Below are 115,343 nucleotides of genomic sequence, written 5' to 3'. Positions count from 1 at the left end.
GAGTCAGGCATGTACTTGAAGTGGATGGGGCAGAAGATGTGGGCATTTGGTCCTGCTCAAGCAGCTGTGCAGCAACACCTAGCGACTTTCAAAGAGTGGCCACCTAAAACGCCAGAAACTCAGCCCGACAATACTGGTGGCGTGGGCAACTAGTGGAAATAGCATAATAAAAATCCCGCTCTGTATGAGCGGGATTTTTGTTGGAATACATCTTTGAGTCGGTATTACTTGAGCGTTGTTTTTCTCTCAATAAACTTCACCGGGACCATCAGTTTTACTAGGCTAGTATCTTGGTCTTGAATCTGACTCACAACAATTTTCACTGATTCACGAGCAAGGCGTTTGAAATCTTGTTTGAACGTCGTGAGCTGGTAGTTAAGCCACTGCGTTTGCGGGATATCATCGAAGCCAATGACTTGAAGATCTTCAGGAATACGCAGGTTGAACTCCAATCGAGCTACGTCCATCACTGCCATCGCTAGGTTATCTGTTGCGCAGAATATCGCTTCTGGCTTTGATGACTCTGAGAACATAGCGCGAATGGTATCTAGTGCATCAAGATAGTCGTAATCGGCCTCGATAACACGAGCTTGCTTGCCTGTTAGATCTTCGAACTCTGAGCAGAAACCGGCTTCACGTTCCCCGTTGGTGTAAGTTGGTACATTACCGGTTAGGTAAACTGCTGATTTTACGCCTAAATTATGAAAGTGCTGAGCGGCAACTTGGCCTGCTGCGTAGTTATCGCTGACGACATGGCTACTCTTAGTACCTTCCACCACACGAGCGTACTGAACAATCGGGATGTCGAACTCTTCACACTCTTCATACAGTGACTTGTTGAACGTTGCGGAGGCGGCAATTACACCATCGACACGATATTGGAAGATGTTAGGAATAGAGTGGTTGTCATTTGCATCCACTTGCCACGGAATAAGCACTGCTGAATACCCTTGCTTTTGTAACTCAGTAGAGATGAGCTGTAGGGTTTTCATGTGAATTGGGTAGTCAGCATCTGGGAAGACCAAACCAATTAACTTAGATTCATTAGTAGTCAGGCTTCGCGCAAAAGCATTAGGGCGATAGTTGAGGGCTTTTGCTGCTTCAAATACTTTTAGCTTGGTCTTTTCTGAAACCGAACTGCCCGGAACAAATACACGAGAAACGGTGGATTGAGAAACGCCAGCCAGTTTAGCGACATCTTTTGAAGTGACAGTTGTTTTTGACGCCGAGGCGTTTTTTGGAGAGTTCATAGACCATGCTTTTTAACCAAGTAACAATCTAGAGAATACCATAGATAGGTACGTATTCAAAAAGTCTATGCGTTAGAGTGGTATGAAAAATAAGGGCTAATTGACGTTGTTGGGTATTATACTGGGTATAACCCAAAAGCTCTGCGTATATAGAATAAATATAGGCAGAGCTTGATTAGGCATTGATTGAGTTGCGTTTATTGAACGCTTTAATCAGCGATTAAAAGTAGTAACGAATACCTGCAGCAAACTGGTCATCACTGTTTTCGTAGTGATTGCCAACTGCTTTGTCGTTGCCATTATCGAACTGGTATTCGGTCCACACTAAGAATTTGTTCTTCTTAAAGTGGTACTCAAGACCAGGGATAATCAACTGACGCTCGTAGCCGTTCGCATTGTCGTCTGTATCTGTTAAGTAGTTAACGTTAAAGGTTGGGCGAAGACCGTTTTCAAAGTGGTAGTAAGTGAAGAATTCAGCACCGCGGTGGTCGTAGAATTCTGCCTTGCTGGTGGTTTCCCAGTTCGAACCTTGGCTGTAAGTGAAACCAACAAATAAGCCGTTATTGGTGTAGTTCACACCCAATAGACCAATGCGTTGAGTATCGCCATCTTTGATGTTTTGAACGCCTGCGTCGACATCGTCAAATTCATTCTGGTGGTAAGCTAGACCAATGGTTAGGCCATCCATAACCGTGTAGAGAGTTGATGCACCCATACCGTTTTTCAGTGTTGCTGTTTTACCATCAGCTAGGCCAACATCTTCACGAGTCGTTTGGTAGGTAAAGCCGTATTTCCAGTTGTCGTTGATGTTATTGCGGTAAGTAATTGAGTTTTCTGCTCGTCCTGTACCAGAAGCGATACCCCAGTCAGATAGGTTGTAGTAGCCAGAACCACGTGAACCAAATACACGGCCCATGTCGGTAAACCAAGCGACATCGTAGAAGGTAGACCACTGCTTAGTACCTGCTGCAATCTTGCCGTACTTATCGTGCTCTACGCCAGCGTATAGAAGTCGGTCGTAAATATTGTCGCCGTTAGCACCAGAGTTGTAACCCCATTCGGCATGGCCAAAGCCAGTCCAACCGTTGTCTAAGCCCATTTGACCTTTTAGGCCAAAACGAGAGCTACCGCTGTTCCATTCGCCATTGTGATCGCCGCCCTTATCATGGTAACGAACGTCAAAACGACCATCGATTGTTAGGCTATCGCCCGCGTCATTGGTAAAAGTGTGTGCAGCAAAAGCTGAACCTGAAGTCAGTGCTGTCAGGATCACTGCAGAAAGAATCGACTTTTTCATTGTAATTCTCTTTATTCAGGCCGTAGAAAGCCACCGTGCTTTCAAGCCCGTTATATTAGTAATGGTTTGGCAGGGTGTGCCCATCCGTGAGGCACAAGTTGATAATCTTGGGTGGAGCTCGTTTTCTTAGGTAGATCTCAGTGTTTTTGATAGATCTACTTGTCTTTGTTTGATCTACTTTTCTTCGTGAGATAAGTAGATTTGTAGCAAGTTGCCGAGGGCGAGAAGGAGCCCTCGGCAGTCATGTCTACCTAGCGTAGGTAAGAACTAGGCAGGCAATAGGGCAGGGTTACAGCGTTGGGTTCATGATAGTCGAAGTGCGTTCGAACACGTCTAGGCCTTGCTGCTTCAACCAGTAAGGAAGGTCGATCAGTACCCAGTTCTCAGATAGCTTGTCGCCGTCACGGTAGTAAACGTCAACCACTTGCATGTCTGCGCGAACTTCGCCACCAGTCATACCTAGGAAGCCACCTGTTGGTGTGTTTGATAGGTTTGGCCAACCGAAGAAACATGAGAAGCTACCTTCAGCGAAGCGGCAAACGTGACCATTAAACTTCTTGTCTTTCAGGTTGTTACGGAAAGGAAGTTGGTGCTGCTTCTGGTAACGAGGAATTGTGTAAGATGCACCGATACCACATGGGCCGTACCAGATCATATCTTTAGACCAGCTCTTCTCTAGCACTTCTGGTGGGCAACCCATAGCGCCGCTGTCGTTAAGTGCAGATAGGTCATCAACCATTTTGTTCACTAGAGCAAGCGTGGCTACGCCTTCTTCTGGTGCTGCATCTTCAAACAGTAGACCGTCGTGGTTACGTGGGCCAGGGTATACGAAGTGCTTACCTGTTGATGGTGGTAGTGGGTAGCAACCCGCTTGGTCCATCATACCCAGTAGGTCTAGGAATAGACCTGTTTTAGTGATTTTTCCGTCAACAACACAGTTAAATTCTGCGTAGCGAACGTTCATGATTTTGCCAGTAGGGCGCATGCCTAGGTATTCTGCGTCGAATAGACCCATGAAGTGACCCATGCTCATTACCCAAATCTCATCTGGGTTGATTTCGTTGTTACCACCGATGAAGATGTCTTGACGACGCTGCATACGAGTCATTGATTTCATCATTGGAGCCCAGAATACGTCAGCTGCCGCTTGAGCGCCTTCTTGCTCACGGAATGGGTAAACACCGCGCCACAAGTAATCTTCAGAAGTGTGTGCTTTTAGTACTTCAGCAACGTTCTCATGAGTTGCGTTTTCCATTGCATCAAAGTATTCGCGAACAATGCGTTTAGCTTCTTGATATTTAGACATAATTCATTCTCTTTTTGTTGTCGAGTCAACATTCGGAACAGGACTCGATTTGGATTTTGTTACCGGCTGACTGTTCAGCCGGAATAGTGTTTATTCGTTGTCTTGAAAGACCTTTAGCGAAAGGGGATTAAGCCTTAGCTGCTTCCGCTTTTTTGCTCTTGTCGAAGATGCCGCCTTTCAATGTTTCTGGTAGAGATAGCCACAGTAGACCTGCCACAATCCATACAATCGGTGAGCCCCACATTGCTGTTGCAAGGTCGCTGCGCTCTTGGATGAATACCAACACCATTGGTGCCCACATACCGATGATACGACCACCGTGGAATAGAGCTGCGCCGAAGCTACGTAGGTGAGCTGGGAACAGTTCTGAGAAGTAGCCACCCCATACTGCAGAAGCTGATAGGCCGAAGTTGTAGATAAGACCGAGGATAGCCAGCATGTTTAGGCTGCCGATCATCACGTCGCTTGGAGCTACGAAGAATACTGAAGCCATAACACCTGCAAGGATGAAACCGAATGCGTTTACCTTACGACCGTATTTATCTGCGATCGCACCCCATACCCAAGCACCGAATAGAGAGCCGAATGCCGAAATAGAGAAGATGATGCCGATAGTCGCGCCATCAAACTGACGAACTTCTTTTAGGTACGTTGTCACGAAGCCTGAGAAGAACTGGTAACCGTAGAAGTTAAGACCCGCTAGCAATAGACAAGTGATGGTTAGCTTGCGGTATGGCGCGCTAAGCATCTCGCCCCAAGAACCTTTCTTCGCAGGTGCATTTGATGCTTCAGCTTCTGCTTGATCTTCTTCACCGTAAGCGATCACTTTCTTGTCGCTCGGAAGAATAAAGATCATCAGTGCTGCCGCTGCTAGAGGAGGGATGCCACCAACCCACATTAGGCTCTGCCACGGTGCGTCAATGCTAGAGATAAACGCTGCGTAAGCACCCATCGCCATTAGAGCTACCGAGAACATAGAAGAAGCGAATGCCGTCAACTTACCGCGAACCGTTGGCGTGAATAGGCCGATCATTAGGCTTACTGCTACTGTGAAGTAACCACCTAAAGAAATACCGATGATGAAACGCATGGCTGCCCACATAGCGTAGTCAGTAAACATCATGTTGATGATCGTTGCGCCGCCGTTCAGTGCAGTGATGACAATAAGAGTCGATTTCTTACCAAAGTTTGATGCCACCCATGCACAGCTTAGGGCACCAATAAGCGCACCAACCGACTGCCATGTATAGAACTGAGCGGTATCCGCTAAGTTAATGCCATCATACGCATCAACGATGTATGGGCGTACGTAGTCAATAATTACAAAGTTATAACAATAGAAAAAGTAGCCCACTAGAATTGCAAGATAAGCAGCTACCCTTTGAATCATAGGAACTTCGCTCATGTGTTTTTTCGTAGTCATGACCGATAAACCTTTATTTTATATAGGGTGTTTTTAGTTTTGATTACGGTGTAGTGGTTATTGGCTGTCACTACACTGTCTTCGTTTCGGGAGAGATAATAGAGTTTTTGTGGTTATTAGATCCGTGATCAAAGTCAATTTTAAAATGAGTGCGTACCCATTTTGTGTGTTTTGGTGATCTTGATCCCATTAGATCGCGCTTTTGGCACTTTATGCATGTTTTGAGTGATTATTCATCTATCTTAGTGACAATACTCACACTTACAGGGGGTTTTTGAGGGAAGTTAGCCAATTTTAAGTAATATTGGCTGCGAATAATTTGCGAAATATAATAAACGGAATCTACAAATGGTTACGTACTCAAGTTTTGTGGTGATTGCCCTTTATGTGCTAACTACTTTATTTATCAGCTACTTAGTTAATAAGCGCTATAGCGTTGGTGGCGATTTTTCAACTGGTGGGAAACAATTTGGTTGGTTTACGGCAGGTGTGTCGATTCTTGCAACCTACATCAGTGCGATGACGTTCGTGGGTATGCCTGGCTGGGTTTATAGCTCTGGTATGGAAGCGATGAGCGTTCATTTGAATTACCCAATAGTGATATTTTTTGCTGTGGTTTTCTTTGTTCCTGTCTTTTACAAGCTTGGCCTGACTTCAATTTATGAATACCTAGAGCACCGCTTCGGCGTTGTTGCTCGTACGATTAACTCCATCGTATTTATCGTGGTCCAATGTATTTCTGCAGGTGTCATTTTGTATGCAGTAGCGCTGATTTTAGTACAAGTGCTACCCATCGGGATTTCTGAAGCAATTATTTATATCAGCCTGTTCACTGCTCTTTATACCTATGCTGGTGGTATCTCAACCGTAATATGGACCGACATGTTGCAGTCGGCAGTATTGATTATCGGTAGCATAGCGATCTTCGGCCTATTACTGATGAAGATTGATGCGGGGGAGGTGTTGTCTCCTGAGCATCTGAATATTATTAACCTCGAATTTGACCTAGGTGTCGACACCACATTGTGGGCAGGCGTGGTGGCAGTGAGTTTTTTACACTTGAGTGTGTACGGCACTAACCAATTGATTATTCAAAGAACGCTGGCGACAAAGGATGTGAAAACCGCACAGAAATCTATGTTGTTGTGTGGCTACGGCGCCTTCTTCATCTACCTATTTTTTGCGGTAATGGGCGTGTTGCTAAGCGTCTTCTACCAAGACAATAGTTTTGAAAACAGTAATGAAGTGATTCTCGATTTTGTGTTTAACCACACCAATCCAATCATTGTCGGTTTAGTGATTGCTGCGTTATCGGCTGCCGCTATGTCGACTCTCGACTCGACCTACAACTCTATGGCAACCGTCGCAACGTTCGATTTTTATAAGCGCTTTTTCCGTAAATCCGCCTCCGATGCACACTATGAATCGGTAGCAAGAAAGATGAGCCTTGTTGCCGCAGCGTCAGTAGTTGTTCCTGCTTTGCTGGCTGTTTCTAATGAGTCTGTGCTTAAAACCATTGCTAGCCTGACTTCAATTTTTGTTGGTATTCGTCTTGGCTCTTTCATCCTTGGGCTGTTTTTCAAGAAAGCGAATGAGAAGGGTGTGATTGCCGGCAGCGTAGGCAGTGTGGTTGTGGTGTTTATTGCCAAATACAGTGGTATTTCTTGGCCTTGGTTTGCACTGATTGGTACTGTCGTCTTTCTCGTTCTTGGCGTTATCGTGAGCCGCTTCTTTGGTGAAGTCACTCAACAACAGAATGAATTTATCGCTAAGCAAAAGCATTTGTTCGCTAAGCCTGCCGCGAGTCACTACGGCTTGTTGGTGTTTGCCGTAGTGACGATTGTTGCTTGTACTGTTATCCCTGATTGGCTTTATGCCGCTCTTTCTTAATTGACCGACTATTACTGGTATATCTATGTTATCTATTTTTGATATCTACAAAATTGGTGTTGGACCTTCGAGCTCACACACCAACGGCCCAATGATTGCGGGTTTTCATTTCACTCAATTAATCGCGGATAGAATCACAGAGGTGGTTCGCGTTCAGGTCGATTTGTACGGTTCACTGTCACTTACTGGTATCGGACACCACACCGATAGAGCGACCATTTTGGGCTTGCTGGGTAACAAACCAGATACGATTAAGATCACCAGTGCTAACCAAGCGATGCGTCATGCTATCGACAGTGGTGAGCTGCAGTTAGGTGGTAGCCACAACATCGGCTTTAACTACAAAACCGACATGCTATTTCATGAGGACAATCTACCTTTGCATGAAAATGGCATGATGATCACTGCGTTCAACCAAGCTGGAAATGTGATTGTCGATGAAACCTATTACTCGATCGGTGGCGGTTTTATTGCAACGGCAGATGAATTGCAAAATGGCACCAAAACTCAATCGGTTGAGGTGGCTTATCCTTTTAAAAATGCCGATGAAATGCTGCAACAAGCCGAACAAAACGGCATGAGCCTAGGTGGCATGATTCTGAAAAATGAGTCGGCTTTCCAAGATGCTGATGTGATTGCAGAAAAGGCTGATCAAATCTGGCGAGTGATGGCGCGTTGTATGGAGCGCGGTTTTGAAACAGAAGGCATTCTTGATGGTGGATTGAACGTCACTCGCCGAGCACCAAACCTACTAAAGAAGTTGGAAGCGAATGCTGCGGTTGAGAACGATCCAATGGAAATCATGGATTGGATTAACTTGTTTGCCTTTGCAGTCAGTGAAGAGAATGCTGCTGGTGGTCAGGTTGTCACATCTCCAACCAATGGTGCTGCAGGCGTGATCCCGGCTGTGTTGATGTATTACCATCGCTTCATTAAAGAGTTGGATACCAAGCAGTTAAAAGACTTTTTAGCGGTATCGGGCGCTATCGGAATTTTGTACAAAACCAACGCTTCCATTTCAGGTGCCGAAGTAGGGTGCCAAGGTGAAGTTGGCGTGTCGTCTTCTATGGCGGCTGCGGGTTTAACTGCATTGCGCGGTGGCAGCAACGAGCAGATTTGCATTGCAGCAGAAATCGCGATGGAGCACTCATTGGGTATGACGTGTGACCCAATTGGTGGTTTGGTACAAGTACCGTGTATTGAGCGTAATGCGATGGGTGCAATGAAGGCGATTAATGCATCACGTATGGCTCTGAAGCGTAATAGTAAATCCTTGATCTCACTTGATAAAGTTATCGCGACTATGTACCAAACAGGTAAAGACATGAATAAGAAGTATCGTGAGACCTCATTGGGCGGTTTAGCGCTAATTCATCTCGCACACCCTTGTGAGTAGAGGCCAACTCAGTCTCAAGCTTTTGTGAGACCGATACTTTTGTAAGAACGACAATAAAAAGCCCAGTCGCATTATCGCTGACTGGGCTCCTAAGTTTTCAATCCACTAATCTTGCAGTGGCAGTTGGTAGCTGTTTTTCAGCTCTTTCACTGAGATGTTAGACTGAATTGCGCTGACGCCTTTTACTCGTCGAATAGAGCTGATTCGCTCAAAATACTCTTCCAGATCTCTTGCCAACACCTGAATCATATAATCAGCACCGCCTGCAATGCAGTGGCACATGGTTATCCAGTCTGTGACTGCGACAAACTCTTCAAAAGGCTCGGTGTTTTCAACCTCATGATTGCCGAGTGTCACTAGGGTAAAACCTGCCACATGAAGCCCCAGCTTTTTGCGATTAAGCTGCGCGGTATAGCCATCAATATAGCCCGTCTCTTCCATGCGTTTCCAACGACGCCAGCAAGGTGTCTCACTTAGGTTGACCTTCTCGGCAAGCTTGCTGTTACTCATGCGCCCATCTTTTTGGATATGTCCAAGAATGGCAATATCCGTATCATCTAGCACTTCGTTGGTGGATTCTTTCACTTTCATGGTGTTTTTAGAAAAAGTCTGCTCAAATTTGATTTTATACTAGCGCATATAGCAATTTAATTCCTACTCGAATCGGTAAACTCTTCTCCAAATAACGTTTTATTTACTAGGAGAGAAAGAATGAGCGCTCAATTAATGCTGGCGTTCTTGTTGTTTTCAATATCGATTGGAATTACACCGGGAGCAGGAAACATTGCATTGCTTGGGATATCAAGCCGGTATGGATTTGCGGCAACATTGCCTTTTGTCTCTGGTAACGCTTTTGGCATTATCATCATACTGGCGGGTTCAAGTGCTGGCTTGGTGAGCCTGTTTACCCTTTACCCAGAGATCTACACGGTAATGAAGTACCTTGGGGCGGCTTATTTACTGTTTATGGCGTGGTCGATTGCCAATATGGAGATTGAACAAGAAGAGTCGGTGAATCGCTCAGGGTTTATGTCTGGCGTTTTGATTCAAGTGTTGAACCCGAAAGGATGGATTGCTTCACTGACTGTGTTTTCTCAGTTCATCACCACACAGGCTGATTACCTGATTCAAGTGGTGACGATTACCACCATCATGGTGGGAACCGGTGTGTTGTGTATGTTGGTTTGGGCGTATTGCGGCACTATGTTGCAGCGTCTATTACAATCACCAAAACAGATGGTGATGGTTAACCGCTGTTTGGGTGGAAGCCTAGCGTTAGTGGTTGCTTTTATGCTTTATCAGCCAGCGTAGAGCATCTTTACCAAAGAAAAAAACCACTCCTAAATCCATAGGAGTGGTGTCTAAATATCGACAAAGTCGTTAACGATAAACAGTCAGTTAATCATCACTAATAAGTTGATAATCACTGATACGTTAACAAGGACACTTAAGGAAATTTGCTTACAAGATTAAGCGGTTTCAGCCTCTTTAACTGGAGCTGGGTTGCGAATTAGGTGGTCAAATGCGCCTAGACTTGCTTTCGCACCTTCACCCATCGCAATGATGATCTGCTTGTAAGGTACTGTTGTTACATCACCTGCTGCAAACACACCTTTCATCGATGTTGCACCATGAGCGTTAATCTCAATCTCACCGCGTGGTGAAAGCTCAACCTTCGAACCTTTCAACCATTCGCTGTTCGGCATTAGACCGATTTGAACGAAGATACCCGCAAGCTCAATCTGTTTAAGCTCTTCAGTATTGCGGTCTTTGTATTCCAGACCCGTTACGCGGTTTCCATCACCCAACACTTGTGTCGTTTGAGCCATTTTGATGATTTCGATGTTTGGTGTTGCGTTCGCTTTATCGATAAGTACTTGGTCAGCACGTAGCGTGTCTGCAAATTCAAGCACGGTAACGTGTTCCACAATACCTGCTAGGTCGATAGCTGCTTCGATACCTGAGTTACCGCCACCGATAACCGCTGTTTTCTTACCTTTGAACAGTGGACCGTCACAGTGTGGGCAGTAAGCCACGCCTTTGTTGCGGTATTCTTGCTCACCCGGAACGTTCATTTCACGCCAGCGTGCACCTGTACTCGTGATAACAGAGCGAGCTCGCAGTGTTGCACCACTCTCTAATTCAACGTGGATGTAGCCGTCTTTTGTGTCTTCCGCAGCAATGATGTTGGCAGCACGCTGCTCAGTCATTACTTCTACACCGTACTCTTTTACGTGCTCTTCTAGGCTAGCTACTAGCTTAGGACCCGTTGTCGCTTTCACTGAGATAAAGTTCTCAATCGCCATGGTATCCATTACCTGACCACCAAATCGGTCAGCAACCACACCGGTGCGAATGCCTTTACGTGCTGCGTAGATAGCTGCTGAAGAACCAGCAGGACCACCGCCGACAACAAGTACATCAAATGGTGCTTGTTGATTTAGGTTTGCCGCTTTCTTTTCCGCTGCGCCTGAGTCTACTTTATTTAGGATCTCAGCCAGTGACATACGGCCTTGACCGAATAGTTCACCATTAATGAATACACTTGGTACCGCCATGATATCGCGAGACTTCACTTCCTCTTGGAATGCTGCGCCATCAATCATGGTTGTCTTAATCAGAGGGTTAATCGCAGACATCATATTGAATGCCTGAACCACTTCTGGACAGTTTTGGCACGATAGCGAGATGAAAATCTCTACATTAAGCTCTTGATCTAATTCTTTAATTTGCTCGATTACGTCAGCTTCAAGCTTGATAGGGTGACCACCACTATGAAGCAGTGCCAGTACCAGTGACGTGAACTCGTGACCCATCGGTAAACCGGCGAAACCAATCGCAGTGCCTTTCTCTTGGTTCACTACCTGCATGATAGGACTGCGCGTGCTTGCGCTATCATCACGAGTTACTTCAATTTTGTCGGTTAAAGACGCGATGTCATTTGCTAGGTCTTGGAGTTTGTGTGCGGTATCGCTGTCATCTAGGCTCAGCACTAACTGAACATTGGTTTTTAAGTTTTCTAGGTATGCTTTTAGCTGCTGCTTCATTGCTTGATCTAACATAATCGTGCCTGCTCTTAAATTCTGTGTCTTGGTATTGACCAATACCTTCTTGCTGAAAAAGGAAAATAAAAAGGGGGCGCAAGTCGGCAAATTGAATGTGGTGTTGCTGCTTTGAAAGGGTGGCGCGCAACTGCCCTTTAGGAGGGAGGCCGAAGCGCGCCTGTAGAACCGTTTTATTTGTTCTTTTTAGATAGGCTTAGATTAAATCTTACCTACTAGGTCTAGAGATGGTGCTAGTGTCTCTTCGCCTTCTTTCCATTTAGCTGGGCAAACTTCACCTGGGTTAGCCGCTACGTATTGTGCTGCTTTAACCTTACGTAGTAGGTCTTCAGCGTCACGACCGATACCTTCAGCAGTGATTTCCATTGCTTGGATAACACCTTCTGGGTCGATTAGGAACGTAGCACGGTCTGCTAGGCCTTGACCTTCACGCATTACGTTGAAGTTGTTTGTGATAGTGCCTGTTTGGTCGCCTACCATGAAGTATTCGATAGTGCCGATTTTGTCAGAAGTATCGTGCCATGCTTTGTGAGAGAAGTGAGTGTCAGTTGATACTGAGTAAACTTCTACACCGCGAGATTGAAGCTCTGCGTATTTTTCTTGTAGGTCAACTAGCTCAGTTGGACATACGAAAGTGAAGTCTGCTGGGTAGAAGAAGAACACTGCCCACTTGCCTTTAACGTCTTGCTCAGTGATTTCTACGAACTCGCCGTTTTTGAATGCCGTTGCGTTGAATGGTTTGATTTCTGTGTTGATCATGTTTGGACTCTCTTTCTAATTTGTAGTGTTTAACGCTATCCCGCGTCGATGGAGATATATTGCATCCGCACCGAAAATTAGTGAAATCGGACATTTCTATAGATTCAATAGGTGATTCCTATCTTTGAAAGGAGAAAGTTATCGACAAAAGCTATCAAACGTCGGCAACACCCAATTTGAGTGACTATGCTCTTTAGGTTGTTCTCTATATTAGGCTTATCTCTATTAGCGTGAGCGCCTATGTATAGTGCGAGTATCTATGTGGCGCTTCTGAAGTGGGTTAGGATCTCATTGAGGTTATTGATAACATAAAATTATTATTAATATAAATCATGATAATTTCATTTAATTGATGGCTCTACCTATACTCTCTTCATCGAAACGAAATACAGAAGCTAAGCTTCGAAAGCACAGAATAAAATCGAATTGGAGAAAGTTATGAAAATGAATCACGTAGGCATCATGGTAGGCGACATGGACAAAGCAGTAGAGTTTTACACTAAAGCTTTAGGCCTAAGAGTCGTAATGAATAAGACTAAGGTGATGGAAGAGCGTGAATCAGCAATAGGCCGTATGTGTATCGCTGTATTTGGTGAAGGCTTCAAAGGCTTCAACATTGCTCACCTAGTAACTTCAGACGGTATCGGTGTTGAGATGTTTGAAATGGTTGACCGCCAAGAGCGTCACGAAGTAGATTTCTCTCGCCTAGGCATCTTCCACTTCTGTCTACAGCTTCCAAAAGAGCAATTTGATTCAGCTATCAAGCGCGTTGAAGAGTATGGCGGTAAAGTACGTATGGATATCCACCGTTACCACCCAGAAGACGAACTAAAACAAGCGCAAATGGTTTACCTAGAAGACCCGTTTGGCAACCTATTCGAGTTCTACTCTCACTCATACGAAGATACGTACGCGACAGATTACGAGTAATCGCGTTACTGCCTTCCATAAGGTAGAACGACCGAAACACCCCCAAAGAGGATTGGTAGAGATACCAATCCTTTTTTGTGTTTGGGGTTAGTGGTTATGGATACGCCAGTTAGGCGAACAGCAATCGTTCATATAATCAATGTGCCCCAAGAGCAAAAGTTCTTGGGGCACATGTTTGTTAACTATAGACCTTTAGAAATGGTGGATAACAATAAATTATCATTAATATAATTTATGATAATTTCATTTAATCTTCCTATCTCCATATACTCTCTCCATCGAAACGAAATACAGAAGCTGAGCTTCGAAAGTACAGAATTAAAAAGAATTGGAGAAAGTTATGAAAATGAATCACGTAGGCATCATGGTTGGCGATATGGACCAAGCAGTAGAGTTTTACACTAAAGCTTTAGGTCTAAGAGTCGTAATGAATAAGACTAAGGTGATGGAAGAGCGCGAATCAGCAATCGGTCGTATGTGTATCGCTGTATTTGGTGAAGGCTTCAAAGGCTTCAATATTGCTCACCTAGTAACTTCAGACGGTATCGGTGTTGAGCTATTCGAAATGGTTGACCGTGAAGAGCGTCATAACGTTGATTTCTCTCGTCTAGGTATCTTCCACTTCTGTCTACAGCTTCCAAAAGAGCAATTTGATTCAGCTATCAAACGTGTAGAAGAGTTCGGCGGTAAAGTTCGTATGGACATTCACCGTTACCACCCAGAAGACGAGCTAAAACAAGCACAAATGGTTTACCTAGAAGACCCGTTTGGCAACCTATTCGAATTCTACTCTCACTCATACGAAGATACGTACGCGACTGATTACGAGTAATCGCGTCACTGCCTTCCATAAGGTAGAAAACCGAACACCCCCAAAGAGGATTGGTAGAGATACCAATCCTTTTTTGTGTTTGGGCTGTGTGTGATTGTGGTAGCTCCACTCCTAGATCTTAGAGTTAAGAGCCAAGATCAATAGCTGAGATAGTCCATCACTTGAATTAACTGTATGCGTATCTCATTGGTGGTCTGACTGTGCCAATAACCCAGTGTAAAAGACAACAGAGGAATACCGAACATTATCATTAGCACTAAAACGAGAAGATACTTAGATGATAATTGCCAACCATTGCGTGTTTTTAGTCCAAGCACCTGCTTATTTGGACATGCAGCAACACAGCGCAAACAAGCTTGGCACTCATCCGTTCGAATCTGCTTAGCAGTATGAATAATAATATTAGAAGGACATGCGCGAGTGCATTTGCTGCAATTCAGATTATCTTTTTCATTTAAACAATGCTTAGTGTCTCGACGAATTTTAAATGGGCTAAGCAGGCTTGTTATCCCGAGTAGTGCACCATAAGGACAAAAGTATCGGCAAAAAGCACGTTGTCGCCATGCTGACATCAATAGAATGACGGCTAAAATACCAAGAGTAATCATTCCTGGCTCAACGAATACCCAAGCAGTTTTTACATCAGCGATTTTATGATAATTGCCATTGAGGTAATAAGTCAGGCTCGCGACAGGCATTCCTACTGAAATAAAGGTAAAGAAAGCCAACAATAAGTACTTCATCATACGTAATGGCCAGTCGAGCCAAACCGGTGGTAAATACGCTTTCTTAACGAACTTTAAGCGTAATTTATACAGATATTCCCCAGCGAGACCTAACGGACAAATCCAACCACAAAATGCACGCTTACAAGCAATACCAGTCACTACCACAGTCACGAGCATGACGGCACCTGCCGGGTGAGTTTGATCCCAAAACCCAATAGAGAAGATAGCCTTAAGTTGAATAGCTGCAGCGATAGGTAAGAAAGCATCCGTAACATCAGGTCGCATGAAACTCGGAGATATTTGATGAACAAGTAGCCATGTATGAAGGGTGTACTGGATAGCCACTAAAAATAATGAAAGTGCCATCGCGTGTTGGCTGACTTGACGCAAAACATTTGTTTTAGATGAAGCCGTGATTATGGTCGGTTTAAAGTAAAAAATCGAAGAGATGACAACCACCGCCAATGATAGGGCAATGAGCAGAGGCCAATAGGCTGCACTAAGTACAGCAGTGATGATAATGCAGGAAGTTATTATGCTACCGAGCTTTTTACCGCTAGTGTAGAGAACACAAATGCTATAAATCAATGCAAGCATTAAGGTAAAGGATTCAATAAAAGTCATATAGCCACCGTTTCATTACAGAGTGGTACTATAAATCGCCTATAAGAGTATGTCTGACGATTAATGAGTTAACTTATCTATCTTTGATATGAGTTAATTTTCATCAATATTTCGCCTAACCATTAAGGGTGGTTTTTAATAACGTTCGCTGGGGTTATTAATAAATTGAGCCGAGTTGATTGATAGCCAAACCGCTTTTGGAGAGCGAAGGAAGAGTAGCTTCACATCAGAATAGGGCACAAATCAATCTGCTTTCGAGTGTCTTTGAACCGTGGTTTACCTGCGTGAATGATTAATAAATCAGCAGATTTAACGCTTTGTTAAAGTTGACGTTTTGAAGATAAAACCTTTCATGGATATGACGGAAGAAAGTGTACTTCATGAAAACATTGTGCGTTCATACCGGATGGTAGCCTTTGCTGAGCAGTGACTATACTCAGCATTGTATGGCGAACCAAAACACAACGAAAACAGAGAAAAATGCACAAATTAGCGCACCCAAGTTACATGAAAAAACTACATATCATCTTTACCGCTCTTATTCTCATGATATTAGCCGGATGCACCTCAACGTCGGCGGTCGGTAGCTCTAAAACAAAAGAATATGCCAAGTCACATGCTTTGACTGGTAAAGCTTCTTGGTATGGTGACAAGTTCCATGGCAAGCTCACTGCAAGTGGTGAGACGTATAATATGAATGCTTACACGGCAGCGCATAAAACCTTAGCCTTTGGCACGATCGTGAGAGTGACTAACACTGCCAATAATAAGTCTGTCGAAGTTAAAATTAACGACCGAGGCCCATACGTAAAAGGCCGAGTGATCGACCTTTCACACAAAGCATTTGCAAAAATCGGCAACGTTAAGCAAGGCACAGTTCCTGTCAGAATCGAAATTGTTGATGACAGTAATACCTTTAGGTACAAACATTAATCCCCTCCGAATATCCCTTTAGTCCGCATCTTTGCTTCCTTATCGATCACAGAAAGGAGTGGAGTAAACACTGATGATTAAAGGTTTAGAGGCACATTGCTATTCAATAACTAAAGGCTGCTTTGCAGCCTTTTTGATGTCTGCCATTATCGGTTTTTAATAAGATTATCTAATTATTAGTGTTTGAATTGAGAGCTCAATACCTCATAGAATTAGTAGGTTAAATATTACTTCACTAGTTTTCATTCAAATTCATCATGAAATAATGAAAAGCTAACCTAATCCAAATTGATTTATGATGTGATTAATAGTGAAACTAGCGAGCATTACATTTCGTTACTCCTTGAAGTAAATCTGAAATATAGCTGACACGGTTCTGAAATTTTTGAGGGCTAGCGTATGGGGTTCTAAAACGAACCTAAATAAGGAAATAACCGTGAAGCTAACACCTGTCGTTGCTGCCGTAATCATGTCTTTCAGTTCAGCAAGTTTTGCTTTTAGCCTGCAACAATCTGCCAATGAAAACAGTGAAGATCTCGTATGGACAGGGCACCTTAGTCCAGACAGCGACACCGTGATGTCTGCAATGCTCGCGGCTCATATTTATGGTGGTACGGCGACAGTTCCTGAGCCTATCAACCCTGAATCTACGTTTATCTTGAACTACTGTAATGCGGAGCCACCTCGCGTAGAGACAGATTACTCTTCGTATCGAGTAGGGCTGGTGGACTTCAACCAAGTGACTCAACTAGCGCCAACCATTGATCAAGCATCCATTGTGGCTGTGGTCGATCACCATGCGATTGGTGGTTCTCCAATCAATACCCCGCAAATTGTTGAGATGGATATTCGAGGTTGGGGCTCTGCAGCAACGATACTGGCTGACAACGCTGAAAAGCTTGATGTGAGCTTACCTAAACACCTTGCTTGTGTTGGCTTGGGTGCGATTCTTTCTGACACTGTGGTATTCCAATCTGCAACCACGACGGAACACGATCATGAATATGCAGGCAAGTTGGCGAAAATTGCCGGTATTTCAGATATCGAAAATTTCGGTCAACAGATGCTGATTGCTAAATCTGACCTTAGCCACCTTTCGTCGGAAACCATTCTGACTTTGGATTACAAGAACTTTAACTACGGTGGCAAGCAGGTGGGTATTGGTGTTGCTGAAACGCTAACGGCTCAACAATTGATTGACCGTAAAGACGAGCTTTTGGCAGCGATGAAGTCATACAAAGAAGAGAGCGGTTTAGACCATTTGTTCTTCTCAATCACAGACACGAAGAACAAAGAAGCAAATCTACTGTGGGTAGACGAAAGCGACTATCAAATCATTAAATCGGCTTTCAATGCTGAACCAACTAGCGACATGCTGACTTTGGAAGGTGTTACTTCTCGTAAACGCCAGATTGGTCCTGCAGTGCAAAAGGCCATTGAGAGCTTATAGAGAGTAAGGGGCGTTCTTTTATTAAGTCACAGCTTAGTGGGGTTGGTAGAGATACCAACCCTTCGTTTTATGGCTCCAACTTAGGTGCGATAAGAGCGTATTTTAAATAGATCGATGGAAAGGCACCGAGTGCCCCTGTGAGAACTCAATCTCTACTCCGCTTAGCCTCAGATAGTGATAGAATCCCCGTATCAGAATTACCGAGAAACTCTATGTTTATCCATCAAGTTAATGACATCGACTGGCTGGTTATTACCGCTTTTGAAGAACTGAAAACTATGTTTATCGAAGATGCAGGCAGGATCCCTCGCTGCTTCTCTGTCGCTAGCGAATTGAGCCTGATTGATCAAGCCAAGCGCGCTTATGGATACTTACCTCCACTTCGCGGTGTTATCACCGATACCGGCACTTTTCAAAGCCCGGATAATGAAGAAGATTTGAATCCACAGCTTGCCTGCTTAGTTGAGGGACGTGGTCGAGTGTTTATCTATCACGGAGGTTTTGTTGCTTTTGTGGATGATGAGCAAACCTTCATTACGCGAATGGATTGAAACTATCAAATCGGCTTTCAATGTTGAACCAACTAGCGACATGTCAACTCTGGAAGGCGTCACTTCTCGTAAGCGTCAGATAGGTCCTGCAGTTCAAAAGGCAATTGAGAGTTTGGGGGAGGGATTGGTAGAGATACCAATCCCTTTTGTTTTGGGGAGAGCTGTATAGTCAGTGAATCGTCGATATTATTGATCTTAAGTAATCTAACTCAATATGATTACTTACCACCATGGATAACTTGAGCTTTCCTATATTCAATCTCTGTTTGTTCTGCCTTTCTAATCACTTCATCCAATTCAGCACCTCGGGTTTGGGTTGCGGGTGAATAGACTTCAATATACACAGACTTCATAAACCCATAACTCATCATCGTTACCATAATGGCGAAAGGGCATCCCATAATAACAAGTAGCGATTGAATGGCGGTCATGCCTCCACTCATTAATAACAAGCTAGTGATACCAGAAATTGCAATTACCCAGCCAATACGTTGTGAAATCGGAGCATTATCTTCATCTTTTGACGTCAGAGTATTGATAACAAGCGTGCCCGAATCAGAGGTCGTGATAAAGAATACGAAAATGCTGAATAGTGCTAGGTAACTAGGCAGACTCCAATCAGATACCAACTCAAAAAACTTAAACAGTGCCGATGAAGAGTTTGTCATTACAGCCGCACTTAGCTCCTCGACACCTTGGTTATGGATAAGGTCCAACGCACTATTACCGAATATTGTCAGCCATGCGAAAGAAAAACCTACCGGAATAACAAGCACACCTACCACGAACTCTCGTATTGTTCTACCACGTGAAATTCGAGCAATAAACAATCCAGTTGGTGCAGCGAAAGCAATCCACCACGCCCAGTAAAAGAGTGTCCAACCATAGAACCAATCTGGGTTGGTAAAAGCGTAAGTATCAAAAGACAGTGGTACAAAGCTCGCCAAATAGTTGCCAATATTCTCAACGGTTGAGTTAAGGATGAAGGTAGTATTAGAGGCTAAGAATACATACGTCATTAGTCCAATTGCGACACAAATATTGATGAGTGACAGTGCTTTAATCCCTTTCTTTAGGCCAAGGACTAATGAAATACATGTCATTATCCCAATAATGGTGATCAGGACTATTTGATTGCCTGTGCTAATCTCGAAGCCAAGTACATAATTTAAGCCTGCGTTGATTTGCTGTACCCCAAAACCTAGGGGGGTAACTATGCCAACCACTGTTGCAAGTACCGCAAAGACATCAATGGCTACGCCTAGTGGCCCATTGATTCGCTCGCCAAAAATTGGATAAAACGCACTTCGCATTTCTAGTGGACGACCTTTACGATAGGCTGCGTAAGAAATAACAAGCGCTACAATGGTGTAAATAGCCCATGCATTGATTCCCCAGTGAAAGAACGTGATGTTCATTGCTTCTCTCACTGCAACATCAGTCTGAGCCTCAACGATAGGAGGGTTCATGTAGTGCATAACTGGCTCGGCGACGCCGAAAAATACAAGCCCAATACCCATCCCTGTGCTGAATAGCATCGACCCCCACGCAAACCCAGAAAACTCCGGCCTCTCATTATCTTTGCCAAGCCTTAAGTCTCCGACACGGCTACAAGCACTGAAAATCAAGATAGAGATAAACAACGCGACACTGCCCATGTAAAACCAAGCAAACTTATGTGCGATATAGTTCTTCAGGTTTGCGAACATGTCAGTGCTTGCTTCTGGAGCAAGTAATACATAGACAAAGCACAGCGTTAAAATTATCCCAGCTCCTGCGCTTACTAGTAATTTATGAGTGTTTTTAGGTACGGATGTCATGTGCTGCTCCTACTTTAATAACTCTTTTTCAAATGGGTAGTTCGTTAGGTTTTCAAACCCATCCTCTGTGATAATTACTTGGTCTTCCAATTTGACCCCTTCTTTGCCGCCAACAGCGCCAACATATGCCTCAACACAAAGTGCCATGCCTGGCTCCAATACACCGTCATACCCATGACCTTCTAGATCTTCTGGATATCGTATTGAAGGGTACTCATCGCATAAACCGACACCGTGCATCATTACTCCATAGCGTTGTGGTCGGTATTTTTCAGGAAGTAGAAGGCCAGAGCGTGTAACTTCTTCGAATGTCATACCTGGCTTTAGTATTTCCATATTGTGTTGGATATGTTCATAGGCCACGCGGTATAAATGTCTCTGTTCTTCGGTAGCTTCTACATCACCGATTAGCCACGTGCGCGATAGGTCTGCACAGAATCCATAAGGACCAATGAGATCGGTATCAAAAGCTAACAGCTCTCCTTCTTTAACTACGCGAGGGCCGCACTCTTGGAACCATGGGTTTGTACGAGGTCCTGAAGACAGGATTCGACACTCTATCCATTCACCACCGCGCTTAATGTTTTCAGCATGTAGCACCGACCAAATATCGTTTTCAGTGACGCCAGGAACAGTTGCCTCTTGCATTTTTTTCATTGCAATCTCTGTTGAAGCAATCGAACAGCGCATTGCGTTGATCTCATCTATGTTTTTGACTGCTCTAGCTAGCTCCATCACTTCTTGGCCATCAAAGATATCGAGACCTTGCTTATCGAGCTCACGCAAACCAACAATCTCTATCTTGTCTACAGCGATACGATTGCTCCCACCACCGTGACGCTTAACGATGTCTGCAATCTCTTTTGCAAAATGATGGGCGTGTTCATTGGTTCGATTTCCAGTTTCGAAGTAGAAGAATGACGCTCCATTACGTACTTCTTTCACAAGCGGTAGGTGTGCAGATAAATGTTCACAGTTATGGAAATCCCAAAGGATCATGTAGCCCTCTGCAGATACAAAACAAGCACGAGCATGGTTGTGTGCAATCCAAAGCTGCATGTTGGTGGAATCTGTTGCATATCGAATATTCAAAGGATCAAATAACAACACCCCTGCCAAATCACGGGCTTGCAACTGGTCGACTATGCGTTTTAATCGATACTCTCGCATTTTATGTAGATTTGGGGGAGTGAGACCTAGGTCTGCCCATTCTTGGAATGCGAGAGCAGTAGGCCCAATCTCGACTCGATCATTGTCGTTCACACTTCCATCTGGTTTTAATTGTGCGGCACGTCGACGTGACGGATCTATTTTTCGATTGGAGCCAAGTACAAATTGGTTTGTCATTTTATGTCCCTTAATAAACCACCGTATTAATTGGGTTTAATGTTACAGCAATGTTATTGGTGAATAATGGAAATAAAGTCCCATACCTAAGAACAAAATTCACTGGACAATGAATCCTCCAATTAAACAACCAGTTAGATTGAATTGACCTTGAATGTCTATATTCCAATAGTGATAGTCATCAATAACACGTTGTTAATCGAGTGTTTCATTTTGAGGGGTTTACTTTTAGTTCTGTGAGCTAAGTTTAATTGCCAGACGTGCATAAATGCCTATATCGTCATAGGTATCAGTCAGTTAAGTTGATTTTGTAAAACCAGTGGCTTGTAAAACCCTTGGGTTAGAAACAGAAGTTGATGGAGGTAGTCGAGCCAATTCTTGACTTCATCCAGAAGAGGTTAGGAAGTGTCGAGTATGATTAGCGTCATTCAGGAAGCTGACTGTTATAGTTGGGGTTTCCGTATTGAAAATACAAAAAATGGCACGTTAAGTGCCATTTAAATATAGTTTGAGTTATATGCTATTTATTTAGCGTAAATACCTTTGGGGAGACGAGCCTCTCGAGGGATACGATTTCCTGCTGTGTAATCGTTGATTATATCGCAAGGCGTATAATTGCGTTCTAACTCAAATATATCATCTTGATCTAGATTCATCTCCAAAGCAGCTAGAGCGCTATTGAATTGTTCCGGAGTATCAGCACCAACTAACATCGAGGAAACGTATTGTTTAGATAGTACCCAAGCTTGTGCTACCTGAGCGGGGGCTACGTTGTGCCTCTGGGCTACGCGGGCAACAGAAGTAGAAATATCAAATGAAGCCTTGTCGTTATACATTTCAGCAGTAAAGAAATCGGTTTTGTTTCGGTTAGACTGCATATCATTAGTGAGGATACCCCGAGCAAGAGGACTAAATACCGACACTCCGATGCCTTGGTCTTGGCAATATGGAATCATCTCTCTCTCTTCTTCTCGGTAGGCACAATTATATTGTAATTGCATGTTGATAGGTTTTACCCAACCGTTTTGTTCACATACCTGGATGATCTTAGCGAGCTGCCATGTATACATGGTTGAAACACCAATATAGCGAGCTTTTCCTGATCGAACGATATCATTCAGAGCGCACATTGTTTCTTCGATAGGGGTGTTTACATCAAAGAAATGAAGCATGTAAATATCTACATAGTCCATCTTCATGCGCTTTAGCGATGCATCAATGGAATTCATTATATGCTGGCGAGAGTGGCCTTGTGCGTTGATGTCATCATTCATTTGGTAACCAACTTTAGTTGTGACAATCAGTTTGTCACGTTGTCCAATGCGATTGAGTACATTACAAACGACTTCTTCACCTGCTCCATATGAGTAAAAGTCTGCTAGATCGATAAAGTTAACACCATGGTCGATAGCATGACGAATGATTGGCTCGCTCTCTTTCTCATTAAAGATCCAAGGCTTCCATTCCTTAGAGCCCATGTTCATCGTTCCAAGGCACAAACGAGACACCTTGAGGCCAGAGTTACCTAGTTGTACGTATTCCATATTCACCCCTCGCATTATGTAAACGAAATGTTTAATTTTTGTTTGTTGACCTGAGTATTTAGATTCAAAAGCCAACAAAACACGAGTGAATATAAGTTAGGTATGCATGAGTTTAGTTCATTATTGCATGTGTGGTGAATTTAACTTCATAAAAAACAACCAGTTATATTCTGATTGGTAATCGTGGTTGTTTGAAAAATTGAAGCTAAGACACGCTAAGGCACTCTTCTTTCAACCAGGATACAAATGCTTCAACTTTACTCGTACCGACTTTGGGAGTCGGGACATGAATAAAATACCCATAGCGACTGCGACATTGCAGAGGGTGGAATTGAATTAGCTCCTGTTTTTTAAGTGAGTGATAAACCATATTGAGATCGACTACCGCGAATCCGCCTCCAGCGATAGCTGTATTTATCACCTGTTCTTGAGTACTCATCGAAATCCCTTTTCGATGTCCCTCTGTCAATTGGATATTGGCTGATTCAAGCCAATCTTTCCATGCCGGGAGGTTATGACCATGGTGGCGAATATGGAGCATCTTATGTGTATGAGCCTCAATATTCATGCTCTCGGTAACGAGGTCTTGATTGCAGACTGCTACGTATTTTTCTTTAAACAACAAGTTGTCTTTTGCATAGAACTCACTGACTTCATCAAAGAGGATTTCAATATCGTATAGGGTACTTTGCTCTCGTTTGCTATAGATCTGTAAGTCATACTGAGGAAATGCTTTAGCAAAGTTAACGAGGTGAGCACTCAACCAACGGCTGGTAAATGTTGGAGGAGCAAGGACAACTAATCGCTGTTGAAGATTGGGGTTCCGTATGACCTCTAACCCTTTCTCAACTTCAGAAAGAGAACGAGAAATCGTGTCGAGAACTTGCTCGCCAATCGGAGTTAACTCAAGGAGCCCTCGAGTAGATGTGCGTTTAAAAAGCGGTACACCCAAATACTCCTCGAGTTGTTTTATCTGTTTGCTAACCGCCCCCTGCGTAACATTTAAAATGTTTGCCGCAGCGGTGAAACTTAAGTGCGTACCTGCAACTTCAAATACTCGAACTGCATTAAGCGAGGGTAGTTGTCTCATTATCTTGCTCCTAGTCACAAATACAGCGACTTAGAACTCAAACTCGGTCGCTGCGTTTCACATTAATTTCCGAAATAGCGCGCTTTTATAGGTTTTTTTGAATTCTAACGATTAAATCTCATATGTTAATTACTTTTATTCAGTTGTTGTAAAATTGTGAGATCTGTAAATTTTTAAGGACTGACCACAATGACAAATGCGCAGTTTGGAGAAAATATGGATACTCAATACAACTTAGCGATCGCTACAGCTAAAGAGTGGCTAAGCAAAGATAAAAAACAATTTATTGGTGGCCAATGGGTTCTTGGGAACTTAGAGAATAACTGGATGGTTACCAACCCTAGTAATAGAGATGTGTTATGTAACATCCCTTTAGCTGATGAGCAGCTAGTTGAAGAAGCGACTGTTGTTGCCTCACAAGCTCACCAATCTGGTGTGTGGAGTAAAGTTAGTAGGACTGAACGAGCTAAAGTTCTTCGCGATATTGCTCAAGTTATTCGTGATCATACTGAAGTCTTAGCGGTGCTAGAGACGCTACCAAACGGGAAACTTTTAACAGAGTCGTTGGCAGATGATATTCCAACTTGTGCTGATATCTTTGAGTACTATGCAGGCTGGACTGATAAATTTTATGGCGAAACGTCACCTGTCGATCCTGAATACCTTAACTTCACGAATAAAGAACCGGTTGGTGTGTGTGCTCTTATCGCACCTTGGAATTTTCCTCTTTATCAGGCCGCGTTGAAAATCGCTCCGGCTTTAGCTATGGGGAATACGGTTATTCTAAAACCATCCGAGTTTACACCTTTGACCTCCTTATATTTGATAGAAAAAATTGTTGAAAACGTTGATATTCCAGACGGTGTTTTAAACCTAGTAATCGCTGATGGAGCGGCTTCAAATCAGCTAACAGTCAGCAATAATGTGCAAAAAGTTTCCTTTACGGGCAGTACACCGATTGGACGCAAAATTATTGAGAATAGCGGCCAATCAAACATGAAATCAGTCACGCTTGAGCTTGGCGGTAAGTCTCCTTGTATTTTCTTTGAGGATACTGAAAACCTAGATGCAGCTATTGATCGCGCCTTTACTGTTATGTTCTCTCATAAAGGTGAAAAGTGCTCCGAACCAACACGATTCTTAATTCAAGAAGGAATTTACGATTACGTTCTTGAGAAACTGATTGCTAAAGCAGAGGCTGTTAAGTGTGGTGACCCGTTAGATCCAGAAAGTGAACAAGGGCCTCAATGTAATGAAGCGCAGTTCAATAAAATCATGTCTTACATTGAGATAGGTAAAACCGAAGCAAAACTGGTTGCTGGTGGTACGCGAGATACATCAAATGGGAATAACAACGGCTACTTTGTGCGACCAACAATTTTCTCAGAAGTACCTGAAGATGCACGTATAGCTCGCGAAGAGATCTTTGGCCCGGTGCTTTCCTGTATCAAATTCAGAACTGAAGAAGACGCCGTTAGAATAGCTAACAACACGGAATATGGGCTTGCAGCAGGTATATACACATCTAATGTGACTCGCGCACATCGAATGGTTGAGCAGATTGATGCTGGTATGGTGTTTGTAAACAAATATGGTTGCTATGGACTTGCCAGCCCATTTGGAGGCTTTAAACAAAGTGGTTGGGGTAAAGAAATGGCCATTCATTCGCTATCTTCTTACACAAAGACTAAGAGTATTTGGGTCTACTACGGCGAAAGCTAGTCAAATATGTTGGGCGGTCCTATCCGCCCAATTAAGGAAAAATATGCAATACAGAATCGAAGTCGATAATATTGGTGAAGTGAAAATTCCAGCGTTACTCCCTTATGGGGCTCAAACACAACGAGCTCTAAATCTGTATCCTGTAGATAATCAAAAAACACTTGGTGACTACGCTTCAATTGTCACTGCTGTTTTACGCATCAAACTAGCTTCTGCTCGTGTAAACAGGGAAATCGGAGAAATGGATCCTGTGCTTTCATTGAACGTTGAAAACACCTGTCAGTCCGTACTAGAAAACTACCAAAAGGAGCTATTCCCCGTTCACGCCTTTCATGGTGGCGGTGGCATTTCAGTTAATATGAATGTCAATGAAGTCGTCGCTAACATTGTCAATCATAGCTATTATGCCCAGCCCTACGGTTCTTATTCTCCCGCTCATCCGAATGATGCCATTAACATGAATCATTCAACGAGCGATTGCTTGCAAACCGCAAGCCACTTGGCTGCGATTGAAGCCCTTGATCGCTTAGATATAACCATTGAACGCTTGATATACGCGCTTGAGTATTTAATGGTAAATCACAACGACAGCTCTAAACTCGCCAGGACCTGTATGCAGGATGCAGTCACGATTGAGTTTAAACAATTCTGGAGCGGTTACTTAGCATCACTACGCACCTATCAAATGCACCTTAAAGCGTGTCGCAATGACCTTCAGGCTGTGAATTTAAGCGGTAATATTATTGGTCGAGGTGGTGACTGCTCAACGGCTTATGCCGAGCGTTGTATCTCAGTGCTTTCCGACGTTACCGGTATAGAGCTTCGCAAGAACGATAACTTGTTTCAATCCAGCCAATCATTCGATGCTCAAACTCATTGTGTGAGCCAGGTGGAGAACTTAGCGGGCTTTATTATCAAGATAGCGAAAGACCTGCGTCTGATGTCTTCCGGTCCCGAGGGCGGTTTATCGGAAATTACGCTTCCAGCAGTACAGGCTGGTTCAAGTGCTATGCCCGGGAAAGTAAACCCTACGGTTCCCGAGTTTGCCATTCAGTCTGCTATGCAAGCACAAGGGCATTGTTACTCATCTAAACAAGCACATGTTCATGGAGAGTTAGACTATAACCCGTGGGGAATGCTACTGACTACCAATCTACTTGATGCAATAGATCACTTAGATAAGGGAATTTCAGTACTGACTGAAAAGTGTGTTTTCGGAATAGAAGTTAACTCAGAGACCGAATCTCGTAATGAGTTCGCTTTAGTGCCGCTCGTTGTTCGAGTTAAGTCAAAAGTTGGATACAAAGCTACTTTAGAATGTGTCAAAGAGGCTAAAGACTCAAACGAGTTAAAAGAGATGTTACAAGAGATACTCAAGCGGTGACTTCTACTCATTAATAGCAAATAATACTGTAACCGGAATGCTAGATTATGGCACCTTGTCTACTAAAGCGTGCTCTAATCTTTTGATGTCACTTCACCTGCGAGTGACCTTTCTATAGGCGTTACTCAGATTAGAATAAATAGAACCAATGCCTGCGCGCAAAGTATCGCGTGAAGTTACGTATCTTGCAATGGGGCAAACCTGTGTCAGATCTTATCTAAAAATCCCCTCCTAACCTCCCCTTAAATTGTATCTTCGATCAATTGTGGTTCGTGGAAAGGGGAGAGACAGAATACCGATTGTTACATATACAGGTACACATTCAGCACCAAAGAAGATTCTCCTCCTCGGTCGCAGATCTAAAAGGGTTGATGAACTTAACATGAGGGGGAGAGAGTACGAAATTAGCCCGAGCGTTCCATTTTTCGTATCTGATTTACCTGTACTGCCTAGTGCACCGAATCATAAATCAATGTTCTTCTTCAGCTCTTAACCAAAACTCGGACAGGTCTTCAAACAGGTCATCGTTATCTAAGATGCTCAAATGGTTTTCGTTGTAGCCGAGGATTTGTGACGCGTGGAGTTGGGCCGGGCGGGACAACTGGCTTGAGAGATTAATGACGCCATCGTTACTTTTGGTATTGAACAGCTCCCCCGAGTTATAGCCAAACGCTAAAAAGTGTGGGGTGTGGTTTTTATCGTTATCAGAAAACAGGTCAGCGATAAATTTGCCTTCTGGATTTAAATCGACCCAGGCTGGCATTACTACGGGAGAGTACTCTATACCTTGCTTAGCTGAAGCAACACCACCAAATGGCGACGAGATGGTAGTCATGCTACTGACAAAATCACATAACTGTCCGATACGACACTGACGAATACTATTGGCAACGATAAGCCCGCCCATGCTGTGCGCCACCACGTGTAGTTGCTGAATCTTGTATTGAGTGACGACGGTGTGCATTAGGTTGTTCAGACCTTTAGAGTTCAAAGCCAAAGATAAACCGGAAGGGTAGTTGAAAACCCATATTTGATATTTAGATTGGTCGACTTTTTCAATCAGCGGCTCAAAATCCAATGCAGTTGCGTTAATGCCATGCACAAACAAGATAGGGATTTTGTTTGGATCATACTCTGATAAAAAGTAGAGCCCAGCATTATGCTCGAGCAGGAATGTTAGTGGTTGCCACATCCCAAGTTTGGCGTTTTTTCTGTCAAAAGGGGGATCTTCAAGGCTCACAACTGCACCGATATCAACCAAATCCAATTCGATTTTCAATAGTGAAGAGAGCGAACGATCAACAAAGGCGCTTGGGGCTTCATTCTCATTCACTTCGAGTGAGACTTTGATGCTGGAATTGTCTTGGTAGTCACTAAGATTAATAACGCTGAATGCTTCGTTAGCTTGTAGGGTTAAGTCTTGGTTCTTATCTTCAAAGACAAGTAGGTAATGAATGTTATTCGATAGCTGCAAGTGGATACGGTCACTGTTGATGATTCCATCGTAGCCATCCACTTCGCTTTGATTGATGTCTTTGATTTGTAGAATCACGACGGCTGAATCTGATGCGGGTTGGCTCAAAACCAGTTGGTATTGGTCGGTAATGGAGTCAATTGCATCTATCTCATGGGATAAGTTTCGAAAGTTACTGCATCCGAACAGCACTGAACTGGTTAGCAATACCAAGACGAATCGCAGTGAGGTAATCACCTTTAGCAATGAAAATAGACGTGTATTAAGTACAGTTCTCATTCTAATGCCATCCTTATCCCACCCCGATTTATCCATAAATCAATAACCTGTGTCTAATAGTAGCAATAAAACAGCGCTTAATAAAAAGGCAAGCAAGCGACTATAAAGTTCGCTTGCTTGCCTGAGAGGTTTCATTACTTAGTGAGTATATTGAACACTAAAGCGTGTTTTTATACACCTTGCCGTCTTTCATGATCAGTTTTTGTGTCTCTGTGTTAGCCACACATGCCACGCCTTCTAGTGGGTTACCGTCGATGATCAGTAGGTCAGCGTAAGCGCCTTCAACCACTTGACCAAGTTTGCCTTCTTGGTACGGGTGTTGGTATGTCGACATTTCGAATAGTCGCCCACAGTTTGACGTCGCCATGCGAAGTGCAGTGATGGTATCGAATACTTGCTCAATCGCACCAAGCTCATTCAGTTGGGTTGCATGCACATTGGTTTCACCCACACAGTCAGTACCAAATGCGATGTTTTGGATGTCGTATTTCTTAATCAGTTCTGCCGACTTGAACATGGCTTTACCCACGCGCTCTGTCTTGCGATATGTCTCTTCGTTTGGCAGTGGGATCTTACGCTCTGCAATCAATGAAGAGGTGAAGTAAGACGGGATCACCCAAATACCTTTCTCTTTAATGATCTCTGCGATCTCGTCATCCATGATGGTAGCGTGTTCGAAAGACATGACGCCCGCTTCTGCTGCTCGACGCATCGCGTCTGAAGTATGGATATGTGCGGCAACATAAGTACCGTAATCTGAAGCGGCTTGTACAGCGGCTTCCATCTCGTCGGAAGTAAATTGCAATGTGTCTAGCGGGTCGAAGGTCGATGATGCACCGCCACCTGCCATGATCTTAATTTGTGACGCGCCCATAAACAGTTGTTCACGCACGGCTTTCAATACTTCTGAACGGCCATCGGCTACTCGCATCGCACCTAGCTTCATCATTGGCGAATCTTCGTGTCCATTCGCTAAACGTTCTTGAGCTTGGTTTTGGCGGTAATCTGAGTGACCGCTGGTTTGTGAAATTGCCGCCATTGAAGGAAGAATACGTGGGCCAGTCGCGTAGCCATTATCGATACTTTTCTTAAGGCCAAGCGTGTTACCTGCTACATCGCGAATAGTGGTAAAGCCACGCATCAGCATCTCTTCTGAAATCTTCGCTGAGCGAATTGCGACTTCTTCACGTGTCATAGTATCAATCACATTGAAAGGCGCAGAGAGCGTGATATGAACGTGGGCGTCAATCAAGCCAGGCATTACCGTGCCACCTCGAGCATCAATGATTTCATCGGCTAACGTAGCGTCGACCTCGCCAATTTGAGTGATCAAGTTGTCCTCGATAAGAATAGATACGTTCTCGATTAGGTTGTTATCAACACCGTTAAATACGTTCGCGTTAGTGATTAGCTTTTTCATAGTCTGCACCTTTTTCAAATGAGTGTTTGTCGCTGATGGAGTCATCTTATGAGGTGACGCCTATTAAAAATTGCCATTTGATGACAAGCAGTGACGAGACTTATCTTTTGGTGCTTTTCTATATTTTTCAGTATTGCTGTATAGAGGGAAGAGAATTATTGGTACAGAAAATGATCAATCAATAAAGATTAACAATTTTGAATGGAAAGAGGATGGTGTCATCAAATGGTAAGTTTTGTTCTGATTCGAACGCTAAGATGTATTTCAAATCGAGGCTACTTATCAAATTAAAGAGAGACAACATGACTAATTCAGACAAAGTTTACGGATTCAATACACCACAACGTCTATTTGTTGGTTACACGTTAGCAGTGCTGGTGGACCTAGTGGTTCTTAACTTCTTTGATGAGTACTGGGACTTTGTGAATATCGAATCTTTCACTATCTCTTTGATAGCGGCGTTGTTGCTTCAGCTACTATTGAAACTTTCTATTGGCTTAGAACATAAGATTGCTGAGCACTTTAAAAGCAAGCCGGGCACTGCTCCTAAGATTTACCGAGCGATTACCACTTACATTATCTTGGTGGGCTCGAAGTTTGTCATGCTAGAAGCGATTAACTTATTGTTCGGTGACAAGGTGAGCTTTACTGGCCCTTGGAACGGTGTTGTTGCTTTCTTTGCTGTGGTATTTACGATTCTGATTGCTGAAGTAATTGTGTCGAAAATCTACTTTGCTCTTGATGACAAGCAAGACGCAAACTTGGATGAAAAAACAGCATAATCGAAAGCTGAATACAAATAGAGAGTTCGAAATGAACTCTCAACTGAGAAGGGTTAGCAGTATTGCTAGCCCTTTTTGTTTTGGTTATTGGTTAGCTATCCAGTGCAGGCTTTGCATACTCGTTGCTCACCGATATTTTCAAACTTATGACGGGTGACAATATCAAGCGTGCAGCTCTGCCGAAAATACCTTCAGAATAGCAAACAACGCGATTTCTTCGTGTTTCATTTTTTCTTCAACTAGCACATAAATTTGTACAGTCATATTGGTGAGAATCAATACTGATGACAGCTATCTTATTGAAAATTAGAATTTACTTCGGCTGTTGAGATTTCTTTACTGAAAATCAAATATGCATTTTGTGTTATATTGTTTTTTAGCGCATATGTTTGTGGAGGGAACACTACAAATCGATATAGGAAATCCAATGAAAGTAATCTTATCTAACCTTGGGTTAGCGACAACATGTCTCTTTTCTTCGTTCGTAAATGCGCAGCCACAATCCCTAGTTCAGCCCAATCTTGCTGTTCAGCCACACATACCCGTTATTGCCAATGAAGTTGAGTACCCATTATCGCATCAAGCGTTGATTGAGACATCGGGCAATGTGCACAAAGAGCAAATCGAGCATGTGGGAGCATCATTCATTAAGCTTCACTTCAAGTCGCTAGTTGTGCCAAAAGGCAGTCTATTGCGCTTGAGTTCGGGCACCAGTGATGAGGTTGTTGAGTATCGTGAGAGCCAGACAGATTGGTTTGCTCAGTCTATTTCAAGCGAGCGCATGCTGATTGAGGTTATTCCAAACTCAAAGGGCCAATACGCTGAGTTCGAGATAGATTACTACATGGCGGGCAAGAGTGCAGACGAAGAGGCATTGGCAACGTTATCGACATGTGGCGTTAATGAGCGTAGAGACGTAGCCTGTTGGGAAGAGTCTCATCCAGATAAGGTGGCTTGGACAACTCCGGTTGCAAGGCTACTTATTAATGGGCGTAGTTTATGTACCGCTTGGCGGGTGGGGCCAGATAACCATATGTTCACCAACAACCACTGTGTCGCATCAGAATCAGAGCTGAGAAATACAGAGGTATGGTTTAACTATCAGCGTCGTACTTGTGATGGCTCTATGGCCACCACGGTAAAAGTCATGGGGAGTAAGATACTCAGCACTGATTATGATTTGGATTACACACTTTTCACTGTTGATGACTTTTCAAAAATTAAGTCGTTTGGTTACCTAGGCTTGGATGCTCAAGAGCCAATCTTTGGCGATGGTATTTACATTCCACAACACGGAGCTGGTAAGCCGAAAGAACTGGCAATTGAAAGTGACCAAAATGGCTCCGGAATGTGTCAGATTGATGTAGCTTCAACTGGTGGGCGAGGTGCCAACACCGACACTGGCTATTTCTGTGACACCATTGGCGGCTCGTCTGGTTCACCTGTTTTACGTACTGACAACAACAAAGCGATTGCGCTGCATCATTTTGGAGGTTGTGAAAACCAAGGCGTGAAAATAAGTAAGATTTGGCCACTCGTGTCTTCATACTTTGGTGATACGTTGCCAGATGGCTCAGTCGGTGAGCCGAACAATGATATTCCTGAGGTGACTTTAGGAAGCTTGATTAGCGATCTCGCCGCGACGTCCGGACAACAGAAATTGTTTGTGCTCAAAGCAGAAAATCGCACCACGGACGTGAGTGTCGTGATTAAGTCTGGAGTAGGGGACGCTGATCTCTACATTCGTTCAGGCGCGCAACCAACGAAAAGTACCTACGATTGCCGACCTTATCGCTCAGGTAACTTTGAAACGTGCGAGGTGCCTAGGGCTGATGAAGATCTCTACATCATGATCAATGCATTCCGAAGTTTTTCTGGTGTATCTCTCTTATTGTCAGAGTCTCAATAACAGTTGTGAAATCTGTTTACGATATGAACAATAAAGGCGAGCCTATTAGGTTCGTCTTATATTTTCTTAATTAAACAGAATAGTTAATAAATAGAGCAGGTGTTATTGATAGTTGAATATTTCTTAATTGTTTAAAATCTAATTTATTAATAATAAACGTCATGTCTCTATTAAGTTTCTTTCACTAACTGACTTTATATCCCTATTAAATTTAAGCTATTTAATCTTCCAAATATAAAATATACCCGACACCAAACCTTAATATTCATAAAAGCAATCATTGCTTCAACCAAGATCACAAATATCGATAGGTGTTGTGTTGCATATTGGTTTTCTGAGTTATTTTCCTGCCGCCAATCACAAAGGACAAATAATAATGAAAAAAACAATAGCTTTAGTGTCTGTAATCTCTTCTCTTAGTTCGTTTGCGTATGCTGATAATACTAACGTTATCACTGGCGAATCACCGGAAGGGGTCTACGTTCAATATCAGTCGATTAACCAAGTTACCGAGTCGATGAAGAATGAGGGTTTCACGATGCATCGCTGTGGGATCAAGGCTCTTCGTAATAACATCAAATCGACTCAGAGCTTACAAGTTCCTCATAGTCAGATCCAGTGCGTCTACTCTAAGCCTGGCGCATCAACCAGTGATGAGTCTGAGCTTATCTACTGGCATCTGAATGTGCTTTACAGCATGGCAAATGAACACTTTATTGCGGAGAGTGAGTTTACCGAGCGCTACACTAGCGAGATTTATACACATAGTCCTGAGTATCTTCTTGATATCGGCCCACATTACTACCGTCAGCGTTCTGAAGTTGAAGCGTTGGGAATGAAGGTTGGTGAATGTAATCTACAAAAGATTTATTACTTCAGCGCTCCAACAGAAGAGTCATACTTATCCGATATTGCATCATGTCCAGTGTATAAAACAGATGGAGAACTGTCTGGTAGTATTACAGTAGAAGTTAATCACACACCGGCTAACTTTGGTTATAGTGAGCGACTTGTTAAATTTAACGCTATTTAATCGTGTAAAGGTTTGAGTAGATTTTTATATTAACAATCTGACTCCATATTTATTTGAATACTCTAAATTAGTATTAAATAAAAAAGGGTTGGTACTAAATACCAACCCTTTAATTATTAATAAACTACAGTAAGTTTTAGAACTTAACTTGATAGTTCAGAGTATAAGTACGTCCGCGGCCTTTGTAGTCGTATGCAGCTGGAGCGTAGTGTGCTGAATACACAATTTGAGCACGCTGTCCCCAAATAGTTGTGTAGTCTTCGTTCAATAAGTTTTGAATACCGAAGCCAAGACTACCAACAGGAAGCTGATAGGTACCGACTAAATCAAACACGGTGTAACCATCTAGCTTGTTTTGATCCGCATCTTCGTAATCGAACATAGTTTGGCTTTGTAGTTTTACAGATAGATCTGTGTCGTACCAACCAGCCCAAGCGTTCGCTTTCGATGTGCTTGCTTCACCCGCGGTATAGTCTTCCCAACCGTCGTCACCCTTTACTTCAGAAATCACATAGTGGCCAGATGCGCCAAGCTGAATGTTATCGTGTACCCAGTAAGAGGCCATTGCTTCTAGGCCGTAAACACGCTTCTTATCATCAATTTCTTCGATAAGTAATGTGTTCTTGTTGTAACTCACAGACTTGTCAGATTGCGAGTAGTACGCCGCCGTTTGTAGGTTTAGCTCGCCGGTTTCTAAGCGATAACCTAGCTCGAAGCTGTTGGTTTTAATACCAGACATCTTTGAATCATTCACATTGATGCTGTCGTTCAGTTGCCAGTGATCGCCAACCAGTGTGTAGTCACCTTGTCCGTAGTATTTTGCAGGGTCTGCAAGGTCAAAGCCTTGTGAGAAGTTTGCCCATACTTGAGACTCGTTGTTTAGGTGGTAAATCGTACCCAAGTTAAATAGACCAACGGTGTAGCTTGTTTCACCGCCTGGTACCGCATCGGCAGACGTGCCAGTGCCAGAGGCAATTTTCTTTTGTTGGGTGTAGCCGACAAAATCATCAATCTCGTTAGACATATATTGGTAGCGGAAGCCACCTTCGACAGTCCAATCATTGGTTATTGCATAATCCGTTTGGATAAAGCCAGCAATTGAGCTCACTTTTACACCAGGGTAGCGACCTGTTTTAGCATACGTTTTGTTGATCAAATTGCCAGAATCATTGGCAATCGTTGGATCATACAGAGCTTGGTTACTATCCAGTTTGTCTTGATAAGCATCAATACCGTAAACAAGATTGAACTTGTTAAAGCTTTTCGCTAATGCTGTTTTAAGTGAGATAACGTCGGTAATTTGTTGACCAGAAGATTGGTAATAAGGTGTATAAGTTTGATCTTCTTTTCGATAAGACGCTTCTGCGATCAACTGATGACCAAGGAACTGCTCATCAATATAGGAAGCACTCAACATGATACGCTCTGTGCCATGTTCGCGGTCTGAATCAAACCCTTTTCTTACATCAACAAAGTCACTGCCGACAATGTAAAGGCCGTAAGGTGAATCTTGTTGGCTATCGTAGTATTGAGCAAGGAAGTTAAGCTTCTGAGTCTCAGTGATGTTGACACCCACTGTAGTTAAGAAGTCGACCGTCTTATTAAATTGCAGCGAACCTTGTGAAATATCAGGGGTAACAATGTCACCATTTGCATCGAAGAAGCCTTGTGTCTCTGTGTAAACCACAGAAGAGCGAGCTTGAACCGTCTCGTTGCCACCAGAGATAGATTGACCGATTTTGTAATCGAAATCTTCATTCGAGTTGAAGCCAGATGAACCGCCAACAAAGGATTCGAATTCTAGCTCTTCACCTTGCGCTTTTTTGGTAATGATATTGATAACACCACCTGAAGCGCCTGCACCATAAATCGAGGTTGCGCCCGACAACACTTCAATACGATCGATGTTGAACGGGTCGATGGAATCTAGGTGGCGGCTGATTGGACGAGACGACTGCAATGATACGCCGTCAATCATCACTAGCATCTTACGGCCACGTAAGTTTTGACCGTAGTTAGTGCGGGCACCACTGCTAACATCTAAAGATGGGATGGTTGCCGATAGAATTTCACCTAGTGATTTACCACCTCGATACTCTTGTTCAATTTGTTCAGCATCGATATACCAAACGGTACCAGGGATATCACTGATGGCTTTAGGTGTGCGGCTAGAAACCACCACCATTTTTTCTTCAGTTGTTAGATCTTGAGCTTGGGCTGTGAATACTGTCGTTACTGCCGCAACTGCTAATGCGACGGTGGAAAGCTTGAAACTTCCTTTTTCGGTCTTCATTTTTTTCTCTGCATTTATCAATGAAAGGCTGCACACATTTCTTTTGGCGCGGTGGCTCTATTTTTTATTGTGTTTATCCAGACTCATCAGAGTGGTGAGTAATGACGAATCGGATAGGTGAGTCGTTATTACTGCTGTTTCAGCTCTTAGTCTAAATAAGAATCATTATTATTGTATTTTTGATGCGAAAAAACAATATGAGAATGCAATTTATTTTCAAATGCAACAATAGTGTCTGTTTTATAGGATCGTTAAAGTCCAGCTCTTATGTCTGGTTCTATCTTAAGTAACTGATTGGATTTGTATTTTCTGTTGCGTGGGGCGAGAGGCGACGGAAAGTAAATGAAGAGAGAGCGAGCAGCATGAAAGTATGCTGCTCTTAGGTTAGTTGTTTTTTCCTGAAATACTGCTGAGTAATTGTTCTCGTTGTTCGCGCGATACGTTCATGACATTGTTGTAGGTGCGATTCATTACTCGTATATCGTTTTCGAGCAGTTGGGCTAGCTTTGCTGAGGCACTTTGATTGTCGCCTTCTAGAACCAGATCCATGATGTCTAAGCGGCGTTGGCATGACTTAACCACGGAAGATTGAATATGCATAGAGACCAAATCCGTAGCCTTACGCAGACGATTTTGTTGTTGCATCATCCCTAACAAAAAGCGGTTTCCGGAGCTGGCTGCGATCAGTTCATGGAAGTCGACACTCAGTGCGAAGAGTTGACTAGCGGAAGTCGATTTTGGATTGTTGATGGCGTAGACATGGCGATCTCGGCATGCTTCGAGTTCGCTACGCTTTAAGTTCCATGTCGGCTCAAGTAGCCCTGCAGGTTCAAAGATCAAGCGACATCGATAGCTCTCGGTATGCCTTTCAAGTGTGTTTAGAACACCATCAAGTTGCCATTTATAGCCGGGGCTGCGGCGGAAAATACCATCGCTTTCTAGTAGGCGAGTGACATTTTGTATTTCACCACGGTTAGCCTCATATCGTTCTTGCAGATCTTTTTCCGAGAAGGAACTGCTTAATTCCCCAAAGAACAGGTCCATTAAAATATTCAGGTACAGTTGTTCTTGGCGGGGCTGTTCGTCGTCTGTCGGTACGTCTAGCTTAATATCAGCCGCATCCATTTGAAGTACAGAACCTTTATAGGGAACAACCTTAGTAATGCCCTGACTCGACAAGTGTTTTAAAACGGCGCGTATTGGGCTTCTTGAAACTTCGAATTGTTGTGCCAAAGAAGATTCATTGAGGCTGCTACCGGCTTTAGCGTCTTCGGCTTTTAAGCTAGCAATGACTTTAAACAGCAAGTCTTGTTGGAGCTTTGTAATTGTCGTTATGTCCATAGGGCTTACAAATCAGTTTGTTATTGGAACCATGGTAAACATAAAAGTGCTCGAATACCATTTATTGTGTTTCTGCAACCAAAAAACAATTACTAGTATTCCGGATTAGCGATGTCGGTTGAGAGAATAAACGAGGGTTGAGAGGATAAACGAGGATTGAACGGACAAAGACAGAGTTGAAATAAGCCTCCACTTCGGAGTTCAGCGAAGTGGAGGAGAAATTAATAGGCTTGTTGAAAGGTTACTTTCTCATTAGGTAAAGGAAGTAGCCGCCTCCAAGTAGAGAAGCAAGCAGCCCAGCAGGGAACTGCCAAGGGAACCACAACGTACGACCAATCCAGTCCGCAGCGACCATGATGATCGCGCCCAACAATGCCGCTGTCAGCATTTGTGGAATCGCTCTATATTGGTGCAGCGAGCGGGCCATATGAGGCGCTAACAGTCCGATGAAGCTCAGCGGACCAATAACGATGGTGCACAGCGTAGTCAGTGCTGCGACCAATAACAGCAAGGCTAAGCGAACTGTGGTTGTGTTCATCCCCAAACTGCTGGTGGTCACTTCACCTAGGTTTATAAGTTCAATCCAGCGATGCAGTGAAAGGGAAATAGCACCAACAATTGTCACACCAACAGCAAGTAAAACGACATCTTGTGTGGCAACCAGATACGTTGAACCCGATAACCAAGTCAGCAGCGCCGTGGCATTTTCGTTACCTGAACTCATCGTAATACGCAGCAAAGCATCAAGCCCTGCACTTAACGCGATACCGGTTAATAGAGTTTGCGTTGGCGCGAAGTTGTGCTTTCTGCCCATCAACCAAACTACAGCCGTAACAGACGTTGCTCCAAGTGTACCAAGCAGCATTTGTTCTTCGCGTCCAATCGAGTTGCCCCAGAGTGTGCCAAGAACCAGCGCTAGGGCAGCACCTGAACTTATGCCCAACACTTCTGGGCTCGCCATCGGGTTATTTGAAATACGCTGAATAATGGTACCCGCGAAAGCAAGTCCAATACCGGCTAACAGTGCAACCAGTACTCGTGGCGTGCGTAATTCAAACAAGGATTCATGAATCTCAATACTCCAGCCGAATTGATTTTTACCGACAGTGAGCGCAACCAAACATGTAACCGCCAATACCAAAGACATAGCAATCAAGGTTTTGTCTGTGCTAACTCGCTTGTACTGTTCAATATGCTCGTTACGGCTCTTGAGATCCGATTGAAGTTTAGTACGTTGCAATAGCCATAATAAAAATGGAGCGCCAAGCAATGCTGTCATTGCGCCCGTTGGCAGTAACTCTCCACCAAAACCTGAGAATGGCTGAATCACCAAATCGACAATCAACAGGATTAAACTACCGATCAAGCCACTGGTTAGAATTTGTTTAGCTAATGATCTAACGCCTAGTAGCCTTGCAATCGCTGGGGCAACAATACCCACAAAGCCAATCAAGCCCACCTCACTGACTACTGCAGCGGTGATAAAGATTGCGAGCGATAAACACAACAGTTTGATTTGCTTAATATTCACGCCTAGCGAAGTGGCAACATTATCACCAAACTGCAATGCAGATAGTGGTCTTTGCAGGACGAGCAGTAGTAGAGTTGGAATGGCAATCAGGGGTAATAAAACTTGGACACTAGACCAATCATTTTGGTTAAGTACACCCGCGCCCCATACGAATACACTGGTAAGCTGTTGCTCATGCAGCATGAGTAGCATGGTGTTGAGTGATCCTAAAAATAGGCTCACGACCATACCCGCCAGAACCATGTGTAGTGGCGAAAACCCACGTGTAGAGCTGAGTGCAAAGACTAAACCTGTAGCAAGGCAGCCACCAATGAAAGCAGGGATAAAAAGTGGAACAGCGACACTTGCCGGGATTAAAAGCAAACCCAATACCATACCTAGCTCTGCGCCCGCAGCGACACCCAGTGTCGTCGGTGAAGCAATAGGATTGCGTAACACAAACTGCATCACACAGCCGGCGACCGCTAATGCAAAACCACAAAGGAGTGCAACTGCAAGTCTCGGTAAATAAGTGAGATGAGTGATCAGGTGTTGGTAGTTCGCTGAATCAAAATGAAAGAGCGTATCCCAAATCAACCCAACACCTTTCGAGTAGGGGGCAGTTATCTGCAGTAGCGAGCCGATAAGGAGAACAGCCGTAACCGATAGGACGACTGTTTTAATGTGAGTTCTTGCCACTGCTGAACCTTCAATCTTGGTGGTTGCTATCATTTTTGGGTCAGTAGTTCTGTTATGTGGTCACTAAATCTTTGCGCAGCGATAAGACCTCCAAAGGTCCAAATGCTCGGAAGCTCATACACGGAATCTGTTCTTGTGAATTCCATTGCCTGCCAAAGTGCAGATTGAGTAAGTTGATTTTTTTCGTTTTCAGTCAAAGGACCAAAAAGCATCACGTTTGTTTGTTGATGTTCCGCGAGCCTCACGACACCTGTGGTGCTAAAGCCCCAAAGGTTAGTCGGTTCCTGCCAATCGTTTTTTAGCCCCATCGCTTGAATGGTTGCTTGCGCCAGTGAACCTTGGTTGTGAATTCGCAAAGTTTTATCGTTGATGAAACGTGCAAAGATCAATGGCTTATCTGAATTGCCTGCTGCTTGTATTTTCTCACCGTTGTCGTGAAGTCGCTGCTTTGTGTCTGCAATAATTTGTTGAGCTCTTTGTTCTTGGTCGAACAATTTACCAAGCGACAACGTAATCGCTGTTGCAGATTCAATCGGCTGCTTCTTTTGGCTGTAAACGCTATAAACTAACACCGGAGCAATTTTATTGAGTTGGTGATAAGCCGCAGCCATGTGTTCGCTAATTAGGATGACATCAGGCTTCAACTTAGTTAATAGTTCCAAGTTAGGCTCGCGTCGAGAGCCAACATCGGTGACATCTTGGTTCAGTTCTGGCTTCACAACCCACTGTTGATAGCCTTTGGCATCGGCAATGCCTTCTAGCTCAACGCCAAGGCTGAGCACCGTTTCTGACAGAACCCAATCTAACGCCACAACTTTTTTAGGGGTTGTTTCGAAAGAAGCGGTTCCCATTTCGTGTGTGATTTCTAATGCATGAGGGCTCTCTAGCGCATAAGTATTAAATACGAATAAGACAGACAATAACGCCATGAACTTTTTCATAACAGACTCCTCATCATTTAAGGGATATAACTGATTGGTTGCCCTGTTTCAGGGTGGTCGAATAGCGCAAGCTCCATGCCGTAGATTTTCATCAGCGTTTCCGGTGTCATCAACTCTTTCGGAGAGCCAGAAGCGATCACTTCACCGGAGTGAAGAGCAATAAGATGGTCACTGAATTTTGCCGCCATATTGACGTCATGAAGTACCATAATCACGGTTAAACCCAATGATTGGTTAAGCTCTCGAATTAAAGCCAGTAGCTCATGTTGGTGGGCAACATCTAGTGCCGATGTTGGTTCGTCTAATAAAATACACTTGCTTTGTTGGGCAAGTAGCATGGCGACCCAAGCTCTTTGTCGCTCACCACCCGATAGGGTTGCAACGAATCTATCTGCGAAAGCGTTCAAGCCTACCTTCTCAATCGCTTCATCAACAATTTGATAGTCTTCTTTGCTGTACCTTCCAAATGCGCCTTTCCAAGGGTAGCGACCAAAGCAAACTAACTCACGAACGGTAACACCATCCGTAATAGGTGGATGCTGCGGTAGGTAAGCGACTTGATGTGCAAACTCTAGGTTACTGTATGAAGACAGTGGTTGTTCGTTGAAGAAGACTTCTCCCTGGGTTGGGGCATTTTGTCGACTCAGTAGTTTCATGAGAGTCGATTTACCGCATCCATTATGACCAAGTAATGTGGTGACCTTTTTAGGCTCAAAGGTTAATTGGGTAGGGGAGAGGATCTTCTTACCGTCGATTTCGAACGAGGCATTGGTAAGTTTGTACATAGTGAAATATGAAGTTGAGTTATAGGCTACTAGCCGTTAATGTAACATAATGAAAAACAAATGATAATCATTCTCCAAATCAATTAGTTTACTGCTATTCATGTTGTTACCCACTCACTTGCTTTCAAAAATAGCTTAATCAACCTCGATATTATGTCCGTTATACAAAATAAAAAATTTCATTTAGTGGCTATTAGCCTGATTTCGGCGTTGATGGGCATAGGACAAAACGGCTTACTTGTCTCGTTACCGTTTCTGGTTGAACACTCTGCGTTCAGCTTACCTACGTGGTCTATATTTATCGCGATTGGAAGTTTGCTGTTTTTGCCTTCCGCCCCTTTTTGGGGAAGGTACAGTGATAAACATGGTCCCAAAAAAGTGGTGTTACAGGCGTTATCTGGAATGGCGGTTAGCTTTGCGTTATTGACACTGTTTGCAATGAATAGCGGCTATTTTCAATCGGATAGCCATAGTGATCGCGTGTACATTGCCTGTTTTATCGGGCTGGTCATCGCACGAATTTTATATGGCTGCACGGTCGCAGGTTTGGTGCCAGCAAGTCAGCACTGGGCAATATTGTTGTGTGGTGAGAAGAACCGCTTGCAGGCGATAACATCGGTGAGTATCGGTTTGAGTGCTGGCCGATTGATTGGCCCACTCATCTCTATTGTGGCACTCAAATTTTCTTATTTCGCACCGCTCATGTTGATGATTCTACTGCCGTGTGTTGCGCTAGTCTTAGCTATTTTCTTGCCAGAACCTGCAATGCTAAGTACCAAGCAGGCCCAGCGAGAGAGCACATCGTGGCTGCCCCAAAAAGGGCTATGGGTGTTTTTGTCGAGCGGGTTGTTGCTTTGTGCGACAGTGGCATTAACGCAATATAGCTTCTCGCCACTCATTTATGCTGTTACTAGTTGGTCAACCGACAAGGTGAGTGATGCGATTGGCGCATTATTAACCATTAGTGCAACGTGTACTTTTGTGACTCAAGTTTTGGTGGTTAAGAAAAGCAAATTGACGTCCACAACTATGTATCGCTTTGGCGCATTATGTTTAGTGCTTGGGTTTATCGTGTTGCTGATACCTAATATTTGGGTGTTTGGTGGTGCAATGATGTTGACAGCCATTGGTGCTGCGCTGCTTGTTCCTGCATACACGGTATTTGCGACTGAAAAACAAAGTGAAGCCCCGGGTGCTGCCGCAGGCTTCATTTCGATGTCTCACACACTTGGCTATGGAGTCGCGTCGTTGCTGGCGTTCACCGCAACTCTCCACCCGCTATATCCAATCTACTTGTGTCTAGTTTTTGCGATACTCATTCTTGTCACATCGTTTTCAGTATCTAATAAAAACAGTTCCTTAGGGATAGAACGAGGTTAGTTCTAATCGTTCTGTGTATAAACGACATCGCCACGCAGTACTGTCATCAGCACTTGAGTCTTGGCGATACCTCTTGCTGACAAGGTGGTGATATCTTTATTTAGAATGGCGAAATCTGCAGACTTTCCAACTTCAATTGTCCCCGTAATATCATCAATTCCTAGGCTTTTAGCTGCGTTGAGGGTGTAAGCGTCGATGGCTGTGTAGATATCGGTTAGACCGGTTTTTCCCATGATCAAGCTATTCGCAATGCCAACCAGTGGGTTGATGTCGTGTACATTCCAGTCACTGCTTAACGTGATATTGGCGTCGGTTTTGAGGATTGCGTCGAGGTTCATCATGGCTTTCGCGCGTCTTGCACCTAAGAAGGCATTAGCCCATTCGTGGTCATGTTGCGTGACGTAGTCTGATCCAACTTGGAAATCCGCGGTTACGCCGAGTTGTTTAAATCGTGGAACATCTTCATCATTGATCAATTCAACGTGGGTTAGCGTGTATGGCTTTTGCGAACCTTGCTTACGCACGCTCTCGATGGCATCTAAAGACTCTCGAACTGCACCGTCACCAATCGCATGTATGTGCGCACTAAAGCCGATTTTTTCTAGGGCCGTTAACCACTGTTTCATCTGTGCTGGTGGAATGTAGTTCAAGCCATTAGGAGAGTTTGGTAAGTAAGTATCTAAATAAGGGGCGAGCGTTTTTGCCGTGCCATTGATAAAAATACCATCGCTGTACATTTTCACCTGATCGACCAGCAATAGACGACTTTTGTCATCGGAATACATCTTCTCAAACACTTCCAATTGAGAAGGCATTGCCATGGAAGGGTAAACCCAAGGGCGCAATGAGACGCGCGCGGTGAGGTCTTGGTTTTGCTCAGCTTCTAGCCAAACATCATACCAACCGCGTTTCCAATACATTCTACCGTCACCTATGGTGGTGATACCGTGCGCGGCCGCTTCTTCAAGGCCGTACATTAAGCCTTGGTAACTTTGTTCGAAGAGTTCGCTCTGACTGTTCCACGCCATTTCCATGACTTGGTCACCGGCATTGTCCAGTAAGATGCCGTTGAGCTTGCCACTTGTAGGATCTTTTAAATATGCTCCGCCTTGTGGGTCTGGTGATTGGGGACTAATTCGGGCGATTTTTAGCGCTTTGGAGTTAACCCACATTGAATGTGAAGTCTGCTCCATGATCACGACTGGTCGATCGGGGAAGACACTGTCGATGATCTCAAGTGGCGTGTACTCTGAGTCACTGTTGATTGTGGATTCCAAAGAAAATCCATACCCCATTAACCATCCTCTGCCGTTTGAATCTGCATTGATTTTGCAGGCTTCTAAGTAGGGGATTTGTTCTTCAAGTGTTGCTTCTGAATCCAGCTCGCAAGTGCCACCCAGCTCCGAGGCGGCTTCAAAAACATGGTTGTGGTTGTCAATGAAACCCGGCAGAACAAAAGCATTCCCTAAGTCGATAACGTCGGTATTCTGCCCTTGAAACGTTTTTGCTTGTTGGAGGTCGCCAATAAAAATGATCTTGCCGTCATGGGTAACGATAGAATCTGACTCTCGATGCCCGTATATATCGGCATTAGTGAAAATTTGGTCAGCCGCTTGGCTTTGCACTGCTGATTCAGCTTGTGCGAGAGCTGGTGATACAGCACCTAACATTATGATTAAAGCGGCTAATGCAGTGTGTGGCAGAGTAAGCTTGTTGTTCATTATTGTGTCTTCCATGTTCCACTGTTTAATAAGTATAGAAAGCGAGTGGTCAGTGTGAAACTTTACATAAATGACGAACAAAAGCCGGGATTACCCCGCGTATTGTGGCTTCGATATGCCTTTCATGATGGTTATTGTTTCAAACTTTTAAGCAAATCATTTTTGTACTCGGTGTACGAATGGTAGCCATAAAGTTTCCACGTGTGGTCTCCTTTAATATTGTGGCTGTAGGTGATTTCTCCGATCCACTGCTGACGTGTGGCATGAATCATATCGCGTATTTTTAATAATAAAGTGTCCATAGTTGCTCTCCTGATTAAGTTCACCTGCAGTATATTTAGTGGAGAAAGTTGGATGAGTACCGTTAGTGCAATATCCAATACTTTTCAGTCAAAGTGCTCACTTAAATGGTTTGACGGGTATACTTTCAGTATCAGAGGGTCACAGAGTGTCGTAATGAAAGGTTACTTAGAAAAGGTGCCGCAAAGGATTGGTGCGTCATGGCGCTACAAGAAAATCGTTGAGGACAGCAAGAGTTACGGTTGGCATCGACATGAAGAATATGAGATAGCGATTCATCGTCACTTTTCGGGGCATAGCTTTGTCGGCCATCACCAAAGTGATGTGTTCCACAACCATATGATTTTGGTTGGCCCAGACTTGCCTCATGCCATTTATTCGGAAGAGAGCAGTGATGACCCACGTGTTTGCGAAACCCATGTGATTTGGTTTCGTAAAGATTGGATTGAGCCGTTGATGGCGTGCTGTCGTGAACTTGAACCGTTACGTGTGCTGTTAGAAGACTCAAAGAAAGGGTTGCAGTTTTCTCCTAGTACCGCTGAGAGGGCAACACAATTGCTAGATAAGGTGATGGATCAGCCTCCTCATCAACAGCTACTGACTCTATTCTCTCTGTTTGCTCTGCTGATTGATGACCAAGAAGTCGTGCAGTTAGTTAATCCCACCTTTAGTTCGATTGAAGAAGATGAGGTCAGCGACAAACTAGATAAGATCGAAGCCTTTCTGATGAATCATTTTATCCACGATATTTCAGTAAATGACTTAGCTAGTCATTTGTATATTAGTGAGAGCAGCGTCAGGCGTCTGTTTCAAAAGCACTACAACGAGAGCTTCAGTCAGCGGTTGAAGAAAATTAGATTAAATGTGGCGTGTGATTTACTGCTCAATACATCTCTACCTGTGAATTTGATTATGGAAAAAGTCGGTTATGACAACCAAGCTAACTTCAATCGCCAGTTCAAATCTTATAAGCAGGTGACCCCTACTCAATATCGAGAGTCAATGAAGCGGCTTTAATTCATTCACCAACGAAACGATTTCCATAAACGTCTGAATAATTTAATGTTATATGAACCATGCTAATGGGGTTCACGTATTAACAAGGACGTAAGTTAAGACTCAAATGACTTACTCGTATTACGATTAAAACAAGTCGAGGTTAGGATGAAGAAAATACTTTTGCTTCTGAGTGTTATTTTATTGGTTGGATGCGTAGGCATGCCAGAAACCGTTAAGCCAGTTCAGCAGTTTGAATTGGATAGATACTTAGGGAAATGGTACGAAGTGGCTCGCTTAGACCATTCGTTTGAGCGCGGCTTAAGTAATGTGAGCGCTGAATACAGCCTACGCGACGATGGCGGCGTGAAAGTGATTAATCGCGGCTATTCGGCTGAAGAGGGCGAATGGAATGAGGCAGAAGGCAAAGCATACTTTGTTGAAGGTAGCGACCAAGGTTACTTAAAGGTGTCGTTCTTCGGTCCGTTTTATGGCGCCTATGTGGTGTTTGAATTGGAAGAGGAAGGCTACCAATACGCGTTCGTTTCTGGACCCGACACTGATTACTTATGGCTACTAGCAAGAACGCCTGAAGTCGCACCAGAAGTGATGGAGAAGTTTAAAGTGATGTCGAAAGAGCGTGGTTTTAATACCGATGAGCTGATCATTGTGGAACATACCCAATAAACCGGTCGCTATTTTGGTGAGAGTGACTGACGATTGATAAGGCACAGAGGATGAATTTCTCTGTGCCTTTTTCATTTTTTTCAAAGATAGAGCGACAGCTAGCGAGGCTGGTTTCCATTCAAGAAAAGTGCAACGCATTCGCGCGTGTAGTTGAGTCTTTCTTCATCGGACTCACCGCTATCATGACCGAAGAAAGACCAATAGGCAGATTTGCCATGAAACATCAGCAGCAGTTGACGAGCTGCAATGATCGGTGAGCTAGACGTCGACAGAGTCAGGTCACCAGAATCTAATTTCGATTGCAGGTAATCGGCGAGTAATTTTGTTGTTTTTTGAGGGCCACTTTCTAAATAGATAGAGGCGATCTCTGGGTGCGTGTTGGATTGGCTGACCGCGTTCTGAAAGGTTTGTCGTGACTGTTCATCTAGCAATAAGTCCTGAAATTTCACACCAAACTTCACCAATTCTTCTTCCAAAGTGGCGTCCATATCAAAGGCTGAATGGCTCAGCTCACGCTCGGCACATTTGGTTTGCATGCAGGTTTCAAAAAGAACGTCTTTGCTTTTAAAGTGAGAGTAGACCGTTTGCTTGGAAACGTTCGCTGCTTTGGCTATCTGATCCATATTGATCTTGAAGCCATGTTCAGAGAAAAGCTTACTTGCTGCGGTTAAGATCTGCGATCTCTTCTGTTCACTCTTGATGATTTTCGTCACGTGCTTATTTCTCGCTACCTAGTGCTAACTCGTTGTGCGCTAGCATTATGCTTTTTGTGATGGTTTTATCAATCACTAACGATGAAACTTATTTTTAACATAATCAAACTAGACAGTCTAGTTTGGTTTGGTTAGTCTAAAAAAAGAACATTATTGAGTACCGCATAGGAACAGTGAGTATGTATAAATTGATGAAGGGAAGCGCAGTAGCCGTGGCGTTGTCGACTCTTCTTGTTGGATGTGGTGAAAGCACACAAGCCGAGACAACTACCGATGCAGCGAGCACTGCTGAATCGAACGGTACCGAATCGACAGTGTTAACGGTAGAAACTGTCGTCCTAGAGCGTTCTCCATCATACGAAGTACAACGTGAATATGTCGGTGTGGTAAAAGCGGGCCAACAGGCGAATCTCGGCTTTGAATTGGCGGGGAAAGTTAACGAAATTCTGGTGGATGTCGGTGACACAGTCACAGAAGGTCAGCCGTTAATCAAGTTAGATACTCAGCTGTTGAAGACTGAATCGAGCCAATTGAAAGCGCAAGCTGAAGAAGTGAAAGCGCAACTGAGCCTGGTTGCTGCGAACTTAAAGCGTCAACGTTCACTAAAAGCAAAAGGCTTCAGTGCTGAAGCAGAAATCGATTCGTTAACCAGTGAGCAGCGTGTATTGCAAGCTAACTTGTTGCGCATTGACGCCTCGGTCAAAGGTAACGATCTCAAGCTAGTGAAGTCGACGATTCTTGCTCCTTATTCAGGCACTATCGCCACTCGATTTGTCTCGCTCGGCGATGTGGTCAATGTCGGTAATCCAACGCTCACTCTATTGGCATCGGAAGGCAAAGAAGCCTTTATTGGTATTCCTGCCCACCAAATGCAAAAGGTCACCTCACTCTCAGCTCCTAGTATCCGAGTTGGACGTAACGATTATGCAGTAGAGCTATTGAATCCGGGCGCGATGGTCGACACTCAGTCTCGCAGTGTTGGATTACGCTACCTATTTCCCGAGCAATCTTCGGTATTGGAAGGGCAACTGGCCTACCTTCAATTTGACGAACAGGTTGAGGAGCAAGGCTATTGGGTCCCTTTAACTGGCTTGATTGATGGCTTGCGCGGTGTGTGGAATATCTTTGTGATTGGCGATGGCAACAAAGTTGAACGTAGAAGTGTTCAAGTGATGTTTGCTAACAATCAACAAGCGTATGTGAGTGGTGCGATTGAGGATGGTGAACAGGTTATTGCAAGTGGTTTGCATCGCTTGGTTCCGGGCCAAGCCGTGAAGCCAGTAAGCACTGCTGCTGAATAGGGAATAGTATGAAAATCATAGAGACTATTTCCAATACCCGACTGCTGATCTTAATGACAGCGCTGCTGATGGTGAGTGGCATTTCAGCCTTCATGACGCTGCCGCGCGCAGAAGATCCAGTCATCATCAACCGGTATGCGAACATCACCACTAGCTTTCCTGGCGCCAGCGCCGAACGAGTGGAAACCTTGGTTACGGAAGTTATCGAGAATAAGCTTCGTGAACTGAGCGAAGTTAAACTGGTGAGCTCAACCTCAAGGCCGAGCGTGTCTATTGTCACGCTTGAGCTTGATGACACTATCACCGAGCCTGAACCCGTTTGGTCGCAAGCACGTGACAAGCTGTCTGATATCGAATCCATTTTACCTGCGGGTGCCCATTCTCCCGATCTCGACAGTGACCATACCTATGCTTTCACCACCATTGCTTCTCTGACTTGGTCTGGTGCGGGCGAACCTGATCGTTTAACGCTTGGACGTTACGCCAAAGAACTGGCTAAGCGGTTGAGAACCCTTTCAGGCACTGAGTTCGTTGATGAATACGGGATGCCTCAAGAAGAAATCCAGATCAGTCTACGAACTGCTGATGCCGCTGCGCTTGGTCGCTCTAGTTCAAATATCGCAGAGTCGCTAGAAGGGGCAGATGCTAAGAATTCAGCAGGCGAACTGGTTAGTGCCTATTCTCGATTTGGTTTAGAGATTGAATCGGAACTTGACTCCATTGAACGTATTAAGCAAGTCCCTATCGCGACGGATAGCAATGGTCACATTATCCGCATGGAAGACATTGCTTCGGTAAAGCGTGGTGAGAAAACCCCACAAGATCAGATTGCCATTATTGATGGTGATCCGGGTGTGATCGTCGCGGCGCGAATGCACCCTGATCTTCGGGTTGATAACTGGACTTCACGTGCGAATGCTTTGATCGATAAGTTTCAACAAGAGCTGCCAAGTAATATCGATGTCACCGTGCTGTTCAATCAGCAGGGTTATACCGAAACTCGCCTAGATGATTTAGGCAAAAGCTTGATGATTGGCTTCGGTTTGATCTTGATTGTATTGTTCGTGACCTTAGGTGTCCGCGCGGCAATATTAGTGGCTATTTCGCTGCCACTCACTTCACTACTTACGCTATCGATCATGAAAATGACCGGTGTGCCAATCAACCAGATGTCGGTAACGGGCTTGATTGTTGCGCTCGGGATCATGGTCGATAACGCGGTGGTGATGGTCGATACCATTCAGGCCTATCGATTGAAAGGGCAGCACAGAGCAGAAGCGACCATGAATGCGCTGAAGCACTTGTGGGTGCCGTTGTTGGGCTCAACCTTGACCACGGTTCTGGCGTTTGCACCGATTATCTTGATGCCGGGTGCATCCGGTGAGTTTGTCGGTGGTATTGCGATTACCGTTTCGTTCTCTTTGATCGGTTCTTACATTATCTCGCACACCTTAATTGCTGGCTTAGCGACAAGGTTACTGCCGAAACAATTGAGTGATGTCGACAAGAAAGGACAGCACCATTGGTACATGACGGGCTTAAGAATTCCTGCTCTAACACGTTGGTTCTCATCTTCAGTCCGTTTTGGTGTCACACATCCAATCATCACTATTGCTTTGGTGTTGTTGGTGCCGTTTACTGGCTACTGGAGTATGTCTCAGCTGACTGAGCAGTTCTTCCCGCCATCAGACAGAGACATGTTTGAGATTCAGGTGTACATGCCACCTCAAGCGAGCATTTATGCGACCAAGAATACCTCGGAAAAAATAGACGACATCATCCATCGTTACCCAGAAGTGGAGCGTATTGATTGGCTGGTGGGTGCAAACTTCCCGTCTTTCTATTACAACTTACAAGCAAGGCAAAACAACGCGCCGTACTTCTCGCAAGCTATGGTCAAAACTGAAAACTTTACTCAGGCGAATGCGCTGATTCCTGAGTTGCAAAAGGTGTTGGATGAAGAGGTACCGGAAGCACAAATCTTGGTACGTAAGCTTAACCAAGGCCCTCCATTTACTGCGCCTGTTGAGCTGCGTGTTTATGGTGAAAATCTCGATACCTTAAAAGCGATCGGTGAAGATGTACGCTTGATTCTAGCGGGTGTTCCTCATGTAACTCATACGCGAGAAACCTTGCAGCCGGGTACGCCTAAGGTGTGGCTGAAGGTCGATGAAGACACGGCAAAACTCAACGGTATTTCACTGAATCAGTTTGCTGGCATGTTGCAAACCACATTGACTGGTCGTGAAAGTGGTTCTGTGATTGAAGGCAGTGAGTCAGTGCCTATCCGTGTTCGTGTTGCTGATGAAGCGCGTGAAAACCTTGCGCATTTAAGCAATATCCGTTTGCCAATCAGCTCTGAGGTCTACTCGACCGGCATTAATGTTTCGACTTTGGCTGAGCTTGAATTGACCACCAGTCGCGGTGCGATAACTCGTCGTAACGGGCAGCGTGTCAACACCATAGAGGGCTACATTGAAGCGGGCGTCTTGCCGCAAACCGTGCTCAATGAGTTCCAACACCGATTGGAAAGTTACGAAATTCCATCGGGCTACAGCATCGAATTTGGCGGTGAGTCGGCAGAGCGCGATCACTCGGTAAATAGTCTTGTCTCTAATGTTGCCGTTGTGGTTGTGTTGATGGTGTTAGTCGTCGTGATGTCGTTTAACTCGTTTAGACTAAGTAGCATCATCTTTATGGTAGCGGCATTGGCTGGTGGGCTAGGGTTACTATCGGTGTGGATCTTCGGCTATCCATTTGGCTTTACGGTGATCATCGCGATGCTTGGGATTGCGGGGCTAGCGATTAATGCAGCGATCGTTATTTTGACCGAGTTGAAGCTCGACGAACAAGCCTCATCTGGCAATGTTGATGCGGTCGTAGAGGCGGTGATGTCGTGTACTCGTCATATCAGCTCAACGACGATCACTACTGTTGGTGGATTTATGCCGTTGATTATTGCTGGTGGTGGCTTTTGGCCTCCGTTCGCAGTCGCGATTGTTGGCGGTACGGTATTAACCACACTTATCTCATTCTATTTTGTGCCTGTGGTTTATCATCTGATGACTAAAAAACAGCGCAAAACTGTGGCACCACAAGCGGCATAATTGGCAAACCAGCGCTCTTATTTTCCTCGAAGTGGGAGAGTAAGGGCGTACTTGTCTCTAGGTTTTGGTGGCAAAACGACTCCTTTTACTCTGCTTTAGCTTGGTTGACCTTCTATTTAGATACCCATCACCGTCATGAAATGAAGCTTATTATTCATATTGGCAATGAATACTTCGTGCTAACAATTTTATTTATGAATACCACTAAACTTGTATGTGAATTCATAAACTTGAACTTGATCACGCTTTGTTTAATTCGCGATTTCTAATGTAGTTCATCGCTGTGGTGGTCGTTGGCTACCTGTTTCTCCATCAATTGTTTCTTTGCGATTCCTTTCCACAATTAGCTTTGTTGCTGTAGCACGTATATCTCGTGCGCCTTTTTCTCGACTCATTTCAGTCACTCTACTTTCATAACTGGAAGGTTAGTTTTCAAGTTTGCTGGGTGAGCTTTCAATTCCAACTCCCCATAATGCGCCAAATGTAACAATGTATTTCAAAGTGTAACAATTAAGTCATAATTTTTGTGTGGTTTTAACCGTGCGGTAATGTTTTTACCAAGCAAAATCAGACTCAATTCGGCTTCCCTTTGAGATGCAGCGTTTCACATGCTCAACACATAAATATTCTAATGACCATGATAACCAGTACTCGGACGTTCGATTTGAGACTGGATAACCATCGAGAAAGTTAATGGAAGCTTCAAGATATAAACGCATTTTATCGAGAGCAAACCTGTCGAGGATTGGTTTGGTGGCAACTGCCCTGATGCTCGAAGGATGCAACTCCGCATTGCTCGACCCTAAAGGTAGCGTTGGCGTTCAGGAAAAAGAGCTGATTATTACTGCTTTACTCCTGATGCTGATTGTCGTTATCCCTGTGATCCTAATGACGGTCTACTTTGCTTATAGATACCGCGAAACCAATACCACGGAAGAGTATGCACCTGACTGGGCACACTCGACCAAGATTGAAATCGTAGTATGGACGATTCCAATCATCATTATTGCGATTCTTGCGACTATCACTTGGCGTTCAACACACGAACTGGAGCCATCTAAGCCTCTAGAAAGTGATGTACAGCCAATGGTGATTGAAGTGGTATCGCTGGACTGGAAATGGCTGTTCATCTACCCGGAACAACACATTGCAACGGTTAACTACGTGGCATTCCCGAAAGATGTTCCTGTTACGTTTAGGCTGACTTCAGACAACATCATGAACGCGTTCTTTATCCCGCGTCTTGGTTCGCAGATCTACGCGATGCCGGGAATGGTGACCAAGCTGAACTTGATTGCAAACCACGAAGGTGACTTCAAAGGCTTTGCATCGAACTACAGTGGCGAAGGTTTCTCTCAGATGAAATTCACAGCATCAGCACTGCCTGATCAAGTGGCATTTTTAAACTGGGTGGAGAAGGTGAAGGCAAGCCCTGATCGCATTGAAGATTGGGAACAGTTCCGTTCACTGGCAGCGCCAAGTGTCGCTGAACCTGTGACGCTGTTTTCTAGTGTCCCACCATTTTTGTTCACTGATGTTGTGACCCAGCACCCTGGTTCAATGAACTGTTTGCCGGAAAACCAAGGATAATCGTAATGTTTGGAAGATTAACTCTAGAGTCCATTCCCTACCATGAACCTATTATCGTCGTGACACTTGCGGTGATTGCGCTGGTTGGTTTGGCTGTTGTTGCTGCGGTAACGAAAGCTGGGAAATGGCAATACTTATGGAATGAATGGTTTACTTCAGTAGACCACAAAAAACTGGGCTTCATGTACATTGCCGTTGCAATGATCATGTTGATTCGTGGTTTTGCCGATGCGGTAATGATGCGTAGTCAGCAGTTGTTATCAGCGGCAGGCGAGAGCGGTTACTTACCACCGCATCACTATGATCAGATCTTCACCGCTCATGGTGTGATCATGATTTTCTTTGTGGCGATGCCGTTGGTGATTGGTTTGATGAACATCATCGTGCCGCTGCAAATCGGTGCTCGTGATGTTGCGTTCCCTTACCTAAACAACCTGAGTTTCTGGCTGTTTGTAGTGGGCGTGATCCTAACCAATATGTCACTAGGCCTTGGTGAATTCGGCCGTACGGGTTGGCTAGCTTACCCACCGCTGTCTGGCATTGAGGCAAGCCCTGGAGTCGGGGTGGACTATTGGATATGGGCGCTGCAAATATCTGGTGTCGGTACTACGCTAACGGGTGTGAACTTCTTCGCGACCATTCTGCGCATGCGTACTCCGTCTATGCCAATGATGAAGATGCCAGTTTTCACATGGGCGTCTCTGTGTGCCAACATTCTGATCATCATCTCTTTCCCGATCCTAACGGTTACTATCGCGCTACTGACGCTGGATAGATACATCGGCACGCACTTTTTCACCAATGATCTTGGTGGCAACGTGATGATGTATGTGAACCTGATTTGGGCATGGGGACACCCTGAGGTATACATCCTTATCTTGCCTATCTTTGGTGTGTTCTCTGAAGTGACAGCAACGTTTGCACGTAAAAAGCTATTTGGTTACACCTCACTGGTTTGGGCAACGGTTGCAATCACTATCCTTGCGTTTGTCGTTTGGCTGCACCACTTCTTCACTATGGGCTCTGGCGCGAATGTGAATGCCTTCTTTGGTATCGCAACCATGATTATCTCTATCCCGACCGGGGTTAAGATCTTCAACTGGCTGTTCACCATGTACAAAGGCCGCATCCGTTTCACAACACCTATGCTGTGGACTGTTGGTTTCCTTATCACTTTCACCGTTGGTGGTATGACGGGCGTACTAATGGCAGTACCGGGTGCAGACTTCATTCTGCATAACTCAGTATTCCTAATTGCTCACTTTCATAACGTGATCATCGGTGGCGTAGTATTCGGTTGTTTTGCGGCAATTGGCTACTGGTTCCCGAAAGCGACAGGTTTCACTCTGAACGAAGTTTGGGGTAAACGTGCGTTCTACTGCTGGATCATCGGTTTCTTGATGGCGTTCTTGCCGCTTTACGCTCTTGGTTTTATGGGTATGACGCGTCGTTTGAGCCAAGATATTAACCCTGAATTCTTCCCTCTACTGGCGGTTGCGGCTGCAGGTACTGGTGTGATTGCGATGGGTGTTGTGTGTCAGTTTGTTCAGTTCTTCGTGAGTGTTCGTGACCGTGACCAAAACCGCGACCTTACTGGTGACCCATGGGGTGGACGTACTTTTGAATGGGCAACGTCTTCACCACCGCCGTTTTACAACTTTGCAAAACTGCCTAAGGGCGATGAGCTAGATGCGTTCTGGTATCAAAAGCAAAGTGGTGAGTTCGATCCAACTCAGGAAGAAGAATACGAACGTATCCACATGCCGAAGAACACACCGACAGGTATTTATGTATCTGCATGGTCGTTGGTATTTGGTTTCGCAATGATCTGGTACATCTGGTGGCTAGCGGCGGCAAGTCTGGTTGGTATTGTCGTGACGTGTATTCAACACAGCTACAACGACGATGTTGACTACTACGTGGAAGTGGAAGAGATCAAAGCGATTGAAGCGGCTCGACGTGCACAGTTAGCAGAAGCGAAAAAACAGTCGGTGGGTGAGAACAGCGCTGACGGTGATAACAACACAAATAAAGATGATTTGGAGACGACGTATGCAAGCTAATACTCCGTCGCACACTTACGATCTTGCACACTCGCATGATCATCACCATGACTCAGCGGGCAACAAGCTGTTTGGCTTCTGGGTTTACTTGATGAGTGACTGTGTGCTGTTTGCCACGCTTTTCGCGACTTATGCCGTGTTAGAAAGTGGCTCTATTGCAGGACCAACGGGCAAAGACATCTTCGAACTTCCGTTCGTGTTTGTGGAAACCATGATGCTGCTGTTCAGTAGTATCACTTTCGGTTTTGGCATGATCGCAATGAAACGCCAAGATGTTTCTGGTCTGAAAAAGTGGCTAAAAGTAACGTTTCTGCTGGGTTTAGCCTTTATCTGTATGGAAGTGTATGAATTCCATCACTTGATTGCTGAAGGTTATGGCCCTCAAGAGAGTGCGTTCCTATCTGCGTTCTTTACCTTAGTTGGCACACACGGCTTGCACGTGACGTTTGGTCTTATTTGGATGGCAGTGGCGTATCACCAGCTTTCAACCAAAGGCTTAAACGACAACATGTCGATGCGCTTTCAGTGCTTGAGCTTGTTCTGGCACTTCCTAGATATCGTTTGGATTTGTGTATTTACCATCGTGTACTTAATGGGGGTGATGTAATGGAACAGCATCTAGACAGTGGCGCAAAAGATTACGTGATTGGCTTTGTTGCATCACTGATTCTGACCATTATTCCGTTCTATGTTGTATGGGCGCATGCGCTTCCAAGTACTGAGACTTACGTCGTTCTGTTTGGCTGTGCGCTAGTGCAGATTTTCGTACACTTTAAGTACTTCCTACATATGGAAGTGAAAACAACCGATGGTCAGTGGAACTTAGTATCACTGATGTTTACAGCCATTGTTGTATTGATCCTGATCGCTGGCTCGGTGTGGATCATCTACAACATGAACGTCAACATGAAGTTGTAGGCTAGGGTATGCTGAAAAGTTATTTGTCTATTACCAAACCGGGCATCATTTTCGGCAACCTGATTTCTGTTGCGGCGGGGTTCTTCCTTGCCGCAAAGACAGAACCAGCCAGTGCGATGTTGTTACTGACAACATTGGCGGGTGTGGGGCTTGTGATTGCATCAGGTTGTGTGGTGAATAACATTTTTGATCGCGATATTGATCAAAAAATGAAACGCACTCAGAACCGAGAGTTGGTTCAGGGCAACATCAATACTGACGTCGCATTCATCTATGCGTTGGTCATGTTGCTAGCTGGTACGGCTTTATTGTTCCAATACGTTAATCCGATGTCTGCGGTAGTGGTGTTGCTAGGCTACGTGTTTTACGTCTTTTTCTACACCATGTGGTACAAGCGTAATTCGGTGTATGGCACGCTCGTAGGCAGTATCTCTGGTGCGGTACCACCATTAGTTGGTTACCTTGGCGTGACAAACTACTTGAGTATCGAAGCGGTACTGCTGTTTATCATGTTCTGCTTATGGCAGATGCCGCACTCGTATGCGATTGCGATGTTCCGCATTCAAGACTACCGAGATGCAGGTATTCCTGTACTACCGGTAAAAGAGGGTGTCGATAAGGCCCACAAACACATGAAAGCGTACGTGGTTGCTTTTGGCGCGGTTGCTCTTGGGCTGTTCTTGCTCGGAGAAGCGGGTTACGAATACCTAGCGGTGTCGGCGGCAGTATGCTTTATGTGGACCAAGGTGACATTCCGTAAGGTGGATTGCGCCAACTACATCCAATGGTCAAAGACGGTCTTTAAAGTCTCTTTGCTGGTGGTGATGAGCATCAGCGGTGTTCTAGGACTCGAACTGATCCCGCTGCCATTTTTATAGCGCTGCACTAATAAAATACCCCGCATAAGCGGGGTATTTTTTGTTCTTAGTAGGTTATTGGTTTACCAAGCACCTAGGTAAGACTTGTAAGATTGTAGGCGAACTGTTGCTGCACCAATCACGTCAATGAAGCCCCAGAAAGGATGCGGCTTCTCCGCTGAAATCCAAGCTGCGCCAGCGGCACCGATAGGAATGTTGTAGCCTTCTGGTTCAAAGATTTCTAGCACTACCGTACGACCTAAACCATTGCCGTTTTGAGCGACGTGCTGACCAACGCTTTGCGGACCTTGCAGTGGTGAAATGCTTGATTCACCAGTACCTGCCGTAAAACTGTGTACTTTGGCACGGAACACGTGACCCGGATACGCATCGACAAAGAACTCCGCGAAATCGCCCACTTGCACGTAACCGTAAGTCTGGTCTGAGATACGCATCTCTAAGAACTTTTTACTGGTGTTGTACAGGTGCATGTTGCCCATCACAGAGCCTTCAGCAATGTTGACAATCGATACTTGCCCATCAAATTCTGCTCGCACTGTTTTCTTCTCTTGAGCCCAATTCACTTTCTGTAAATCGGCTTTCAGTGAAGCCAGTTCTGCGTGCATCACACGAAGATCTGAGTGGTACTTTTCAACATCACGAGCATTGAAGATCTCCGGTGACGTTTCAGCACGCTCTAAATCGCGCGTCATCTGTTTGATCTGCTCTTCCTTCTGAACAATAGAAGATTCGATCTTTGCCTTGTCTGCTGCTGAGTCGATATCGACAAGCGTGTAAATTACGTCGCCTTTCTTTACCAATTGGTTGTGGTCAACGAACACTTCATCAATTTGCTGGCCGAAGATCGGTGACATCACAGCATGCGGCGCTTTTACCGTCGATGAGTTGGTCATATCTACCGGAGCCCACAGGCGAGAAACAATTGCCAATAGGCCTAGAATCACAACGCCACCAATCGCAGCCCAAGTGTAGTTCTTAATTGTCTTCTTTAGTGCGCCAGTCGCAAACAGGGACCATACAATCAGAATGTATGGGATCATCATCTCTTTCATTATGCGGCCTCTTTTCCAGTTGCTGTTTGCTCAGACTTAGTTTCTTTTGCTTGTTCACTATCTGTCTTGTGGTCTTCAGCGATCGTTTGGTCACTATCGGACTTTTGAAGCTTCGGTTGAATACCACGGCGGATCACATCACTGATCGATTGACCGATGTGTTTCCAGTTCGCGAGAGCAATGACTAGAGCGATAACCCAGAAGGTTTTGTTGATGAATAAACCACAAAGCGAGAGTGCAAATACAATCTGAACGTGGGCACTTTTGTGTTCTTTAGCCTTGTGCACACCGAGCTCATGGATTTGCCACATACCGTAGATAGCAGCGAACACAACCGCAAGAGTCACCGAGAACAAGTAACCGGAGAAATACTCGCTTTGGAAGAAGTTCATCATCATTTCGTTCGGATGGTTATTGAACTGAGAAAGGTCGATGTCTTTGGAGTGGATTTTACCCATAGGAGCAAGTGCCCAAGCACCAGCAAACATCAGGGCCATAAATAGGCAGAATTTGACGAGAACCATCACGACGGCCCAAACTTTCTGCAGAACAATTTTAAGAATTTTCATATCTCAACCTAAATAATAAGGAGAGAGAAAGTGCAGTCTTGGTACAAGACTTTTAGATGACATCTGCAAGAGGTGTTGAATACCAGTGAGCGTTACCACTGACTGGAGTCAAAAGTATTAGATGACAATTAAAAATCGCTTTGCCCAAAGAGACAACGCATTCTCGCGAACACAGTGTTAAAAACACCGAGCGAAATCATTCTTAAACTAGAGCCAACCATTGCGAAGTTCGGTTGTTGCAGTAGCTTTTTGGGCCGTCGTCCATGATGTGCACAACACAGTCATCTAAACATTTTTAGGTTTTCTATATCGCTTAAGAATTGATTTGTTGGCGAAATAATAGGAAGTGTGAAGGGTGCTATCTACCCAGTATAACGATATTGAACTATCGTAATTACGATAGGTTGATAGGTCATTAAAACGGCAAATGGAATTATTTGAACGGGCTCAAAGTCGAGTTACAAATTATGTAGGCTAAACTAGCCTGGATCAAAGAAGTGGTTAAAAAGCTCGCTAGAAGGCAGGTCAGAAAATTTTGAATTAACTAACCCGCCTCAGGGGTGTTATTTGAAAGGGTTGAGTGTGACTGGAGCAACGAAGAACTTTAAGTTCCAATCTGGCGAATACGGAATGTATTCAGATGGGTTAGCTGTTCCCACGTTAGCATCGGGTTTCATCACGAAATATTGAAGTTCTATACCCCAGCGAACTGGCATCGGTCCGACTTTAAACATGTCAATGTAACCTAAGCCTACAGGTACCGTGAAACGGTCTGAACCATCTTTTTCCCAATCGATTTGAATGTTTGGTGTCATACCGATTAATGCCGTATTACTGACTCGGTAGTTTAAGAAGTACTGGATATCGGCTTGGTTTGTTGATTCAGTGACGCTATCACTGCCGCCTACATCCCACCATTGTTGCGCGAGGATACCTACGTTCCAGCTGTCGATATTCATTGGTTGGCCAGTTTCTTTACCTAACCTTGCGACCAAAGCAGCAGGGCCGACTTGCCATTTATCTTGGGTCAAACCATCCGTACCAGTTGGGGCAATAACGGTAGGACCAACACCCCAAATGAAGCCATCGTCACGGTTTGGTGCTGCTAGAGAGAGGAAGACGGTGTCGCCCATGCCGTTGGTGCGACCTTCGAAGAAGTCACCTTCATCACGATCACCTGGTGCACTGTAATGGTTCGCCACCAAACGGTTCACCAAGTTCCACTCGCCATCCATGATAGGTACAGGCATCACGGGTTGGAAGCTCAAACGGTTCTGCATCTCATGATGACCATCTTCTTTTTCCAAGAAGGTGTAATCATTTTGAGTGATAAGCATCCACACATCCGATACCGGGTTTGCCGATTTTTTTGCCGCTTCCTGAACGGATAATTGCTCGCTCTCTGCCAAGCCCGCGCCTGAATAAGCCACCGCTGCGCCACTGAGAAGTAGTGAAAGTATTTTATTATTGTTCATTTTTATACCGAAGGTCGTTTTGATTTAGTGCCATTGTAGTGTTCAGCACAGGAAGATAAACAAACCCCTCGCAAACACAGTGTCATGTTAACTGAGACAATTTGAAGGCTTTTACTCTGAATTGGCCACTAAATGTCGCGAAGTCGCTGTTCGTGATTAAGCTGGCTTAGAGTGGGAATATCGATCTGAATGAAGACGTTGAGACAAAAGTGAACTTTAATCATGGAGAACTGAAGTAGGCTTACCGCATGTTGCTCCATTCTCAGTTTGGACTAACGAGCGATAATTGACCGTTCCATTCTATCGGTTTTACGATAAGATAATTCAATCTATCGCCTATTGAGTAAAGAATCATGAGTAATGACATTCCGAACTTTAACTTGTTAGCTGTATTTTCTGCGGTGATGGAGCAGGGCAGTTTGAGCAAAGCAGCCGATCACTTGAATACCAACCAATCGACAATAAGTACCTCCTTGGCGCGGTTGAAGAAGGAAGTTGATCAAGAGTTGTTTGTGCGCAAGGGACGGGGAGTGGTCCCAACTGCTTATTCGCAAAGCCTGTACGAGAAGATCAAAGCACCGATTCAAGAACTCAACGGCGTTTTTCAAGGCATGGCATCGTTTGATGAAATGACGGCGGAGCGCAAGTTCGCGGTGTCGATTCCAGAGCACTTACAATGGTTACTGTTGAATCGGTTCTTGGAATTACCAAACCAAGGGCTCTCGTTAGAGGTGTATGATCAAGCGGACTCTGATGATCAAGTACATGAAGATCTGCTGACGCAAAAGTTTGATGCGATGATCGATATCGTATTGCCAGAACACCCGAGCACGGTGAGTGAGAAGCTATACGAGAGTGAGGTGGTAATTATTTGCCGAAACGGCCACCCTAGAATCAAAGGTGAGCTTACCCTTGATCAATACTTGAGTGAGAAGCATGCCGTGCTTGATCGAACGCGCCGACAAGTGAGAAGCCTCAACCATTACACATCACTGGATTTGTCTCAGAGAAAGATCATGATCCATGGCAGTTCTCTGTTCAGCAATTTACTACTGTGCAGTCAATCCGATTGTATTACAGTAGCCCCCCTTTCTATGGCGATTCAGTTCAAAGAGCGCCTCGATTTACAAATTTTCAAGCCTCCGTTTGATTGCCAGCCTATCCCTCATCACCTGATCTGGCTAAAAAAACAGAATAATGATCCCGCGCATAAGTGGCTCCGAGAGCAGGTTATTAATACGGTAGAAGAGATGTCAAAGGTGTTAAACAGCTGGAAGGCTTCATACTAGCGTTACCTGGTACTTTTATATTTTCTTCAAGCTTAACCCTTCATAACAAAAAATTATCACATTGAGAATTTATGATAATTTCCTTTATTTGTAGCCAACTCGTATATTGACCCTATCAGGTAAGTGGATGGTCTCCACTTCAATTATATCGGCCTGCGTCACTGGGCTAAAAAGGGTGAAATATGAAATTCCTACACACAATGATCCGAGTTGCTGATTTAGAAAAGTCTATTGAGTTTTACACCAAAGTTTTGGGTATGAAAGAACTCGAGCGCCACGTAAATAACGATTACCGCTACACCTTGGTTTTTGTTGGTTACGAGCAAGGTGGAACGACTATTGAGTTAACGCATAACTGGGATACCAATGAGTATGAAATGGGCAACGCATTTGGCCATTTAGCATTAGGTGTGGAAGATATTTACGCAGCATGTGACCAGATTAAGTCGCTAGGTGGCAACGTAACTCGCGAAGCGGGCCCAGTAAAAGGTGGTTCTACGCACATCGCATTTATTACTGACCCAGATGGTTACCAAATCGAACTGATTCAACTAGGTTAATCGAGGAAATGACAATGACAAATGCACTATTTCAACCAATTCAACTTGGTAATATCGAGCTTAAAAACCGTATTGTTATGCCTCCGATGACACGTTCTCGCGCAACGCAACCTGGTAACTCAGCAAACGATATGATGGCGACTTACTACGCTCAACGCGCTACGGCAGGTCTGATTATTGCTGAAGGTACACAAATCTCACCAATGGGTCAGGGTTATGCTTGGACACCTGGTATCTATTCTGACGAGCAGATCGCTGGCTGGAAAAAGGTAACGGAAGCAGTACATGAAAAAGATGGCGTAATCTTCGCTCAGCTTTGGCACGTAGGTCGTGTTACGCATCCAGATAACATTGGCGGTGAGCAACCTATTTCATCTTCTGCACTGAAAGCAGAAAATGTAAAAGTATTCATCGATAACGGTACTGATGAACCGGGTTTTGTAGACGTTGTTGAACCTCGTGAGATGACTAAAGAAGACATCAAAGAAGTGGTTGAACAGTATCGCCAAGCTGCACTTAATGCGATCGAAGCTGGCTTTGATGGTATTGAACTTCACGCGGCAAATGGCTACCTGATTAACCAGTTCATCGACTCAGAAGCAAACAACCGTACTGACGAATACGGTGGCTCTATCGAGAACCGCCTACGCTTCCTAGGTGAAGTGGTTGAAGCTATGGTTGAAGCGATTGGTGCTGACCGTGTTGGTGTTCGTCTTGCGCCGTTTACTTCATTGAACGGTACGGTTGATGCAACGCCTGTTGAAACGTACACAGCGGCGGCAGCGCTACTTAACCTATACAAGATTGTTTACCTACACATTGCAGAAGTTGACTGGGACGATGCACCTGAAACGCCAAAAGCGTTTAAAGCAGCTGTTCGTGAAGCTTATGATGGTGTACTGATTTACGCAGGTAAATACGACAGCGAGCGTGGTGAAAAAGCGGTGGCTGAAGGTGTAACGGACATGGTTGGTTTTGGTCGTCCATTCGTTGCTAACCCTGATTTACCAGCTCGTCTTCAAAATGGTTACCCGCTAGCAGCGCACGATCCAAATACACTGTTTGGTGGTGCTGAAAAAGGTTTAACAGACTACCCAGCATACGCAGGCTAAAAACAGCTGCTTGAAGCAGAGTATTGAGATAGTATCTTGATCCTGTTGAATGTTTATAAAAAGCAACCTGGCAGAGTCGGGTTGCTTTTTTCGTTATTGGACCGAATAAAATGATGAACGTGAAAGCGATGCGTGGGGAGTTGTATCTCCTATTTGCCACCCTGTTAGCTGGGGTCGGATGGATTGCATCTAAGCTGGTGGTATTAGAAATGCCAGGGCCAGTGTTCATTGGTGTGCGGTTTGTTGTGGCAAGCCTGATTCTACTTCCGTTTTGTATTCACCATATTCGCAAGCTCTCTTTTAAGCAGATTCTATCTCTTTGCGGAGTGGGTTTATTGTTGTCGGCTTCATTACAGGTATGGGTATTTGCGGTTTCGGTGACAGAGACCTTATCTGAAGGGGCATTTATCATGAGCCTCGCGATGATCATTGCGCCATTTGTCTCTTGGGTGCTGTTTCGAGTCAAACCTAATCGCGCCTTTTGGATGTCATTTCCGATTGCGATAATTGGTATGTTATTGCTTACCTTGACCAACGGTTGGCACGTCGAACAAAGTCAGCTCTACTTTTTATTGGCTTCTATGTTGCTATCCATTCACTTTGTAATGAATAAGCGTGTGATCACCAACATTAAGCCCATCGCGTCAATCTGTGTGCAGCTATTTATTGTAGGTGTGAGCGGTTTAGCGTTCGCTTCAATGACGGTTCAACCTGAGTTCGAGATTACTAAAACCTTGGTTTTCTGGTTTATAGTTTCAGCGGTTGTGGCGACTTCTATTCGTTATTTATTGCAAACGGTGGGGCAGCATTCAGTGAACATGGAAGTGGCGGCGCTGATTATGATTCTAGAGCCGGTTTGGACACTATTACTCAGCGTGAGTATGTTGGGTGAAACCGTTGAGATGCAAAAGCTATTGGGTGGAGCGGTGATCATTGCGTCCCTGTTTTGCTACATTAAGTGGTCACGAAAATAAGAAAACCCTCGTTTAGGGCGAGGGTCTATTGAACTAGGGTACTGAGTGGTCGTTGCTGAATTAGCTCCAAGCTAAATAGCTGCGACCATTTTCTTAAGCAAACCGATCATCTGCTGCTGCTCGTCAGCATCTAATGCGCTCATCAACTCTTTGTTTACGCGAGCGGGTACTGGAATGATATCTTTTTCGAGCTCTTTGCCCTTTTCTGTAAGATAAATTCTAAAAGAGCGTCGGCTGTTTGGATCCGCTCTTCGTTCGACAAGATCAAGCTTTTCCAATTTATCTAATGTGCGTGTCGTTGTTGAATTTTCTACTTTTGACTTCGCGGCGATATCACGTTGTGTCAGCCCTTCTTCTTCCCAAAGGCACATCAAGGTCGGCCATAATGCGATGGTCAGTCCATACTTTTTCAATTCTACATCGAAATCTTTGCTCGCTTTATTAGCGACTACATTTACTAACCAACCAAAGCTATTTGGTCTGTCAAATTCTTCCGGCATTGCTTGTTACCTAACTCTTTATGACATAACAACTATTGTCATCGTAACTAATACCGATGCAATTAGCACCAACAATGCTTTGCTATTTGATGAAAAAGCTAATTGAGTGCCACTTTCGAAACTTTCCACTGATGGTGTGTGATTTTGTTTGCCTGTGATCATGGCTAACACCAGTGGTTTTGAACGTAGCTTGTAAGTCATGATTGCCAATAGGTGCAGAACGACGCAGACCACTAACATACGTGCTGCAATGCCGTGCACCACACCAGAAACTTCAAATACGCCATCGGTAAGAAGGGCTTCCGAGCCTGGGATCGCATCAAAGAAACCTGCAATAACAAGGCCCGTAATACATTGGATGAACAAGGTGGTGATCATACCGATGACCATCCAAGCCCCTAATGGGTTATGCCCTGGCTTTGGCTGGATTTTACCTCGTAAGTACTGGAATGCAGCGCGAGGAGAGCTAACAAATTGTGAGAAGCGGCTCGTGTCACTGCCAATGAATCCCCAAATCAATCGCCATAAAATTAGGCTAAACAGTGCGAGCCCAAGATAAACATGTGGGCCATTGCCACTAAAACCTGATGCCGCTAGGCCAATGAATAGTAGTGCTTGTAACCAGTGATACAGTCGTGTTGGTAGATCCCAAATTTTCATAGTTCATTTCCCAGTTGTCGTTTACGAAGTGATATTAATTTACACAACAATAGTTGCGTACGCAACTATTGTTGTGTAAATTAAATGCCTCTCATCGATTGGAATTGAAAGATCAGCAAATAAATCAACCAATAAACAGGAGTGACACTATGAAAAAACTGACTATCGCTTTACTTATCGCAGTACCAATGAGCACTATTGCCGCAACTGAAGCGGTCGACAATCGCCAACAAGCTTTTAGCTCAATAGAAAAACTCAACAAGCAAGTATCTTCAGAATTAGGGAATCGAAATACAGATTGGCAAAAGGTTGAGGGATTAAGTGATAACTTGGTAGAGCACGGACTCATTCTCACCAACAGTTTTACTGTGAGTGATAAGGGCGGTAAGGCGAAAGGCGCGGTATGGAGTAAGCCTGAGAAATTCAATCAACTGATGTTACAGATGAATCAAGGTTTTATTGAGTTACAGCAAGCCAGTCTTGAACAGAACAAAAGTAAAGCTGAGCGTGGTTTAGACTCGGCCAATAACACATGCCGGGCTTGTCATCGTACTTATCGCTCTCGTTGGTAGGTTTTACTTGAGGCTCTACAAACAGAAAGCCTGTACGAATCGAGTCGTGACAGGCTTGGGGGAATCATCGGTTAGATATAATGGCTTTAAAAATGCTACAGCTTGGGCTAGATATTTTCACCTAAGCTAAAGTAGGCCAGCACTTCATCTTCGTTGTTGTAGGTGAAATCCATTCTCACATTGATGCGTTCTTGGCGCATTAAGCGATAACGTAGCCCGAGACCAACCATCGTCAGAAGGTCACCATCGTCAAAGCTATGATAAGGGTCGGTTGGATTCAGCCTTTCACCAAACACCTTGCCCACACCCGTTAAACCGACCACCGCGACGTTGTTCAAGAAGTTGATGGACGAGCCTGAAATCGAATAGCGATATTCCATTTCAAGATTGGTCATATGCGAAGCGATGTGATCACCCGCGACGAAACCACGTTGAACATTTCGCCCTTGTCGACCATAGGTGCTGTATGCACTACTTGGGGCATTTTCAGCATCCAGTAGATAACGAGTCACCCAGCGGCTTGCGATGATGTGATTGTCATTGTGCGTTAAGCTGTAGAACAGTCGGTAATCTGAAAAGAGCGAAGAGTAGGTCGCATCTTTGTCATTACCAAGCCATTCTCCATGGTTTTCATAGGTCAGCTCGAACAAAAAGCCATGATAAGGGTAGTAGTAGTGCTCTCGTTCATCCCACAAGAAAGAGAACTTTGCTCCTGTGTCGGCTTCGTATTCTTCACTAAACCCGGTGAGTTTGAGTAAAAGTTTGTCTCGCGGTGTATCGGCAAGATAACGAGCGGTGGAGTAGTCTAAACCCATCCCGAGATAGATGTTGTCGTAGACTTTGAAATAGAAATCACCATCGAACGTGTACTCTTGGTGGTTAGTATCAACCAGATCGACCAAGGTAATGTTGGTACTAGAGAAGCCCATTTCACCGCTAAACCGAATTGAATCGCCTTTCAATAAGAGCTCAGCATTCCCTTTGATGTAATAGCTATCATTTTGCGTATAAGTCAGCGTTGCAGATAACGTTGATGCGTTCTTTGACTCGCCGTCAGCATAGAAGTTATAGATAGGAACGACAGAAATGCCTGTATCTACACTTGGATCGTAAAAGGGAATGGCAATGACACGAAATTGGTCATCCAGTTCAGGTTCTTGTGATTCTCGCGTATCAACTTCGAAAGCTGAACTTGAGAAACTGGCAACAGAAGATAAGAGCGCTGTTGTCCACAAAGAGAGTCGAGTCATGGTTAGAGTTACGTCCAATGTAAGTTGATCGCAATGCTGGAGAAGCTTGCAGATCAGGAGCATAACACGTCATTGAGACTGATGAATAGCGAGGATAGGGTTGATTATATAAATATACCGTACACTAATAAGTACAGTTGATAATATTGATAGTTATAAATGGCGAGACTGAGCCTCACCATTTGTTGCAATTTTCGGTGCGATTTATTCGTTGATCGTGACTTTTGTAATCACAATATCTTCACAAGGCACATCTTCGTGACCCCAGCGAATTGTCGTTGGTTCAGCTGCAATCTTATTTACTACATCCATACCTGCCGATACTTTACCGAATACCGCGTAACCCCAGCCTGCGTTCGTAGTCGAGGTGTGATCAAGGAAGTCGTTGTCATCAAGGTTGATAAAGAATTGTGCTGTTGCAGAATGTGGTGCATCAGTACGTGCCATTGCTACAGAGCCAATTACGTTCTTTAGACCGCGGTTTGCTTCATTCACGATAGGCGCACGTGTTGGTTTTTCTGTCATGTCGATAGTGTGACCACCACCTTGAATCATGAAACCTTCAATAACACGGTGAAATGTCGTGCCTTCATAGAAACCGTCTTGGCAGTATTTAAGGAAGTTTTTCGACGTTACTGGTGCTTTTTCAAGGTTCAGTTCAATTTCAATGTCGCCAAAGTTGGTAGTCAGAGTGATCATAAAGGTCCCAATATTTGAGTGCTAAGCGTTTTGAGTACGAGTATTTTCAGTACAACAACATAGTCGATGACTTAATAAGGTGCAGTATATGAAAATTTACTGCGGATGCCAGTGAACAATAGCGCTAGCCTCAATTTACATGCGCTCTGAGGCCGATAGAGATAAAAAAGCCAGTGATGAGTTCACTGGCTTGGCGATGAAAAACGACTTAGAGCGTTAGTAAGTAGTTAACTAGCTGGTTGTACTCTTCGTAGCTTTTGATTTGGTCCGGCTTAACGATGTACTTGTTATTGACCAGCACACCAGGAACGCCGGTTAGCGTGCTTGCATCAAATTGTTGATCAAAGCGTTTCTGCATTGAGTTAACCGCAAAGCTGTTGTATGCCGCGTCAAACTTCTTCGCATCGACACCATTATCAATGAATACTTGGCGCAGTTCAGCTTCGTCGCGTGGTGTCTTTTGCTTCTCATGGATCTGAGCAAACATAGCAGGAACCATGCTCTCTTCAGCATCCAACGCAATCATTGTTGCGTAAGCTTTGGCCATCGGCACGGCCATATTGTTACCCATAAAAGCGACGTGAACTTTTTGGAAGCTTGCTGTTTCCGGTAAGTCTTCTTTCAGGTACTTAATTACCCCTTCGAATTTGTAACAGTGTGGGCAGTAGAAAGAGAAAAATTCAGTCACAACTGGCTTTTCTGCTTTTGCTACATCAAGGATCTTGTAGTGAGTACCTTCTTCAAACTGAGCGGCGTTGACTGAAGCGCTCATAATTAGAGCAGCAAAAAGGCTAAATAGTTTTTTCATGTGTTTATTTCCTAAATTTGGATGTCGTTAAGCACAGCAAAACTGCTGTTTTGGGTGGCATGGATTGCCAATTTGGGACAAACGATTAAGAAATAGGGGGGCGATAAGGTGCTTGAGGCGCAATAATCGCTTTGTGTGAAGGCTCTTTTTCAATAAGAGCCAAAGAGGCAATTTGAGTATCGAAGGACTCAGACACAATCAATGGTGGCATTTTTAACAAGCAGACTGAGCCACAGCAATGATGTTCAATGTTAGCTTGGACGATTGGCTGTGAAGGCGAGATACTGTTTGACGGCGTTGATAGATGTTGAGATGCCACGATATTGTTACTCGCAATGCTATCCACACTGATGGTGGCCATTAACATCGCAAGCAGCATAAAAACGTGTACCCAAATTTTGCTTATCAACTTTGGCATGAAATAGTGGTCTTTGTATCTGAACAACGGCTGAAATAAATCAGATTCTGCAACTGGCAAACTGCTCAGCCACAAAACGAGCAAATCATACCTCACTCGTTTATCTATCTCTAATTAAAACCCGGCAAAACTTAGCAGGGCTCAACTTTTATTTGGCCTGGTACTGTTTGAGAAACATCTCAACCGTTGAGTTCACGATGATGTGCTTGTGCTGTGTGTCGGGAGAAGGGGCATGACCAATGATCTGCGGCCAAAAAGCGAACGACTTAATGAGTGCAATGAATTGAGTTGAAGCAAACAGAGGGTCGAGCTCGACTAAGCGACCATCGGCGTGCGCAGCTTTTATCCAAGTCATCAGCCCACTCTCTGCTTGAGAGTATTTCTCCATTGCTTGGCTAGCGAGTTCCGCATTATGGAAGTACTCAGAGAAAAGCACGCGTGATAAATCGATAAAACCTTCAGACTCTAAAAGCTCTAGTTCTTGATTCGCGATTGATGCGAGCTGTTGTTCAAGGGGCAGTTCAGCTTGATAAGGGAAGTGCGTGGCGGCGAGCGTTTTACTCCAAATACTGTCTAGTATCTCCTCGAGAAGCAGCTCTTTACTGGCAAAGTGGTTATAGACGGTGCGTTTAGACACTTCTGCTCGGCTCGATATTTTATCCATACTGGTGGCCTTATAACCGTGCTCAGTAAATTCTGCGATAGCAGCGGCAACGATCGATTCACGTTTTCTTTGGCTCAGTGTTTTCTTTACAGTCATTTGGATACTACTCAATATGTCGCGGTTAGCATTGCATACGTTAATTTTACACCACGAAGTTTACTTTTAGAACTCCTACGACGGTTTTGGTAATTAGAGTGTTAGCACCTGAATCGCTTTGCAATGCACTGTGGGTATCATAGAATCGAAAGCGTATTCGAATTTTATTGATATCAACGGAAGAGAATAAACAATCAATGAGTAGTATTTTAGAGTGTATTCGTACAGTTGGACGAGGGGAAAGAGGGCGCAAGCCTTTGTCGTTCGAACAAGCCTACCGCATCATGGATGAGTATTTAAGCGGACAGGTCGGTGACGACCAGATGGCTATGCTACTGATGTTAATTCGTGTGCAGAACGAGACCAATGAAGAGATTGCTGGCTTTGTTAAAGCGTTTCAATCTCGCGTACCCGATTTAGGGGCTGATATTGATTGGCCGTGTTATGCCGGTAAGCGCAATGAAAGTGCAAGTGGTAAGCCATGGAACTTGCTGGCGGCTAAGATCTTGGCGGATAACGGCTACAAGGTATTAATGCACGGTTACATGGACAAGCCGAGCGGTAGAACGCACGTTGAAAGCCATTTGCAAGATGTCGGTGTGCAACGTGCTGATAACCCTGAACATGCTAAGTCGATCCTTGAGCAAGATGGCATTGCGTATTTACCATTGGCTAATTTTGCTCCTGAAGCGCAAACCATGATTGGTTGGAAGCATCGTTATGGGTTGAGAACGCCGATCAATACGGTAGTTCGAGCATTGAACCCTGGTGGTGGCCGTTTAGGTTTACGTGGCAGCTTTCACCCTGGCTTCCCACAGCTTCATGCTGAAGTTGAACATGTGATTGGCAACAAATCCCATTCGGTTATCTCTTTCAAAGGAATGAATGGTGAGTCGGAATACAACCCGAAAGTGAGTCAAACGGTATGGATGAGCTCTCCTGATAAAGTTGAGTCTTTCTATTGGGAAGAGATGATGAACTCAGATCTACCATTGCCGAGTGAATGTATACTCGGGACACCCGCTGAAGAGATGACTTTGATGGCGAACACAGTGGTCGATAGTATGACAGCTATTTTGTTTGCGGAGACGCATGACAAAACTGAGGCCTACCAAAAAGCGGTACGTCTATGGCATGAGTACTGTGCACGTTAGTTGAAATACGACAGAGCTTGTAAGAGAAGGTCAGCGATTGCTGGCCTTTTTTGTATCGGGTGTTTCGGTTAAATGGTCAGGAATGAACCACTATTTTACTCGCATCAGCCTATGCATTTTGTCTTCGAATTGAATCTCGATAACCTGTGATATCTTCATTTTATCGACACGATCGAGCATTTTTGATTGGTAATCCCGCTTTCTCATCCACTCTAGCGGTTCTTTAAAGGCATCCTCATTAATGACAAATGATTGGTCAGTAATCGAATCTTCAAAGATATGAACCACCCAAATACGGGACTGAAAATCCAGCAATGTGCTGAAATAAGTTTTGATCTTAGAGATGGCGGTGGATAAAGACATACGAGACCGAATAAAGAGGAGAACTTGGTGTTTATCAAGTATACCGTTTGTTGCTCAAGCTTGTTAGTCTGAATTCGGCAACCACTCGAACATGGCTGCCGTATAGCGAAGAGTTTGTATGTGAGATGTTATTTGAAGAACATGCCGAAATCGATCTCTTGCTCTTTTTGATATTTGACGAGCTTGACCCTTAGATTGTGTTGAGCGGCTAAATCAATGGCTAGATTCGACATGTTTTTTATTTCATCGAGACAATTCGAAACCAGAGGCTTTTCTTGGTTATCGATAGTGGCAATGAGTGTGTTGTCAGTGCCGTTCTGGCCCTTATAAACATACGCATACATAGGATTTTCGTTGTGTTGCATAAACTTTCTCAAATGGTGTTTTTATTATTGATGTGGTGAAGATTACAGGGTTTATGTATACAGGCCAGTGCGGCTAAGTAAGGTCGAGAAAGAGAAAGTAAGACTTTGTAAGGGCTCTTTTTTTTACTTTTTTTGGATGTTTGAAAATGCGCTCAACCCTTTATCTACCTCGCTTTTTTGTCTTGTTAGGTTTTGCCTATCAATAAAATTGTTGAAATCCATTTAGTAAAATCAAGATTTTAGACAACAATTAAATGAAAGAAGCAGATAAAAACATGACGCAAAGTATTTAGGGAGAACGCTATGCATTCAATTAAAGTGAAAGATTACATGACGCAGCAGGTTGTGACATTCACTCCTGATATGCCGTTAAGTCTAGCGTTAGACAAAGTGATGAGCAGTCATCACATGGGTGGACCAGTTATTGATGACAATGAACAAGTGATTGGTTTCCTTTCTGAACAAGATTTATTAGAGAAGCTAGTTAAAGTTAGTTACTTCTGCCAAGACACACACGTTGTTGGTGATTGTATGTACCAAGAGGTGCTATCAGTCGCACCAGACTTATCCATTATCGAATTGGCAGATATGATGCAGGTAGGTAAACCAAAAGCTTACCCTGTCATCGACAATCAGAAATTGGTTGGCATTATCACTCGAACCGATGTGTTAAGAGCAATCGGCAAGAACTTAGATGAATGTTTCCAACATCCTGTATAGTAGCGTGTTAAGAACGATTATTTTTCTCAACACCCTTAAATAAAAAAGGCGCACTAGCGCCTTTTTCTTCGTGGAGCTTTTCTATTTAGACCTGTTTGTCGGTCGATAGATTTGGTCTGTGGTGTTTCTGCTTTTGGAGGTTTCATGTCAAACCAAACTGCAAAGTTTGTAGAAGGTTCAACGATGCGCCACATCTTGGTGATGTCGGGAGCAGGCTCAGTCGGCTTGATGGCACTGTTTGTGGTCGATCTGCTCGATATGTTATTTATCAGTATGCTAGGTCAGGTTGAATTGGCTGCTGCGGTTGGTTTTGCTGGCACACTCACTTTCTTTTCTACTTCTGTGTCGATTGGTACTTCCATTGCGATGGGCGCCTTGGTATCAAAAGCTATTGGCTCAAAAAATAGAGACCAAGCTAGAAACCTCAGCACCAGTATTATGCTGACCGCATTTGTCATTAGCTCGACGGTTACTGCTGTGATGTACGCTTATATCCCTGAGCTATTGGCAGCCATTGGTGCGAAAGGCTTAGCCGCAGAGCGTGCACAAGCTTATTTACAGATTTTATTACCGAGTGGTCCATTTTTGGCGCTTGCGATGGCTGCAGGTGCTGGCCTAAGAGCCGCGGGTGATGCTAAGCGTTCAATGTGGGCGACATTATCGGGAGGGATCGTAAATGCGATCTTAGACCCTCTGTTTATTTTTGGCTTTGGCTGGAACATTGAGGGAGCGGCTATCGCTTCTGTGGTGGCACGTTTTTCGGTTCTTTTCTTCTCACTTTATCCTTTGATTCGCAGTCATGAGCTGGTGGCTCCGCCATCATTCGTGCAGTGGCGCATCAATATCCGCCCAATCTTGGCAATCGCGATTCCTGCAATCATTACTAACACCGCGACACCTATCGGCAATGCCATTGTCACGACAGGTATTGCACAATATGGTGAAGACTTCGTTGCGGGCTTTGCGGTGATAGGTCGCTTAACGCCAGTGTGTTTTGCTGTGATTTTTGCTTTGTCTGGCGCGGTAGGACCAATCATTGGTCAGAACTTTGGTGCCGAGAGAATGGACAGAGTAAAAGATACGCTCAATAACTCTCTATTTGTGACTACTGTGTACACCATTGTGGTTTGTGTGCTGTTGTACTTCCTACAAGATCTCGTGATTCATGGCTTTAGTCTGCAAGGAGATGCGGCGATCATTGTTGCTGCCTTCTGCACCTATGTGGCCATTACTTTCATCTTTAATGGTGCACTGTTTGTCGCGAACACCTCGTTTAATAACCTAGGTAAGCCGCTGTATTCAACCGCTCTGAATTTAGGTAAAGCGACACTTGGTACCTTGCCTTTCGTATATTTAGGTTCGCAATGGTATGGCGCGTTAGGCGTTCTTTACGGACAAGCGCTGGGTAATATTCTGTTTGGATTGTTGGGTGTCTTAGTCCTTCGTTACCACATCTCTGAATTGATGCAGGGCTCTAACGTAGATCCTGATGAAGATGATGTGTCTATCGTAAGTTTGAATACACAGCCTTTCTGTTCTCATGATGCCGTCCTGATTGATGATGTTTCAGCGAATAGAGAAGAGTGTGCCGAACTTAAGCCTCAATAATAGCGACCTACTTGGTTGAGACTGTTAAATAAATTGCCTTAACCGAAAACTTCTTCTTGACCTTGGAGCTACCTCCAAGGTTTATACTTTCGATGAACTTGGGGTTGGTTGCTCTAATGACTGAGTAACCACTCCAAGGGTATTGAAGTATTAAGGAGATACATTATGTGCGCAAAACACGCAGCGTGCCGCTCAGTAAAAGTGGACGTTCAACCACAAGCAGCCGCAACAAGCTGCTCTAGCCCTAAAATTTCAAGCATTACTGCAGCTGGCACATCATCAGCATGTTGCAGCTCTTCTTCAGCGGCAGTCGCGTCATCGGGTGATGGCTGTTGTAGTTCAGACAGTGGAGAAGAAGACAGTCAGTCCTCAACGATAACGAACGATGCCCAATTTTCTAAAAGTTGGTTGGTTTCCGGAATGGACTGTCCAGCTTGTGCCAGAAAAATAGAAAAAGCGATCAGTAATATCGACGGTGTAATTCAAGCGAAGGTGCTCTTTGCTACCGAAAAACTGGTTGTGAAATTTAACAATGAAAGTCTTGCTGACACTATCGAACAAGTCTCTATCAACACTGGCTTCCCGTTAACGGAAGTGGGTTCTAAGAAAGAAAAACAACAACCAGAGACGTTTTGGCAAACGCATATCCAACCTAATTTACAGATCATCGCGATAGCTGCTGCGATGCTGTTCGCGGCGTTACTGAAAAGCTCAGCGCCAGAATTAAGTGAAGGCTTATTCATCGCGACATGTCTACTTGGATTGTATCCGGTCGCTAAGAAAGCCGTTCAACTAGCCCGCTCGGGAACTCCTTTCGCGATAGAAACCTTAATGAGTGTGGCTGCACTGGGTGCACTATACCTAGGCGAGACTGCAGAAGCGGCAATGGTATTGCTTCTATTCTTGATTGGTGAACGTTTAGAGGCTTTTGCTTCTTCTAGAGCAAGAAGTGGCGTTCAAGCGCTAATGGCTTTAGTGCCTGAGAATGCGACCAAGATTATCAATGGTGAACGTGTTGAAGTTGCGGTAAGCGAGTTGGTACCTGGTGATGTGATTGAAGTGGCTGCGGGTTCTCGTTTGCCAGCAGACGGCCAGTTGATTACCGATGCTGCGAGTTTTGACGAGAGTGCGTTGACTGGCGAGTCTGTGCCTGTGGAGCATATCCAAGGTAATAGCATCATGGCCGGTGCTGTAGTGGTCGATAAAGTGGTACGCATTACGATTACCTCTAAACAAGGTGAGAATGCCATTGACCGTATTCTTCACCTGATTGAAGAAGCGGAATCACGTAAAGCACCGCTAGAACGTTTCCTTGATAAGTTCAGTCGTTGGTACACACCATTGATGATGGTAGTGGCTTTGCTCGTCATTATCACACCACCATTATTGTTTGCTCAACCTTGGGAAACATGGGTGTACCGTGGTCTAGCACTACTGCTAATCGCATGTCCTTGTGCACTTGTTATCTCAACACCTGCAGCGATCACCTCTGGTTTGGCTGCGGCAGCAAAACGTGGCGCGCTAATCAAAGGCGGTGCAGCACTTGAGCAGCTTGGCAAGATCGAAACCATTGCTTTCGATAAAACAGGCACACTGACCGAAGGTAAGCCTCAGGTGACTGATATTGAGCCACTGTCAGGTTGGCAGAAAGATGCGATGCTTCGTGTGGTTGGTGCTATTGAAGTTGGCTCTACTCACCCGCTAGCAAAATCGCTGGTGGCAAAAGTTGAAGAGCTAGGTATTGATATTCCTGAGTCACACAACAAAAAAGCGCTGATTGGTAGTGGCGTGGAAGGTGACGTCGATGGTGTGAAATATCGAGTGCTTGCGCCATCTAAGCTTGATTTTGCTTTGGATGCACAGGTATCTAAGCAAATCGAATCGCTAGAAGATGAGGGTAAAACCGTTGTTGTTGCATTAGAGGTTAAAGACTCCGAACAGGCAGCCAATACGATTGGTCTGATAGCGTGGCAAGACACATTACGTAGTGATGCGAAGTTAGCGATCGAGCGCCTTAATGGTCTTGGTATTCAATCCATTATGCTAACAGGGGATAACCCGCGCAGTGCTGCTGCGATCAGTGGCAAGGTTGGTATGCAGTACAAAGCGAGCCTGCTTCCAAGTGATAAGGTGTCTTACGTACAAGAGTTGTCTCAACAGTCGCATGTAGCGATGGTTGGAGATGGCATTAACGATGCACCAGCGATGAAAACCGCTCATGTCGGCATCGCAATGGGTGGGGGCACAGATGTTGCTCTGGAAACTGCTGATTCAGCACTGACTCATAACCGTCTAACTGAATTACCAGCAATGATTGAGCTGTCGCAAGCTACTATCAATAATATCCGTCAAAACGTCGCTCTGGCTCTTGGCTTGAAAGGTGTGTTCTTAGTGACGAGCTTATTTGGTATTACGGGCTTGTGGGTAGCGGTTCTAGCGGACAGTGGTGCAACAGCACTGGTGACATTGAACGCATTGCGCCTGCTACGATTCAAGTCTAAAGCAGACTAAATCCAGCGCTCTTATACAAAATTGCCTTCTATATAAACGCCTTTAGCGGTAATACGTTAAAGGCGTTTTTTGTCTCATTAGTATGCAACGAAGGTGCTGAGATTGCTTATTTTTGTGATGCCAATCGGTTTTTTGTGAAACTTGAAATCTTGTTGCTACCATTGGTGTGAGCTATGTCACTTCATTTTATAATGAGCTTGGTTAGAGTGTGTTCGTACCCCACGAATTTACTATGAGCTTAAATAAGGGTAAAAAGCCCAATAAGCCAAAAGGAGCGAACTATGTCTCAAGCTGTTTTCCATTTAGGTGTTACTGAAGCAGATCTTAACGGTGCTACTCTTGCGATCATTCCAGGTGATCCTGCTCGTGTACAAAAAATTGCAGAAGAGATGGAGAACCCAGTATTTCTTGCTAGCCATCGTGAATACACACTTTACCGCGCAGAATTAGACGGTAAGCCAGTGGTTGTATGTTCAACAGGTATCGGTGGTCCATCTACCTCTATCGCTGTAGAAGAGCTAGCTCAACTGGGTGTTCGCACTTTCCTACGTGTTGGTACTACTGGTGCTATCCAACCTCACGTAAACGTGGGTGACATGATTGTTTCTACTGGTTCTGTTCGTCTAGACGGTGCTAGCTTACACTTTGCTCCAATGGAGTTCCCAGCGGTTGCTGACTTCGAAGTAGCGACAGCAATGAAAGCAGCAGTTGAAGAGGCTGGAGCAACAGTTCACATGGGTGTAACGGCTTCAAGTGATACTTTCTACCCAGGTCAAGAGCGTTACGACACGTTCTCTGGTCGTGTAGTTAAGCGTTTCCAAGGTTCTATGCAAGAGTGGCAAGACATGGGCGTTCTAAACTTCGAAATGGAATCTGCAACGCTGCTAACTATGTGTGCAAGTTCTGGTCTGAAAGCGGGTTGTGTTGCTGGTGTAATCATCAACCGTACTCAAAAAGAGACGCCTGATCACGACACACTAAAAGTAACAGAAGCACGCTCAATCAAAGTAGTTGTAGAAGCTGCTCGTAAAATGCTTTAAGTCTTAATCTGACAGCAAATTTTGAAATGGCCCCATCGATTGATGCGGCCATTTTTTATTTACTGGTTAAGTGACAGAGAGAAAACAGATAAGAAAAAGGCGAGTCACTAAATAGTGACTCGCCTTTGTTATATTGGTTTAAGAGATTTTGCTCTTAGCACTCTTGATCTTCGTTACCGCCAGCAGCGGTAAACCAAGCTGTTAGGTGCGTTTTTAGATCTTTTAACTCGTCAGGGCCGATCAAAGCAAGGCCAAGATCTTCTGCACGTGTGATGTCGTTATGGCGAAGTGGGCGGAAGCTCACTAGCATTGCGCGGGCTTGTAGACCACCTAATAGGTCTCTTAGTGATTCCAGTTTGTATAAGGTGTCATCACCATCATCACGCATGCCTTTCGTCTTACACTCGATGATGTGCAGTTTATTGTTCACCACTGATGCCACATCTAGCTCATTTCGAACTTCACGCTCGCCAAGCTGGCGGTATACCTGAACATTCAAAGAGCGATCTTGAATGGTCGGCATGTCATCTTGGATCTGTTTTACTGTGCTGTGAACGAGAGTTTCTAGCCACTCGCCATTCGAGAAGCGTCGAGCATCTTCATTGGCAAAGGTTAGGGTGCCATTCTCATAAGTCGCAATTTTAGCTTCTACTAAATCGCTTAAAAGCATATTCAGTTCACGATAGCCTTGTTGCTTCTCTGATAACTCAACATCCAGCTTCTGCTCTTTACGACAAGTGGTTGCAAGGTAGTTAAGTGTCGCAAGACCAGGACCTAATTCCAGTGCGTTACTTGCCCAACGTTCACCTAGCTCGTAGAGCTTCTGATCGAGTTGCGGGGGGAGTTGCACATCACTGAATTCGCCACGGGCACCAAATACGGTTAGGTAGTCATCGATAGTGATGCGGTCTTGAACTTGCGCGTCTTCTTTTCCGTTCGGGTAAAGCCAGCACAGTTTGTCACTATTTGGTTCTACAACGAAGATAGGCCAGTGGTAAGTGCGGAACACTTCGTAAACTGAAAGTAGACGGTGACGCAGACCACAACTAGCGTTGAGTTTCACTTCTTGGCCACGAGCTTTTAAATCTTCTGCAAGGTTTTGAATGGATTCTTTAATTACTGACGTGTTTACGATCGTCGGAATTTCAAAAAACTCGCTCGTAATATCACGCTTTTGTAAAACGCTGTCTAAGCGCTGATACATATCGACTTGATTCTTATCGCCGATGAACACGATGTGCGTGCTGATCGTTCGGTTATCAAGCAGTGGGGTAAGCAAGCGAATGGGGTCTTGATCGATAATGCCAACATGAACAGCCATATAAATTCCTTAATAGCGGCTCGCTCATAAAGGTGAAAGAAAACGGGAAACAGCAAGCCTTAATAACCATATAATGACAAAGCTCATAAAAAACAAGGGCAACTCTTGATAAAAGTTGCCCTTGTTCAAATAGTTACCACTATTGGGTAAGAAGTCCCAACATTCTCACCTAATATCTATGGTTTCATCATTTATCTATAGCTTAAATTGATGAACCAAATCACCTTGTTGATTCGCAAGAATTGTTAGGTTTTGGCTCGCCTCAGCTATTGATGACATTGCTTGATAACTTGCATCGGCAATGTGGTTGATGTCTTCAATATTGCGCGCAATATCGCCTGACGTTTCACTCTGTTCAGCAGCTGCTTGAGAGATATGAGTACTCATATGGCTGATTTCTAGAATCAAGGCTTGAATCTCTTCCATTGCACTATTGGCATTCGATGCTTGTTGTACCGACATGTCCATATCACTCATACAGCTTTCAATGACATTACTTGCTGTTTTCGAACTGGACTGTAGGTTGCTGATCATAGTTTCGATTTCAGCTGTAGATTGCGTTGTTTTCTGTGCCAGTACACGAACCTCATCGGCAACGACCGCAAAACCACGACCTTGCTCACCAGCACGCGCCGCTTCAATCGCAGCATTTAGCGCGAGTAGGTTAGTTTGCTCTGCAATGCCGCGAATTACGTCTAGGATTGAGCCAATCTGACTACTCATCTGTTGCAGTTCACCCACCGCACTAACTGATTCGGTCAAACGAGTTTCCAGTTGGTTGATGGTGCTGATGTTGGTGTTCATGATCTGACGACCCGATTCAGAAGCGGTTTCAACTTGCTGAACCATAGTCAAAGAGCTTTGTGCACTATTCGCCACTTCCTGTACTGAGTGAGACATCTCTGTCATCGCTGTCGCTACTGTCGCAGTCTGCTCACGCTGGCTGTTCAATTGAGCCTGGGTTTCTGAAGAAGTCTTCTGGTTAACGCTTGCTGTTTTGGTTAGGTCATCTGACGCATCGTTAAGCTTCACAAGAATATTGTGCAGATTATCGGCTAAGGTGTTGATATGACCACTTACACGGCTGAATTCGTTGTTGTAACGAATATCGATGCGCTGTGTCATGTCGCCTTCTGTTAGGCCTTCTAGTGTCTTAAGGATACGGGTTAGTGGTTCTCTTACACTGTGAGCAATGTGGTAGCCAATCGCTGCAGCGAATAGTGTTACAACCACACCAATAGCAATAGCATTGAAAAGGCCTTTATCGTAGATGCTGCTCGCGTCTGCCAATGAAGAGTTAAGTTGTTCTTCGGCTGTTACGTTAAATGAGTCTAGCACTGCCATCGCTTGGTCTACTTCAACCGCTAGATTAGCGATGTTTACATAAAGTGCTTGCTTCGCTTGTAGGTAGTTGTTGTGCTTATCAAGAACACCGCCTTTTTGGCCTACGTCTTTAGTGAACTTCTGAACTGATTCATCGAATACATTCTTAAGAGCAGGTAGCTGTGTTGCTAAACCGCGGTAGGCGTAGTTTAGGTGAGTAACGGCTTTCTTGTTTTGGTTAACGGCTTTTTGTACGAATGCCACATCAGAGCTCGCAAGTGCGTCTGATGTGATTACTTCTGCGTCTTGTAGTTTGATGAAGTAGCTTTTCGCCATTACTTTCACAGAGATGCTCTTCTGGTCGGCTACGTACTCTTTCATGCCAACGGTCAACTCAGAGTGTAGGCGTTGGAAATCGCGTGATGCTTTTTGTACTTGCTCTTGTGCTTCAAACATCGCGACGTAATTGTTCATCGCTTCATCTGCTTCAGTAAAGTAGCGCTCTTCCATGGCTCTTAGCTGAGTAATGCGTTCGATGAGGGAGCTGTTGTTTTGGCTTGCTGCTTCAAGATTGCCAAGAACTTCTGAAAAAGCGTTTTGTGACGCAGCAAATTCTGTGCGCATTGCAGACATGCGTTCAGCGTTTTGTGTGGTTAAGAAATCTTTGAATGACTTATCAGCAGAAAGCAATTGGACACTTGTTTGATTGGAAAGCGCAACAAGCGGTAATGAGGTTTCTGAAACACTCTCAAAATTGCTGTGTATCTGATTCATGCTGTTCATCATGATGGTTATCGTGACTGCGAACATGATGATGATCAGTGCGAAACCAGCGTACATACGCTTGATCACAGATCCCTTCATGGCTTTCTCCCTAAATAAAATGCAGACCTAATGTCAGGTCAAAGTAAAACTAACAAAATTGTCAGCATTCTATTGAGCTCCTCTTACGCATTTTATGACGCACACGTCAAAAATAGCGCTCAGTTATAATCAACATGCCATTCTTGAGAGCTAAGACCAGTTTTCTTTGATTTGAACGGTGTTTTTTATTAAGCTTTACAGCAGGTTTATTGTGGTTTGATGCGGCATAGCGCATACTCAAAACACTAAAAAGTAAATGTTTTATCGGAGAAAAACATGGCTGAAGAAACCATCTTTAGTAAGATCATTAATAAAGAAATTCCAGCAGATCTGCTATACCAAGACGATTTAGTGACAGCGTTCCGTGACATCAATCCACGCGCTCCTAGTCACATCCTTATCATCCCTAATAAGCTGATCCCAACGACCAATGATGTTGAAGTGGAAGATGAAGCAATGATGGGGCGCATGTTTACTGTTGCTCGTAAGCTAGCAAAAGAAGAGGGCATCGCGGAAGATGGTTACCGTCTTATCGTGAACTGTAACTCTCATGGTGGCCAAGAGGTTTACCACATCCACATGCACTTAGTTGGTGGCCGTCCGCTTGGCCCTTTACTTATGAGCTAATCAAATAAGTTAACGAGTTAACAAAATAGTCAATGAACGAGCTAGAAAGTTAATGAGTTAATTAACACAAACAACAAGTTGGAAAATTTGTTGTTTGTATGCCAACTTTAATTGTTATCTGTTGTCTGAATATCGGTTTTGCTTAGCCAGAGCCCGATGAAGCAAGTATTTACTTGCTTGAGATCCTTTTTACAGCACGTTTCGTTTTGATAACGGGACCCTAATAAAGTTGGCATTTTAAACATGTACGGAGACGATAAGTGAAGCAACAGTTTAGATTCGCTTCCATTGCCCTACTATCGGCGCTGACCGCGGGATGCGCGAGTATGTCTGCAGGTAATCTGTTCAGTCATTACAGCGCACAAAATAAAAGTATCTATCAAGCCGTTAAATCTGGAGATTATTCAGAGGCTCAACAAGAGTTACCAGATTACGCAGCAGGCGATATTCTCGATAATTTTGAGAGAGGCAGAATCAATCTGTTGGATCAAAAGTACCCAGAGAGTAAGTCTTCGTTTGAAGCGGCGGATCAGGCTGTTACCGAGCAGCAGAGAAAAGCCGTCATTTCAATTTCAGACAGTGCAACCAGCGTGGGTGCATTGGCTGTAAATGACAATATTACCGAGTATGTGCCGCCCGATTACGAGTTAGGCTTTCTTCATCTCTACCTCGGTTTGAATTATCTAAAGAAAAACGATTTAGAAGGTGCGGTGATTGAAATGCGTCGCGCCAACCAAGTTCAAGAGCAAGCAAAGAAGCAGCGTGAGGCTGAGCTAGAAAGAGCAGCCAGCGATGCGAAGAAGCAGGGGCTATCTGCCAATGTTGGCAGTATTCTCGCGAATTACCCAGATGCGGGTAAAAAGCTGCAGTCAGTACAAAATGCTTATCTGATGTTTTTATCGGGCCTGCTTTATGAAGCTTCAAACGACTTAAACAGTGCTTATGTTGATTATCGACGTGCATTGGCGGTGATGCCTGATAACCAAGAGATTATCGACAGAACTATGGCAACGGCCGCACGCTTAGGTATGCGACAGGATTTAGCGACACTCGAGAAGCGTTACAAGCAGTCATCTAAGCTAAGTAGCGGGCAAGGGCGCGTGATTGTTCTTCAAGAGCAGAGTGCTGTTCAAGCAATGGACAGTTGGCGATTAGATTTACCTGTTTATGACAGTCGCGATCAGGGAGCAATATACTCTCTTGCGCTGCCATATTACCCAAGTCAGAACGTAGAGCGTTTTTCTCCGTTACGAATCAGTGGGCAGCCGCTGCAAGAGCATTTGATTACCGACGTAAACGCCATGGCTCAGAACGATCTCTCTGAGCGTATGACGAGCATTGTTATTCGCCAAGCACTGCGTGTGGTCGCAAAAGACCGCATTCGCAAAGAGGCAACCAAGGGTGATGACGTTGGCAACATTTTGTTCAATGTGTGGAACACGCTGACAGAGCAACCAGACACTCGCAGTTGGCAATCATTACCAGCTGAGATTAAGAGCAGCACGTTTGTAGCAAACAGCGGCCAATATACCTTGGAAGCGGGCGCTAAAACCTACGATTTTGATATTCGAGAAGGGCAGACCACTTTGGTATGGATTTCTCGACAAGGAAACAACGCAACAATGTGGCATAAACAGCTAGGGAGGCTGTAATGAAAAAGTGGTTAGTGAGCTTAGCAGCGGTTATGGCTCTGGCTGGTTGTGCTGATAATACAGCTGGCGTAAGGGTGGATAGTCTGACTCAGAACGTATTCTTTGGCGACAATGTATTGGGCAGCCGTTTACAAGTTGAAGATATTCGTACCGATCAGATTGATGGTCACACTCGAGGTATTGTCCGCTTAAACAGTAACTATAAAGGTGACCAACATATCCTTTATCGTTTCTATTGGTATGACGATGCTGGGCTTGAGGTCAACTTGAAGCAAGGGCCTTGGAAGCAAGCGATTGTACGTGGCTTTGAAAGCATTTCGTTGTCGGAAGTATCGGTAAACCCGAAAGCGACTCAATTCCGAGTGCAGTTTCGAGAGCAGTAAGAACAGATTTAGTTATAACCGGTGCAAGTTAACGTGGACTAGCACTTAAGAAAGCGAATTGATTCGCACAGATAAAATTTAAGAGTGTGGGTAACCCCACTCAATGATAAGTTGAGGAAACATCATGAAAAAGAGTGTCATTGCGCTACTAGGCTTAGCGGTTATTTTAGGCGGTTGTTCGAACAAGGTAAGCTACGGTGATGCACAAGCAGTAGAAACCACGACAATCGATTTCGGTTCAACTGACCTTCAAACTATTGCTGGTGAGATGGTTGATAGCATGATGGCTTCTGGTTCAGTGTCTTACATTACTCGTGATCAGCGTCCAATCGTGTTCGTAGAGCGAATCAAGAACAAAACAAGTGAGCACATCGATACTGAGTCAATCACTGACACAATCAGTACTAAAATGCTGAACTCTGGTAAGTTCCGTTTTGTTGATATGGACCGTGTAGAGTCTGTTCGTGACCAACTAAACTTCCAAAACAACGATGAGCTAGTGAACCAAAGCTCTGCGATTCAGTTCGGTAAGATGGTTGGTGCTCAGTACATGCTGTACGGCAACCTATCAAGCATCGTTAAGAAAGCGGGCAGCGACGAAGACGTGTACTACAAAATGACTATGCGCCTGATGGACCTTGAGTCTGGCTTGATCGAGTGGGCTGACGAGACTGAAATCCGTAAGCAACAATCTAAGAGTCTACTGGGTCTTTAATTTCGCTTAACTGCCAACTATGAACACTTACTATTGAAAGTGAATAGATTGGTCACACGCCAATTCAGTACATGATGTGCTGATATTTGAAGACACTGGCTCTGGTCAGTGTCTTTTTTGTAGGGAAACGAATACGTTAATAGGGAATGAGCAATGGCAATTTTTTCTTGGTCTGAGGCTAAGCTTCTTGATACCAGTTTGAGTTCGCTTGATGGCTATTTTTCGCAGCCGCCAGTGAAGGCTCAGACACTCACCGGTGGTCTGACTAACCGATGTTGGAAGCTGGTTTCTGCTGATGGTTCTGAATACGTGTGGCGGCCGCTCACATCAATTACCAATGCCTTCTTTATTTCCCGTCATGAAGAGTACCAAGTGTTGTCTGCCATCGAGCGTCTCGGTATTGGACCAAGCCCGATAGTGGTGAATGAGCAGGGCTTATTGGTTGAATGGGTTGCTGGGGATACGCTTTATGAAGGTTTAGGTATTGATGACCTTCTGAAAACGCTTATCTCTGTGCATTTGGTTAACACTGCACGGTTACCACTTAAGCCGTTTAGCTTTACAGCGAGAGTGGACCATTATTGGCTTCAGCTTGATGCCGTTCATAAGACAGAAGTCTACAGCATCATTTATAAAGAGTGGCGCACAACGCCAAGTATCTCGAGTGTTGAGCTCTCCTTATGTCACTTTGATCTAGGCGGTTATAACCTAGTGAAGAACAGCGACGGGATTAAAATTATTGATTGGGAATACGCGGCAATTGCTGACCCTAGATTAGATCTAACCTTAACCATTTCAGTCGCAGGTGCCCCGGTGCAAGAAACGGTTGAAAAGTATTGTCAGCTGCGCGGTATTCACGATGTTCAGCCTTGGCTAGATGGTGTAGAAGCGTGGTTACCACGAAGCCGAATGATGGCAATGTTGTGGTATCTGCTCGCCCATCAACTGTGGGGCGATGAAAGTTATCTGCGTGAAGCTGAGGCTCTGAGTCACACTTTCTGTAGCTAGGATCACGTTTAGGAAGTGAAAAATATAATTTCGATGGTCTTCCCTTTAAAACCTTGTTTTTCGTGTTAGATTGATCAAAACGTACCAATATTCAATGGGGGAGGTACAATGATTATCTATCTTCACGGCTTCGACTCAACAAGCCCGGGCAATCACGAAAAAATACTGCAGTTGCAATTCATTGATGATGACGTTCGTTTCATCAACTACAGTACTTTGCATCCAAAGCACGACATGCAGCACCTACTGAAAGAGGTGCACAAAGTGATAGAGCAATCAGACGACCCACATCCGATTATCTGTGGTGTTGGTTTAGGCGGTTTTTGGTCTGAGCGTATTGGCTTCTTGTGTGGTATCAAACAGGTTATTTTCAATCCAAATCTTCAACCTGAAAACAACATGGTGGGCCGAATCGATCGTCCTGAAGAGTACGAAGATATTGCGACTAAGTGTGTGGAACAGTACCGCATGAAAAACAAAGGTCGCTGCCTAGTGGTGCTTTCTCGCGAAGATGAAATTCACGACAATAGCAAAACTGCTGCTGCACTCGAAGATTACTACGATGTGATTTGGGATGAGAAAGAGAGCCATAAATTCAAAAAAATCTCTCAACATCTTCAAGCAATGAAAGCTTTCAAAGACGCTTAACATACTAAGTATTTTATAAAAAGCGGCACTCAATGAGTGCCGCTTTTTTTTATTTTGAATGTAACGTTACTATTGATGATGCTGTCGTAGCTGCTATGTTGATAAGTTTGCGCAAACGTTAACTATTTGGCGGCGAATCCTCATTGAGGGTAAGGATTTTAGTTGCGGTCATCGGTTTGCTATATATAATGTTCCAAAGCAAAATATTTTGATAAATATCAAAAAAAATTGAGAGCGAGTGATAAAACTTGCCCATTATTTGTGTACTGCCTCTAAGGTTGTCACCTTTTTTATCCACGTGAGCAAGTCGACAAGCGGATGTTTGTTGCTTGTAATCCCTCTAACTACTCGGTGAGCTGTCGTTATTCTTTTTCGCGGTTATCCAATATGTCACAGCCTTATTTAAAGGCCGGGTAGATACATAGAATTTATCGGTTGGAGTAATCGAGCCGAACCCTATTTATTCATTTTGTAGAGGATTGTCATTGTGACAAAAATTATCGTAGTAGGCGGCGGTGCTGGTGGTTTAGAACTAGCAACTAAGCTTGGCCGCACTTTAGGTCGTAAGAAACGTGCCCAGATTACACTGGTAGACCGTAAAGCAAGCCACCTATGGAAGCCATTACTTCATGAAGTAGCAACTGGCTCTCTAGATGAAGGTGTTGATGCGTTAAGTTACCGCGCGCATGCAAAAAACCATTACTTCGATTTCCAAATGGGCAGCCTGAACGACATCGATCGTGAGCGTAAAGTGATTGCACTTAGCGAGCTGAGAGATGAGCACGGTGAATTGCTGATGCCAAGCCGTGAGCTAGAATACGACATTCTGGTTATGGCATTGGGTTCAACGTCTAACGATTTCAATACTCCAGGCGTTCGTGATAACTGTATTTTCCTTGATAGCCCAGAGCAAGCTCACCGTTTCCGTACCGAAATGAACAACCAGTTCTTAAAGCTGCATGCTAAGAACGGTCAAGGTACGGTAGACATCGCGATTGTTGGTGCGGGTGCGACTGGTGTAGAGCTGTCGGCTGAGCTTCACAACGCTGTGAAAGAGCTTCGTACATACGGTTTCGGCGACCTAGACTCAAGCAAGTTGAACGTAAACCTAGTAGAAGCGGGCGAGCGTATTCTTCCTGCTCTTCCTCCTCGTATTTCAAGTGCTGCACATTCTGAGCTGACTAAGCTTGGTGTGAACGTTCGCACTAATACAATGGTGACGCAAGCGGACGCTGATGGCCTAACAACGAAAGATGGCGACAAGATCCCAGCTCAAATCATGGTATGGGCTGCAGGTATCAAAGCGCCAGATTTCATGAAAGATATTGGTGGTCTTGAAACTAACCGTATCAACCAGCTGGTTGTAAAAAACACGCTGCAAACGACGCTTGATGACAACATCTTTGCTATCGGTGACTTGGCACAATGTACACAGGCGGATGGTTCATTTGTACCACCTCGTGCCCAAGCTGCCCATCAAATGGCAAGCTGCGCATTCAGCAACATCATTGCTAAGCTGAACGGTCGTGACCTGAAAGACTACATCTACAAAGATAAAGGCTCACTAGTATCACTAAGCCGTTTCTCTACGGTAGGTAGCCTGATGGGTAACCTGACTAAAGGTTCGATGATGGTTGAAGGTCGTATTGCTCGTGTAGTTTACATCTCTTTGTACCGCATGCACCAGATGGCGCTTCACGGAATCATCAAGACATCTCTAATGATGTTGGTTGGTCGTATTAACCGTGTTCTACGTCCAAATCTAAAGCTTCACTAATCAGTTAGCTTTTCGAAGAAGAGTTAAGCTTTCAAAACGCTTAACGCTGATAGTAAAAAAGAGCTCTTCTGAGCTCTTTTTTGATCGTGTCAGTTAAGTGGTTGCCTTGTTGAGTATTGCTAAGCCACCGGTGGCAATACAGAGTAAACCACACCATCTTTTGGCTTACCGTTGAAGATAAAGCGATTCTTGGCAATGGCTTCTCGCTGGGCACCACACTTCTCTATGAGCTTTTGGCTTGGTAGGTTTTCGGTATCACAGACAATCTCTAAACGCGTCAATTTGAGCTGAGCAAAGCAAAATTCAAACAGAGCTAGCATCGCTTCCTTTGCTATGCCTTTTCGTTGAAATTGGTCGCCAACCCAATACCCTAAACTCGCCATATTAAAGGTGTGGTAAAGCTCATTGATTGCCACCATGCCAACCAGCTTATCGCTTTTTCGCTCGAAAATGCCAAAGCCAAACGCATCGGCTTTCACCCAGTTTAAGCGAGTCGCCAGAATGAACTTTTCAGCTTCTGCGATAGAGAACCGATCATGACACCAGTCGACCCACGGCAGTAAGCTAGGGGAAGACTTGATCAGTTGAGAAAACTCGTGAGCGTCAGAAGGCTCAATAATTCTTAGACTGAGGTTTTTTGTATTGATCTGGAAATCAGGGCTCATAGGGCGTACCAATTAGACCGGGCAATAAAGTCTGTAGCTTAATAAAACGCCCTCACGATGGAGGGCGTTTTGAATGATTAGTAGGAGTATAGCTTGGGTGCTAACAAACCAACTAGTTTAGTCGCTATATCACTCGAGCAGGTTACTGAGCAACGCGACGAACTTGAATCACCATGCCAAGAAGCGGGTGGTCAAGATAGTGAGTTTCAGTACTGCGCATGCGACGTTTTTGCTCCATACGGTAGCTCTTAAGGAACTCTTCGACTTCAACCGTTGGTGAGATTTCCGTTAGGTTACCCACTTGAACATTGCTCTCAGCACCGCTTACTGGAGAGTCGAGTTCGATTTGCTGTTCTTGCAGCTTCACTTCACGAACGCTTGGTGCTTTCAAATCCAGAGTGGTTTCAGCGTATAGGTAGTGCTGAACATAGATTTGTAGCTTGCCGTCTAGCTCGTAAAGCGGCTTGTCGATAGTCTCTTCTTGGAAGCCATCTGCAGATGCAGTTACAGCGCCTTTTTCTGAACCGTCAGCATTGAACTGTTTCGAGAAGTCTTTACCTGCTTGAATGTGGAACACAGGTGCTGAGCTCTTACCTTGATCGCCTTGACGCCAAGCCGTATGCATCAGTACTTCAAAGCCAGCATGCTGCTTCAGCTTATCTTTCTGGGGCGTCAGTTTGTACTCCGAGTAAGGGAGCATTTTTACCCCTTTACTTGCTCGGTACTGGGTGTCCTGAAATGAACCAACGCGCTCAAGTGAAATCTTTGGCTGTGTGTTTGGCCAAGACTCATTCACCTTCTCGGCATCAACTGCGCGCTTAAAAATGATCACTTCTATATCAAATTGTCTCTGTGCCAAACTTGGCAGTGAGACGAACAATAGTAGCAGTGGGATCAGTCTTTTCATTTTTACTCCGTTTTCCAGCCGCACTACCGGCTGGATAAATTATATGTGCAAGTGGATTAGGCTTTACGCTGAAGGCAGCAAGTTTTGTCTGAATTCGCCTAATAGATCACTAACAAATTGAATTCGTTTCCGTCTGTCGACCAATGGTATCGTAAACTTGAACTTAGTTGGTCCTTCCATTGAAAACTTTTGCGGTTGAGATTGCAACAGTTTAACAAGGTAGTTCGGGTTTATGTCAGCATCCGGGTAGAATTCGATAAATCCGCCTTTATCGTGCGCTTCAATTTTCTTCGCCTTGATAGAGGCCGCCGCTAACTTAAGCTCGGAAACCGATAATAAGTTCTTGGTTGCGTCAGGAAGAATACCAAAGCGGTCGATAAGCTCGACTTTTAGCTCCGCAAGCTCATCCGTGTCACTCACGCTCGCAATACGTTTGTATGTTGATAAGCGTGTGTTGATGTCTGGAATATAGTCGTCTGGCAATAGCGCAGGGATGCGCATCTCAATCTCAGTTTGCTCACGTAACAGATCATCAAGTGATGGCTCTCGACCTTCTTTCAATGCCTCAACCGCTTGCTCTAGCATCTCCATGTATAGTGTGAAGCCGACAGATTGGATTTGACCACTCTGTTCATCACCCAACAGCTCACCGGCACCACGAATCTCTAAATCGTGTGTTGCGAGAGTGAAGCCAGCTCCCAAGTCTTCCAAAGAGGCAATCGCGTCTAATCGCTTAATCGCATCTTTAGTCATCGCTTTCGGATGTGGCGTCAGTAGGTACGCATAGGCTTGGTGGTGAGAACGACCCACACGACCACGCAATTGGTGAAGCTGCGCTAGACCTAGGTTGTCGGCTCGGTCCATCAAGATGGTGTTGGCTGTCGGAACATCGATACCGGTCTCGATGATGGTTGTACACACCAGCAGGTTAAAGCGTTGGTGGTAGAAATCGTTCATGATGCGTTCTAGTTCGCGCTCTCGCATTTGACCATGAGCGACCGTTACCCGCGCTTCTGGAATCAGCTTTTGTAATGACTCTGCGGTTTTCTCAATGGTGTCAACTTGATTGTGGAGGAAGTAAACCTGACCACCACGCATGATTTCACGAAGTACAGCTTCTCTTACCACCGCATCGTCACTTTGACGAACAAAGGTTTTGATAGCCAAGCGTCGTGCGGGTGGCGTTGCAATGATCGATAGGTCACGCATCCCACTCATCGCCATGTTGAGCGTTCTTGGGATTGGGGTTGCAGTCAGCGTTAGGATGTCGACATCGGCACGCATTGCTTTTACTTTCTCTTTCTGACGGACACCAAAGCGGTGTTCTTCATCGACGATCAGTAAGCCAAGGTCTTTGAACTGGATATCACTAGAGAGCAGTTTGTGAGTACCGACTAGGATATCAACCTTGCCGTCCGCGACATCTTGCATGATCGCTTTTTGCTCTTTAGCCGATTTGAATCGAGAAAGCACTTCAACACGAATCGGTAAATTCGCGAAACGGTCTCGGAAGTTTTCGAAGTGTTGTTGAGCAAGTAGGGTCGTCGGAACCAGAACCGCTACTTGTTTACTGTTGTCCGTACACACGAAAGCCGCGCGCATCGCGACTTCGGTTTTACCAAAACCAACATCACCACACACTAAGCGGTCCATGGCTTTTGCTTGGCACATGTCAGACATAACCGCATTGATTGCCATCGCTTGGTCATCGGTTTCCTCAAACGGGAAGCCAGCTTTGAAGGTTGCGTATTGCCCGCGATCCAAAACAAATTTGTAGCCAGGTTTAAGTTCGCGCTTGGCGTAGACATCCAGCAGCTCTGCGGCAACGTCACGTACTTTTTCAGCGGCACGCTTACGCGCTTTTTGCCAAGCCTCACCACCTAACTTGTGCAGTGGCGCGGATTCTTCGGCGCCACCAGAGTAACGTCCAATAAGGTTCAAAGAAGCAACTGGCACGTATAACTTGGCATCGTTTTGGTACTCAAGCGTCACGTATTCGGTTTTCATGCCGCCGGCTTCGAGGGTTTGCAGGCCGATGTAACGACCAATACCGTGGTCAATGTGCACAACAGGTTGACCTGGTTTTAACTCTGCCAGGTGGCGGATAACCGTGTCGCTATTAACGCTTTTCTTATCTTTCTTACGGCGTTGAACAACGCGGTCACCAAGTAAGTCGCTTTCGCAGATAAGCGCGAGGTTTTTCTCTTCGTGAACAAAACCGTGTTCAGCAGAACCTAGGATCAGACTGAACTTGTCGTTGGCCTTAACGGCTGCATCGAGGTTTTCTACTTCGTTTGGTCGTACTTTGATACCGCGAAGTAGTTCGCTTAATGCTTCACGACGACCCTCTGACTCAACCGAAAAAACAACCTTGCCATCGAAGGCTTCAGTGAATTTTCTTAGGTTAGCTAAAGGCTCTTTGTTTTGGTGTTGAACACTGAGATCAGGCAGTGAAGTAACCGGAAGGTTGATGCGTCCAGCTTTCTCTTCAATAGACTCTAGGCTTAGGTTGACCTGTGGTTTTTGCTTGAAGTGTGCGAACAGTTCATCTTTTTTCAGCCAAAGTTGTTCTGGTGCTAATAGAGGACGTAATGGATCGACCCCACGTTGGTCGTATCGATGTGCGACATCAGCAAGGAAAGAATCAACAGCGGTTTCGACATCACCTAAAACCAAAATCTGTGCTTCGTCAGCGACATAGTCAAACAGTGTTTCTGTGTGATCAAAGAATAGAGGCTGCCAGTACTCAATACCAGCAGGCCATGTGCCTTTAGATACCTGCATGTAAACCGATTCTGGTTCACGTCGTGCATCGAATTGTTGACGCCAACGAATACGGAAATCTTCAATCGCTGTTTCCGAAGTTGGGAACTCGTGCGCGGGTAATAGTCGAATTTCAGAGATGTCTTCGATAGAACGTTGGTTCTCTGGATCGAAGGTTCGGATGGTGTCGATCTCGTCATCAAAGAAATCGATACGATAAGGGTCCTTACTGCCCATTGGGAACAGGTCAAGAATAGAGCCACGGCTCGCGTACTCACCCGGACCAAATACTTGGTCAACGTAACGATAGCCAGATTTTTCAAGCTGCAGGCGCAGTTTCTCTAGTGAGTAAAGATCACCAGTTTTCACCATTAGAGTGTGTTGTAGCAAGAAGTCACGTGGTGATTGGCGCTGGAGTAGCGTGCTGATCGGCACGATCGTGATGCCATCCTTTAAGGTCGGCAAGGCATAAAGGCGCGCGATACGATCTGAAATGATCTCTTGGTGTGGAGAGAAGCTGTCGTAAGGCAAAGTCTCCCAGTCTGGGAATAGTGCAACTTCGCTCGCCGTAAACTGTTCAATTTCAGATTGCAGCTTGAGTGCGATTTGTGGATCTGGTACAGCAAGTACAGTATGACTGTTGTGTTGCTCTGCGAGTTTAGCGATAGCAAGAGCGAGAGACGAACCCACAAGGTTACCAATGTGTTTTTTGTCACCGGCTCCTTTGAGGGTTGGTAGGGTAAAAATAGATTGTTTGGTCATGTTAATTTACTTGTTATCTCGGTCTAGAGAGCGTTGACGCAAAAGTTTCTGTTGTTGATGAAGTGCCGCTTTGATCAGCAGGTCTTGGTCCGTATCGCGAAGATGAGCGTATTTGAAGTTGATTTCGAAACCTGAATCTTTAGGCTGGCTTGCAAACACTTCCGCGTAGCAGTAAATGGCAGCGGCAGGGTGCTCCAAGAACAGCTTAGCTTTTACTAAGCGACCTGGCTCGATGTCTGTCTTAGAAAAACAGGAAAACTGGCTCGCACCGAAGGAATAGGTGTGAGTTCGAAACTTCTCATCATCTTGCTGCGATAACATAAAGCTCAACAGCAGGTTTAATTTAGAGTTCTGTGCATCCAATAAACTGGTGACATTCTTCAAGTCGCTGTTTTTCAGTTCAGCGCGAGCGCTGTCGGCTAATAGGTCCAGTTGGCTAAATTCACTCGCCACAACAAAAGGGGCAGGGATCTCGGATTCGAACTGAATTTGAGAAGGTAAAGTGAAGTTACTTTCCATCGGTTCTATATTAGCGGTAAGACTGTGGTGAACAGTGAAAAACTCTTGTTCTGTCATGCGTTAGTTCCTTGAAGTGATCTATTGATTATCGCTATGTGGCGGCAGTAATCAAGGTCAGTTAATTGAAACTATCAAATAGTTGTTTGAAATTTGGTGTTTTGACAGGGTTCTGTTTTTCAGGCCTAACTAATTGAGTTAATTCACTCTATATTTTCAATTAACCCCTACACAGTAACAGCAATACCCGTTACATTAACCCGCATCCCTTTTTGATGGTTCAAAGTATGTTTCATCCTATTTCAATGTTTGTTGGCCTGCGTTATTTGAAAGGCCGTTCAGGTGATCGCTTTAGCCGTTTTGTTTCTTATATGTCGACAGCGGGTATCACCATTGGTGTGCTGTCTTTGATTACTGTTTTGTCGGTAATGAATGGATTCGAAGCGCAATTAAAAGACCGAATTCTCGGCGTTCTCCCTCAGGCAGTGGTTTATGAGCAAGGCGGTAAGACGCTACTCTCTGAACAACCTCCTGGTTTTGCTAAGCAAATTTCGCTTAATGGTCATGTTGAACCGATTGTTCGCAGTGAGGCGGTGATTCAGAGCCCTGCGCAACTGTCAGCGGGCCTTTTGATTGGCATCCAACCCAATTCTGATGACCCACTTCAAGACCACCTTATTGCTGGTCGATTGTCTTCACTTAAAGCAGGGCAATATCAGCTGTTTCTTGGTCACACGTTGGCGAGAAACCTAAAAGTATCGATGGGCGACAAGGTTCGTCTAATGGTGACCAGCGCAAGCCAGTACACACCGCTTGGCCGTATTCCTAGCCAACGTAATTTCACGGTAGCCGGTATCTTTAATACGGGCTCGGATATTGATGCTCAACTTATGGTGACGGATATCCAAGATGCTGGGCGTTTGATGCGTTATAAGTCAGACACCATTTCAGGTTGGCGCCTGTTTTTTGAAGACCCATTTGAAGTCGCGGAACTATCGAGCCAACCCTTACCAGATGGATGGTTGTGGAGCGATTGGCGCGACCAACGCGGTGAACTGTTCCAAGCGGTTCGTATGGAGAAAAACATGATGGGTCTCATGCTTGGTCTGATCATCGGGGTTGCCGCATTTAATATTATCTCTGCGCTGATTATGGTGGTGATGGAGAAGCAATCTGAGGTCGCGATACTTAAAACCCAAGGCATGACCGATGGTCAAGTGATGGGCATCTTTATGGTTCAGGGGGCAAGTAGCGGCGTGATTGGCGCACTATCCGGCGGCGCACTAGGCGTTGTTCTGGCAATGAACCTTAACCCGATTTTAGAAGCGATGGGTGTTGCTCTATTCTCGTTTGGTGGTCAGTTACCTATTTTGATTAACCCAGTTCAAATCGCTGTTGTTGTGGTACTTGCTATTGCACTTAGCTTGATTGCTACTATTTTCCCTTCTTACCGTGCATCTTCTGTGAAACCTGCTGAGGCCCTTCGTTATGAGTAATTTTCTTCAATGTAATGATATCCGTAAAACGTACCGTGAAGGCTCGTTGGATACTGAAGTCCTCAAAGGGGTCAGCTTTGAGATCGAAAAAGGTGAACTGGTTTCTATCATTGGTACTTCTGGTTCTGGTAAAAGTACGCTCCTGCACATTTTAGGCGCGCTTGATGATGCTTCTGCGGGGAGCGTGAGCTTTCTTGGTCAAGACCTAGCGTCACTGAGTTCGAACAAGCAGGCTAAGCTTCGCAATCAGCATCTTGGTTTTGTGTATCAGTTCCATCATTTATTATCCGACTTTTCTGCACTAGAAAACGTCGCTATGCCGCTGCTGATAGGCGGTGAAAAGCCTGCGAAAGCAAAACAAGAAGCACAGTTGTTACTTGATAAGGTTGGGTTAAGCCATCGTGTTGATCACCGACCGTCCGAGCTTTCTGGTGGCGAAAGACAGCGTGTGGCGATTGCCCGTGCATTAGTCAACAAGCCAGCTCTTGTGCTGGCGGATGAGCCGACGGGTAACCTTGACCACAATACTGCGCTTTCTATTTATGACTTAATGCGAGAGTTAAACCGAGAATACGATACTGCCTTTTTAGTCGTGACCCATGATGGCGAACTCGCAGCTAAAATGGACCGCCAACTGCACATGCAAGATGGTTTGTTGGTTAACGTACAAAAAGAGGAGAGCTAAGTGTTTTCTTCTTTATCTCTATTGATAGGCGGCCGCTTCAGCCGTGCTAAACAGCGAGACAAGATGGTGTCTTTCATCTCATTGTCTTCGACGATTGGTATTGCGGTTGGTGTAGCGGTGATCATTATCGGTCTGTCAGCCATGAATGGTTTTGAGCGTGAGCTAGAATCGCGCGTGCTGTCTGTGATTCCCCATGGTGAGTTTGAAGGGGTTAATGAACCCGTAACTCGCTGGGAGCATGTGGTAGAGCAGTCCGAAAAAAATGACAAAGTTGTTGCTGCTGCGCCTTATGTGAAAATCACAGCGCTGGCTGAAAAGGGCAAAGAACTTAAAGCGATTGAAGTACGTGGTGTTGACCCACAGCTTGAGCAACAGGTATCGAGTCTATCAAGTTTCATTGATAAGCAAGTTTGGAGCGATTTCAAAGCAGGACAGCAGCAGATCATCTTAGGCTCTGGTGTAGCCAATGTGCTTGGTGCGCAAGTGGGTGATTACTTGACCTTGATGATCCCAACAGTGAATGGCTCGGTTAAGGTTCAGGCGCTCAAGCGGGTACGAGTCAAAGTCGCCGGCTTACTGACGCTGAATGGACAAATTGATCATAGCTTAGCGCTTATTCCGATTGGCGATGCTCAAGTTTACGCGAACTTGGGTGAGGCAGTGACGGGTGTCTCTTTGAAAGTGACAGATGTACTGAACGCGAACGAGATTGTCCGCGAGGTTGGAAACCAACTTGATGTGTATGTTTACCTGCGTAGTTGGCAACAGAAGTTCGGCTTCCTATATCGAGATATTCAATTGGTTCGCACTATTATGTATTTAGTGATGGTGCTGGTGATTGGTGTTGCCTGTTTCAATATCGTCTCGACATTGATGATGGCGGTAAAAGATAGAGCTTCGGAGATCGCAATTTTAAGAACCATGGGCGCTTCCGATGGCTTAGTTAAACGTATCTTTGTTTGGCAGGGCGTATTCTCAGGCGTATTAGGTAGCTTGGTCGGCAGTGCGATAGGCGTTTTAGTTGCACTCAATCTGACCACTCTTATTAAAGGGCTTGAGAAGCTGATCGACCACCAATTCCTGTCAGGTGATATCTACTTTGTCGACTTCTTGCCATCACAACTGAATATGATGGATGTCGTTGTGGTATCAGGTACTGCAATTGCTTTAAGTCTGCTGGCGACATGGTACCCAGCATCGCGAGCTGCGAAGTTAAATCCAGCTTCTGTGTTGAGCTCCAAATAACCAATCTATTATTTCGACAGATACAAAAAAGGATCCCTTTGGGGATCCTTTTTTATTGAATTCAAACTGTATTATCTAAGACTTCCATTACATGCCTATCACCTAATGGCTTATAACTTGTCTGATTTTGGTCGCTATCCATTAAAAGTGGAGAGCGCGTCAGTATAGATTCACTATCTTGCTTGTCGTTTCTTCCAGCTTCTTACTACTGAGTAGCGCCATAAGCCACGAATACCGAAATAACCAATCATTGCTGAAATCACACCACAAATCATGCAGCCCAATAGGAACGGAGGTCCGATGGTGCTCATTTGCGCCAAGATAAAGTCCCAAGACAGTTCGAAGTGAAAGGCTTGCGGCGGAACATGCATAACGAATGCACCTACTTTATAAGCAAAGTAGAACAAGACGGGCATGGTTACGGGGTTACTGATCCAAACGAGAGCGACAGCCAGCGGTAAGTTAACACCGCACACAACGGCTAGGCCTGCAGACATAATCATTTGGCTTGGTAGAGGGACAAACGCCATGAATAACCCAACAGCGAACGCGCCGGCCGCGGAGCGACGATTAAGGCACCATAAGTTGGGGTTGTACAAAACATTGCCAAAAACTTTTAATGCTTTCTGACGCTTGATGAGCTCATGGTCAGGCATAAATCGTTTGATAAACTTTCTTGGCATAGGAGGAAGCTACTCTCTTGTTTAACACTTGGTTCTTGATTTCATTTGCTGCGACAGTTGTGTCTGCCAGCTTCTGGCCTGTGATGCCACATTGGGTCTTGGCACCATTGATGCTGTTATTACTAATCGCATCAATAAAGTATAGCGTTTTCCGACATACAAGAGGTCTAGCTACTGCGTTGATACTCGTTGTATGCCTAGGGAATGCGATTGAAATCCAAACAAGTCGCTTATTTCAATCAGGGCAGAATACTACCATAAATGCCTCAGTAGTTAGTCTTTTTAGTGAAAATAGCCATGGTTTTGAAAGCGTAGTAGTAGTTAGATCAATTGACGGTGAAAAATTAATCTTTCCTCAATTGATAAAATTGCGATTGTTTACGCCTTTCAAGCTCACTTTGGGTGATGACGTTCATTTGTCGGTCAGTATCAAGCCTGTTTTTGGGAAGCTTAATGAAGCGGGCTTTGACTTGGAAAAGCACCTGTTTAGCACTGGGGTTACGGCAAATGCGAATTATCGAACGGATACTAAATATAGAATTTACTCTAGCAGCCATCTACGTGCTCGGTGGTTCGAGCGCAGTCTTGATAATCTCAGCCTGCTAAACAATAACGACCTAATAGTCGCTTTGAGTTTCGGCTATCGAGATCTCATTCCTTCTTTGCGTTGGGATTTGCTAAAGAGCAGTGGCTTGATTCATTTGATGGCGATTTCTGGGCTTCACATTGGTATTGCCTTCGGAATCGGTTATCAGGTAGGGAAGCTAGTGCGTTTGTTGTCTCCTCAGTTGTTATGGTTTCCGACAGTGTTTGGTTTAGGCTTTGCTTATTTCTACAGTTGGTTTGCTGGGTTTACACTGCCGACCCTGAGAGCGCTAGTGATGTGTGTCGTGGCGAGTTACTTTCTGTGGCGTGGGCAAAGCATCAGCGTGGCTCGTTGTGTTTTAATCAGCTTGTGTATCGTTCTCGTTATTTGGCCTTTTTCTGTGTTATCAAGTAGCTTCTGGCTATCTTTTGGCACATTGGGGGCGGTTCTCTACATTGCGTTCAATACTAATGTCTCTTCTTCAAATTCTACCTTTACTGAACGAATGCTAAAGCTCATCAAAATACAGGTCATGCTGACCTTGTTAATTGCGCCCTTTTCGATGTTGTTTTTCAAAGGCGTTAGCTTGGTCTCGGTTGTCTATAATTTGCTGCTATTGCCTTGGGTATCAATGGTGACGATACCTTTGCTGTTTTTGTCGATGTTTCTAAGTTTGATAGCTGAATCAGTAATTGGGGACAACGAATCAATGGCTCATTTCTCTACTCAGTTATGGAGACTGGTTGATTTATCACTTGAACCCTTGGTGTTTAGCTTGTCTTTTTCTGAACAGTTTTGGATTCAGGTAGATAATCACGTAACCGTGCTGCTCGTTTTTCTTATCTTATTCTTCGGTTTTATTGCTCGATACATTAAACATGGAGCAGCTGTTGTCATCATTTCTGTATTCCTGTTGTGGTGGGAGTTTGGCAAAGTTAAACAGGACAGGTTAACTATTGATGTTTTGGATGTAGGGCATGGCTTGTCTATCATCCTTGAAAAGAACAGTCACGTGGTGGTGTACGATTTAGGTAACGCGTGGCCGGGAGGGTCGATGGTCGAGTCACTATTGATTCCTACTTTATCGCAAAGAGGTATTGATGAAATTCAAGGAGTGATCATTAGCCATTTCGATTCTGATCACGCTGGCGGTTACCCTGCATTGCTTGAGAACTATCAGCCTGAATGGATAAGAGCTAGCCAAAGTTTGAATCATCAAATGAGCTCAGTTGTTCAAGCATGTACGTTAGGTGAGGTGTGGGAATGGCAGAGCTTGCAGTTCGAGGTGTTGTGGCCGCCAAAAGTAGTGAATAGGGCGTATAACCCACACTCTTGTGTCATACGGATTATTGAACCAGGTTCGGGCTTTTCGATGTTGCTCACGGGTGATATTGAACTTGTGAGTGAGTGGTTACTTGCTCGGGAAGGCGAACAGCTAAAAAGCGATGTCATGCTCGTGCCTCATCATGGCAGTGACACTTCATCTATTACACCTTTCATAGAAGCAGTTTCACCAAAGTTAGCGATTGCTTCGTTGGCAAAAGGTAATCAATGGGGGATGCCAAGTGAGTCTGTCATTCAACGTTACCTACAAAGTGGAAGTGCCTGGCTTGATACTGGTGAAAGTGGACAAATAACCATCACTATTGACCAAGAAGGTTGGCATTATCATACGATTAGAGAGGAACAAGGGCGGCAGTGGTATAGGCAGATGCTTCGTAAGGGAGTAGAATAGATAGATTATTGTGAGAAAATTAAGCGATTTTATGTCAACACAAACAGATGAAACTACCTGGGTCACATTTAAACGACTTTGGACTTATATTCGACTATATAAGGCTGGCCTTGGTGTTGCGGTTATTGCGCTTATTATAAATGCCGTCTCTGATACCTACATGATTTCTTTGCTAAAGCCATTACTTGATGAAGGCTTTGGTAGTGCAGAATCTGATTTCCTGCGCACACTCCCTCTTATTATCTTTGCCATGATGTTCATTCGTGGCGTCAGCGGTTTCGTATCTACCTATTGCTTGAGCTGGGTTTCTGGCAATGTGGTGATGGAAATCCGCCGTAAAATATTCAGTCACTTTATGCACATGCCAGTCTCTTTCTTTGATAAAGAGCAGACGGGTGCGCTGCTGTCTCGAATCACCTACGATTCAGAGCAAGTTTCTGCAGCAACCAGTAAAGCACTGGTGAGTATTGTTCGTGAAGGTGCAAGCATCATTGGTTTGTTAACCTTGATGTTCTGGAACAGCTGGCAGTTATCTTTGGTTCTATTTGCGGTTGCTCCACTTGTAGCTTGGGCAATCAGCATAGTATCGAAGCGATTCAGAAAGATTTCTAAAAACATGCAAACCAGCATGGGCCACGTTGCTTCTTCAGCAGAACAAATGCTGAAAGGGCACAAAGTGGTGCTTACTTACGGCGGTCAGGATTTAGAAAAGCATCGCTTTGATAAAGTAAGTAACCAGATGCGTCAACAGAGCATGAAGCTAGTAACAGCTCAAGCGGCCGCTAACCCGATCATTCAGATGATTGCATCGGTTGCAATTGTTGTTGTACTTGTCTTGGCAAGCGTTGATTCAATTAAGGCTGAGCTAACGCCGGGTACGTTTACGGTGGTGTTCTCAGCAATGTTTGGCCTAATGCGTCCACTAAAAGCATTAACTAACGTAACCTCTGAATTCCAACGTGGTATGGCTGCAAGTACGACACTGTTTGGCTTAATGGACTTAGACACCGAGCAGAACAAAGGTACTTTGAAACCTGAAACTGTCGGTGGTGATGTTGCAGTAAAAGACGTGACCTTTACTTACGAAGGCGCCGAGAAGCCTGCATTGGATAATGTGAGCTTTAATATACCTAAAGGTAAGACGGTTGCACTTGTTGGGCGTTCGGGCTCAGGTAAGAGTACCATTGCTAACCTATTTACTCGCTTCTATGACGTAGACTCTGGTTCTATTGAACTGGATGGCCATGACATTCGTGATTACGAACTGAAAAACTTGCGTGAGCACTTTGCTCTGGTTTCTCAAAACGTACACCTATTCAATGACACCGTTGCGAACAATATCGCTTATGCTGCGGAAGAGAAGTACTCCCGCGAGCAGATCGAACATGCTGCTAAACTTGCTCATGCGACTGAATTCATCGAAGGCATGGAAAATGGTATTGATACTGTAGTGGGTGAAAACGGTGCGAGTTTGTCTGGTGGTCAAAGACAACGTATCGCGATCGCGCGAGCACTGTTGAGAGACGCGCCAGTTCTGATTCTTGATGAGGCGACGTCTGCGCTGGATACTGAGTCAGAAAGAGCGATTCAATCTGCATTAGAAGAACTGCAAAAAGATAAAACTGTGTTGGTTATTGCTCACCGACTATCGACGATCGAACAAGCTGATGAAATCTTAGTGGTTGATGATGGTCAGATTGTAGAAAGAGGCCCTCACGCAGAGCTAATCGCTCATGATGGTGCCTATGCTCAACTGCATCGAATTCAGTTCAGCGGATAAGATTAGGTCTTTGTTGTGATCGAAAAGATTTGGTTTAACAATCACTCGTTAAAATATCTTCTTTGGCCGCTATTGTGGCCATTGAGTCTGCTGTTCAAAATGATCAGTGGGCAGCGACGTGATGCTTATCTATCTGGAAAGAAAGAAACTTATCGACCACCTTTACCAGTAATTGTTGTTGGTAACATTACCGCTGGTGGCAATGGTAAAACCCCCGTTGTGATTTGGCTGGTTGAGATGCTTCAAGCCAACGGTTTTAACCCCGGTGTGGTTTCTCGTGGCTACGGTGCAAAAGCGCCGAGTTACCCTTTAGTTTTAGACGATAACACGCCTGCTGAACACTCGGGTGATGAACCCCGCTTGATTCGCAAGCGAACGGGCGCGCCAGTAGCGGTTGACCCAGTAAGAGCGAATGCGGTAAAGGCTTTATTGAATCAAGGCGTGAATGTCATTATTACTGATGATGGTTTGCAGCATTATGCGCTTGAGCGTGATATTGAGTTTTCAGTTATCGACGGTGTAAGGCGTTTTGGTAACGAGAGTCTGATTCCATTAGGCCCGTTACGAGAGCCAGTATCACGTTTGGCTGACGTAGATTTCTTGATTAACAATGGAGGAAAGGCACAAGGGCGAGAGTTCTCAATGTCTTTGGCGCCGAGTGAAGCCGTTAATCTGAAGACTGGTCAGAAAAAGCCAGTTTCAGAATTATCAAAGCTGGTGGCTTTTGCTGGAATAGGGCACCCGCCACGCTTTTTCAAAACATTAGACGATCTTGATGGTGATGTGATTTACACACAAGGTTTCGCCGATCATCAGGATTTTGATAAAGATGAACTTCATGCCTTAGCAAAGAAAGGTATGAATATAATTATGACAGAAAAAGACGCTGTAAAATGTGAAGAATATGCTCAAGACAACTGGTGGTATCTTCCAGTTTCTGCGCAGTTCGATGAAGAAGCGCAACAGCAAATTTTAAAAAGAATAAAAGAGGTTATGGAATACTATGGATCACCGTCTGCTTGAGATCGTTGCTTGCCCTGTATGTAAAGGTAAACTAACTTTTGACAAGGATAAGCAAGAGCTTGTTTGTAAAATCGATCGCCTAGCTTACCCAATTAAAGAGGGTATTCCTGTTCTTCTTGAACCTGAAGCTCGTACTCTTTCAATGGATGAGGGCAAGTAATGTCTTACACGGTAGTTATACCAGCAAGATATCAATCGAGCCGTTTGCCAGGTAAGCCTTTGGCTGACATTGGCGGCAAACCGATGATTCAATGGGTATACGAACAGTCAATGAAAGCGGGGGCTGATAACGTTATTATCGCAACCGATGATGCTCGCGTTGAAAAGGCTGCGAAAGCATTTGGTGCGACTGTGTGTATGACGTCACCGAATCACGAGTCTGGTACTGAACGCCTAGCTGAAGTGATTGAAGTGATGAACATCCCTGATGACCACATTATTGTGAACGTACAAGGGGATGAGCCACTTATTCCACCTGCGATTATTAATCAGGTAGCAAATAACCTAGCAAACAGCACAGCACCGATGGCCACACTTGGTGTAGAAATCTCTCACGTTGATGAGGTGTTTAACCCTAATGCTGTAAAAGTAGTAACGGATAAAGACGGTTATGCACTGTACTTTAGCCGTGCAACGATTCCTTGGGATCGCGACGCTTACGCTAATAACGGTACTGCTGCAGAATCTCCGTTGCTTCGTCATATTGGTATTTACGCTTACCGAGCGGGTTTCATCAATACCTACATCAACTGGGAACCAAGCACCCTAGAGCGTATTGAGTGCCTAGAGCAACTTCGCGTACTTTGGTACGGTGAGAAGATTCACGTAGATGTTGCTGTTGAAGCGCCCGCTGCAGGGGTTGATACTCCAGAAGACTTGGAAGCAGTACGCGCCATCATTGGTTAAACTTGCTTGAAGTAACAAATATACTTAGCCTCGCTCGTGCGAGGCTTTTTTATGCCGATTTACTGCCAATAGAAAGCCTTATTAGCATCAGGTGATTGATATTAGGCCAGTTGCATTATCGAATGCATCATCATCTTGGAATTATCTGAGATTTACCTCGCTCGACTTCCAATTTTTCTCTATAATATGCCGCCTATAAAGTAGTGGCGACTCGCTAGTACAGAATAAAACTTACGACTAAACGTGGAGTAAAAGATGCCTTCTCAAAGCCCAGTGATTACGGTTGATGGACCAAGTGGTGCAGGTAAAGGTACCCTGTGTATGTTACTAGCAGATAAGCTAGGCTTTCATCTTCTAGATTCAGGTGCGATCTATCGCGTACTGGCTTTAGCAGCAATTCATCACGGTGTAGATACTGAATCGGAAGACGCTTTAGTTCCTCTTGCAACTCATTTAGACGTTCAGTTTATTGCTGAAGGCGACCTAGTTAAGGTTATCCTAGAAGGTGAAGATGTGTCGGGTGAACTTCGTAAAGAAGAGACTGGCATGGCGGCTTCAAAAGTTGCTGCATTACCTCGCGTACGTGAAGCACTACTTCGTCGTCAGCGTGCATTCAGCGCAGCGCCAGGTTTGGTGGCTGATGGTCGCGATATGGGAACCGTTGTCTTCCCTGAAGCAGAAGCAAAAATATTTTTAGATGCAAGTGCAGAAGAGCGTGCGACTCGCCGCCTTAAACAGTTGCAACAGAAGGGGTTAGATGTTAAATTTGACGACCTTTTGAGCGAGATCCAAGAGCGAGACGACCGAGATCGTAATCGCCCAGTGGCGCCACTTCGCCCTGCAGAGGATGCTCTAGTGCTTGATTCCACCTCAATGAATATTGAGCAGGTAGTAGAAAAAGCACTACACTATATTGAATCGAAACTAGCTGGGTAATTCTGCCCGGCTGGCAAGAACGTTGGTCGCAAGGATGATGACCGGCGAATTTATCAACCCCATGCGGTAGGATACCCATGGACGTTTAATTATTGAAGATTAAATAATGACTGAATCTTTTGCTCAACTCTTTGAAGAGTTTCTAAACGAAACAGAATTCCAACAAGGCAGCATCGTTAAAGGTACTGTAGTAGCTATCGAGAACGGTTTCGTTCTTGTTGACGCTGGTCTTAAGTCTGAATCTGCTATCCCTGCTGAACAGTTCAAGAACGCTGCTGGCGAACTTGAAGTTGAAGTTGGCGCTGAAGTAGACGTAGCTCTAGACGCTGTTGAAGATGGTTTCGGTGAGACTCAACTTTCTCGTGAGAAAGCTAAGCGTCACGAAGCTTGGATCGTTCTTGAGAAAGCTTGCGAAGAAGCTGAAACTGTTGTTGGTATCATCAACGGTAAAGTTAAAGGCGGTTTCACTGTTGAACTAAACGGTATCCGTGCTTTCCTTCCAGGTTCTCTAGTAGACGTACGTCCTATCCGTGACACTGCTCACCTAGAAAACAAAGAGCTAGAGTTCAAAGTAATCAAGCTAGACCAGAAGCGTAACAACGTTGTTGTTTCTCGTCGTGCTGTTATCGAATCTGAAAACAGTGTTGAGCGTGACGAACTTCTTGAGACTCTACAAGAAGGTACTGAAGTTAAAGGTATCGTTAAGAACCTTACTGACTACGGTGCATTCGTTGACCTTGGCGGTGTTGACGGTCTTCTACATATCACAGATATGGCTTGGAAGCGCGTTAAGCACCCATCAGAGATCGTTAACGTTGGTGACGAAATCCTAGTTAAAGTTCTTAAGTTCGACCGTGAGCGCACTCGTGTTTCACTAGGTCTTAAGCAACTAGGCGAAGATCCATGGGTAGCAATCGCTAAGCGTTACCCAGAAGGTCACAAGCTTTCTGGTCGTGTTACTAACCTAACTGACTACGGCTGCTTCGTTGAAATCGAAGAAGGCGTTGAAGGTCTAGTACACGTTTCTGAAATGGATTGGACTAACAAGAACATCCACCCTTCTAAAGTTGTTAATGTTGGCGACGAAGTTGAGGTTATGGTTCTTGATATCGACGAAGAACGTCGTCGTATCTCTCTAGGTCTGAAACAGTGTAAAGCTAACCCATGGCAGTCATTTGCAGAAATGCAAGCTAAGGGCGACAAAGTTACTGGTAAGATCAAGTCTATCACTGACTTTGGTATCTTCATCGGTCTAGAAGGCGGTATCGACGGTCTAGTACACCTATCTGACATTTCTTGGAATGTTGCTGGCGAAGACGCTGTACGTGAGTACAAGAAAGGCGACGAAATCTCAGCAGTTGTTCTAGCAGTAGATGCAGAGCGTGAGCGTATTTCTCTTGGCGTTAAGCAAATGGAAAACGACCCGTTCAACGCATACGTTGCTGACAACAAGAAAGGTGTTCTTGTAAACGGTACTGTTACTGCAGTTGACGCGAAAGGCGCTACTATCGAGCTAATCGAAGGCGTTGAAGGTTACATCCGCGCTTCTGAAGTATCTCGCGATCGTATCGAAGATGCATCTCTAATCCTAAGCGTTGGTGACAGCGTTGAAGCTAAGTTCACAGGTGTAGACCGTAAGAACCGCGTAATCAACCTATCTATCAAAGCTAAAGATGAAGCTGATGAGCAAGAAGCAATGGCTTCACTGAACAAGTCTGAAGAAGGCGCGTTCGGTAACGCAATGGCAGACGCATTCAAAGCTGCTAAAGGCGAATAATTTAACTTTTCGCTAAGAAAGGAGCCGTAAGGCTCCTTTTTTTTTGCTTATTTTTCCGATAGGTCTATAATTTCTAAAAAGAAAACCAACGAGGGTAACTATGACTAAGTCTGAATTGATTGAAAGACTGTGCGCTGAGCAAACGCATCTTTCTGCAAAAGAAATTGAAGACGCTGTAAAAGATATTTTAGAGCATATGGCTTCAACACTAGAAAGTGGTGATCGAATCGAAATTCGCGGTTTTGGCAGCTTTTCTCTGCATTATCGTGAGCCTCGTGTTGGACGTAACCCAAAGACTGGTGACAAGGTAGAGTTAGAAGGTAAATACGTTCCTCACTTCAAACCAGGCAAAGAGCTACGTGAACGAGTAAACACAGGAATGTAGTCTACTTATCGGAATTATGAAAAGCGGCATACTATAATGTATGCCGCTTTTTTATGACCATAATATGGTGGTCTGATTAGTAATTTTCCTGCATAATCGTACAGCTAACCAACCAATGAGTGATGAACTATGAAAATTATAAAAATAGTCGCCGTTATCGCACTTTTCCTAATTGCACTGGCTTTAGGCTCTCAAAACCAAACTATCGTGAATTTTAACTACCTGCTAGCGCAAGGTGATTTCCACCTCTCCAGCCTATTGGGTATTGTCTTCATTTCAGGCTTTGCTTTTGCTTGGTTAGTCTTTGGTAACATGCACATGCGATCTCAGCTGAAAATTCATCGCTTGAAGAAGCAACTCAATAAGCAATCAAAGCAGGTCGCTGCTGATACTAAAGCTTAAAGGCTATATTTGATGTTAGAGTTACTGTTCTTACTTTTGCCGATTGCAGCCGCTTACGGTTGGTATATGGGTAATCGTAATGCTCAGCAAGAAAAACAAAAGCAATCACACCAGATCTCCCGTCAATACGTGACGGGTTTGAACCTATTACTGTCAGATCAATCTGACAAAGCTGTTGATCACTTCATAGAGCTGCTTCAAGTAGACAATGAAACTATCGATACTCACTTGGCCTTGGGCAATCTGTTCCGTTCAAGAGGCGAAGTAGACCGCGCTATTCGCATTCACCAAAACCTCATTTCCCGTTCAGGTCTAACTCTCGACCAGAAAAACCTCGCACTGCAACAATTAGCGAAAGACTATATGGTCTCTGGCTTTCTTGATCGTGCAGAAAAAATCTTTGAACAGTTGGTTGATGAACCTGACCACAAAGAGGGTGCTCTGCAGCAGTTAGTTGCAATTTACCAGCAAACTCGAGAGTGGAATAAAGCGATACATTACGGAAATATCCTAGTAAAGCTTGGTAAGAAGAAGATGAAGATGCGTGCTACGGTTGCGCATTTTTGGTGTGAACTTGCGATGCAAGAACAAGCCGATGGTAATCGCTCTAAAGCATTAGCGCATTTTAAGAAAGCGTTATCTGAAGACCCTAAGTGTGTGCGTGCCAGCATCGCTTTGGGTAAATTCCATTTAGCAAATGAAGATTACCAAAAGACGATTGATTGTCTTGAGGCTGTTCTTGAACAAGATATTGATTTTATCAGTGAGGTGTTACCGACCCTTTCTGAGTGCTACCACAAACTTGGGCACGAAGCTCAGTTGGTTGAATTCCTTAAAGCTTGTATCCAGAAGAAAGCAGGCGTGTCGGCTGAATTGATGCTGGCTCAGTTGGTCGCGCATCATGAAGATATTGGTTCTGCTCAAGAGTTACTGACCAAGCAACTCGTGAAAAACCCAACTATGAAAGGTTTCTATCGATTGATCGATTACCATCTAGCAGAAGCAGAAGAAGGCCGAGCAAAAGAAAGCTTAACCACGCTTCAATCTATGGTTGGTGAACAGCTTAAGGTTAAGCCTCATTACCGTTGTCGTCAGTGTGGGTTCTCAACACATTCAATGTATTGGCACTGCCCTTCATGTAAAGGGTGGGGGACGATCAAGCCTATTCGTGGGCTAGATGGTGAATAGATTTGTGGTCATTTAAGACCAAATTATTAATTGCAGCTTTCGGGCTGCATTTTTATGACTGTTATATACCACCTGCATAGGTGGAAAAATATTTTTTAAGAAAGTTAACTGCGTTAGGAGATGAAATGAACGACCAAAAAATCATTGTAGCTTTGGATTATGACAACCAAGCGGATGCGTTAGCCTTTGTTGACCGTATTGATCCAGCATCTTGCCGCCTAAAAGTGGGTAAAGAGATGTTTACCCTGTTTGGTCCTGAATTTGTTCGTGAATTACATAAACGTGGTTTCTCAGTATTCTTGGATCTTAAATTCCACGATATCCCGAACACATGTTCAAAAGCAGTACGCGCAGCCGCAGAGCTGGGTGTATGGATGGTGAACGTGCACGCAAGTGGTGGCGAACGTATGATGACGGCTTCACGCGAAATCTTGGAACCTTATGGTAAGGATCGTCCATTGCTGATTGGTGTAACAGTACTGACGAGCATGGAGCAATCAGACTTAGCTGGTATCGGTTTGGATCTTGAGCCACAACAGCAAGTAATGCGTTTGGCTTCTTTAACTAAAAACTCAGGTCTTGACGGTGTGGTGTGTTCAGCACAAGAGGCTTCTTTATTGAAAGGTGCTCTTGGTCAGGAGTTTAAACTAGTGACGCCAGGTATTCGCCCTGTAGGTGCTGATGTTGGTGACCAGAAGCGTATCATGACGCCTCCTAAAGCGATTGAGTCAGGTTCTGACTACCTAGTTATTGGTCGTCCAATTACTCAGGCTGTAGACCCTGCAGCTGTGCTTGCTGAAATCAACGGCACACTAGCTTAACTTTCTCTTTTAGCTAGCGCGATATAAATTAAGAAGGCCAGCAAATAGCTGGCCTTCTTTGTTTGGATTAGAGTGTGCTTTCTTAGCGAACTATACCGGTGCACCACTATGGAATTTAAAGTCGCTGTCGTCTGAAGTGATCAGGTCTGCTTCCACTTGAGCGAAATGAGCAATACGCTCTGAGATATCTTTGCCAGCGATTTGCTCGGCCAACTCAAGGTAATCTTGGTAGTGACGAGCCTCTGAACGAAGTAGAGATACGTAAAACTTCTCCATGTCTTCTTCTAAGAAAGGCGCTAATTTAGCAAAACGCTCACAAGAACGTGCTTCAATAAAGGCACCGATGATTAGTTTGTCGACTAGAGCATCTGGTTCGTATGTCTTTACTTGCTTGATTAGCCCTTTAGCGTAACGACCCGCTTCAATTGGCTGGTAAGTCACGCCTTTCTTCTCCATCAGTTCCATTACTTGATAGAAATGGTGGAGTTCTTCTTTGATCAGCAGAACCATCTTATCGATAAGGTCAGCGCCGTAATTACAGCCTTCTTTTGCTGTGATCTGTTTTGAAACGTTGCTCTTGCCACGAAGTGACTCTAAATCACCGATACGACGGTAGGCAAATTGCTCGTATGGCAGGATCCATTCATTCAGTTGTTTAGCGCTTTCTTTATCTACCGCGTATTTACGGATAAGGAATAAAGCGCTTTGCGCTGCTTTAAGTTCACACAGCATGTGATCGCGCAAAATGATGTGAAGGTTTTCAGGCTTTTTGGCTTCATCGATCCATGAATCTGGCGTTTCAGCTTTTAGAAAAGAGTGGATTGGAGCGAGTAGTTCTTGATACATGGTCGGAGCAGGTTTGTTGATAATGCGGGAGTTTATCACAGCTAATCAGATCTCCCTATATCGAGAAAGGAAATTCGTTGGCGATAAAAAAGGCCACCTTAGATATCTAAAGGTGGCCTTGTCAATCGCTTGGATTAAGCAGCAGTTACCACTTTTTCTTCTGACCGAATAGCGCGTCCATATCGTCTTCGCGCTCTTTTGATTCCATTTGTTGTAAATCGTGTGCGTTTTTGTCTTGGCGCTTTTGGTCAAGGTCATTCAGCATTTGCTGAAGCTTCTCTTTCGCTTTTGTCGAGTAAGCATCATTCTTGGTAGCTAATGCGTCAATACCTTTGCGAAGTAGTTGGATAGCAGTACCTGGTTGGCCTCGCGAAATTGAATCATTAGCACGCTTGATTACGTTCTCAATGTTGATTCGAATCTGAATAGTCTCTAAGCGAGCGTTTTCCACTACATACGCTTGGGTTTCGAAACGACCTTTGTTGTGCTCACTACGAACCGTGTCACGCAGGCGTTTAACCAGTTTAAGCATCATGATTGCTTGCTTGTCACTACTTGGAACTCTAAAGGCCGTGCTTTCGCCGCCTTGGTAGTTCTCTTTAAGCTGAGTGATTTGCTGTTTAACGCTTTCAATACGTTGGGCAAGTTGCTTATTTTTGGGGTCGAGCTGATACATGTTTTCTAATGCATCAAGAATTCGATTGTTTAAGCATACAAGAAGATCTTGGCTAAACGGCATATGGTGTGCATTACCAATAAGCTCTTCTGTTCCATCGATTATGGTCAAATAACGAGAAGCTTCCTGTTTCTTCGCTGTTTCTACCTTAACTTTGTACTGAAGCATGATGTTGTAACCTAATACCAACACCAAAAGAATCGCTACTAAGGCAATAATTAAACCAGGGTTATTCATATATTTATGTCTGCTTATTGTTTTCTTGAGCTAACCAGAGAGGATACACGATTCCATTGTGTATCGGCACTCGTAAATTGCAATTTTTGATTATCTCTTGTTGAGCACAATCGGCAATCAAAACTTACCAACTAATGTATGGGAATGAGGGCTGGGTTGCAAAGCCGTAGTGATGTTTTTGTTTGTTAACCGAGAAAAAATCAATTTTTCTGTCTTTTTGGCGCTTGAAACGTTATAACTATTAATTATATTACATGAGACTAGAATGCTCTCTTTGCAAATAAGTTAGCACAGAAATGAGTAAAGGATTACGAGGTTAGATATGAAGTTACAGCAACTGAAGTACATTGTTGAGGTTGTAAACCATAACCTAAATGTTTCTGCGACAGCGGAGAGTTTATACACATCTCAGCCGGGCATCAGTAAACAAGTTAGATTGCTGGAAGATGAGTTGGGTATCCAGATCTTTGAGCGAAGCGGCAAGCATTTGACTCAGGTTACTCAAGCTGGCGAGGATATCATTCGTATCTCTCAAGAGATTCTAGCTCGTGTTGAGAGTATTAAAGCCGTAGCGGGTGAGCATACTCACCCAGAGATGGGTACATTGAACATTTCAACGACTCATACTCAAGCTCGTTACGCTCTACCTGATGTGATCAAAGGTTTCACAGCACGTTACCCTAAGGTGTCGCTTCACATGCACCAAGGTACGCCAAGCCAAATGTCTGAGGCTGTTGCAAAAGGAACGGCAAACTTCGCAATCGCGACAGAAGCACTTCACCTGTACCAAGATGCGATCATGCTACCTTGTTACCACTGGAACCGTTCTATCGTGGTCACAAAGGACCACCCTCTGGCTCAAAAGCAGAATATCACTATTGAAGATCTGGCGGCGTACTCTCTGGTCACTTATGTCTTCGGCTTTACTGGCCGTTCTGAGCTGGATACTGCATTTAACAAAGTGGGTCTAACACCACGCGTGGTATTTACTGCAACGGATGCCGATGTAATCAAAACTTACGTTCGTATGGGCATTGGTGTTGGTGTGATTGCGAGCATGGCGATTGACCACGAACAAGATACAGATTTGGTTGCGATTGATGCGAGCCATCTATTTGGTGCGAGCACAACCAGCATTGGCTTTAGAAAAGGCACGTTCCTGCGTTCTTACATGTTTGATTTCATGGAGCGCTTTGCACCTCACCTGACTCGTCCAGTGGTAGAGCAAGCTATCTCTTTGAAATCAAATGAAGAAATCGAAGAGATGTTTAAAGATATCGAGCTTCCAGTTCGTTAATCACAACATACAAAACTAGATTCTTAATCGGCCTGTATTTACAGGCCGTTTTCCTTTTTGGCATTTAGCGTTCACCTTTCGTTCTCTTTACCTCGATCCTTTTCATTTACGCCGGTTACCCCTACAATCCACGCACCATAGGGGGAAGCATGCATTCACGATTTAAAATACTCGACTCATTTTTGCTTGAGCACCAAGTTTATTGGCGTTCTGAGCCTTTTCACCTATGCCAAACACAGCAGCAGCCATGGCAAAAAGTTAACTCGCCGCTTGTTGACTGGTTAAATAGCTTAACGACTGAAAATATTCAGACGCTGAAAGAGCAGCCTGATCTGTTGATAACTGAGCTCGGCCGTTTTCTGCCACAGCTTATGCAGGCTCATCAAAGCACTCAATTCACTAATACAGCTCTCAAAGGTCTGCAGCTTCCTAGAGGGACTGAAGACGGCATTCCTGGAAGAAAGTTGCAGCAAATTGTATCGATGGGTGAAGCGGCGCTTGAGCATCACCACGGTGAAGAGTGGTTGGAGTGGTGTTCTGGAAAAGGGTTCCTAGGACGAATTTTGTCTCAGCAATCGAGTCAAAAGGTGACCAGTTTTGAATGGCAACAATCATTGTGTGAGAGCGGGCAAAAAATAGCGGATGCACAACATCTAGAGATGACCTTTGTGCAAGGTGACGCGTTTTCTGAAAGGGCAGATGAGGTATTTAATCCAAATCAACATGCGGTTGCACTGCATGCTTGTGGTGATCTTCATGTCGAGTTGGTTAAAAAGTCTGTGTCGCATGGGCTCCCTGCGGTGACTATATCTCCTTGTTGTTATCATTTGATTAGAGACGAAAGCTACCAAGCAATGAGTTCTGTCGCTAAGACCTCAGCTTTGACACTAAGCAAAAGCGATTTACGAATCCCACTGCAAGAAACCGTCACCGGTGGTGAGAGGGTTAAGCGTCATCGTCAATTAGAGATGAGTTATCGCCTGGGCTTCAGCCAGTTACTTAAGGCTGAAATGGGAATTGATCAATACATTCCTGTGCCGAGTATCAAAAAATCAGAGCTAGCTGAAGGGTTTGAGTCGTTCTGCCGTTGGGCTTGTGAAGTGAAGGAATTGTCGCTTGGTTCTAATATCGATTTTGACTCTTATCTAGTGCAAGGCGAAGCACTTTTCTGGGAGATGGAAAAGTTAAGCCTGGTTCAGCAGGTTTTCAGACGCCCATTAGAGATATGGCTCGCATTAGACCGAGCAATTTATTTAAAAGAACAAGGCTATGAAGCAACTATTGAAGAGTTTTGTGAACGTAGCGTCACACCCAGAAACCTGTTGATTCATGGTGTTAAGAGCGACCGATAAACGGTGCGGCTACTAGAAAGTGTGCTTCTTCGCAGCTTTCGAACATGAGTGTTACAGAGACAAAAAAGCCAGTTCGACATAATCGGACTGGCTTTTTGCATGTGTATGATTCAATTGAGCGCCTCAACGAGAAAATTTGACGCTCAGTGAGTCATGACATCATTAGTTGAACATCGCGATAGCTTCAGCTGGATCTACGTATTCTAGGTCAAAGCTCTCTGCAACTTCTTTACAAGTCACTTTACCGTGAATCACGTTAAGACCTTCTAGGAAGCCTTTGTCTGATAGAAGTGCTTCGCGGTAACCTTTGTTCGCTAGCTTAACAATGTAAGGAAGTGTTGCATTGTTTAGTGCGTAAGTTGAAGTGCGAGCAACAGCGCCAGGCATGTTTGCAACACAGTAGTGAACTACGTCATCAACGATGTAAGTTGGTTCTGCGTGAGTTGTCGCGTGAGACGTTTCGAAACAACCACCTTGGTCGATTGCAACGTCAACAACAGCTGAACCTGGTTTCATCTTAGCGATGTGCTCTTTTGTCACCAGTTTAGGCGCTGCTGCACCTGGGATCAGTACTGCACCAATCACTAGGTCCGCTTCTAGAACATGCTTCTCGATAGCGTCTTCAGTAGAATAAACCACTTTTGCGCGACCTTGGAACTCTTCGTCAAGGCGACGAAGCGTGTCTACGTTACGGTCAAGAATCGTTACATCAGCGCGAAGGCCAACAGCCATACGTGCTGCGTTAGCACCTACAACACCGCCGCCAACAACAACAACTTTCGCAGGTTCAACACCTGGAACGCCGCCTAGAAGAAGACCACAACCACCGTTAGATTTCTCTAAAGTTTGTGCACCTGCTTGAATAGACATGCGACCAGCTACTTCAGACATTGGTGCTAATAGTGGCAAGCGACCCATATTATCTGTTACAGTCTCATAGGCTACGCAGACAGCTTTGCTCTTGATAAGCTCTTCAGTTTGTGGAAAATCTGGTGCAAGGTGTAAATAAGTAAATAATATTTGCCCTTCGCGAAGCATAGCTCGCTCGACAGCTTGAGGTTCTTTAACCTTTACAATCATCTCTGCTTTCGCGAAAACGTCAGCAGCAGTAGGAAGAATGGATGCGCCTACAGCGATGTAATCATCGTCTGAAAAACCGATACCAGTACCGGCATTGGTTTCAACAAAAACTTGGTGGCCGTGTGAGATTAGTTCTCTCACGCTAGCTGGGGTCATACCAACGCGGTATTCGTGGTTTTTGATTTCCTTAGGTACGCCAATGATCATCCTGACTCCTCATTTTATTTTGGTTGTTTTATCTATGTGTAGGGTAATTCTGTCGAATTAATATCTAGTATAGATATGTTCAGATAAAATTTGATACTGAATATTAAAAAGTTGTAGTATATTTTTTTGCAAGGAAGTAATAAGGTGGAATA

At 44.5% G+C, this 115,343-nt stretch carries 100 protein-coding genes (1 of these 100 only partly in view); 57 read left to right on the top strand and 43 right to left on the bottom strand.

Features of this window, described 5'->3' with window-relative positions; genetic code table 11:
- A protein-coding gene (locus L0991_08700) for an arylsulfatase (GenBank protein XGB61527.1) crosses the window boundary here: on the top strand, positions 1-153 show its 3' end. It extends 1,350 nt beyond the left edge of the window; only the last 153 of its 1,503 coding nucleotides appear in the window; its start codon lies beyond the left edge, outside the window; its stop codon occupies positions 151-153.
- A 71-nt stretch (positions 154-224) separates the two neighbouring features.
- On the opposite strand, the gene L0991_08695 is transcribed toward L0991_08700, so the two are convergent.
- From L0991_08695 to L0991_08680, 4 genes are all read right to left on the bottom strand, one after another.
- On the bottom strand, positions 225-1,250 hold the full coding sequence (locus L0991_08695; GenBank protein XGB61526.1) for a LacI family DNA-binding transcriptional regulator: 1,026 nt from the start codon (positions 1,248-1,250) through the stop codon (positions 225-227).
- A 220-nt stretch (positions 1,251-1,470) separates the two neighbouring features.
- Positions 1,471-2,547, bottom strand: a complete 1,077-nt coding sequence (locus L0991_08690; GenBank protein XGB61525.1) for a porin — start codon at positions 2,545-2,547, stop codon at positions 1,471-1,473.
- A 289-nt stretch (positions 2,548-2,836) separates the two neighbouring features.
- Entirely contained in the window at positions 2,837-3,853 is a 1,017-nt protein-coding gene (locus L0991_08685; protein XGB61524.1) for a nuclear transport factor 2 family protein, read from the bottom strand.
- A gap of 127 nt (positions 3,854-3,980) precedes the next feature.
- On the bottom strand, positions 3,981-5,276 hold the full coding sequence (locus tag L0991_08680) for an MFS transporter (GenBank protein ID XGB61523.1): 1,296 nt from the start codon (positions 5,274-5,276) through the stop codon (positions 3,981-3,983).
- A gap of 348 nt (positions 5,277-5,624) precedes the next feature.
- Here L0991_08680 and L0991_08675 point away from each other — a divergent pair, with 348 nt between their 5' ends.
- Positions 5,625-7,166 (top strand): sodium/solute symporter, encoded by a 1,542-nt coding sequence (locus tag L0991_08675; GenBank protein XGB61522.1) that lies wholly within the window; start codon positions 5,625-5,627, stop codon positions 7,164-7,166.
- 25 nt (positions 7,167-7,191) lie between these two features.
- Entirely contained in the window at positions 7,192-8,562 is a 1,371-nt protein-coding gene (locus L0991_08670; GenBank protein ID XGB61521.1) for an L-serine ammonia-lyase, read from the top strand.
- 105 nt (positions 8,563-8,667) lie between these two features.
- On the opposite strand, the gene L0991_08665 is transcribed toward L0991_08670, so the two are convergent.
- On the bottom strand, positions 8,668-9,153 hold the full coding sequence (locus L0991_08665) for an Lrp/AsnC family transcriptional regulator (GenBank protein ID XGB61520.1): 486 nt from the start codon (positions 9,151-9,153) through the stop codon (positions 8,668-8,670).
- Between the two features lie 120 nt (positions 9,154-9,273).
- Between L0991_08665 and L0991_08660 the strand changes: the two genes are divergently transcribed.
- Positions 9,274-9,873 carry a LysE family translocator gene (locus L0991_08660; GenBank protein XGB61519.1) on the top strand — a complete coding sequence of 200 codons (600 nt, stop codon included), beginning with the start codon at positions 9,274-9,276 and terminating at the stop codon, positions 9,871-9,873.
- Between the two features lie 158 nt (positions 9,874-10,031).
- Here the strand turns inward: L0991_08660 and ahpF are convergent, their stop codons facing one another.
- Together ahpF and ahpC are read right to left on the bottom strand one after the other, a co-directional pair.
- The gene (ahpF, locus tag L0991_08655) at positions 10,032-11,624 is read right to left on the bottom strand and encodes an alkyl hydroperoxide reductase subunit F (GenBank protein XGB61518.1); all 1,593 of its coding nucleotides are present in this window, start codon (positions 11,622-11,624) and stop codon (positions 10,032-10,034) included.
- Positions 11,625-11,825: 201 nt separating this feature from the next.
- On the bottom strand, positions 11,826-12,383 hold the full coding sequence (gene ahpC / locus L0991_08650; protein ID XGB61517.1) for an alkyl hydroperoxide reductase subunit C: 558 nt from the start codon (positions 12,381-12,383) through the stop codon (positions 11,826-11,828).
- A 438-nt stretch (positions 12,384-12,821) separates the two neighbouring features.
- On the opposite strand from ahpC, the gene L0991_08645 reads away from it, so the two are divergent.
- On the top strand, positions 12,822-13,313 hold the full coding sequence (locus L0991_08645) for a VOC family protein (GenBank protein XGB61516.1): 492 nt from the start codon (positions 12,822-12,824) through the stop codon (positions 13,311-13,313).
- A gap of 340 nt (positions 13,314-13,653) precedes the next feature.
- Positions 13,654-14,145 carry a VOC family protein gene (locus tag L0991_08640; GenBank protein ID XGB61515.1) on the top strand — a complete coding sequence of 164 codons (492 nt, stop codon included), beginning with the start codon at positions 13,654-13,656 and terminating at the stop codon, positions 14,143-14,145.
- 137 nt (positions 14,146-14,282) lie between these two features.
- On the opposite strand, the gene L0991_08635 is transcribed toward L0991_08640, so the two are convergent.
- Positions 14,283-15,497: a 4Fe-4S binding protein gene (locus tag L0991_08635; GenBank protein ID XGB61514.1), complete on the bottom strand. Its 1,215-nt coding sequence runs from the start codon at positions 15,495-15,497 to the stop codon at positions 14,283-14,285.
- 480 nt (positions 15,498-15,977) lie between these two features.
- Between L0991_08635 and L0991_08630 the strand changes: the two genes are divergently transcribed.
- The 3 genes from L0991_08630 to L0991_08620 all read left to right on the top strand — a co-directional run bounded on the left by L0991_08630 (position 15,978) and on the right by L0991_08620 (position 18,431).
- A complete protein-coding gene (locus L0991_08630; GenBank protein ID XGB61513.1) occupies positions 15,978-16,430 on the top strand; it encodes a septal ring lytic transglycosylase RlpA family protein in 453 nt (150 codons plus the stop codon).
- Positions 16,431-16,866: 436 nt separating this feature from the next.
- Positions 16,867-17,880: a manganese-dependent inorganic pyrophosphatase gene (locus L0991_08625; GenBank protein XGB61512.1), complete on the top strand. Its 1,014-nt coding sequence runs from the start codon at positions 16,867-16,869 to the stop codon at positions 17,878-17,880.
- A gap of 212 nt (positions 17,881-18,092) precedes the next feature.
- Positions 18,093-18,431: a cytosolic protein gene (locus L0991_08620; protein ID XGB61511.1), complete on the top strand. Its 339-nt coding sequence runs from the start codon at positions 18,093-18,095 to the stop codon at positions 18,429-18,431.
- Positions 18,432-18,649: 218 nt separating this feature from the next.
- Here L0991_08620 and L0991_08615 read toward each other — a convergent pair whose 3' ends face one another.
- The 4 genes from L0991_08615 to L0991_08600 all read right to left on the bottom strand — a co-directional run bounded on the left by L0991_08615 (position 18,650) and on the right by L0991_08600 (position 24,232).
- Entirely contained in the window at positions 18,650-20,251 is a 1,602-nt protein-coding gene (locus L0991_08615; GenBank protein XGB61510.1) for a BCCT family transporter, read from the bottom strand.
- Between the two features lie 9 nt (positions 20,252-20,260).
- The gene (locus tag L0991_08610) at positions 20,261-21,598 is read right to left on the bottom strand and encodes a Xaa-Pro peptidase family protein (protein ID XGB61509.1); all 1,338 of its coding nucleotides are present in this window, start codon (positions 21,596-21,598) and stop codon (positions 20,261-20,263) included.
- A gap of 524 nt (positions 21,599-22,122) precedes the next feature.
- The gene (locus tag L0991_08605; GenBank protein XGB61508.1) at positions 22,123-23,142 is read right to left on the bottom strand and encodes an aldo/keto reductase; all 1,020 of its coding nucleotides are present in this window, start codon (positions 23,140-23,142) and stop codon (positions 22,123-22,125) included.
- Positions 23,143-23,347: 205 nt separating this feature from the next.
- Positions 23,348-24,232, bottom strand: a complete 885-nt coding sequence (locus L0991_08600) for a LysR family transcriptional regulator (GenBank protein XGB61507.1) — start codon at positions 24,230-24,232, stop codon at positions 23,348-23,350.
- Positions 24,233-24,448: 216 nt separating this feature from the next.
- Here L0991_08600 and L0991_08595 point away from each other — a divergent pair, with 216 nt between their 5' ends.
- The gene (locus L0991_08595; protein XGB61506.1) at positions 24,449-25,954 is read left to right on the top strand and encodes an aldehyde dehydrogenase family protein; all 1,506 of its coding nucleotides are present in this window, start codon (positions 24,449-24,451) and stop codon (positions 25,952-25,954) included.
- Between the two features lie 43 nt (positions 25,955-25,997).
- Complete coding sequence (locus tag L0991_08590; protein XGB61505.1) at positions 25,998-27,338, top strand: aspartate ammonia-lyase; 1,341 nt, start codon at positions 25,998-26,000, stop codon at positions 27,336-27,338.
- Positions 27,339-27,807: 469 nt separating this feature from the next.
- Here the strand turns inward: L0991_08590 and L0991_08585 are convergent, their stop codons facing one another.
- Entirely contained in the window at positions 27,808-29,058 is a 1,251-nt protein-coding gene (locus L0991_08585) for an alpha/beta hydrolase (GenBank protein ID XGB63873.1), read from the bottom strand.
- A gap of 190 nt (positions 29,059-29,248) precedes the next feature.
- Entirely contained in the window at positions 29,249-30,511 is a 1,263-nt protein-coding gene (locus L0991_08580; GenBank protein ID XGB61504.1) for an amidohydrolase family protein, read from the bottom strand.
- Positions 30,512-30,813: 302 nt separating this feature from the next.
- Between L0991_08580 and L0991_08575 the strand changes: the two genes are divergently transcribed.
- From L0991_08575 to L0991_08565, 3 genes are all read left to right on the top strand, one after another.
- On the top strand, positions 30,814-31,293 hold the full coding sequence (locus tag L0991_08575; protein XGB61503.1) for a hypothetical protein: 480 nt from the start codon (positions 30,814-30,816) through the stop codon (positions 31,291-31,293).
- A gap of 427 nt (positions 31,294-31,720) precedes the next feature.
- Positions 31,721-33,202, top strand: a complete 1,482-nt coding sequence (locus L0991_08570; GenBank protein XGB61502.1) for a serine protease — start codon at positions 31,721-31,723, stop codon at positions 33,200-33,202.
- A 376-nt stretch (positions 33,203-33,578) separates the two neighbouring features.
- Positions 33,579-34,235, top strand: coding sequence for a hypothetical protein (locus L0991_08565; protein ID XGB61501.1), 657 nt, complete (start codon positions 33,579-33,581; stop codon positions 34,233-34,235).
- Between the two features lie 136 nt (positions 34,236-34,371).
- On the opposite strand, the gene L0991_08560 is transcribed toward L0991_08565, so the two are convergent.
- The 5 genes from L0991_08560 to L0991_08540 form a co-directional block, all read right to left on the bottom strand.
- The gene (locus L0991_08560; GenBank protein XGB61500.1) at positions 34,372-36,528 is read right to left on the bottom strand and encodes a TonB-dependent receptor; all 2,157 of its coding nucleotides are present in this window, start codon (positions 36,526-36,528) and stop codon (positions 34,372-34,374) included.
- A gap of 384 nt (positions 36,529-36,912) precedes the next feature.
- On the bottom strand, positions 36,913-37,869 hold the full coding sequence (locus tag L0991_08555) for a GntR family transcriptional regulator (protein ID XGB61499.1): 957 nt from the start codon (positions 37,867-37,869) through the stop codon (positions 36,913-36,915).
- A 241-nt stretch (positions 37,870-38,110) separates the two neighbouring features.
- Positions 38,111-40,108: a Fe(3+)-hydroxamate ABC transporter permease FhuB gene (fhuB, locus tag L0991_08550; GenBank protein XGB63872.1), complete on the bottom strand. Its 1,998-nt coding sequence runs from the start codon at positions 40,106-40,108 to the stop codon at positions 38,111-38,113.
- Complete coding sequence (locus tag L0991_08545) at positions 40,108-41,019, bottom strand: iron-siderophore ABC transporter substrate-binding protein (GenBank protein XGB61498.1); 912 nt, start codon at positions 41,017-41,019, stop codon at positions 40,108-40,110. Before L0991_08545 ends, fhuB begins: the two co-directional genes overlap by 1 nt.
- 17 nt (positions 41,020-41,036) lie before the next feature.
- Positions 41,037-41,804 (bottom strand): ATP-binding cassette domain-containing protein, encoded by a 768-nt coding sequence (locus L0991_08540; GenBank protein ID XGB61497.1) that lies wholly within the window; start codon positions 41,802-41,804, stop codon positions 41,037-41,039.
- 153 nt (positions 41,805-41,957) lie between these two features.
- Between L0991_08540 and L0991_08535 the strand changes: the two genes are divergently transcribed.
- Positions 41,958-43,184: an MFS transporter gene (locus L0991_08535; GenBank protein ID XGB61496.1), complete on the top strand. Its 1,227-nt coding sequence runs from the start codon at positions 41,958-41,960 to the stop codon at positions 43,182-43,184.
- 2 nt (positions 43,185-43,186) lie between these two features.
- Here L0991_08535 and L0991_08530 read toward each other — a convergent pair whose 3' ends face one another.
- A complete protein-coding gene (locus tag L0991_08530; GenBank protein ID XGB61495.1) occupies positions 43,187-44,905 on the bottom strand; it encodes an amidohydrolase in 1,719 nt (572 codons plus the stop codon).
- 354 nt (positions 44,906-45,259) lie between these two features.
- Here L0991_08530 and L0991_08525 point away from each other — a divergent pair, with 354 nt between their 5' ends.
- Both L0991_08525 and L0991_08520 read left to right on the top strand, forming a co-directional pair.
- Positions 45,260-46,222: an AraC family transcriptional regulator gene (locus L0991_08525; protein XGB61494.1), complete on the top strand. Its 963-nt coding sequence runs from the start codon at positions 45,260-45,262 to the stop codon at positions 46,220-46,222.
- A gap of 147 nt (positions 46,223-46,369) precedes the next feature.
- Positions 46,370-46,888, top strand: a complete 519-nt coding sequence (locus L0991_08520; protein ID XGB61493.1) for a lipocalin family protein — start codon at positions 46,370-46,372, stop codon at positions 46,886-46,888.
- A gap of 98 nt (positions 46,889-46,986) precedes the next feature.
- Here the strand turns inward: L0991_08520 and L0991_08515 are convergent, their stop codons facing one another.
- Complete coding sequence (locus L0991_08515; GenBank protein ID XGB61492.1) at positions 46,987-47,601, bottom strand: TetR/AcrR family transcriptional regulator; 615 nt, start codon at positions 47,599-47,601, stop codon at positions 46,987-46,989.
- 179 nt (positions 47,602-47,780) lie between these two features.
- On the opposite strand from L0991_08515, the gene L0991_08510 reads away from it, so the two are divergent.
- The 7 genes from L0991_08510 to cyoE all read left to right on the top strand — a co-directional run bounded on the left by L0991_08510 (position 47,781) and on the right by cyoE (position 57,458).
- Positions 47,781-48,902, top strand: coding sequence for an efflux RND transporter periplasmic adaptor subunit (locus L0991_08510; protein ID XGB61491.1), 1,122 nt, complete (start codon positions 47,781-47,783; stop codon positions 48,900-48,902).
- A gap of 8 nt (positions 48,903-48,910) precedes the next feature.
- On the top strand, positions 48,911-52,009 hold the full coding sequence (locus L0991_08505; protein XGB61490.1) for an efflux RND transporter permease subunit: 3,099 nt from the start codon (positions 48,911-48,913) through the stop codon (positions 52,007-52,009).
- A gap of 693 nt (positions 52,010-52,702) precedes the next feature.
- Positions 52,703-53,599 carry a ubiquinol oxidase subunit II gene (gene cyoA, locus L0991_08500; GenBank protein ID XGB61489.1) on the top strand — a complete coding sequence of 299 codons (897 nt, stop codon included), beginning with the start codon at positions 52,703-52,705 and terminating at the stop codon, positions 53,597-53,599.
- A gap of 5 nt (positions 53,600-53,604) precedes the next feature.
- A complete protein-coding gene (gene cyoB, locus L0991_08495; GenBank protein ID XGB61488.1) occupies positions 53,605-55,662 on the top strand; it encodes a cytochrome o ubiquinol oxidase subunit I in 2,058 nt (685 codons plus the stop codon).
- Positions 55,652-56,269 (top strand): cytochrome o ubiquinol oxidase subunit III, encoded by a 618-nt coding sequence (cyoC, locus tag L0991_08490; protein ID XGB61487.1) that lies wholly within the window; start codon positions 55,652-55,654, stop codon positions 56,267-56,269. The genes cyoB and cyoC overlap by 11 nt, the downstream gene beginning before the upstream one ends.
- The gene (cyoD, locus tag L0991_08485) at positions 56,269-56,580 is read left to right on the top strand and encodes a cytochrome o ubiquinol oxidase subunit IV (protein ID XGB61486.1); all 312 of its coding nucleotides are present in this window, start codon (positions 56,269-56,271) and stop codon (positions 56,578-56,580) included. The genes cyoC and cyoD overlap by 1 nt, the downstream gene beginning before the upstream one ends.
- 8 nt (positions 56,581-56,588) lie before the next feature.
- Positions 56,589-57,458, top strand: coding sequence for a heme o synthase (gene cyoE / locus L0991_08480; GenBank protein ID XGB61485.1), 870 nt, complete (start codon positions 56,589-56,591; stop codon positions 57,456-57,458).
- Positions 57,459-57,520: 62 nt separating this feature from the next.
- Here the strand turns inward: cyoE and L0991_08475 are convergent, their stop codons facing one another.
- The 3 genes from L0991_08475 to L0991_08465 all read right to left on the bottom strand — a co-directional run bounded on the left by L0991_08475 (position 57,521) and on the right by L0991_08465 (position 60,554).
- Entirely contained in the window at positions 57,521-58,510 is a 990-nt protein-coding gene (locus tag L0991_08475; GenBank protein XGB61484.1) for an efflux RND transporter periplasmic adaptor subunit, read from the bottom strand.
- The gene (locus tag L0991_08470; protein ID XGB61483.1) at positions 58,510-59,079 is read right to left on the bottom strand and encodes a magnesium transporter; all 570 of its coding nucleotides are present in this window, start codon (positions 59,077-59,079) and stop codon (positions 58,510-58,512) included. The genes L0991_08475 and L0991_08470 overlap by 1 nt, the downstream gene beginning before the upstream one ends.
- A 563-nt stretch (positions 59,080-59,642) precedes the next feature.
- Complete coding sequence (locus L0991_08465; protein ID XGB61482.1) at positions 59,643-60,554, bottom strand: hypothetical protein; 912 nt, start codon at positions 60,552-60,554, stop codon at positions 59,643-59,645.
- A gap of 353 nt (positions 60,555-60,907) precedes the next feature.
- Here L0991_08465 and L0991_08460 point away from each other — a divergent pair, with 353 nt between their 5' ends.
- The 4 genes from L0991_08460 to L0991_08445 all read left to right on the top strand — a co-directional run bounded on the left by L0991_08460 (position 60,908) and on the right by L0991_08445 (position 64,489).
- Positions 60,908-61,843: a LysR family transcriptional regulator gene (locus tag L0991_08460; GenBank protein XGB61481.1), complete on the top strand. Its 936-nt coding sequence runs from the start codon at positions 60,908-60,910 to the stop codon at positions 61,841-61,843.
- Between the two features lie 182 nt (positions 61,844-62,025).
- Positions 62,026-62,403, top strand: a complete 378-nt coding sequence (gene gloA / locus L0991_08455) for a lactoylglutathione lyase (protein XGB61480.1) — start codon at positions 62,026-62,028, stop codon at positions 62,401-62,403.
- A gap of 14 nt (positions 62,404-62,417) precedes the next feature.
- A complete protein-coding gene (locus L0991_08450; protein XGB61479.1) occupies positions 62,418-63,515 on the top strand; it encodes an alkene reductase in 1,098 nt (365 codons plus the stop codon).
- A gap of 110 nt (positions 63,516-63,625) precedes the next feature.
- The gene (locus L0991_08445; protein XGB61478.1) at positions 63,626-64,489 is read left to right on the top strand and encodes a DMT family transporter; all 864 of its coding nucleotides are present in this window, start codon (positions 63,626-63,628) and stop codon (positions 64,487-64,489) included.
- Positions 64,490-64,560: 71 nt separating this feature from the next.
- On the opposite strand, the gene L0991_08440 is transcribed toward L0991_08445, so the two are convergent.
- Positions 64,561-64,989, bottom strand: a complete 429-nt coding sequence (locus L0991_08440) for a MarR family transcriptional regulator (GenBank protein XGB61477.1) — start codon at positions 64,987-64,989, stop codon at positions 64,561-64,563.
- 18 nt (positions 64,990-65,007) lie between these two features.
- Positions 65,008-65,649, bottom strand: a complete 642-nt coding sequence (locus L0991_08435) for a cytochrome b/b6 domain-containing protein (GenBank protein ID XGB61476.1) — start codon at positions 65,647-65,649, stop codon at positions 65,008-65,010.
- Positions 65,650-65,798: 149 nt separating this feature from the next.
- Between L0991_08435 and L0991_08430 the strand changes: the two genes are divergently transcribed.
- Positions 65,799-66,221, top strand: a complete 423-nt coding sequence (locus L0991_08430) for a cytochrome c (protein XGB61475.1) — start codon at positions 65,799-65,801, stop codon at positions 66,219-66,221.
- A 107-nt stretch (positions 66,222-66,328) separates the two neighbouring features.
- Here the strand turns inward: L0991_08430 and L0991_08425 are convergent, their stop codons facing one another.
- From L0991_08425 to L0991_08405, 5 genes are all read right to left on the bottom strand, one after another.
- Complete coding sequence (locus L0991_08425; GenBank protein XGB61474.1) at positions 66,329-67,471, bottom strand: BamA/TamA family outer membrane protein; 1,143 nt, start codon at positions 67,469-67,471, stop codon at positions 66,329-66,331.
- A gap of 204 nt (positions 67,472-67,675) precedes the next feature.
- Complete coding sequence (locus tag L0991_08420) at positions 67,676-68,170, bottom strand: peptidyl-prolyl cis-trans isomerase (GenBank protein ID XGB61473.1); 495 nt, start codon at positions 68,168-68,170, stop codon at positions 67,676-67,678.
- A 208-nt stretch (positions 68,171-68,378) separates the two neighbouring features.
- Entirely contained in the window at positions 68,379-68,978 is a 600-nt protein-coding gene (locus tag L0991_08415; GenBank protein ID XGB61472.1) for a thiol:disulfide interchange protein DsbA/DsbL, read from the bottom strand.
- 85 nt (positions 68,979-69,063) lie between these two features.
- Complete coding sequence (locus L0991_08410; GenBank protein XGB61471.1) at positions 69,064-69,396, bottom strand: hypothetical protein; 333 nt, start codon at positions 69,394-69,396, stop codon at positions 69,064-69,066.
- 148 nt (positions 69,397-69,544) lie between these two features.
- Positions 69,545-70,156, bottom strand: a complete 612-nt coding sequence (locus L0991_08405; protein ID XGB61470.1) for a TetR/AcrR family transcriptional regulator — start codon at positions 70,154-70,156, stop codon at positions 69,545-69,547.
- Positions 70,157-70,353: 197 nt separating this feature from the next.
- Between L0991_08405 and L0991_08400 the strand changes: the two genes are divergently transcribed.
- On the top strand, positions 70,354-71,310 hold the full coding sequence (locus L0991_08400) for a glycosyl transferase family protein (protein XGB61469.1): 957 nt from the start codon (positions 70,354-70,356) through the stop codon (positions 71,308-71,310).
- 90 nt (positions 71,311-71,400) lie between these two features.
- On the opposite strand, the gene L0991_08395 is transcribed toward L0991_08400, so the two are convergent.
- Positions 71,401-71,673: a hypothetical protein gene (locus tag L0991_08395; protein XGB61468.1), complete on the bottom strand. Its 273-nt coding sequence runs from the start codon at positions 71,671-71,673 to the stop codon at positions 71,401-71,403.
- Between the two features lie 128 nt (positions 71,674-71,801).
- The gene (locus tag L0991_08390) at positions 71,802-72,038 is read right to left on the bottom strand and encodes a hypothetical protein (GenBank protein XGB61467.1); all 237 of its coding nucleotides are present in this window, start codon (positions 72,036-72,038) and stop codon (positions 71,802-71,804) included.
- A 303-nt stretch (positions 72,039-72,341) separates the two neighbouring features.
- Between L0991_08390 and L0991_08385 the strand changes: the two genes are divergently transcribed.
- From L0991_08385 to udp, 4 genes are all read left to right on the top strand, one after another.
- Positions 72,342-72,758: a CBS domain-containing protein gene (locus L0991_08385; GenBank protein XGB61466.1), complete on the top strand. Its 417-nt coding sequence runs from the start codon at positions 72,342-72,344 to the stop codon at positions 72,756-72,758.
- 144 nt (positions 72,759-72,902) lie between these two features.
- On the top strand, positions 72,903-74,366 hold the full coding sequence (locus tag L0991_08380) for an MATE family efflux transporter (protein ID XGB61465.1): 1,464 nt from the start codon (positions 72,903-72,905) through the stop codon (positions 74,364-74,366).
- A gap of 165 nt (positions 74,367-74,531) precedes the next feature.
- The gene (locus L0991_08375) at positions 74,532-76,877 is read left to right on the top strand and encodes a zinc/cadmium/mercury/lead-transporting ATPase (protein ID XGB61464.1); all 2,346 of its coding nucleotides are present in this window, start codon (positions 74,532-74,534) and stop codon (positions 76,875-76,877) included.
- Between the two features lie 281 nt (positions 76,878-77,158).
- Positions 77,159-77,917, top strand: a complete 759-nt coding sequence (gene udp, locus L0991_08370) for a uridine phosphorylase (GenBank protein XGB61463.1) — start codon at positions 77,159-77,161, stop codon at positions 77,915-77,917.
- Between the two features lie 154 nt (positions 77,918-78,071).
- Here the strand turns inward: udp and L0991_08365 are convergent, their stop codons facing one another.
- Positions 78,072-79,238, bottom strand: a complete 1,167-nt coding sequence (locus L0991_08365; GenBank protein XGB61462.1) for a DUF1887 family protein — start codon at positions 79,236-79,238, stop codon at positions 78,072-78,074.
- 195 nt (positions 79,239-79,433) lie between these two features.
- Entirely contained in the window at positions 79,434-81,425 is a 1,992-nt protein-coding gene (locus L0991_08360; GenBank protein ID XGB61461.1) for a methyl-accepting chemotaxis protein, read from the bottom strand.
- A gap of 276 nt (positions 81,426-81,701) precedes the next feature.
- Between L0991_08360 and hinT the strand changes: the two genes are divergently transcribed.
- The 7 genes from hinT (at position 81,702) to L0991_08325 (ending at position 88,235) form a co-directional block, all read left to right on the top strand.
- Entirely contained in the window at positions 81,702-82,052 is a 351-nt protein-coding gene (hinT, locus tag L0991_08355) for a purine nucleoside phosphoramidase (GenBank protein ID XGB61460.1), read from the top strand.
- A gap of 260 nt (positions 82,053-82,312) precedes the next feature.
- Entirely contained in the window at positions 82,313-83,704 is a 1,392-nt protein-coding gene (locus L0991_08350; GenBank protein XGB61459.1) for a hypothetical protein, read from the top strand.
- Positions 83,704-84,087, top strand: a complete 384-nt coding sequence (locus tag L0991_08345; protein ID XGB61458.1) for a YcfL family protein — start codon at positions 83,704-83,706, stop codon at positions 84,085-84,087. Before L0991_08350 ends, L0991_08345 begins: the two co-directional genes overlap by 1 nt.
- A gap of 124 nt (positions 84,088-84,211) precedes the next feature.
- A complete protein-coding gene (gene lpoB / locus L0991_08340; protein XGB61457.1) occupies positions 84,212-84,802 on the top strand; it encodes a penicillin-binding protein activator LpoB in 591 nt (196 codons plus the stop codon).
- 153 nt (positions 84,803-84,955) lie between these two features.
- Entirely contained in the window at positions 84,956-85,810 is an 855-nt protein-coding gene (locus tag L0991_08335) for a phosphotransferase (protein ID XGB61456.1), read from the top strand.
- A gap of 108 nt (positions 85,811-85,918) precedes the next feature.
- Complete coding sequence (gene ycfP, locus L0991_08330; GenBank protein XGB61455.1) at positions 85,919-86,458, top strand: alpha/beta hydrolase YcfP; 540 nt, start codon at positions 85,919-85,921, stop codon at positions 86,456-86,458.
- 487 nt (positions 86,459-86,945) lie between these two features.
- Complete coding sequence (locus tag L0991_08325) at positions 86,946-88,235, top strand: NAD(P)/FAD-dependent oxidoreductase (GenBank protein XGB61454.1); 1,290 nt, start codon at positions 86,946-86,948, stop codon at positions 88,233-88,235.
- A 119-nt stretch (positions 88,236-88,354) separates the two neighbouring features.
- Here the strand turns inward: L0991_08325 and L0991_08320 are convergent, their stop codons facing one another.
- From L0991_08320 to L0991_08305, 4 genes are all read right to left on the bottom strand, one after another.
- Positions 88,355-88,900, bottom strand: a complete 546-nt coding sequence (locus L0991_08320) for a GNAT family N-acetyltransferase (GenBank protein XGB61453.1) — start codon at positions 88,898-88,900, stop codon at positions 88,355-88,357.
- A gap of 142 nt (positions 88,901-89,042) precedes the next feature.
- The gene (locus L0991_08315; GenBank protein XGB61452.1) at positions 89,043-89,807 is read right to left on the bottom strand and encodes a peptidoglycan binding protein CsiV; all 765 of its coding nucleotides are present in this window, start codon (positions 89,805-89,807) and stop codon (positions 89,043-89,045) included.
- A gap of 63 nt (positions 89,808-89,870) precedes the next feature.
- Positions 89,871-93,332 carry a transcription-repair coupling factor gene (gene mfd / locus L0991_08310; GenBank protein XGB61451.1) on the bottom strand — a complete coding sequence of 1,154 codons (3,462 nt, stop codon included), beginning with the start codon at positions 93,330-93,332 and terminating at the stop codon, positions 89,871-89,873.
- A gap of 6 nt (positions 93,333-93,338) precedes the next feature.
- The gene (locus L0991_08305; protein ID XGB61450.1) at positions 93,339-93,908 is read right to left on the bottom strand and encodes a PilZ domain-containing protein; all 570 of its coding nucleotides are present in this window, start codon (positions 93,906-93,908) and stop codon (positions 93,339-93,341) included.
- A gap of 227 nt (positions 93,909-94,135) precedes the next feature.
- Here L0991_08305 and lolC point away from each other — a divergent pair, with 227 nt between their 5' ends.
- Genes lolC through lolE form a run of 3 tightly spaced genes read left to right on the top strand, consistent with a single transcriptional unit; the run spans position 94,136 to position 97,274 of the window.
- On the top strand, positions 94,136-95,344 hold the full coding sequence (gene lolC, locus L0991_08300) for a lipoprotein-releasing ABC transporter permease subunit LolC (protein ID XGB61449.1): 1,209 nt from the start codon (positions 94,136-94,138) through the stop codon (positions 95,342-95,344).
- Positions 95,337-96,029, top strand: coding sequence for a lipoprotein-releasing ABC transporter ATP-binding protein LolD (lolD, locus tag L0991_08295; GenBank protein XGB61448.1), 693 nt, complete (start codon positions 95,337-95,339; stop codon positions 96,027-96,029). The genes lolC and lolD overlap by 8 nt, the downstream gene beginning before the upstream one ends.
- Positions 96,030-97,274: a lipoprotein-releasing ABC transporter permease subunit LolE gene (gene lolE, locus L0991_08290; GenBank protein XGB61447.1), complete on the top strand. Its 1,245-nt coding sequence runs from the start codon at positions 96,030-96,032 to the stop codon at positions 97,272-97,274.
- Between the two features lie 173 nt (positions 97,275-97,447).
- Here the strand turns inward: lolE and L0991_08285 are convergent, their stop codons facing one another.
- Entirely contained in the window at positions 97,448-97,957 is a 510-nt protein-coding gene (locus L0991_08285) for a DUF2062 domain-containing protein (protein ID XGB61446.1), read from the bottom strand.
- Positions 97,958-97,974: 17 nt separating this feature from the next.
- Between L0991_08285 and L0991_08280 the strand changes: the two genes are divergently transcribed.
- The 11 genes from L0991_08280 to pyrF all read left to right on the top strand — a co-directional run bounded on the left by L0991_08280 (position 97,975) and on the right by pyrF (position 109,496).
- Positions 97,975-100,278, top strand: coding sequence for a DNA internalization-related competence protein ComEC/Rec2 (locus L0991_08280; GenBank protein XGB61445.1), 2,304 nt, complete (start codon positions 97,975-97,977; stop codon positions 100,276-100,278).
- 31 nt (positions 100,279-100,309) lie between these two features.
- Entirely contained in the window at positions 100,310-102,058 is a 1,749-nt protein-coding gene (gene msbA / locus L0991_08275; GenBank protein ID XGB61444.1) for a lipid A ABC transporter ATP-binding protein/permease MsbA, read from the top strand.
- A 15-nt stretch (positions 102,059-102,073) separates the two neighbouring features.
- Positions 102,074-103,081, top strand: coding sequence for a tetraacyldisaccharide 4'-kinase (gene lpxK / locus L0991_08270; protein ID XGB61443.1), 1,008 nt, complete (start codon positions 102,074-102,076; stop codon positions 103,079-103,081).
- The gene (locus L0991_08265) at positions 103,062-103,241 is read left to right on the top strand and encodes a Trm112 family protein (GenBank protein XGB61442.1); all 180 of its coding nucleotides are present in this window, start codon (positions 103,062-103,064) and stop codon (positions 103,239-103,241) included. Before lpxK ends, L0991_08265 begins: the two co-directional genes overlap by 20 nt.
- Positions 103,241-103,987: a 3-deoxy-manno-octulosonate cytidylyltransferase gene (gene kdsB / locus L0991_08260; protein XGB61441.1), complete on the top strand. Its 747-nt coding sequence runs from the start codon at positions 103,241-103,243 to the stop codon at positions 103,985-103,987. The genes L0991_08265 and kdsB overlap by 1 nt, the downstream gene beginning before the upstream one ends.
- Before the next feature lie 255 nt (positions 103,988-104,242).
- Positions 104,243-104,923: a (d)CMP kinase gene (cmk, locus tag L0991_08255; GenBank protein ID XGB61440.1), complete on the top strand. Its 681-nt coding sequence runs from the start codon at positions 104,243-104,245 to the stop codon at positions 104,921-104,923.
- A 106-nt stretch (positions 104,924-105,029) separates the two neighbouring features.
- The gene (rpsA, locus tag L0991_08250; GenBank protein XGB61439.1) at positions 105,030-106,700 is read left to right on the top strand and encodes a 30S ribosomal protein S1; all 1,671 of its coding nucleotides are present in this window, start codon (positions 105,030-105,032) and stop codon (positions 106,698-106,700) included.
- A gap of 100 nt (positions 106,701-106,800) precedes the next feature.
- Positions 106,801-107,085 carry an integration host factor subunit beta gene (gene ihfB, locus L0991_08245; GenBank protein ID XGB61438.1) on the top strand — a complete coding sequence of 95 codons (285 nt, stop codon included), beginning with the start codon at positions 106,801-106,803 and terminating at the stop codon, positions 107,083-107,085.
- 129 nt (positions 107,086-107,214) lie between these two features.
- Complete coding sequence (locus L0991_08240; protein ID XGB61437.1) at positions 107,215-107,487, top strand: lipopolysaccharide assembly protein LapA domain-containing protein; 273 nt, start codon at positions 107,215-107,217, stop codon at positions 107,485-107,487.
- Between the two features lie 12 nt (positions 107,488-107,499).
- Positions 107,500-108,675 (top strand): lipopolysaccharide assembly protein LapB, encoded by a 1,176-nt coding sequence (gene lapB, locus L0991_08235; protein ID XGB61436.1) that lies wholly within the window; start codon positions 107,500-107,502, stop codon positions 108,673-108,675.
- A 125-nt stretch (positions 108,676-108,800) separates the two neighbouring features.
- Positions 108,801-109,496 (top strand): orotidine-5'-phosphate decarboxylase, encoded by a 696-nt coding sequence (pyrF, locus tag L0991_08230; protein XGB61435.1) that lies wholly within the window; start codon positions 108,801-108,803, stop codon positions 109,494-109,496.
- Between the two features lie 90 nt (positions 109,497-109,586).
- Here the strand turns inward: pyrF and L0991_08225 are convergent, their stop codons facing one another.
- Complete coding sequence (locus L0991_08225; GenBank protein XGB63871.1) at positions 109,587-110,342, bottom strand: tRNA isopentenyl-2-thiomethyl-A-37 hydroxylase MiaE; 756 nt, start codon at positions 110,340-110,342, stop codon at positions 109,587-109,589.
- Between the two features lie 145 nt (positions 110,343-110,487).
- Positions 110,488-111,255 (bottom strand): DNA repair protein, encoded by a 768-nt coding sequence (locus tag L0991_08220; protein ID XGB61434.1) that lies wholly within the window; start codon positions 111,253-111,255, stop codon positions 110,488-110,490.
- A gap of 322 nt (positions 111,256-111,577) precedes the next feature.
- Between L0991_08220 and cysB the strand changes: the two genes are divergently transcribed.
- A complete protein-coding gene (cysB, locus tag L0991_08215) occupies positions 111,578-112,552 on the top strand; it encodes an HTH-type transcriptional regulator CysB (GenBank protein XGB61433.1) in 975 nt (324 codons plus the stop codon).
- Between the two features lie 149 nt (positions 112,553-112,701).
- Positions 112,702-113,904 (top strand): SAM-dependent methyltransferase, encoded by a 1,203-nt coding sequence (locus tag L0991_08210; GenBank protein XGB61432.1) that lies wholly within the window; start codon positions 112,702-112,704, stop codon positions 113,902-113,904.
- Positions 113,905-114,066: 162 nt separating this feature from the next.
- Here L0991_08210 and ald read toward each other — a convergent pair whose 3' ends face one another.
- Positions 114,067-115,191, bottom strand: coding sequence for an alanine dehydrogenase (gene ald / locus L0991_08205; GenBank protein XGB61431.1), 1,125 nt, complete (start codon positions 115,189-115,191; stop codon positions 114,067-114,069).
- Positions 115,192-115,343: the final 152 nt, after the last annotated feature.

Origin of the sequence: Vibrio chagasii, from assembly GCA_041879415.1 — a bacterium.
Taxonomy (GTDB): Bacteria; Pseudomonadota; Gammaproteobacteria; order Enterobacterales; family Vibrionaceae; genus Vibrio.
Note: the sequence above shows the minus strand (reverse complement) of the source record. Positions and strands in the feature narration are given on the sequence as shown.

Excerpts from the sequence above, each read along its gene's own strand:
- L0991_08665 (XGB61520.1), bottom strand. The coding sequence starts at position 9,153 with ATGAAAGTGAAAGAATCCACCAACGAAGTGCTAGATGATACGGATATT.
- L0991_08605 (XGB61508.1), bottom strand. The coding sequence starts at position 23,142 with ATGGAATACGTACAACTAGGTAACTCTGGCCTCAAGGTGTCTCGTTTG.
- L0991_08450 (XGB61479.1), top strand. The coding sequence starts at position 62,418 with ATGACAAATGCACTATTTCAACCAATTCAACTTGGTAATATCGAGCTT.
- udp (XGB61463.1), top strand. The coding sequence starts at position 77,159 with ATGTCTCAAGCTGTTTTCCATTTAGGTGTTACTGAAGCAGATCTTAAC.
- lolD (XGB61448.1), top strand. The coding sequence starts at position 95,337 with ATGAGTAATTTTCTTCAATGTAATGATATCCGTAAAACGTACCGTGAA.
- L0991_08505 (XGB61490.1), top strand. The coding sequence starts at position 48,911 with ATGAAAATCATAGAGACTATTTCCAATACCCGACTGCTGATCTTAATG.
- L0991_08335 (XGB61456.1), top strand. The coding sequence starts at position 84,956 with ATGGCAATTTTTTCTTGGTCTGAGGCTAAGCTTCTTGATACCAGTTTG.
- L0991_08390 (XGB61467.1), bottom strand. The coding sequence starts at position 72,038 with ATGCAACACAACGAAAATCCTATGTATGCGTATGTTTATAAGGGCCAG.
- L0991_08620 (XGB61511.1), top strand. The coding sequence starts at position 18,093 with ATGTTTATCCATCAAGTTAATGACATCGACTGGCTGGTTATTACCGCT.
- L0991_08525 (XGB61494.1), top strand. The coding sequence starts at position 45,260 with ATGAGTACCGTTAGTGCAATATCCAATACTTTTCAGTCAAAGTGCTCA.
- hinT (XGB61460.1), top strand. The coding sequence starts at position 81,702 with ATGGCTGAAGAAACCATCTTTAGTAAGATCATTAATAAAGAAATTCCA.
- L0991_08360 (XGB61461.1), bottom strand. The coding sequence starts at position 81,425 with ATGAAGGGATCTGTGATCAAGCGTATGTACGCTGGTTTCGCACTGATC.
- L0991_08530 (XGB61495.1), bottom strand. The coding sequence starts at position 44,905 with ATGAACAACAAGCTTACTCTGCCACACACTGCATTAGCCGCTTTAATC.
- L0991_08210 (XGB61432.1), top strand. The coding sequence starts at position 112,702 with ATGCATTCACGATTTAAAATACTCGACTCATTTTTGCTTGAGCACCAA.
- L0991_08570 (XGB61502.1), top strand. The coding sequence starts at position 31,721 with ATGAAAGTAATCTTATCTAACCTTGGGTTAGCGACAACATGTCTCTTT.
- ald (XGB61431.1), bottom strand. The coding sequence starts at position 115,191 with ATGATCATTGGCGTACCTAAGGAAATCAAAAACCACGAATACCGCGTT.
- L0991_08375 (XGB61464.1), top strand. The coding sequence starts at position 74,532 with ATGTGCGCAAAACACGCAGCGTGCCGCTCAGTAAAAGTGGACGTTCAA.
- lolC (XGB61449.1), top strand. The coding sequence starts at position 94,136 with ATGTTTCATCCTATTTCAATGTTTGTTGGCCTGCGTTATTTGAAAGGC.
- L0991_08575 (XGB61503.1), top strand. The coding sequence starts at position 30,814 with ATGACTAATTCAGACAAAGTTTACGGATTCAATACACCACAACGTCTA.
- lpoB (XGB61457.1), top strand. The coding sequence starts at position 84,212 with ATGAAAAAGAGTGTCATTGCGCTACTAGGCTTAGCGGTTATTTTAGGC.
- L0991_08635 (XGB61514.1), bottom strand. The coding sequence starts at position 15,497 with ATGACTTTTATTGAATCCTTTACCTTAATGCTTGCATTGATTTATAGC.
- L0991_08465 (XGB61482.1), bottom strand. The coding sequence starts at position 60,554 with ATGAACAATAATAAAATACTTTCACTACTTCTCAGTGGCGCAGCGGTG.
- L0991_08435 (XGB61476.1), bottom strand. The coding sequence starts at position 65,649 with ATGAAAATTTGGGATCTACCAACACGACTGTATCACTGGTTACAAGCA.
- L0991_08590 (XGB61505.1), top strand. The coding sequence starts at position 25,998 with ATGCAATACAGAATCGAAGTCGATAATATTGGTGAAGTGAAAATTCCA.
- L0991_08445 (XGB61478.1), top strand. The coding sequence starts at position 63,626 with ATGATGAACGTGAAAGCGATGCGTGGGGAGTTGTATCTCCTATTTGCC.
- L0991_08555 (XGB61499.1), bottom strand. The coding sequence starts at position 37,869 with ATGGACATAACGACAATTACAAAGCTCCAACAAGACTTGCTGTTTAAA.
- L0991_08670 (XGB61521.1), top strand. The coding sequence starts at position 7,192 with ATGTTATCTATTTTTGATATCTACAAAATTGGTGTTGGACCTTCGAGC.
- L0991_08385 (XGB61466.1), top strand. The coding sequence starts at position 72,342 with ATGCATTCAATTAAAGTGAAAGATTACATGACGCAGCAGGTTGTGACA.
- L0991_08395 (XGB61468.1), bottom strand. The coding sequence starts at position 71,673 with ATGTCTTTATCCACCGCCATCTCTAAGATCAAAACTTATTTCAGCACA.
- L0991_08265 (XGB61442.1), top strand. The coding sequence starts at position 103,062 with ATGGATCACCGTCTGCTTGAGATCGTTGCTTGCCCTGTATGTAAAGGT.
- L0991_08565 (XGB61501.1), top strand. The coding sequence starts at position 33,579 with ATGAAAAAAACAATAGCTTTAGTGTCTGTAATCTCTTCTCTTAGTTCG.
- L0991_08285 (XGB61446.1), bottom strand. The coding sequence starts at position 97,957 with ATGCCAAGAAAGTTTATCAAACGATTTATGCCTGACCATGAGCTCATC.
- L0991_08405 (XGB61470.1), bottom strand. The coding sequence starts at position 70,156 with ATGACTGTAAAGAAAACACTGAGCCAAAGAAAACGTGAATCGATCGTT.
- cysB (XGB61433.1), top strand. The coding sequence starts at position 111,578 with ATGAAGTTACAGCAACTGAAGTACATTGTTGAGGTTGTAAACCATAAC.
- cyoA (XGB61489.1), top strand. The coding sequence starts at position 52,703 with ATGGAAGCTTCAAGATATAAACGCATTTTATCGAGAGCAAACCTGTCG.
- msbA (XGB61444.1), top strand. The coding sequence starts at position 100,310 with ATGTCAACACAAACAGATGAAACTACCTGGGTCACATTTAAACGACTT.
- L0991_08645 (XGB61516.1), top strand. The coding sequence starts at position 12,822 with ATGAAAATGAATCACGTAGGCATCATGGTAGGCGACATGGACAAAGCA.
- L0991_08640 (XGB61515.1), top strand. The coding sequence starts at position 13,654 with ATGAAAATGAATCACGTAGGCATCATGGTTGGCGATATGGACCAAGCA.
- rpsA (XGB61439.1), top strand. The coding sequence starts at position 105,030 with ATGACTGAATCTTTTGCTCAACTCTTTGAAGAGTTTCTAAACGAAACA.
- L0991_08695 (XGB61526.1), bottom strand. The coding sequence starts at position 1,250 with ATGAACTCTCCAAAAAACGCCTCGGCGTCAAAAACAACTGTCACTTCA.
- L0991_08365 (XGB61462.1), bottom strand. The coding sequence starts at position 79,238 with ATGGCTGTTCATGTTGGCATTATCGATCAAGACCCCATTCGCTTGCTT.
- L0991_08470 (XGB61483.1), bottom strand. The coding sequence starts at position 59,079 with ATGAAAATTCTTAAAATTGTTCTGCAGAAAGTTTGGGCCGTCGTGATG.
- cmk (XGB61440.1), top strand. The coding sequence starts at position 104,243 with ATGCCTTCTCAAAGCCCAGTGATTACGGTTGATGGACCAAGTGGTGCA.
- L0991_08545 (XGB61498.1), bottom strand. The coding sequence starts at position 41,019 with ATGAAAAAGTTCATGGCGTTATTGTCTGTCTTATTCGTATTTAATACT.
- L0991_08400 (XGB61469.1), top strand. The coding sequence starts at position 70,354 with ATGAGTAGTATTTTAGAGTGTATTCGTACAGTTGGACGAGGGGAAAGA.
- cyoC (XGB61487.1), top strand. The coding sequence starts at position 55,652 with ATGCAAGCTAATACTCCGTCGCACACTTACGATCTTGCACACTCGCAT.
- L0991_08305 (XGB61450.1), bottom strand. The coding sequence starts at position 93,908 with ATGACAGAACAAGAGTTTTTCACTGTTCACCACAGTCTTACCGCTAAT.
- L0991_08610 (XGB61509.1), bottom strand. The coding sequence starts at position 21,598 with ATGACAAACCAATTTGTACTTGGCTCCAATCGAAAAATAGATCCGTCA.
- L0991_08680 (XGB61523.1), bottom strand. The coding sequence starts at position 5,276 with ATGACTACGAAAAAACACATGAGCGAAGTTCCTATGATTCAAAGGGTA.
- ahpC (XGB61517.1), bottom strand. The coding sequence starts at position 12,383 with ATGATCAACACAGAAATCAAACCATTCAACGCAACGGCATTCAAAAAC.
- L0991_08220 (XGB61434.1), bottom strand. The coding sequence starts at position 111,255 with ATGAATAACCCTGGTTTAATTATTGCCTTAGTAGCGATTCTTTTGGTG.
- L0991_08510 (XGB61491.1), top strand. The coding sequence starts at position 47,781 with ATGTATAAATTGATGAAGGGAAGCGCAGTAGCCGTGGCGTTGTCGACT.
- L0991_08630 (XGB61513.1), top strand. The coding sequence starts at position 15,978 with ATGCACAAATTAGCGCACCCAAGTTACATGAAAAAACTACATATCATC.
- cyoB (XGB61488.1), top strand. The coding sequence starts at position 53,605 with ATGTTTGGAAGATTAACTCTAGAGTCCATTCCCTACCATGAACCTATT.
- L0991_08615 (XGB61510.1), bottom strand. The coding sequence starts at position 20,251 with ATGACATCCGTACCTAAAAACACTCATAAATTACTAGTAAGCGCAGGA.
- pyrF (XGB61435.1), top strand. The coding sequence starts at position 108,801 with ATGAACGACCAAAAAATCATTGTAGCTTTGGATTATGACAACCAAGCG.
- L0991_08415 (XGB61472.1), bottom strand. The coding sequence starts at position 68,978 with ATGAAAAAACTATTTAGCCTTTTTGCTGCTCTAATTATGAGCGCTTCA.
- L0991_08600 (XGB61507.1), bottom strand. The coding sequence starts at position 24,232 with ATGAGACAACTACCCTCGCTTAATGCAGTTCGAGTATTTGAAGTTGCA.
- L0991_08425 (XGB61474.1), bottom strand. The coding sequence starts at position 67,471 with ATGACTCGACTCTCTTTGTGGACAACAGCGCTCTTATCTTCTGTTGCC.
- mfd (XGB61451.1), bottom strand. The coding sequence starts at position 93,332 with ATGACCAAACAATCTATTTTTACCCTACCAACCCTCAAAGGAGCCGGT.
- L0991_08225 (XGB63871.1), bottom strand. The coding sequence starts at position 110,342 with ATGTATCAAGAACTACTCGCTCCAATCCACTCTTTTCTAAAAGCTGAA.
- L0991_08580 (XGB61504.1), bottom strand. The coding sequence starts at position 30,511 with ATGAAAAAGCTAATCACTAACGCGAACGTATTTAACGGTGTTGATAAC.
- L0991_08345 (XGB61458.1), top strand. The coding sequence starts at position 83,704 with ATGAAAAAGTGGTTAGTGAGCTTAGCAGCGGTTATGGCTCTGGCTGGT.
- L0991_08675 (XGB61522.1), top strand. The coding sequence starts at position 5,625 with ATGGTTACGTACTCAAGTTTTGTGGTGATTGCCCTTTATGTGCTAACT.
- L0991_08475 (XGB61484.1), bottom strand. The coding sequence starts at position 58,510 with ATGAAAGAGATGATGATCCCATACATTCTGATTGTATGGTCCCTGTTT.
- L0991_08315 (XGB61452.1), bottom strand. The coding sequence starts at position 89,807 with ATGAAAAGACTGATCCCACTGCTACTATTGTTCGTCTCACTGCCAAGT.
- L0991_08420 (XGB61473.1), bottom strand. The coding sequence starts at position 68,170 with ATGATCACTCTGACTACCAACTTTGGCGACATTGAAATTGAACTGAAC.
- L0991_08540 (XGB61497.1), bottom strand. The coding sequence starts at position 41,804 with ATGTACAAACTTACCAATGCCTCGTTCGAAATCGACGGTAAGAAGATC.
- L0991_08440 (XGB61477.1), bottom strand. The coding sequence starts at position 64,989 with ATGCCGGAAGAATTTGACAGACCAAATAGCTTTGGTTGGTTAGTAAAT.
- cyoD (XGB61486.1), top strand. The coding sequence starts at position 56,269 with ATGGAACAGCATCTAGACAGTGGCGCAAAAGATTACGTGATTGGCTTT.
- ycfP (XGB61455.1), top strand. The coding sequence starts at position 85,919 with ATGATTATCTATCTTCACGGCTTCGACTCAACAAGCCCGGGCAATCAC.
- L0991_08535 (XGB61496.1), top strand. The coding sequence starts at position 41,958 with ATGTCCGTTATACAAAATAAAAAATTTCATTTAGTGGCTATTAGCCTG.
- L0991_08320 (XGB61453.1), bottom strand. The coding sequence starts at position 88,900 with ATGAGCCCTGATTTCCAGATCAATACAAAAAACCTCAGTCTAAGAATT.
- kdsB (XGB61441.1), top strand. The coding sequence starts at position 103,241 with ATGTCTTACACGGTAGTTATACCAGCAAGATATCAATCGAGCCGTTTG.
- L0991_08560 (XGB61500.1), bottom strand. The coding sequence starts at position 36,528 with ATGAAGACCGAAAAAGGAAGTTTCAAGCTTTCCACCGTCGCATTAGCA.
- L0991_08240 (XGB61437.1), top strand. The coding sequence starts at position 107,215 with ATGAAAATTATAAAAATAGTCGCCGTTATCGCACTTTTCCTAATTGCA.
- ahpF (XGB61518.1), bottom strand. The coding sequence starts at position 11,624 with ATGTTAGATCAAGCAATGAAGCAGCAGCTAAAAGCATACCTAGAAAAC.
- L0991_08380 (XGB61465.1), top strand. The coding sequence starts at position 72,903 with ATGTCAAACCAAACTGCAAAGTTTGTAGAAGGTTCAACGATGCGCCAC.
- gloA (XGB61480.1), top strand. The coding sequence starts at position 62,026 with ATGAAATTCCTACACACAATGATCCGAGTTGCTGATTTAGAAAAGTCT.
- lapB (XGB61436.1), top strand. The coding sequence starts at position 107,500 with ATGTTAGAGTTACTGTTCTTACTTTTGCCGATTGCAGCCGCTTACGGT.
- ihfB (XGB61438.1), top strand. The coding sequence starts at position 106,801 with ATGACTAAGTCTGAATTGATTGAAAGACTGTGCGCTGAGCAAACGCAT.
- L0991_08410 (XGB61471.1), bottom strand. The coding sequence starts at position 69,396 with ATGCCAAAGTTGATAAGCAAAATTTGGGTACACGTTTTTATGCTGCTT.
- L0991_08460 (XGB61481.1), top strand. The coding sequence starts at position 60,908 with ATGAGTAATGACATTCCGAACTTTAACTTGTTAGCTGTATTTTCTGCG.
- L0991_08595 (XGB61506.1), top strand. The coding sequence starts at position 24,449 with ATGGATACTCAATACAACTTAGCGATCGCTACAGCTAAAGAGTGGCTA.
- L0991_08430 (XGB61475.1), top strand. The coding sequence starts at position 65,799 with ATGAAAAAACTGACTATCGCTTTACTTATCGCAGTACCAATGAGCACT.
- L0991_08520 (XGB61493.1), top strand. The coding sequence starts at position 46,370 with ATGAAGAAAATACTTTTGCTTCTGAGTGTTATTTTATTGGTTGGATGC.
- L0991_08685 (XGB61524.1), bottom strand. The coding sequence starts at position 3,853 with ATGTCTAAATATCAAGAAGCTAAACGCATTGTTCGCGAATACTTTGAT.
- L0991_08690 (XGB61525.1), bottom strand. The coding sequence starts at position 2,547 with ATGAAAAAGTCGATTCTTTCTGCAGTGATCCTGACAGCACTGACTTCA.
- cyoE (XGB61485.1), top strand. The coding sequence starts at position 56,589 with ATGCTGAAAAGTTATTTGTCTATTACCAAACCGGGCATCATTTTCGGC.
- L0991_08660 (XGB61519.1), top strand. The coding sequence starts at position 9,274 with ATGAGCGCTCAATTAATGCTGGCGTTCTTGTTGTTTTCAATATCGATT.